Here is an 87,282-nt window from a genome sequence, read left to right on the forward strand (position 1 = left end):
ATTTATGACGTATGGCACCTATAAGAATGCATGTAAAAGGGCTTATAAGTTAAAGGGCGGTGCCCCGGAAGGTCATTCTTCCGGGGCACCGCCCTTTAGCTATGTGGGTTTATGCGATTGAGGGACGAAGCCTAGCCGGCGTGAACGTCTTCGTCATGTACGTTCTCGTGGCACAAATCCTCGTGCAGAATATCCCGCGCCGGATGCTGCCGCGCCCGCTCCTCCGCAGCACGGTCAGACAGCGAATAAAACCACGTAATGTGATCGCACACCCGCTCATAGGCCGCCTGCTCATCGTGAGAGGAAATCGCCTCAATAATGCCGTAATGCTGCTGCTGCAACGTGCGCTTGACCGCCTCCCAATCCTTCAGGAAAGGAACCGCCTCCTGCACATAACTCATCGTCGCCATGTGCAGAGAGTCAATCACCGTATCAAGCACAATATTGCCGCCGAGCTTCGACAGCTCATAGTGAAAACGCGTATCGCAGAAATGGAAACGCTCATCGCTGATCTGCTCATCCATCTCCGCCAGATGCACACGCGCACGCTCCAGCGCTGCCGCACGCTCCGGAGTATCCGGCGCGGCAGCTGCCGCACGTGCCGCAGGGCCCTCCAGTAGCAGGCGGGTTGAGACAACGTCCTTCACCGGCAGGCTACGGGTCGCAATGTGCATGCGCAGCGCCCAGCTGAGTGCATCCGACGGCTCCGAAATGATAATCGCGCCCGACTTCGGTCCCGAACCGGTGCTGGAACGAATCAGACCCAGCGCGTTCAGAACCCTCAACCCCTCACGGACCGAGGGGCGGGAAATACCGTGCCGTGCCGCCAGCTCACGCTCGGAGGGGAGCTTATCGCCCACACGCAACTCACCCAGACGCAGACGCCGCTCAAAGGTCTCCAGAATGATGCTGTAGCTGCGGTCCGCCAGAATCGGCTGACGCTCAACTACAGGGGGCGCCTCTGCAGGCTGGGTGTCGTCAAAAGAACGAGGCATACTCTCTCCTGATAACGAGGCGGATAACGAAAAGAAGTCTCGACTCAGCATGTTCCCGAGAACTATCGGGGCAACCTGTCGAGTCATAAGGGGGCATAAAAAGCGGGGCGGCAGAACCGAGAAGGTTCGCCGCCCCGCCGTGGCCACCGGAAAATACCGGGGCGAATGTCCTACGGCCCTTGAGGCTTTCACCTCAAGAACTCTCTAAGGGGTGAGCCTCAGATTAGGGAATCATGAAGGACAGAACGTTGGTCTGCAGGAAGACCAGGACGCAGACGAACAGGAGCATAGCGAAGGACCAGGGGAGGACAGCCTTGAGGATGTCGGATTCCTTGCCTTCCATGTCCACGGAGGTAGCAGCAATAGCCAGCGACTGCGGGGAGATCATCTTACCGACCACACCACCGGTGGTGTTAGCAGCCAGCATGAGCTCGGGGGTTGCGCCGTGGATACCTGCGTGCTGCAGGTTCTCAGCAGCAGACACCTGCAGCTTGGCGAACAGTGCGTTCGCACTGGTGTCCGAACCGGTCACAGCGGTACCGATCCAGCCCAGAGCCGGTGCGAGGAACGCGTAGACGGTGCCCAGGCCTGCCAGGAAGGTACCCATAGCAATGGTCTGACCGGAGAAGTTCATGACGTATGCCAGTGCCAGAACCGAAGCAATGGTCAGGATGGACCAACGCATGCGGTAGACAACGGAACCGAACTCGGTGAAGATTGCCGGGAACTTGAAGGCGTAGCGGCCCTTCTCGTTGAAGAAGAAGTAGACGACCGCAACAACCAGACCGGAGATGATCAGCAGGGTGCCGGGGTTGGACATCCACGCGAAGTTGTAGACAGCGTCCTTGACGGGCTTGCCGTCAGCGGTGACGAGGCGGGAGCTCAGAGCCTGGATATCAATCTTGATGACGAAGCTCTTCAGCCATGCCTTCAGGCCAGCGTGCAGGTTAGCAACACCGAAGATTGCAACGACGATGACGTAGGGCAGCAGTGCCATCCAGACGCGAACGGCGGGCAGAGCTTCCTTCTCTTCAGCCTGTGCGGGCAGGCCGTAGCGTTCACGAACGCCTGCGACGCCGCGCGGCTTCCAGAACTGCAGGAAGACAACAGCAACACCCATGGAGACGATGCAAGCAACAACGTCGGTCAGGTTGTATGCGGGGGTAGCAGCGGTGACCCACTGTGCAATTGCGAAGGAGACACCGATGATCAGTGCGGGCAGCCATGCGTCCTTCAGGCCCTGCATGCCGTCGAGGATGACGAGCAGGATGAGGGGAACGAGCATTGCCAGGAACGGAGCCTGGTGACCAACGATGGTTGCGATAACGTGTGGGTCCTTGCCGCCAACGTCAGCTGCGGTGGTGATCGGGACAGCAACTGCGCCGAATGCCACGGGTGCGGTGTTAGCGATCAGAACGGTAATAGCAGCCTTGAGGGGCTTAACGCCCAGGGCGAGAATCATGGTTGCGGTAATTGCAACGGGAGCGCCGAAGCCAGCCAGTGCCTCGAGCAGACCGCCGAAGCAGAATGCGATGAGGATAGCCTGGATGCGCAGGTCGCCGCCGCCGAGGCGGTCGAAGACGCGGCGCAGGTCTTCAAAGCGGCCGGAGAGAACGGTGAGCTGGTAGAACCAGATTGCACCGAGGATAACCCAGCAGATGACCAGGCCGTAGATGCCACCGCGGACGGCGCTCAGACCGGCGAGATCAGCGGGCATGTGGAAGCCCAGGACTGCTACGAGGATGGATGCTGCCAGTGCCACGAGTGCGGACCAGTGAGCGCGTGCCTTAACGCCCAGTAGCATCACAAAGAAGGTGAGGAGGGGAATGGTTGCCACGAGTGCGCTGAGGCCGAGGCTACCTCCCACTGCATTGGTTACAGCGGTATAAGTTTCCACTGGAACTCCTTTGGTTCAGGGTGTGTTTTGTGTGTGGTCAGACCATAGATAATCCCGCTGGGGAACGGGTCATTGTTCCCTGCATGGGGATGTGGTCAGACCATTGATCGCATGTTTAGAAGAGTACCGGATAGTGCAGCATTTCACCAAAAGTGACCTGACTCATTTTTGAGCCTTAGGGGCACTTGGCGTGCCTGTTGCCCGTGAATTTACCGAAATATTGCGGCCCTGACAGTTAATGCCAGCTTCTGAAACTCGAATATTTCTGAAGGCGTAATGAATTGGGTGTATGAGTGGTTGCTTTATCCGTTAGGGAACCTTCAATAGTGGGCACATTCTTGAAAAGAATGTTGCGTTAAAGAGGAGTCACCCCACAAAACAATCATAAAATCTTCAGAACGGCGGATTTCTAGGGGGTTTAGCCACCAAAGATGTGCGTTTGATAAACGTTCAATAAATAAAGAGGTATAGGGGGTGGAGCGGGGGTAAAAACTAGATGAGGTCATATGTACCGAAAGGTAGGGAAGTGTACCTTAAGGTCAGGGTGACCTAACCCGTTATTTAACAAGGAAAGTATGTGCTATTTCGACTAGAGAAAAGCCGCACAACGGTGTTAAATGGCAAGGAAGATAAAAGACATCACCACGGTTTCTGATCCCACCGCATCCCACCTCCACTTGGGGCGCGCACATTCAGCCGGAGCTCTCCGGCCCAGCTTCCCCGACTCAATACAGCTGAGTCGCCTCTTTGGAAGACCGAACTTATTCGGACTGTGCCCCGCCTGCCCCAGACGCAGGCGGTGAGACCGAGAAACTCTGAACACAGAGGAAAGGACGGACAAGTCATGCGCATTGCACTCTTCTCCACGTGCATCGTTGACGGCATGTACCCCCGCGTAGCACGCGCCACCGTCGAAATTCTTGAGCGCCTGGGCCACGAGGTTGTCTTCCCCCCGAACCAGACCTGCTGCTCCCAGATGCACGTCAACTCCGGTTACTTCGATGACGGCTACGAAGTCATCAAGAACCACGTCGAGGCATTCGACTCCTGGGACTGGGACGTTGCTGTTGCGCCCTCCGGCTCCTGCGTCGGCTCCCTGCGTCACCAGCAGGCAATGGTCGCACGTAGCCGCGGCGACGAGGCACTGGCTCTGAAGGCAGAGCAGATTGCTTCCCGCACCTTCGAGCTCTCCCAGCTGCTGATCGACATTCTCGGCATCACCAACGCTGCTGAGCAGCTCGGCTCCTACTTCCCCGAGCACGTCACCTACCACAGCTCCTGCCACGGTATGCGCATGCTCGGCCTGGGCACCCGCCAGCAGGACCTGGTCCGCACCGTTGAGGGTATCAAGTACACCCAGATCGAGGGTATGGACCAGTGTTGCGGCTTCGGCGGTACCTTCTCCTTCAAGAACGCTGACGTCTCCGGCGCAATGGTCAACGACAAGGCAGACAACGTTGAAGCAACCGGTGCTTCCGTCTGCACCGGCGGCGACTGCTCCTGCCTGATGAACATCGGTGGCGCACTCTCCCGCCGCGGCTCCGACGTGAAGACCATCCACTTCGCTGAGATCCTCGCGTCCACCAAGGAAAACCCGCTCAAGATTGATGCCGAGCACCTCGAGCTCTCGATCGGCTAAGGAAAGATAAGACCTCATGACCGCTATTCAGCTTGGTATGCCCAAGGTCGTTCACTACGGCGAGGGCAACATTTTCGAAGAAACCCCCTTCCCCAAGTACGCGAAGGAAGAGCTCAAGAACGAGCAGCTGCGCTCCAACCTGCGCTTCGTGACCCACGCGATCCGTAACAAGCGCGCCAAGGTCACCGCTGAGGTGCCCGACTGGCAGGACCTGCGTAACACCGGTGAGTCCGTCAAGAACTACGTTCTGGCGAACCTGCCCGAGCTACTCGAACAGTTCGAGCGTAACTTCACTGCCGCAGGCGGCCACGTGCACTGGGCACGCAACGCCACCGAGGCAAACCAGATTGCTTTGGACCTGATCCGCGAGCAGGGCGTGGACGAAATCATCAAGATTAAGTCCATGGCAACCGCAGAGACCGGCCTGAACGAATTCCTCGAGGAAAACGGCATCAACGCTATTGAGACCGACCTCGCGGAAGAAATCGTCCAGCTCGGCCACGACCGCCCCTCCCACATTCTGGTGCCCGCAATTCACCGCAACCGCCGCGAAATCCGCGACATCTTCCTGCGCGAAATTGAGGGTATTAACCCGGACATCACCGATGAGCCGGCAGAACTGGCAGAGGCATCGCGTAACCGTCTGCGTAACAAGTTCCTGAACACCACCGTGGCAGTCTCCGGCACCAACTTCGGTATTGCTGAGACCGGTACCCTGACCATCGTGGAGTCCGAAGGTAACGGCCGTATGTGCCTGACCCTGCCCGACACCCTCATTACCTTCATGGGTATTGAGAAGATTCTGCCCACCTTCCAGGACTACGAGGCATTCCTGCAGCTACTGCCCCGCTCCTCCACCGGTGAGCGCATGAACCCCTACACCTCCATGTGGACCGGTGTGACCCCCGGTGACGGCCCGCAGAACATGCACGTCATCCTCATCGACAACGGCCGTACCGCCGTTCTGTCCGACGAGCTGGGCCGCCAGGCACTGCGTTGCATCCGCTGCTCCGCTTGCATGAACGTGTGCCCCGTATACGAGCGCGCAGGCGGTCACGCCTACGGCTCCACCTACCCGGGCCCCATCGGCGCGATTCTGTCCCCGCAGCTCTCCGGTATCGAGGCTGCAGAGAACAACTCCCTGCCGTACGCATCCTCCCTCTGTGGCGCATGCTACGAGGTCTGCCCCGTGAAGATTAACTTCCCCGAGGTCCTCGTGCATCTGCGCGCTAAGGATGTTGAGTCCCAGCACGCTGTCCGCGAGTTCGAGGGCAACAAGAAGGCTCCCTTCTCGCAGATGGACGGCATGATGCTCGGTGCGAAGAAGCTCTTCACCTCCGGCAAGATGATGTCCATTGCAGAGCGTGGTCTGCCCATGTCCCGCCTCATTACCGGCCGCAAGCACAAGATCACCGCTGTTCCCGGTATCGTCGGCGGCTGGACCGCTTACCGCGACATCCCCGAGCCCCCCAAGGAATCCTTCCGCAACTGGTGGAAGAAGGAGAAGGGTCAGGCTCCGGCACGCGATAACGCACAGCGCGTTGACATTCAGGCCCTCATCGAGGCTAACAAGGGTAAGGCAGCTGAAGCGGCTGCAAACGCTAAGGCTGCTCAGGAAGCCCGCGAAGCTAAGGAGAACAACTAATGTCCTCTGCTAAGGAAGATATCCTCGCACGTATCCGCTCGTCCCTGGCTGACGCACCCGTCGCCCCCGAGCCCGTACGTAACTACCGCCGCGTCAGCGAGCTGAACGAAGAGCAGACCATTGAGATGCTCGTCGACCGCCTCATTGACTACAAGGCAAATGTGTTCCACGCGAACAAGGAGAACATCTCCGAGGTCATCGCAGAACGCCTGGGTGAAAAGTCCACCTACGTGGTTCCCGAGGGCCTGAACATGGAGTGGCTGCCGGCTGACACCGCTGACCGCAAGCGCGTCACCGACTCCGGTAGCACCCTCAAGCCCGGCTGCCTGACCCTGAAGGAACTGGACGCAGTTGACGCTGTGGTGACCGGTTCGACCGTCTCCTGCGCAGAGACCGGCACGATCTTCTTGAACACCAACCCCGATGAGGGTCGCCGCGCCATCAGCCTGGTGCCCGACCACCACATCTGCGTGGTGCCCCGTTCCACCGTCGTGGAGCTGGTTCCCGAGTCGATCGAGCGTATCACCTACACCCGCCCCGTGACCATGATTTCCGGTCCGTCGGCAACCAGTGATATCGAGCTGATCCGCGTGGAGGGCGTGCACGGCCCCCGTACCCTGGACGTCATCATCTACGACGCCTAAGGTAAAGCGCCAGAAGGCAAACCTCTAAAGAAACCGCCCGAGAGCTAAGGCTCCCGGGCGGTTTCTTTATGCCCTCTTGGCTTCTGCATCTTTCAGAGCAGTAGAAAGCGGCGGAGAAGATAAGCGAACGGTGGCGGGCCCATGTTTCCCGCCACCGTTCTGTGCTTTATAGGGTGGTGTATCGACGGTTAGCGTCGTAGCGCCCCGTAAAGGTGCTTAGGCGCGTGCGTCGAAGTGCTGCAGACCGGAGTCCTCGCGGCTACCGCCCTGGCCATCGCCAACATCGTGGTAGTCCTTGATCCACTCGATCTTCTGAACCCACTTGACCATCTTGTAGCCGTGCATGGAGTCCGCACGCAGACGGAGCGGGCCACCGTACACATCCGGCAGGGGCTTGTCGTTCATGCCCCACGCCAGGATGGTCTCATCTTCCATTGCCATGGAGATGTCCAGGCACTCGTAGTAGGGTTCGGTCGGGCGGCCGTCGTAGGTGTGGCCCACGTGGCCGAAGGAGGTCACCATAACGTAGCGTGCCTCGTCGGTCTTCTCGACCAGTGCGAGAACGTCGCGCAGGCGCACGCCCTCCCACTTGGCGATGCCGGTCCAACCCTGCATGCAGGTGTGCATGGTGATGTTGACTTCCTTGCCCAGCTGCTTGAGCTCGTCAATGCTCAGGGACTTGGATTCCTTCACCAGGCCGCCCAGCTCCAGGCGGTAGTCAACGAACTCGTGCTCCTTCAGGCGGTTCCACTCGGTGCTCTCACGCTCTGTCGGCGGGCGAGTGTTAACCCAGTGGAAGGGCGAGATGTCGGCATCGGTGAAGGTCTTCTTCTGCACCTGACGGGAGGTGATACGGTCCAGCAGGACGTTACGAATCGGCTGGGTCAGACCCCAAATGAAGGTCTGGGTGAATCGCAGGTCGCGCAGGGACCAGTACGAAGCGAAAATCCACAGAGCCACAGCGAAGACAATGCCGCCAATGAGCATGGTGACTGCCTGAGCGAACTGTGCTGCGTCCACCTCGTTGTAGGGCTTGTTCAGCATCATGTGGGCGATGTTGTACTGGGGGTGAACCACGAACACCAGCGCCACGTGAATGACGGTGAAGACGCAGTAGAACGCCATGCCCAGGAAGTGGATGGAACGTGCGGTCTGGCGGTTACGGAAGAGGCGCACGTAGCCGGGGAAGCGGCCGCAGAATGCCGGGCTCATAATCGGGCCGGTTGCAATCATCAGCGGTGCCACGATGAACACCACGGTGAAGTACATGATCTGCTGCAGAGCGTCGTACGGCTGGAAGTGCTCAATCGAGGGAATCTGGAAGCCAGCGTAAATCTGGATGGATTCCCACGCCTGCGGGATGATGTCCCAGCTGGTCGGGACGATGCGGCGCCACTGACCGGTCAGGAACAGCAGGGAGACATATACCAGACCGTTAACAATCCAGATGACGGTCACCAGCGCGTGCCATGCGCGGCCCAGACCAATCTGGGCTTTACCGGGCAGAGAAATCAGGGGAGACAGGGTGCGCTGGTCATCGCGCGCAGTAAATGCGCCGGGGGTGGTAGGGACCTTGTCCTTGGTGAACTTAATCCACTCAGAACCCGGGGTGCAGTGGTTGTTCCAGTACAGGCGGGGGTGAGAGGCGAGAACTTCCCAACCTGAACGAATCAGGAAGCCCATCATAATGAAGTTGATAAAGTGCGTAATTCGGAGCCAGGCCGGGAAGTCCAGCTCTACGCCACCAGTGCTCGCGGTGAGGAGTAGTTGGTGCATGATATTTCCTTCGGAAATGACTGTGTGTGCAGACAATCTTTAGGATTCAGTGCGAGGCCTTTGAGATGTGAGGTTAGAAATAATTACCTTTCTGACCCATATGATCCTCCTCCGTGGTTGGGAGCCGCCGGGGGTATCGTCACGGATACTCCCGAAAGGGGCGCCTCCCGTGTGTGAGAGGGGAGGTGCTCCAGCTCCCGCTGGGGCGGAAGCGACTCTGTGTATGTATGTTGGTTTATGTGTGTTTTAGGGAAATTCCCTGTCCGCTTTCAATTTTATAGGACAAAGTGTCAGTCGTGAAAGCTAAGACACGTCATGTTCTGTAATATTTGCATAAAAAATCCGAATTTAAGGAAGATTCTTATCTTTCCGCGGTTTATAGGGTCTTTCGGGCGCAAAAAACCCACAGCAGCCTCAGGAGGGGATGCGGTGGGTTTTGATCCTATATGTGGGATGCATGTTGGTTTGCAGGGCTTTAGCTGCCTGGTATTGTGTGGTTTTATAAATTCAATCCCACATAAGGTTGGGGTGACTGTAAGCGGGGTACCCGCTCAAACCGGTTCGTACCCGATCTTGAAATGTCGAACCGCAACCGTAGCCGCTGCTAGATCTCTGCAGAACCCGTATTCTCCGCAGAACCCTTACGCTTCTTTGCTACGCTTCTTTGCCTCAGCCCGAGAGGCTGCTCGAGACGCAACGCTAGAACCAGCGGAAGCGCCCGTAGCCTCGGCAGAACCGGGCTGAGCATCAGCCGGGGACTCAGATTCGGGCTGGGTCTCAGAATCAAGCTGGGGCTCGGAGCCAGGCTGGGACTTCAAACGAACCACCGGAATCATGCCTGTGGCAAGCTTCGCCTGCGCATTACGCTGAGCCTTCAACGCATTCATCTGCTCCTTACGGCTCGGCTCCTGCTGAATCGGCTGACCAGAACCAAACGCCTGACGAATACCCAACGCCCATAGCGGGAACAACAGAACCGTCAGCGCGCCGCCGGCAACCAGCAGCGACGCCGTGGACTCCTCCAAAAGATCCGAACTGGTCGCAACCTCTGTCACCGCCACAATAATCGGCAGACCCGCAGCCGAATACAACGCCAACTGCGCCTTCTGCGCGCGAGTAGTCAACCCCGAACGGGTATCGAAGAAATGCTCCGCCAAAAGAACCGGAACGCCGCGGCACAGCAGAATACCCACCACCACGGCAAGCAGACCCAAAGGCTTAGCCACCACAGCAGAGACATCAATGCCCATACCGCTGACCACGAAGAACAGCGGAATCATGAACGTAAAACCAACCACCTCAAGGCGGCGAGTCATCATATGCAAAGCCGCTGGAGGGGTCAGGGTACGCAAAATCAGGCCCGCCGCAAAGGCACCGAGCACCGCATCCAAATCAAAGAGGGCAGTGCACATGATCAAGGTCGCCAGCAGGAACATCGCAAGACGCAGAACCGTCTGACCGGTCGTATTCGCCTCCGCAGCCATAATCTGACGCAGACCCGGCACATGCGCAAACAGACGATGCGGAATCAACGCCACAATCACCGCCACCACCATAAACGCCAGCAACACCACGATCGCCATGCCCGGCGAACGCGAAGACAGCAGCAGCGAAATAGCGAAAATCGGCAGAAGCTCACCCACCGCACCGTGCACCAGCACCGCATTACCCACCGGCGTACCGGCAGCACCGTGAGACTTCAACATCGGCAATAGCGTGCCCAAGGCCGTGGAACTCAACGCCACGCCCACCGCAATATACGTATTCAGCTCATGCGAGAACGACGTAATAACCGCCGCACCCGTCATGCCCAGAGCAAAGCACACCACCCACGTGGCAATAGCGCTATAACCCTGACGGCTACGCAACGACGACACGTTAATCTCAAAGCCCGCAATCAAAAAGAGCATACCCAAGCCCAGCTCCTTCAGCAGCGGGATACCGCCCTCACTGCTGGCAAGGTTGAGCATATTCGGGCCAATCAGCAGACCAAAAATGAGCAGGAAAACCACATCAGGGATCTTCTTGCCCGTCAGCCGCGAAAGAATCGGCGACAGCAACGCAACCAACGTAATCCAGAAAATGGACACAAACTGGCCGCTATCGTGGCTCGACCCTTCCGACAGAGTCGTACCCGAAGCAAGAAGAGCACCAGACGCCCCCAAATCCGTCAAGAAAAGCGGGGAAAAAGTCGAAAACATAAAACCTCAACGTGGTGTGTGCAGGTGGGGCGCGTTTGGGACAGTAAAAGGAGCGAAATCATGCTCCCGCGGGATTGCCCCACCTTTAAGAACGTACCAATGGTACACACCTAACCTCGTGCAACAACACTTGAACATCACCAACAGGGCAAGAAGCTCCAGCCAGCAGCCGACAGAGACACGGTATGAGAGCAAAACCTCCGCGCCACCACCCGAGCAGACACAGCTTCCACCGTTACACTTAACACCTATGCCAGCGCATCCGGCACACACCACCGGGTAGGCAATACCCTGGCAACGCACATCCCCTAGCAGGGCACACACCCTGGCAGGGCGCACAGACTCTCAAACACGGCACTACAAGGAGTGAGGACATGGCAGCAGGGCGCACTCAACCTATCCCCACCGTCAGCAGCGGGGCACGCGCCGCCTCCCTCGGAGGCACCCGACGCGACCTCGGGCTCGACCTCGCCCGCGCCTTCGCCGTGCTCAGCCTGCTCATCCCCTTCGGATACTGGCTGCAACTGATCCCGGTGTCCTGGACGTTCTGGATCCCGCAGACCCTCGTACCGGCAGAGCCGCTCTTCGCCGCAATCCTGGGTGCAGCCGCTTGGCGTTACGCTCGCACCGCAAACTTCCCGCAGCTCTTCGCCGGAACCATCGTGCGATTCCTCGCGCTACTTCTGCTCGGCGTGGCGCTCATGCAGGGCATCACCTACCTGCCGCAACCGGGCGTCACCGTACCGGCACAGGGCTTCAGCTATTCTCTGCCCTTCGACATGCTCGTGCACCTGGCACTACTCACCCTGCTGACCCTATTCGTCGTGCACCTGCCCCTCTGGGCAGTCGCAGCGCTTGCGGTGCTCACCAGCCCCTTTATCACCTGGACCTACACCCTGCTCATGGACGTAGCCGCCCAGGCTGACCAGTGGACCGCCGTTCAGTTGCCCTTCCTGGCGAGCCACGGAGTCAACCACGCCCAAAGCGCCCAGCTCATCTGGGTCATGTGCCTGGGCATCGTGCTCGTACGCCTCTACGACAACCTGCAGGCAAAGCTCGCAATCCCCGTCGTACTCGCCGTACTGGCGCTCGCCGTGTACCGCACCTTCAACCCCTACACGGAGCTGGGCTTCCTCAACAGCCCGCAGGTGCTGCTGACCCTGAACCTGGCGGCAACCCTCTACTTCTGGGCTGAATGCGCGCGCCTGCTCTCCGCGCAGGCGGGAATGCTCACCCCCGTTGCGCGCCTGGGCCAGATGTCGCTGAGCGCCTCCATCGTGCTGAGCGGAATCATCATCTACGCCGGCCCCACCATCAAGGCATTCACCGTCGGCGAGCACTACGTGGCAACCGGAGGCTGGGGCACCGCCGTGTACTGGAGCGCATTCCTGCTGCTCGGCGCCGTCATCGCCCTGGGCTTCTGCACCCTCTGGTCGCGCATGGCACGCTCCGTAGCCGGACGCGGCCCCCTGGAGGCGATTCTCGCCCTCATCTCCGGGCGCGGCTAAACACGGCCGTACAACGTACAAGCGACCCCTTACCTGCGTTTCTGCACGGGTAGGGGGTCGCTTTTATACATTCAGATCTGCACCAAAAATACTGTGGCAGAAATACTGCGACAAAAATACTGCGGGTACGACAAAGCCCCGGTCCAGCGGACCGGGGCTAGTTGTCGGGATGACAGGATTTGAACCTGCGACCTCGTCGTCCCGAACGACGCGCGCTACCAAGCTGCGCCACATCCCGATGTTGACCTATCAGCGAATACCGTAGGCAACTCACCTAGGATAACCCAAAAAAATTCAGAACGCAACACAGCGGCACGCCGCCGGATATTGGGGCGACTCAAAGGCGCCTAAGCGTCAGTCTCCTGAACCTGATTCAGCTCATCCCAGGAAGCATACATCGCCGCAAAACGACCGCCGGAAGCAATCAGCTGCTGCGGGGAGCCGTCCTCCACCACGGAGCCCTCATGAATCACCAGCACGCGATCAGCACCCAAAACCGTCGAGAGGCGATGCGCAATCACCAGCGCCGTACGCCCCGCCAACACGGTGCGCAGCGCAGCCTGCACCGCGCGCTCACTCGGAATATCCAGCGAAGCCGTCGCCTCATCCAGAATCAGCACCCGCGGGTTCGCCAAGAATACGCGAGCAAAGGACACCAGCTGACGCTGACCCGCCGACAGGGTAATGCCGCCGCGACCTAGACGCGAATCGTAGCCCTCACGCAGACGCTCAATGAACGCATCAGCGCCCACCGCCTTTGCAGCAGCCTTGACCTGCTCATCGGTTGCCTGCGGGTTACCCATGCGGATATTCTCCAGAATCGACGCGGAGAACAGGAACACCTCCTGAGTCAGCATGAGCACCTCACGGCGTAGCTGCACGTCCGCCAGCTGGCGAACATCCACGCCATCAATACGCACCTGACCGGAGGAAACATCGTAAAAACGAGCCACCAGCTTAGCGATAGTCGACTTACCGGCACCCGTAGCACCCACCAGCGCCACGGTCGTACCCGGCTCAATGTGCAGGGTCGTCTCCTTCAGCGCGTGACGATCCGACGTGTAACCGAAGACCGCCGAATCCAGCTCAACCAGAGCACCCTGAACCTTGCCGCCCTCAGCGGTACCGTTAGCAGACTCCACCGCGCGTTCATGCGGATGCTCCGGCTCAGCAACCTCCGGCTCCTCAGCCAAGAACGACGACAGCTTCTCCAACGCGGACATCGCCGACTGGAACATGTTGTAGAACTCAGAGAGCTGCATGACCGGCTCAAACACACGGTTCGCGTAAATCACCAGCGCCAGCAGGGTACCGATCTGCATGGTGCCGCCCAGCACCGCGTAACCACCCAGCACCAGCGCACCGGCAATAAACACATTGCCCAAAAGCATCAGCACGGGCGAATAGATGCCGAAAATCTTAATCGAATCCATCACCGCAAGGCGGTAACGCTCCGACGCCTGCGCGTACTCGACGCGCATCTGCGCCTCCGCACCAAAAGCCTTCACCGCGCGGATACCCGTAAAAGTCTCCACAAAACGGCTCGTCAGATGCGCAGACTCGGTACGCATCGTGCGGAAAACCGGCACCGCCGTCTTCTGGAACCAGCGCGTCAAGAAGTAAATCGGCACGCCCATGACCAGCATGAACAAGCCAATACGCCAATCCAGCAGGAAAATAGCGACCGCAGAAATCACCATGGACAGCAAGGTAATCGCCAGCTGGTTAATGCCGCTGTCCAAGAAGCTACGGACCGTATCAATATCGCTGGTCAGACGCGAAATAACCTTGCCCGAGGTGTAACGCTCATGGAACGACACACTCAGCGACTGCGCGTGACGGAACACCCGCTTACGCAGGTACACCACCACACCCAGCGACACGCGCACCGTGTACGCCACGTTAACCCACGAGAAAATCGCGGTCACCGCCGTAGCCGCCACAAAAAACACCAGCAGGGTCAGCAGGACAGAAGCATCACCCTGCTTGAGCGGCTCAATCGAACTATCCAGGACGCGGGCAATCAGAATCGGCGCAATCGCCGAAGACCCCGACACCAAAAGCACCGAAATAATCGACAGCGCCAACGCCCCACGATGCGGGCGCAACATCTGACGCAGCAGAGCCATCGAACGTTCGCGGGTTTCCGCGCGCTCCTGCGGGCTCATCTGCTCCCGCGGCTCCGCCGGACGATGATGGGCCATTAGCCCTCCTCCATCGTCATCAGCTGGCGGTACTGTTCCGAAGAATCCATCAGCTCAGCGTGAGTACCCTCAGCCACCACGGCACCGTCAACCATCAGCAGCACGCGGTCAGCCAGAGCCACCGTGGAGGGGCGATGCGCCGTCAGCAGGGTAGTGGCACCGCCCAGACCCTCCAGACCTTCACGCAGGCCGGTGATAATACGCTCCTCGGTGTTCACGTCCAGCGCCGAGAACGGGTCATCCAGCAGTAGAACGGAGGGGCGCTTTGCTAGGGCGCGCGCCAACGACAGACGCTGACGCTGACCACCCGAAAGGCTCAGACCTTCCTCGCCGATGCGGGTATCCAGACCATCCGGAAGCTCCGCCACGAAATCGCACGCAGCCAGCTGTAGCGCGGTGTTCAGGGTCGCCTCCAGATCTTCCTGGCTCGGGTAGTCCTCGTCCTCGGTGCCGTTCTCGTACTGCTCGGCAACGCCCATCAGCACGTTCTCCCGGACCGTACCGGAGAAGAGCACCGCCTCCTCAAAGACGAACGCAGTCTGGGCGCGTACCTCCTCAACGGACATATCGGCGGTATCGCGGGTACCGAAACGCAGGGAACCGGAGGTCGGCTCGTAGAAACGAGGAACCAGCGACAGCACGGTCGACTTGCCGCTACCGGTTGCACCAACCAGCGCCAGAATCTCGCCGGGGAATACCTTGAAGTTCACGTCCTTCAGCACGGACACCTCGGGTGCCTTCACCTCAGAGTTTGCCTCAACATCAGAGCCTGCGCCGGCAACCTCAGCCGGAAGAGTTGCAGACGCGTCGGCAGCGTCGTAGCTGAACTGAATGTGATCGAAAGTGACAGATACTGCGCCACCGCTGGGGTACTGCATAGTTTCCTTCCCGGAGCCGCCCTCGGCAGACACTCCAGCTACTGTTGACGAATCAGAAGCACCCTGCGGATGCTCGGGCTCAGACATAGCCGCGGAGCCACGAACCAGCGGCACGGCCTCAAAACCGGGCTCGTCCATGACCTCATTGTGGCGTTCGAGCGCCACCTTATAGCTCAAATAGGCAGACATCAGCGCGGTCGAGCGCGTCACGTGGCTGAGCACGGTTGTCTGCACCGCAAAGTAGGCGGTCATCGCGCCCAAGCTCAGGGTGCCCGCCGCAACCTGCGAAGCGCCCACAGCCAGCGCCACCGCCGTGGAGACACCCACAATCAGACCCTGATACAGGGCAACGCGAGCCACCAGCATCGACCTGCCGTACTCGCGTACCTGCAGGGCATCCACGGACTCGGAATATTCCTGAATCTGCTCGGGGGAGCGGCCCAGCGCCTTAATCACGCGGATACCGCGCACCGACTCCTCAATACGGGTGGAAAGATCGCCCGTCATCTGCTGAATCTCATGCGAGGCACGGTAGTACTTGCGGGTAAAGTTCACCAGCGACAGCACCAGAATCGGCACCGTCACCACGAATACCAGCGCCAGGGTTGGCGAAGAACGCAGCATGAAGAAGCCACCGACCAGGAACATCACCGCAACAGTCAGCAACTGCACAATACCGAAGGACAACCAGCGGCGAATCGTGCCCAAATCGCTCATGGAGCGGGTTAGCAGCTGACCGGAGGGCCAGCGGTCCAGCAGAGAAAGCGGGGCGCTAAGCAACCGGTCAAAGAAGTTCATGCGCATGGACAGCTCAATCGTGGAGGTCGGGTCCACAATCAGCCAGCGCCTCCAATACATGAAGGAAGCGTGCGCAATGCCCAGCAGAAGCACCAAGCCACCGGCAATCCAGATGGCGCTCTCGGTGGTGCTCTGCGAGAGATGATCCACAATAATCTGCAGTACCTGCGGGATGGCAATCTCGAGGGCACCGGCGCCGAACGCCACGAGCAGACCCACACCCCAGCGCACACGAATTGGACGCGCATAGGCGGCGAGGGTGCGCGGGGCACGTTGACCGTGCGCGTAGTCGATAGGCTCGGGGGTCGGCTCGCTCGCGGTCTCCAAGAAGGGGTTGCGGCGGCGCTTAGCCGTGCGTGCTGTAGAAGCCTCAGACATTAGCGGCGACCACCCGCCGAAGCGGCGGCGGTAGGTTGCTCCTTATCGCGAACCGTGAGGGTCACCAGGATCGCCTCCGGCGGGCAGAACAGACGCACCGGAGCAAACCGAGAGGTACCCAAACCGGCAGAAACCTGAACCGGAATACCGGACTGCTCGCTGACACCCTTCGCACGCGAAGGCGGCAAATCGCAGTTACTGACCAGGGCGTGACCGCCGGGCAGACAGACCTGACCGCCGTGCGTATGACCGGCAAAAATAGCCTGCGCACCGTCCTGCACGAAGCGGTGCAGGGTACGCATGTAGGGGGCGTGCGCCACGCCAATACGGACGCTCGGCTCGTCCCCCTCATCGAAGGCGCCGGGAGCGAAACCGGGGTGCTCATCGTAGCGCAGGTGCGGGTCATCCACACCGGAGAACTCCAAGCGCAGACCCTTAAAGTTCAGAGTGTCGTAGCGGTTGATGAGACCCGTCCAGCCGCGCGACTCAAAGGCGTCGTGCATCCGCTCAATGGGCAGGGCTACACGCGAGCCTTCCTCAATCATCTGCGGGGTGCGCGGCTGCCACAGGTAGCGTGCCGGGTTCTTGAAGACGGGCGCGAAATAGCAGTTCGAACCGGGCACAAACACGCCGGGGAAATCCATGAGCGGGTCGAGCGCCTCCAACAGCGGACCCATACCGTCCACATGGGAGAGGTTATCGCCCGTGTTCATCACCAAATCCGGCTCCAGGGCAGCCAGCGAGTGCATGAAATCAATCTTCTTCTGCTGGCCCGGAATCATGTGCATATCCGAAATATGCAGAATCCTAAAGTCGGGGCTCCCGGCGGGCAGCACCGGCAGGGACTCGGTGCGGAGCTGAAAATTATTCAGCTCAATAAAGTGCCCATACGCCGCCGTGGCGGCCCCCAAGGCTGCAGTGGCGGCTACCGCCCCCGCAACCTTCTTCAGGAGCGGGGAGGAGCCGCGTGCGCCGGGGACCGCCACGGGGACGCGGGCGTTGACTGCGTTTTCACACATCATCAATCGCCTTTCAGGCTTCAGCTGGATTAGCTAGGATTCGAGCTGTACGACAGAACCTTATCGCTGGGGGTGGTGAAGTCCTTCGTGTCGTACTTCGGAGCGATCGTCTTCATGAACGACTGCCACTGTGCACCCGCGTAGGTTGCACCATCGACGTACTCGAGAACTCGACCGTTAATGCCCACACCGTTCAGGGAGCGGAAGCCAAGGTTGTTCGAACCAACCCAAGACGCGGTGGACAGGCCACGAGTGTAGCCCACCTGCCAGGTCTGGGAGGAGTTATCGTTCGTACCGGTCTTCGCAGCCGAACCGTTCGGCAGACCAATACCGCGCTGAGATGCGGAACCGCCAGGCTGGATAACGCCCTTCAGAACCCAGCTGACACCGTTCGCGATGTCCGGATCCAGAACCTGCTCACACTGGTTCTGGTATTCCTTGAGGGTCTCACCGTTGGTCTTGGTGATCTTATCGACCGGGCGGGGGGTGCAGTACTTACCCTCAGAAGCGAAGATAGCGTACATGGATGCGCTGGTCAGCGGGGAAATACCGTACTTGGTACCACCAATGTTGGTACCCAGGTCGGGGATGCTGTGCAGCGGCTCGCCGGTACCGTCCAGCGCGTGCATCTTGATGGACAGGTCGTGCACATCGCACAGGTCAATCTGGGAGAGCATGCCGTACAGGTACGAGTTCAATGACTGGCGAATACCGTACGCAGCGGTACCGTAGGTCAGACCGCCGTTGACTGCGTTCTTGTAGGACCAGCCGTTCGGCTGACCGGTGTAGTAGTACTTACCGCCGTCGTAGCACTTGGCGTTCCAGCCGAAGCTGGTGGGCCAGAACAGCTGGGTACCGTTCACGGTGCCGTTCGCACCGCGGCCGGTTCGGAGCCACTGAGCCAGAATAATCGGCTTGAAGGTCGAGCCGGGCTGGAAGCCCCTGGTACCGCCGTATGCGGAATCAACGTTGTAGTTGTACTCGGTCTTCGAGTGGTCGTTCGCGTCAGCAGGGGTGCCGAGCTCGGTGTTCTGAGCCATGGCGATGACGCGGCCGGTGCCGGGCTCAACACTGGTCAGCGCGGAGTTCACGTCGTTCCAGTTGGTGGCTGCCGGCTGGGTGGAGTCCACTGCCTGCTTTGCCGCGGTCTGAGCCTCGGGGTTCAGGGTGGTGACAACCTTCAGGCCGCCACGCTTAATCGCGGTGTTGCGCAGCTCAGCGGTTGCGCCGAGGGACTCGTCCTGCAGCAGGTAGTTGACCACGTAGCGGCAGAAGAACGCCTTGTCACCCGCCAGGGAGCAACCCTGGGACTTGGGGTGGACGTTGAGCTTAATGTCGCTGGCGATGGCGTCGCTGTATTCCTTGTCGGTAATCTTGCCGTCGCGGAGCATGGTGCCCAGAACGATGTCGCGGCGTTCACGGGCGAGCTCGGGGTTCACGGTCGGGTCGTACACGTTCGGTGCCTGCACCAGACCGGCAAGAAGCGCGGACTGAGCCACGTTCAGGTCCTTAGCGGAAATACCCCAGTAGTACTGTGCAGCAGCCTCAACACCGTAGTTCGAACCACCGAGGTTCACGATGTTCAGGTAGCCTTCAAGGATTTCGTCCTTGGACTTGTTCTGCTCCATAGAAATCGCAAGCTTCATCTCGCGAATCTTTGCGGCGTAAGTCTTGTTACCGTTCAGGGTTGCGGTAGCGTCCTCACCGCGAGCCACAGCGGCATCAACGATGAGGTTGTTAACGTACTGCTGGGTCAGGGTGGATGCACCCTGACGGCGGCCGCTACCGGAGTTAATGATGTTGTTCAGGAACGCACGACCAATACCGATAGCGGAGACAGCGCCGTGATTGTAGAAGTCACGGTCCTCAACCGAGACGATGGCGTCCTTCATCTTCTGAGAAATCTGATCCAGCTTGACCGGCTCACGGTTCTCTTCGAAGAAGGTCGCGATTTCGGTCTTGCCGTCAGCAGCGTAAATAGTAGAAGGACGGGAGGAGATGCCATCGGCAATGTCGTCAGGAAGGTCCTGGAACCATGACATCGACGCGTTCGCGACCATACCGGCACTCACAGCCGGGGGTACGACAATGATTGCCGCGAGGAAACCGGCAATCACGCTGAACGCGAGGAACTGCAAAAAATCTCCCGGACGGCGACGCGCACGGGTTTTCTTAGATGAAGCCATTCATTCAGTTTATCCCATGAAACTGTGAGAAGAAGCCCGTCTCGGCACCCCATAGGGACGCGGGCACCTCAGCCCTGAGAATAAAGCCACCAAAAGCGCCGGACATTGACCAAAACCATAGTGAATCCCTTTTACTTATTCGGTCCTGAAAGCTAGGCTAGAGGGTATGAAGAAATGGGAATACGCAACTGTACCGCTGATGATCCACACGACCAAGGCGATCCTCGATAACTGGGGTGAAGACGGCTGGGAGCTCGTAACCGTTCTCCCCGGCGCATCCGCACCTGCTGGCGCAACCCCCGCGTCGAACATGGTCGCTCCGACTCAGGGCAACCCCATCGCCTACTTTAAGCGCGAGAAGGCTGACTAAGAGCAGCGTACCCGGCGGTCACCTCGCTATCCCGACTCTCCCTTTAACTAGGGGAGCGCGGGAATAGATGAGGAAGGCCGCCGGTTAGCCGTTTAACAGCTGCCTGAATATCAGTAGCGTTTAGATTTGCGGCGTTCCCCCTATCACCGTTTGGGTGCCAGCACCCGCCATCCTTCTGGAGTAATCATGACTGAATCCCGTATTGAAGCACGTATCCGCGAACTCGGTTACGAACTGCCCGTAGCACCCGCCCCCGTTGCCGCCTACGTTCCCGCGGTGACCTCCGGCTCCTACGTGTACACCTCCGGCCAGCTGCCCTTCGTTGACGGCGCTCTGCCCGAAACCGGTAAGGTGTCCGACTCCGGCGCTGAAGGCTTCGTGACCCCCGAGGATGCGAAGAAGTACGCGGGTATCAGCCTGCTTAACGCCCTGGCGGCGGTCAAGTCCGTCATTGGCGACCTGGACCGCGTGCAGCGCGTCGTGAAGGTTGTTGGCTTCGTGGCATCCGAGGTGAACTTCACCGCTCAGCCCGCCGTCATTAACGGCGCCTCCGAACTGCTCGGCGAAATCTTCGGCGAGGCAGGCCAGCACGCCCGCTCCGCCGTGGGTGTTCCCGTTCTTCCCCTGGACTCGCCCGTAGAGGTCGAGATTATCGTTGAGTATGTCTAATCTGTACACCGGCGCGCTGCCGCTGTCTGCTATTCGTGCTGCCCAGGCTCAGCGGGCAGCACAAAGTGGTGCCCAAAAGACGGTGAACGGTATCGACGGCCACGGATTCGGCGAGTCGCAGGATATCAAGACCCTGCCCCTGCCGGTGCAGGAACGCCGCTTCGGCACCCCCACCCCGGCTGATGGCGTGGAACGCCCGCGCATGTTCACCGGTCGACAGTCCGCGGCTAACCCGCGCACCTCCTGCATTCAGCGTCTCTACACGATTCCCGAGTTCATGCGCACCGCCGCCGAAAGCTGGCGCGAAGGCGGCAACGAAGGTGCGACCGGCTGCACGATGCGCCAGGCGGCATCCGTCATTTTTGTGCGCGACGGCGACAACGGTCTCGAAACGATTCTGACCTACCGCCCTGGTGTTTCCCCGCTGGGTGTGGTCGCTTTCCCCGGAGGTACGGCTCTTCCCGGTGATGATGAGTCCGCCTCCTGGGTTGGCCCCGGCGCCGAATATTGGGAAGAGCAGTTCCACTTCTCCGACATCGCTCAGGCACGCCGCAGCGTCATGGCTGCCGTGCGTGAATCCTTCGAAGAGACCGGCATTCTGCTTGCCGGCGAGGATGAACAGGACGTGGTGGAGCGCTCCAGCACCCCCGAGCTCATGGCGTGGCGCGAGGCAGTTGCGGCTCAGGATAAGAGCTTCTCGGACTTCCTGACCTCCAGCGGCTTGAGCGTGCGCGCCGACCTGCTGCGCCCCGTGGCGCGCTGGCAGTCCCCGGACTTCTTCCTCAAGCGCTACGACATCGCCTACTTCAGCACGGCTCTGCCCGTGGGCCAGGACCCGAAGCTGTTGCTCGGTAAGGGCGTGTGGGGCGACTGGCTGAACGTGCGCGAACTGCTCGAAGCCAAGGACACCAGCGAACTGGGCGACCGCATCGGCCAGCCCAACACCGTGGGCCGCACCCTCGACCAGCTCATCACCCCCGGCGTGATGTGCCTGCTCGAATCGCTGGCGAAGGCACAGACCTCCGTGGCGTGGCTGTCCAAGCGCCGCAAGATTGAGGTGAAGAAGCCTGTGCTCGTCACCCACAACGGTGCGTGCATGCTCTCCTTCACCGAGGTGGTCCCGGCGACGACCGGTTCCATGTACACCGGCGCGATGGGCGTGCTCTAACGGGTTTGCCGCATTCGTACGCTCGTGAGATGAAGCGTTAAAGAAATCAGGAGCCGTTTCCCCATGCAGAGGGAAACGGCTCCTGATCTTTTTAAGTCGTGCGTCTTTAGCGGGAACGCTGGCGCAGGCGGGGCAGGTCCAGAATGACCACCGCGCGTGCCTCCAGGCGAATCCAGCCACGAGAAACGAACTCGGCAAGAGCCTTGTTCACGGTTTCGCGGGATGCGCCAACCAGCTGTGCCAGCTCTTCCTGGGTCAGCTCGTGAGCAACGAGCACGCCGTCGGTTGCGGGGCGGCCGAAGCGGTCAGCCAAATCCAGCAGCGCCTTAGCAAGGCGGCCGGGAACGTCGGAGAAGACCAGGTCAGCCAGTGCCTCGTTAGCGTGGCGCAGGCGGCGAGCCAGGGTCTTAATAACCTGATCGGAAATCGAGGGGTCCAGCTGCTGTGCACGCTTGAAGGACTCGTGCTTGATGGCAGCCAAGCGGGTCTCAGAAACAGCCACAGCGTTGGTCGAACGGGGCGAAGGATCGAAGAGAGCCATCTCGCCGAAAACGTCACCGGGACCCATAATCGCGACCATGTTCTCGCGGCCGTCAGCGGCGGTGCGGCCCAGCTTGACCTTACCGGAGAGCACAGCGAAGAGCTGGTCGTCCTGGTCACCCTCGTAGAAGAGGACAGCGTTGCGGGAGAGGTCAATCTCTTGAATGTCATCGGTCAGCAGAGCGAAAGCTGCATCGTCGAGGTTAGCAAAGAGAGGGGTACGACGGAGGATCTCGAGATCCATAAAGTTCTCCTAGATATGAGGTGATGAGCCGAAGCTCGTAAATGTTCAGTGAGTGAGCCCGAACCGGTGTCATGCGTCTCAACATCTGAAATGTGAGAAGGCTCAAGCTAGTGTGACATATTCAACTGATATGAGCGTACCCTAAAAAAGCGCTTTATGCATTCCGATATAGGGCGCTTTACAGCAAAAGTTATTTCTTTCGAGAAAATTCAAAGCTTACCCACAGGTTCAGCCCCTAATATCAAGCATTCAGGTGTGTACTTTTTTCGGTACCAAGCACGCTGACACCCTCATGACAAACCCTCATGACAAGGAGGCGCACCGCCTCCACACGCGGTACGATGCGACGAGGCAGAACCCGGTCTCAACAACCCCGGAACCGCCCGCCACACCCGCCGCAGGGTACAGCGTGCCACCCACTCACCGGGCGCCAGCCCGCACCAACCACATTGGGCACACCGCGACCATTTCTACCCACCAAGGAGGCAATTAGTCGTGACGACTGGCATCAACCTGCTTGATATTGCTATCCCCATCATCTTGCTGCTCTACTTCCTTGCCGGAGTCCGCAGCGGATTCTTCACCACCCTCGGAACCTTCCTCGGCCTGGGCCTGGGTGTCTGCGCAGCAGCCTGGCTCGTGCCCCTCGCCGTTGCCTCCGTGGGATCCCAGTGGAGCCTCATTACCGCTGTCGGTGTGCTCATCATCTGCCTGACCATCGGACAGTGGCTCGGCCTCATCGCCGGACGCACCATCCGGAAGGTCACCGACATCACCCCGCTCAAGGGTATTGAACGCTTCTTCGGCGGTGTGCTGAACCTCGCCGCCTGCGCCCTGGTCATGGTTGTGCTGACCATCTCCATGCGCACCGTGCCCATCCCGCAGCTCAACACCGCGCTCAGCGAATCCAAGACCCTCTCCTGGATGGTCGCCTCCACCCCCGAGGTCGTCAAGGACCGCATCAACACGGTACGCAACGACGTGCTCGCCTTCGGAACCATTCCGGAAGTCAGCCAGCTCATCGCGCCCGAAACCAGCGCACCCACCCAGACCGTAGAATCCGCGGCACTGGACCAGGCGGCAGCCTCGGTCGTTGAGATTCTGGGCGCCGCAGAGCAGTGCGGCTACACCTCCACCGGCTCCGGCTTCGTGGCGGATAACGGCCTGGTCGTCACCAACGCCCACGTGGTCGCCGGCGTGACCTCCCCGGTCGTGCAAGACTCCCGCGGACGCACCTGGCCCGGCACCGTCGTCTACATGGACACCGAACAGGACCTCGCCTTCATCAGCGTGCCCAAGCTGCCGCTTGCACCGCTGACCATCGGCACCAACGCCACCGCAGGTAGCCTCGTGACCTTCATGGGCTACCCCAAGGGCGGCCCGTTCAAGGCACTGCCCGCCACCGTGCAGGGCATCGGCAACACCCAGACCATCGACGCCGACACCGGTCGAGCCAACGCCATGCGCCAGGTCTACCAGCTGGCAGCCGACGTGCAGCACGGCAACTCCGGCGGCCCCGTCCTCGACGAAAACGGTAACGTGGTCGGTGTAATCTTCGGTAGGGCAACCAGCGGCCAGACCGGCTACGCCATCACCGCAAGCACCCTCAAGCAGGCACTGGCAGAAGGCGGCGACAACACCACCGCAGTCTCCACCGGATCCTGCCGCAAGTAGCTAGCAAAAACATTCAGGCTCCCGAACCTTTAGCGAGGAACGGGAGCCTGAACTATTTAACAAAGGGGGAGGATAGGCGGGGCTATTCCGCCAAATGCTGTGCTAGGAAATCAACCGCCATAACGTAGCCGTACGCACCCGCACCGGCAATCACCGCGGTAGCCTGCGGCGACACAAACGAATGATGACGGAACTCCTCGCGACGATGCACATTCGACAGGTGCACCTCAACCACCGGAAGCTCAGCCGCCTCCAGCGCATCATGTAGTGCCACCGAGGTGTGCGTGTACGCCGCTGGGTTGATAATAATCGCCGCGCCACGAGTACGAGCACGCTGAATCTCATCCACCAGCGCACCCTCATGATTCGACTGCATAAACTCAACATCAAAACCATGATCCGCCGCGCGCTCACGCACCATACGCTCAATATCGTGCAGAGTGGTGTAGCCGTACACCTCGGGGCGGCGCTGCCCAAGCAGGTTCAAATTCGGTCCATTAAGCACAAAAATCGTATCTGACATAAAACCAGTGTGGCACAGCGAACGCCCGCACAGCAGGAGCCGACGCGAACTGCCCAGAAAATGACGGGGAGGGGAAAGAAACAGGGGAGAGAAACGCCACGCGCCAAGTACGGTGAACCTCGCTACCGCCCACACCCAAAGCCCGGTAACCTCGCGCTATGACCGAGAACGCCACCCAGCCCGTAGCTGACGCACAGAACAACGCGGCACAGAACAGCGAATCGCTCCTGCAGATTCGCTTCGTCCCCGAATTCAAGGCCGCCGCCGCAGCCCGCCGTCTCAAGGCACGCGCACCCGAAAGCCACCTCGCCACCGTGCGCCGCGCCCGCAAAATCAACCGTATCCTCGGCGAAACCTACCCCTACGCCGTCGCAGAACTCGACTTCGACAACCCCTTCGAACTGCTCATCGCCACCGTGCTCTCGGCGCAAACCACCGACGTGCGCGTCAACTCCGTCACCGGTGCACTCTTCGCACGCTACCCGGACGCCGCCGCGCTCGCCTCCGCACGCACCGAAGAGGTCGAACCCTACATCCAGTCCCTCGGCTTCTACCGCGCCAAGGCACGCTCCATCGTCACCCTCTCCCAGCAGCTCGTAGAACGCCACAACGGGCAGGTTCCCTCAACCCTCGAAGAGCTCGTAGAACTCGCCGGAGTCGGCCGCAAAACCGCGAACGTAGTCCTCGGAAACGCTTTTGACGTGCCCGGACTGACCGTAGACACCCACTTCGGCCGCCTCGCCCGCCGCATGGGGTTCACCACCGCAGACGCCCCCGAAGCAGTCGAAAAAGACGTCGCCGAACTCATCGAACGCAAAGACTGGACCCTCTTCTCGCACCGCATGGTCTACCACGGCCGCCGCATCTGCCACGCCAAAAAGCCCGCCTGCGGCGTATGCCCCGTCGCCGACCTCTGCCCGTCCTACGGCGCCGGGGAGACGAACGAGCAGGCAGCACGTAAACTCATGAAATACGAAATGGCACCCGGCCGAGAAGACCTGCACCTGCGATTCCTGCAGGGAGCAACCCGCCGCGAACTCATGGCAGAAGGCTACCCGCTCAGCGCCTAACGGCGACTGAACCGGAACGCAGCCGCGCAGAAAAGAGGTACACAGATGAGCGAAAACTCGCCCCAGCAGGAGGCGCAACACCCCGCCCAGCAGGCGTTGACCGCCCTGGCAGAAGGCGGCGTGGAATTCGACGTCCAAGCCCTGCTACGCAGCGCACCCGCCAGCCCCCTCAGCAGAGAAGCCGCCGTGCTGATCCTCTTCGGCGTGCTCGACAACTCGCCCTCCACCGGCGAATTTGAAGGCTGCCCCGAAAACGTCAGCGCCGACCTGGACGTGCTACTCCTCGTGCGTGCCGCAACCCTGCGCTCACACGCCGGTCAGCCCGCCTTCCCCGGCGGCAAAATCGACCCCGAAGACTACGCGCTCGCCGAAACCACCGGCGAACCCGTCGCCCACATCGCCGCCCTGCGCGAGGCGGTCGAAGAAACCGGGCTCGACCCCGCCGGCGTGCAGATCCTCGGCCAGCTGCGCACCCTGCCGCTACCCATCAGCAACTTCATGGTCACCCCCGTCATCGGCTGGTGGAACAGCCCCGTACCCGTCGAAGTCGTCGACCACAACGAATCCGCGCTCATCGCCCGCGTGCCCGTGCGCGACCTGCTCAACCCCGCCAACCGGCACACCGCCTACGTCAAGCGCGGCCGCACCTCACACCGCACCCCCGCCTTCGAGGTGTGCATGCCCGGCGGCGAAGAATTTACTGTCTGGGGATTCACCGCAATCCTGCTTGACCGAATCTTTGACTCGCTCGGCTGGGCCGTGCCCTGGGACAAGAAAAAGATGCGCCCGGCACCCGGCTACGAGGAGTAAAGCTCTTCGCAGAATAAGCGCCTGACCAGCGGATACAGGGTGCAGAATAGTGCGCAGATAGGGGCGGCAGGTAGCTTGAACGAAGCTACCCGCCGCCCCTATTTTTTGTTGCACGGTGCCGCTTATGCGCGGCTGATCATTTACCGCAGATTATTTACCCTCAGCGTAGTTGCGCACCCGCGCCACCGACACCGGAAAATCAACCGGCACCCGACCGAACAGCAGACGCGCCGCCTCCGCAGCGCCCTCACGCACAATACGCTCCACGCGATCCGCCTCCAGCTCGGGACCGCACAGCAGAAGCTCATCGTGCAAAAAATACACAATGCGGGTGCGCATCGGCATACCAAAAATCCGCTCCGACAACAGACGAGAACGCACTGCGCCCATCCAACACAGAGCCCACTCAGCTGCCGTACCCTGCACAATAAAATTGCGGGTCATACGCCCGTGCGCACGCGCCGTCGACACCGCACGCGACTCAGCCGCCGGCGACGATCGATCAGCCACAATCTCACGGAAACGCTCATCCACCGGCGGGGACGTACGACCCAAAAAAGTCGTTACCTGACCGCCCGCCTCACCAATACGAGCCGCACGCTCCGTAAACTCCATCGCCTGCGGAAAAAGTGCCGCCACATGCGGCAACAGCGCACCAATCTCACCGCTGCGGCCGCCGTACATAATCGCCAGCATGCCCACCTTCGCGTGGGAACGCTCCGTCAAACCCACGCCCTTCAGGCGCGCCAGCTCGGCAATACCCGCATACAGGTCAGCGCCGCGACCCGCCGAAGCGAGCGCCTCATCACGGCTCAACGCCGCCAGGATACGTGGCTCAATCTGCGAGCCATCCGTCACCGTCAGCACCTGACCCTCCGGCGCCTGCACCGCCTGACGAATCTCCGCAGGAAGCTGTAGCGCGCCACCGCCGGATGCACCCCAGCGCCCGGTCGCGGCGCCGCCCACCTCAAGATGCGGGCGGAACGCACCCTCAGAAACCCAGGTATCAGCCCAGGTCCAGCCGTTAGCAGTCCAAATACGGTACAGCTTCTTATACCGCAGAATCGGGTCAATCAGCGCCCAGCGCTTATCCCGCTGAGCCGGAATCGCATCCGCCCAACTCTTCAACTCCCACGAGCGTGTCGACTTCACCGAAACCCCCGCAGACTGCAGAGCACGCAAAAGATCCTGCGGCGAATCAGGGTTCAACGACGGCATAAACAGCATGCGCTGAATCTGCTCCGCCAACTCCTGCATCTTCTGCGGACGCTCACCAGGCACCGGGCGCGGACCCAACAATTCGCACAGGTGCTCATGATGCGCCTGCACATTGAACGGGATGCCGTAATAGCCAATCTCAGCCGCCACCAACGCACCGGCAGACTCCGCCGCCGCCAAAAGACGTAGCCGCTCCGGGTGCCTCGACGCACCGATAGCGCGCGCCTGCGCCAGCCACTCACGCATCAACACGCGCACCACCGGATGCTCCGGAAGCAGAGTCACCGGGCCCGCCGCCAGCTGCGGGGTGAAAGGCTCATGAGGCGCCGCCTCCAGGAAATCCGGGGAGGAATCCGCGGGGGACGGCGAGGTGCTGGCAGCGGGTGCGGCGGAGGAGGTCGCGGGCGCGCTCAAAAAATCGGCACCGAACAGCTCCTCCTGACCCTGAATCTGCCGCGCCACCGGCAGATACCCCTGAGGCTCCACCGCCTCACGCACATCAGAAAGATCCAGCACCGGGCTGTACTCCACAAAACCACTCGGATGCGTAGCCGCAGTCACCAAAATCCGCTGCACCAGACGCAAATCATGGCACAGGTGCACCCGCACCCCGCGGCGCAGAAGCAGCGGGTCAACGTGGCGGGTATCAGCCCAAATCCAGCGCGGAAAACGCGCCTCTGGAAACTCTGCCGCCTGGCGCTCCACCTCACGCACATACGCCGGAAGATTCGCCGCACTCACCCGATCCGCACGCGTAATCCGCGGAATAAAGGCCGGGTCCTGCAACTGCTCAGCGGTCGGCGCCGAAAAATGAAAAGCACCCCACGACGTCACCGGCTGGGTACCGCGCGACGACGCACCCGCGGCAATAGCCGAGGTGACCGGGTGCGCGGGGGTACCGGTCTGGGCGGTAATACCCGCGCCGGTGGCAGGACTGAGCAGAACGTACATCCTTCCATTATCGGTGACCGGCTGCAAAGGCGCGCGGTTTGTGGTCGCGGGTGGGTGTTTGCGGGTGGGGACGGCCTCGGGACACGGGCGAAAAGTACGGCGGGAGCGAGAGAGCGGAAAACGCCGCGGTTTGTCATAAAAGCGTCGGATGCGTGCGTTTTGTTCGTTTGGGGTGCGTGCATCGTGGATATTTCGGGGCGCTTGAGGGGTTATCCACAGAACGATCATTCTCTTAAATAATTGGGGCGGGTGCAATGCTCTCCTAGAGCCATGAACCCCACCAGCAATCCCGCCAGCAACACTGGTAGTCCCAATGGCTACCCGACCAGCGCCGTGCAGAATCTAAGCACGCAGAGTCCAAGCACGCAGGCGCAGGGAGCGAACCAGTCGGGCGCACAGAATACCGGTGCGCACTCGCTGCCCGCCCTGCTTATCCCCGAGGACTATCGCGCCCGCGCCGTCGCCCTGCACGCCCGCGAGCTAATCCTGCGCTCGCCGCAGATGAGCGCTATCGCCCTGGGTGGTTTTAGCGGTGGATTCAATGGTGGGTTCGAGAAGGCTGGGGAACGACCGCCCGCAGAGGGTGCAACTGCTGCGCATAGTGCAAACACCGCGGGCGGTGGATCGCTCCAGGAATCCCAGCCCCTCCGCGAGGTCCTCGAAAACGCCGTGGACGAGGCAATCTGCGCCATCGACGGCGGATGTGCGGGGAATGCCTTAGGGAATGCTCTGGGAAACGCGAGCGCAGCTGGAACCAATGCAGCGAAGCCCCGAAAATTCCGTGCCAAAACGGCGCCGCCCGCACCCGCCTCCTGGAGCTACCCCAGCGTGGAATATGTGCCCGTCAACCGGCAGACCGCGCTGCGCTACCTCGCTGCGGAACTCTACGGCCTCGGTGCCCTCGATCTCCTCCTTGACGAGGGGCAACGCTTCGGAACGATTACCGATATTTACGTGAACTCACCCTGCGATATCTGGGTGGGCATCAACGGAACCACCCGCCCCGTGGCGCTGAGCCTCGGCAATGAGCGGCGCGTGCGTGACCTTGCCGAGCGGCTCATCCGCAGGTACGGCGGGCAGCTGGACGCCGCGCATCCGGCGGCAGACGTCAGCGACGAGCACGGTCGGCGAATCCATGCGATTATCCCGCCGCTGAGTGAACGCACCCGGCTATCCGTTCGCCTGCCCGCCCGCGAACGCCCCACCCTGGCGCAACTGCAGGCTGCTGGGCTGTGCGATGAGGCGACTGCCGCCTACCTGCGCCGCATGATTGCTGAACGCCGCGGGTTCCTGATTAGCGGCGGCACCGGCACTGGCAAAACCACGCTGCTCAACGCCCTGCTGGGTCTGTGTACGCCGCAGGAGCGCCTCATTTTGCTCGAAGATACCCCGGAACTTGCGCCGCAGCATGAGCAGGTGATTGCCCTCAAAACCCGTGCCGCCAACTCCGAAGGCGCAGGCGAAATTGGGTTGGGCGAGCTGATTGTGCAGGCGCTGCGCATGGGTCCGGATCGGCTCGTGGTGGGTGAGTGTCGCGGCGCGGAGGTGGTGCATCTGCTGACCGCCATGAACACCGGCCACCGCGGCGCCGGAACGACCCTGCACGCCAATAGTGCGCAGGCGGTGCCCCTGCGTTTGTGCGCTTTGGGTGCGCTCGCCGGACTGGATAGTAGAACGGTCGCTCTACATACGGCAACCGCTTTTGAACGCATTATCCACCTGGAGCACCGGGAGGGTCGCCGCCGCATCGAGGGTATTTACAGCCTGCACCCCGCAGTTGAGGGGAGCGAAGAGTACCTGCAGGTCAGGCGTATTTCTACCGAACCCAATGTTGGGTACTAGTCCCCGAAATGGGGGGAACGGAAAACGTGAAAGGAGGAAGCAATGAAGCAGAAAGAGAAGAGTAATGGAAACCTTCGCGAGCGCTGGGCTGAGCGTATCGCCGGGCCCGCCAGCGCCGAGGAAATGCGCATGTGGCCGCTCATGCTGCGCACCCTCGCCCTGAACCTGCGTGCAGGTATTCCCCTGCAGGAGGCGGTGCATACCAACCCGGGCTCCGGGCAGCTCGGGGAGAGTGAACCTTTGCCGGGTACGGAGAAAACGCCTGCGAAGAAAAGCACCCGACTCCGACGAGGGCGAAGCTCCTCGCCCCTCTCCGAAGACTACGGGCAGAAGCGGTGCGCCGAAGACATTCGCCGCTTTACGCAGGCACTCGCCACGGTCACCTCCTGGGGTGCGCCCGCGCACCTCGCCTGCACGCAACTGCTCGAAAGCGGCACCCGGATGCGCCCGCACAGCCGCGAGCGCCTGCACGACCTGCAGTTGAGTCTGCAGATGAGCGAGAGCGCCGGTGCACCGCTCGCCACGAGCCTGGAACGCGCCGCCGAACACGCCGAAGAACGCATCGACGCGCTCCTGGGCAGGCAGAGCGCCCTCGCCGCACCGCGCGCCACCGGCAGAATCCTCTCCTGGCTTCCGCTGCTCGGCCTGGGGTTGGGAGTGCTCATGGGAAGCGACCCCGTGGGTGTGCTGACCGGCTCCATTCTTGGAGCGCTCACCGGCTTGCTGGGGCTGGGGCTCGCCTTCGCCGGGCGCCGCTGGACCGCCGCGCTCGTGCATCGGGCTGAGGTGGAAAGCGCGGCAGGTAGCGGGGGCGACCAAACCTCGAACGTGCCGCCCGTTGATACCGCCCTCGTGCTGGAACTACTCGCCGCGCAACTACGCGCCGGGCTTGCGCCGCTCGCCGCCCTGGGCACCCTCTCCGAGGCGCTCAATAGCCGACCGCTACACACGGTCTGCCAGCGCCTACAGATGGGCAGCGGCTGGGGGAGTGCCTGGTCGGGATCCGCGGCGGGAACATTCGGTGAGCTGCGGGATGCGCTCGCCCCCGCCTATACGGGTGGCGCACCCAGCACTGCGCTACTGCTCTCCCTTGCCGATGCGCACCGCCTCAGTGAACGCCGCGCGGCAGAACGCGCCGCCGGAAAGCTCTCCGTCGCGCTCGTGGTGCCCCTCGGTCTGTGTTCGCTGCCCGCCTTTATTTGTTTGGGTATTGTGCCCATCCTCATTTCGCTACTACCCACGCTGACGGGCTAAAGAACCATGCCCATAAGCGCTGTTGACTAGCTGAAATGCCGAAAGTTTAGACCCTCGCCCATCTGCCAAGAACGCAGACGAGCACCCACCCTGCCCCGAATGACCGGGGCACAACGAAAGGAAAACCAATGACGAACACTCTCTGCGAAGCAATCCGCCACGATCTGCACCCGGGCGGTGCTCTGGTTACTGCCCCGGTCGGCGCTCCGCGTGAAATTCAGCCCGCCGCGCTCGGTGCCGCGCACGATGCTGAAACGCAGACGATTCTGGGGCCCGTGCCGCTGTCCGTTGCCATCGCAACCACCATGAAGCAGCTGCGCGAAGAATGCCCCGAGCTCTTCACCGATACCGAACTTTTCGCCGGTTCTGAGCAGAAGCATGCCGGCCCCAGGATTGACCCTCACGAAATGGAGATTGATATGAACACGGACCGCCTGAGCCCCGAGCAGGCACTGACCATTGCCCGCGCGCTCGCCGAGGGTTGCACCCTGGACGAATGCGGCGCCACCTGCCGCAGTCTGGGTGAGCACGCGCCCGGCTGTGCCGAATATGTGCCCGCTGAGGGTGATGAAAAGGTATTCGCTGAGTACGCTCCGGTGGGTGATCCGGAGGAGGGCGCCTCCACCGCGGAGTACGGCATTGTGATGCTTGCGGCGGTCGGCTTTGCGGGTCTGCTGGTGCTGATTCTCAAGTCCGATGAAGTGCGTTCCATGCTCCTAGATATTGTGCGTAACGCCCTGTCGATTGCGGGCAATACGGGGCTGCTCTAGTGCCTTTGTAAAGTCCACTATAGGGTTCGGTTCTGGGCGTTGTAAGCCCTGGAAAATCAGTTTAGAAAGGAGGAATAAAGAATGAACGCTCATGTAAATTTGGGTGCTTGTCGGTGTGCTCGACCCGCAGGGAAAACCGGGACGGAATCGGCACTCTCAACCCCGCACAAGAGCCCCGCTGAGGAGGGCGTGATTACCGCTGAATTTGCTGTCGCCCTACCCGCCGTGACGGTGGTGCTCGCCCTCTGCCTGGGCGCCGCCTCCACGGGGGTTGCGCAGCTCAAGGTGGAGGAGTCCGCCCGGACGGCTGCCCGTGCCGCCGCCCGCGGAGACTCCGAGGCGCAGATTCGCTCCGCCGTCAGCCGCATCGACCCGGCGCAGAGCGTGCAGATTTCCGTTTCTCCTGATGGCGCAGTTGATGCAGGGGAGGGGCGCGCCCGGCAGGTGTACGTGCGGGTGAGCCGCCCCGCCCCCGGGGTGATTGGTTCGGCGACCGGTTGGGTGCTGCGGGCGGATGCCCATGCCCGCGTTGAAGGCGGCGGTGGGCATCACGAAAGCGCTGACAGTGAAGAAAGTGCCGGCAATGATGGTGAATAAAAGCGCGGTTCTTGACTGCCCTGCGGAAGAACAACCCGAGGAGGGTAGCGGCACCGTCCTCGCCCTCACCATTATTGCCGCGCTGCTGGTGCTGACCGTGGTGATTGCCGGGCTGATTGGGGTGGTTTCTGCGAATCGCAGGGCGTCCGCCGCCGCAGATTTGAGCGCGCTCGCGGCGGCGGATGCCTACCGCGGGCTCACAGAGGGCGACCCGTGCGCGGTCGCGGCGGAGCTTGCCGAACGCCACGGTGCGCACCTGGAATCCTGCACTTTTCCGGATCGCCCCGAAACGGTGGAGGTGACGGTCGCTGTCCCCGTCGCAGGGCCCATGGGTGTGCTGGGCCCGGCGAGGGTGCGTGCCCGCGCGGGAGCTGAACACCCCGAGGAAGAGCACCCCGAAGAAGAGCAGACTGCGGCGGGGGACGCGGAGGAGCTGAGCCCCGATGAGGTCGCCGAGCTGGAGGAAGAGCTGGGAGCCGAGCGGGACTCGGCGCCCGAACCAGAAAGCCCCGCCGACCCAGAAAACCCAGCCGAGCCAGAAAGTCCAGTAGAACCGGAAAACCTCACCGACTAGGCTATTCGTACTCACCGGGATTTGTCATCCCAGCCCGCGCAGCCTATGCCCCTGCGCCACCAGCCCCGCCCTACGCCCCAGCACGTTCTGCGCCCCCAGCCCGTCCTACGCCTCCGCCATGCTCCTCAGCATCGCCGTCAGGAGCGCCCGTGCGCCGTGCTTGCTGAGCGGCTCGTTGCGGTTGCCGCACTTGGGTGAGTGCACGCAGGAGGGGCAGCCGTTTTCGCATCCGCAGCTTTCGATTGCTTCGAGGGTGGCGCTCAGCCACTGCGCAACCGCGTTGAAGCCGCGCTCGCTAATGCCCGCGCCGCCGGGTGCGGCGTCGTAGACAAAAATGGTGGGCCTGCCGGTGTCTACGTGAAGCAGCGTGGAGAGTCCGCCCAAATCCCAGCGGTCGCTGGTGGCGATGAGCGGCAGCAGTCCGATGGCGGCGTGCTCGGCGGCGTGCAGGGTGCCGGGGCCGTCCTCTTCGGTCACGCCCGCGCCGAACAGGTAGCTGGGCTCGAAGGTGAACCAGACCGCCTCGGTCATGAGCACTTCCGGCGGCATGGGTTGCGCCTCTTCGCCCAGGTATTCGCCGCCGTAGACGGAGAATCGCCGGTAGCCGGTGACCTGGTCGGTGACCTGAACCTGCCCGCGGTGCATGGTGAGCGGGGCGAGCTGCTCGCTGGTTTCGGGTACCGACTCTTCGGGAGCAGGCTCGCCGGGAACAGCGCCCTCGGCGCCCTGTCCAGTAATTCCCGCCGGTGCACCGTAGCTGACCCGCGCACGCTCCGCCAGAATACGCACCTCCGTGCTCTCAACGGCGCGCGTGTAGTAGTCCGGGTAGACGCGGCTGAGCAGAATCACGCGCTCGCCCTCGCTGAGAGATTCGACCACGTACTGCGCGCTCTGGTGAATGTAGATTGCGCCGGGGTGCCCCTGGCTCATGGCGTGCGCGGCGTCCATGGTGCCAACCAGGGTGCCGTCTTCGGCGTCGATGAGCTGGTAGGGTCCGCCGCCGGTGCCGCGAATATCGACCAGGTCGGCGGCTGATTCGGCGTGCGTCCAGTACCAGCCGTCCGGGCGGCGACGCAGGTATCCCTGCTGTACAAGGCGGTCCAGCAGCGCGGCGGTGTGCGGCCCGAACAGGCTCAGCTCTTCGGCGCGGATGGGCGCCTCCTGGGCGGCGGCGCACAGCTGTGGGGAGAGCACGTACGGGTTGGTCGGGTCGAATACGGTCGCCTCAACCTCCTGCCCGAAAATCGCCTCCGGGTGGTGCACCAGGTAGGTGTCGAGCGGGTTGTCATCGGCAATGAGCACGGCGAGCGCATCCTGACCGCTACGGCCTGCGCGGCCCACTCGCTGCATGAAGGAGGCACGGGTACCCGGCCAGCCCGCCACGATGACCGCGTCCAGTCCGGAGATGTCGATGCCCAGTTCCAGTGCGGAGGTGCTCGCCAGGCCGAGCAGTTCGCCGTTGCGGAGCTTGCGTTCGAGTCCGCGGCGCTCTTCGGGGGTGTACCCGGCGCGGTATGCGGCGACGCGGTGGGAGAGGCCCGCCTCCACCTCGTCGAGGTAGCGTTGGGTCTTCTGCGAGAGGATTTCTACGCTACGGCGCGAACCGGCGAAAACCAACGAGCGGGTGCGAGAAAGTACCAGGTCGGTGAGCATTTGCGCGCCCTGCTCCACGGGTGAGACACGGCGCGGTGCTTCCTGCTCAGCCTTCGACTGAACCGCCTGCTGCTGGGTGCTGCGGGCACCCTTGGCGAGCTGATCCTGCGCCTTGGGCGGCATGAATTCGGGCTCCCAGAGCGCGACGGTGGTTTCACCGCGCGCGGAGGTGGACTCGGTGACGGCGGTGACCGCCTGCTGCGGCACGCCAATGAGCTTGGAGAAGGACTCGACCGGGTTGGAACTGGTCGCCGAAGCGCCGTAGAACACGGGCACGGTGCGGTAGAGCGCGCAGATGCGGCGCAGGCGGCGCAGCAGGTTGGCGATGTGCGCACCGAAAACACCGCGGTAGCTGTGCGCCTCGTCGAGTACCACGTAGCGCAGCCCGCGTAGGAAGGACGCCCACTGCCGGTGGTTGCTCAGAATCGAGTAGTTGAGCATGTCCGGGGTGGTGAGGATGAAGTTGGCGTGTTCGCGGATCCAGCGGCGTTCGCCGGTTGGGGTGTCGCCGTCGTAGCTTGCCGCGTGGAGTCCGGGCAGGTTGTAGGAGGTGAGGGCGGTGAGCTGGTCCGCGGAGAGTGCCTTCGCCGGGGAAATGTAGAGAACGTTCGCTCTATTATTGAGGTTTTCTGCCCCGGAATACGCGGAAGTTGAGCTCACTGGCTCGCCGCAGGATGCGCGGTAGATAGCGTCCAGGGTGGGCATGAGGTAGCTTAGGGTCTTGCCCGAGGCGGTGCCCGTCGCCACAATCACGTGCCCGCCACTGCTTGCGCTCTTCGCTGATGCCTCAGCGTGCTCAGCCTCAATACGCTCAGCCTCGCTGCGCCCCGCTTGCCAGCCGTAGCGCGCCGCGCTCGCCGCCAGCGCCGCGTCAAGACCCGCGTGGGCGGCATTCGCCGCCTGCACCTGGTGGGCGTAGGGTTCGGCAATACCGAGTGATTCAAAAGCCTCCACCACGCGCGGATGCAGCCACTGCGGCCACGGCGCGTAGTTCGCCTCCCTAGCGGCAATGGTGTGAATATGGGTCACCTGCTCGGGTAGGGTTCCGGTGCGTTCCGCCTCCGGAAGCAGGGACGCCAGTACCTGCTGTGCGCTCGCGGGCAGCTCGCGGTAGCGCAGTGTTTTGGGGCGCGCCGCAGACTGCCCCTGCTCGGACTGAGGGGTGGAGCGTTGCTCGGGGTGCTGGTTGGGGTTCTGCGAGGAGGTGCTGTGCGGCATGGGTTCCATTGTAGAGTGGCGGGGTAAAACCCGACCTGCCGCCGGTCATATGCTGCGCTCAATCCGCGCCCTGAACCTTCGCGGGCGCGCACCCTGAACTTGCCCCAACCTCGCATCCGAACCCGCCCCAGCACCGCCCCAGCCCCGCCGACCCCGTAGTCAGCGCGCACATATCAAAAAATCTGCATGCTTTAGGCGTATATGACGATAAAATAGTTTCGTGGCTCAAAATAAGATTATTCTGTATTACCAGTTCGCCCCCATCGCCGACCCGCAGGCGGTCATGCTCTGGCAGCGTGCCCTCTGCGAGAAGCTCGGCCTGCGCGGGCGCATCCTCATTTCCAAGCACGGTATTAACGGCACCCTCGGCGGCGAGATTAACGCGGTCAAGGCGTACACCAAGGAAACCCGCAAGTACCCCGGCTTCAAGAACATGGAGTTCAAGTGGTCCGAGGGTGGCGCGGAGGACTTCCCCCGCCTGTCCGTGAAGGCTCGTGACGAGATTGTGGCTTTCGGTGCTCCCGACGAGCTGCAGGTGGACGAGAATGGCGTCGTTGGTGGCGGCGTGCACCTGAAGCCTGAAGAGGTCAACAAGCTTGTTGAAGAGCGCGGCGACGAAGTGGTCTTCTTCGACGGCCGTAACGCGTTCGAGGCGAAGATCGGCAAGTTCAAGAACGCTATCGTTCCCGACGTGCGCACCACCCACGACTTCATCCGCGAAATCGAGTCCGGCAAGTACGACCACATCAAGGACAAGCCGGTCGTCACCTACTGCACCGGCGGTATCCGCTGCGAGATTCTCTCCGCGCTGATGAAGAACCGCGGCTTCAAGGAGATCTACCAGATCGACGGCGGCATCGTGCGCTACGGCGAGAAGTACGGCGACAAGGCGCTGTGGGAAGGCTCGCTCTACGTCTTCGACAAGCGCATGCACATGGAGTTCACCCCGGACACCGTCACCATCGGCAAGTGCGAACAGTGCGGCGCCCCCTCGAACAAGTTCGAGAACTGCTCCAAAGACTCCTGCCGCGAGCTGGTTCTGCTCTGCCCCGAGTGCGCGGCTGATGACGCGAAGCGCCACTGCGTGCCCGAGTGCTCGGTGGACCGCGAAGTAGCTAAGGCGAACGCCTAATGGCAGCCGCTAAGGGTGGCGCGGTTCAGGTTTCTGAACCTCGCATTGAGGAGCACCCGGCGATGGTCGTTGCCGGCGTTTCGCAGGTGTTCCCCCTGGACGGCGACTTCTCCTCGCTGTGGGATGAGCTGAATCAGAAGGCGTCCCCGGCGATGCTGGATGTTCTGAACGTGACCCAGTACCTGGGCGTGTGCACTCAGCCGAACCCGAAGGGTCAGGTCCGCTACACGGCGGGCTTCCTAGTCTCGGAGCCGGCAAGCGCGGCGAAGCTTGGTCTGGGCGTGCTGGAACTACCTGCGAGCACCTACGCTGTGGTTGAGGTGACCGGCCCGATTTCGGAGTCCATTCCGGCTGGCTTTGCGAGCTTTGAGGAGGCGTTCTTCGCGAAGAATCCGCAGTACCGCCCGGTGGGTGGCCTTGAGGTGTACGGTCGCGGCGATATGCAGGCGGCTGATTACCGTATGGAGCTGTGGGTTCCGCTGGCGAAGCGTTCCTAATAGAGTTTGTCTCGGCAGTTTGTTTCTGCCGTTATAACTGCAGTTTTAGTAGCTGAATAGAAGAGCCCGGTGGCGCGATGTGTTCGTGTCGCCGGGCTCTTTTGCGCCCTTTTTAGCGTGGGTTGGGGGCTTTCGTGACACTCCAAAACAAAATACTTGACATGTAAAGTAATTGGGTTTAGATTTAAACCACCAGCCCGGCACTACAAGAGCCCGAGCGCAACCCAGCAAGGAAAAACAATGAGCACCAACCCCAACAGCACCCCGCAGCTCGATGAGTCCATCCGCATCAGCCACCTCGAACCCATGCGCGGCGACGAGAAGAAGCTCGGCTTCCTCTCCTTTGGCCACTGGGCTGAGGTTCCCGGCTCCCGCGTACCTAGCGCGGCAGAATCCCTGCACCAGGCAATCGACCTGGCGGTAGGTGCCGAGGATATCGGACTGGACGGCGCGTTCTTCCGTGTGCACCACTTCGACCAGCAGCAGGCAACTCCTTACCCGCTGCTCTCCGCCATTGCGGCGAAGACCGAGCGCATCGAGCTGGGCACCGGCGTGATCGACATGCGCTACGAAAACCCGCTCTACATGGCTGAACTTGCCGCCATGGCAGACCTCATCGCGGCGGGGCGACTGCAGCTCGGTGTCTCCCGCGGCTCGCCCGAATCTGTTATTCGCGGCTTTGAGAGCTTCGGCTACTACCCGGCAGAGGGTGAAAACGAGGGCGATATGGCGCGCCGCCACCTCGACATTTTCCTCAAGGCAATTGAGGGTGAGGGCATGGCGCCCAGCGCTCGCGTGGCGGGCAAGTACGCCCCGATTCAGCCGCAGTCGCCGGGCCTGCGCGACCGCATCTGGTGGGGCGCGGGCACCGATAGCACCGCCGTGTGGACCGCGCAGAAGGGCCTGAACCTCATGTCCTCAACCCTGATGCTGGAAGATAAGGGCATTCCCTTCGACCAGCAGCAGGCTCAGCAGATTCGCCTCTTCCGCTCCGAATGGGTGAAGGCGGGCAACTCGGGTATTCCGCGTGTTTCGGTCTCCCGCTCGGTGCTGCCCATTATCGACGAAACTTCGGCACGCTACTTCGGTCGTCGCGCCGCGGAGGACTCTCAGGACTACACCGGCATTATCGATAACGCCTTCTCCCGCTTTGGTCGTAGCTACATTGGTGACCCGGCGGATATTGCCGAAGAGCTCGCCCGTGATGAGGCGGTTCAGGCGGCAGACACCGTGCTGCTGACTATCCCGAACCAGCTGGGTGTGGACTTCAACCTGAAGATGCTTGACGCCATCGTCAAGGAGATCAAGCCCGCGCTGACCACCAAGTAAAGATGCTGGCCGCCAAGTAAAAACCTGAGCCAAGCTGTTCCCGGCGCTCTATGATGCGCTGAGATGCTTGTTCCCATACAGCTTGAGCCGTACATACAGCAATGCCCCGGCAGGCACCCGCAAGGGTTACCGCCGGGGCATTACTGTGCTCGGAATCTTTAGAAATTCCTCTGCCTAGAAGTCCTTCGTCTTTTCCCAAGGCTCAATAGCGCCCGGAACCACCTCAAACAGCGGATGCGCGCACGCCGCCAACTCGCCGCGCGCGGCGAGGCGCTCGCTCAATTGGTGCTCCCACTCGGGGTCACGCCCAGCCACCTTGTGCTGCAGGAAGGCGAGCTCGTACTCCAGCTGACCGAGAGGAACAGGAATCGGCGCAACCGAAGCGTACGGGTTCTCCGCCTTGTCAGCGCCGTGTTCACTTGTACTACCTTCGCCCGCACCAATCAGCGCGCGGTTGAAAGAATAGCCGCGGGCATCCGCCTCATCTGCCAGCCCGGACAGGTAGGCGGCAACCGCCTCCAGAGGCTGCGGATGCGCACGAAAACGAATCAGCTGCGGATGGTTCGTGTACCCGCGAGTCAAACCCCGCAGAACCTTCTGCGCCAGCAGAGTTTCACGCCAGCAGGCGACCAGGGCGCGACGATCGAGCAGGGAAGGGTGAAGGGACCAAATGCGCACGCTTAGCCCTGCTCTTCTGCCGTGTTTGCGGCAGTCGATTCTGCGCCCGCGTGCTCGTCGCTAAAGTGCAGGAAGCTCTTGAGCACCAGCTCACGCACCGCGTGCAGCAGGGTATCGCGCGGATGCTGCTCCTGCGTACCGCGCGCGGCGGCTGCCGCCTCGTCGTATTCGGGCCAGGACAGCAGCATGGCAAGAGCCGCCACAATCTGACCCACGGCAAGCTCACCATCGCTCGCCGACGCAAAGCCCGCGGTCTCCGTGGAAAGTAGCTGGGTGCGGCACAGACCCGAACCGGCACGCAGCAAAATGACGCTGGGGTGCTCGGCGCCGGGGCGGCCGTGGCGTTCCTCGGTGACGTCCTCAGCGATCTCTAGGTGCGCTGTGAGGAGCGCCTCATCGTCCATGGCGGCGAGGCGGTCGTAGCGGCGCACGGACTCGGTGAGGGCGCGGGCGATGGGCTGCTGAATCGGGTAGGTAATCTCCTCGAAACGCTGCAGGGGCTCGGTCACGCCTGCCACGGTGGATTCGCTCGGGCGGCGCAGCCAAATCATGCCGAAACCAATAGAATGAACGTTCCGGGAAGCGAAGTCGTTCAGGTACGCCACGTAGGTCTGCTCGTAGTGGCTGCGGTCGCGGTTCTCGCTCGCATCCTTCAGCCAGGTCTCCGCGTAGGAGGCGGGGGTCAGCGCCTCACGCTGAATGAACCACGCCTCCGCGCCGCCGTCGGCAACCCAGGCACGCGGACGCTCATCCCACGGGCGGGGTGCTTCCGGGTCCTCGGAATCGCGAATAATCTCCCAGTTACCCAGCATCTGCGCGCGGCCACCGGGCACCAGCACCGACGGCAGCTGACGCACCATCGTGCTCACAATTTCGTCACCGGGCAGGCCGCCGTCACGGTAGGTGAACTGCTCCTCGGCGCTCTCGCCGGCAACGCGCGGGGTAATCACGAACGGCGGGTTCGACACCACCAGATCGAAAAGCTCACCGGTGACCGGCTCCAGCAGGGAACCCTCACGCAGGCTCACGCGCGCCTGCGGGTTCTGCGGGTCAATATTGAGCGTCTGCGCGTTCAGCAGCAGGTTAAAACGGGTGAACGCCAGGGCACGCTCCGAAATGTCGGTGGCGGTCACATGCTCGGCGTGGGCGAGCAGGTGGAAGGTCTGAATACCGCAGCCGGTGCCCACATCCAGGGCACGCTTGACGGGGGTGCGCTCGGTGATCTGCGCCAGAGTCAGGGATGCGTGACCGATGCCGAGCACGTGATCCTTACGGAGCACGCCGGGGCGCTGATGCGCGCCCAGGTCGGCGGCAACAAAGATTTCGGTGCCGTCATCGGCAGCGTGCGGGCGCAGGTCAACGCTCGCGGTCCAGCGGGTAGAATCTGCCGCATCGCGCTCAATCAGTGCGGCGTCCGCAAAATCCTGCAGGGTATCTGCGAAAACCTTGGCTGCCTCCGCCTCGGTGAGCGGGCGAGCCAGCAGGAAAAACGCCAGCAGACGTGCCAGGTTCTTCTCACCCGCGCTGTACTCGCCGCGCAGAACGTGCTCAACACGCCACAGGCCCGGAACCACCTGGTCACGAGCCATCGCCTCAGCCGCCTCAACACCCAGCAGCTCCTGCACAGCGTCATAGCTGTAGCTCAACGCCAGCAGGCGTTCACGGATGCGGGTCAGGCGGGCGTAATCATCGCTGCGGGGAGCATCCGCAACGGCGGCGTACTCGGGAGCAAAAGAGGCGGCAGAAATAGTCATGCACACCATTCTACGCACCCGCTGCACCCTGCCGCCCTACCTAACGGCCCGCCCTGCCCAGCTGCCTTATACAACTGCCCGAGCGCGCCGCACCGCTACATGTGCTTTCCAGCTCTGACCCACCCACTGACCAAAACCGTCATCTGCGCAAGAGTGCCCACCCCATCGCATACACTGAAACCATGAGTAACCTGTACCCCGATGAAAGCATCAGCGTCGACAAGTGCTGGGAGCGCCTGCACGCGAACACTCTCGGCCGCCTCATCCTCACTGACGGACAGCACGTCGATGTGCTGCCCGTGCTCTACGCCGTCGCCCACCAGGGTGACACCCAGGAAATCTACATTCGCACCACCCGCGGTAATAAGTTCTCCTCCGTGGTGGTCAGCCGCCGCGTCGCCTTCGAGATTGATGAGACCCTCGAAGACGGTATCCGCTCCGTCATCGTGGTCGGTATTGCGCACTGGCTGCCGCCGGAAATGACCCCGCAGATTGTGCGCACCTTCGACCTGCCCGACTCCGAAACCCACGAAATGCAGTGGGTGCGCATCGTGCCGCAGACCGTGTACGGTCGCGAATACCCGTTGCTACCCGCCTACCTGGACGGCACCCACCCCGACTCGGATACCCTCACCAGCTAGAGGCGCCGGTTCGCGGGTACCGCACACACCTCGTGCACACACCATCTCCTCGGTACCGTATGATGTACCGAGTACCCTGCGCACTCGTGCAGACTCAACAAAAATACTCACCCCCACCGACCGTCGCACCCGCGTACACCACAACCAGTCGGCGCCCACAAGCGCCAGCGTAGGTTATGGTTGAATACGTAGCTTTTCAACACACAGATAGAGGAGTGCCGTGCCCGCTCAGGCAAAGAACGGAAAAGCCCTGCTGATTGTGGAGTCTCCCTCCAAGGTCAAAACCATCAGCAGCTACCTCGGCGAGGACTACCTTGTCGACTCGTCCATGGGCCATATCCGCGACCTTCCGCAGCCCTCCGAACTGCCCGAAAACCTCAAGAAGAGCCCCGTCGGCAAGTTCGCTGTCAACGTTGAAGAGAACTTCGAACCCTACTACGTGGTCAACCCCGACAAGAAGAAAAAGGTCGCCGAACTCAAGCGCAAGCTCAAAGAAGTAGATGCGCTTTACCTGGCAACCGATGGTGACCGCGAAGGTGAAGCCATTGCATGGCACCTGAAGGAAGTCCTCAAGCCCAAGGTACCCGTCTACCGCATGACCTTCCCCGAAATCACCCGGGAAGCCATTCAGCGTGCCTTCGGCGAACTGCGCGACATCGACCTGCACCTGGTCGACGCGCAGGAAACCCGCCGCATCCTCGACCGAATCTACGGTTACGAAATCTCCCCCGTGCTTTGGCGTAAGGTCGGCCGTGGCCTCTCCGCAGGTCGCGTGCAGTCCGTCGCAACCCGCCTCGTGGTCGAGCGCGAACGTGAACGCATGGCATTCGTCGCCGCCAACTACTGGGACCTGTCCGGACGCTTCCTGACCGCGGCCTCCGAAGGCTTCGACGCCAAGCTGGTCGCCGTAGACGGTCAGCGTATCGCCACCGGCAAGGACTTCGCCGACGACGGCACCCTCAACTCCTCCAAGGTCACCCACCTGAACGAGGAAGCCGCCCGTGCGCTCGCCGCAGCCCTGCAGTCCGCCGCGTTCTCGGTACGTTCCGTTGAGACCAAGCCGTACAAGCGCCGCCCGGCAGCGCCGTTCACCACCTCCACCCTGCAGCAGGAAGCCGCACGTAAGCTGCGTTTCTCCTCCCGCGTGACCATGCAGGTGGCGCAGCGCCTCTACGAAAACGGTTACATCACCTACATGCGTACCGACTCGGTGGCGCTGAGCGAGCAGGCTATCTCCGCCGCACGCCGTCAGGCATCCGAGCTGTACGGCGCCGAGTTCGTGCCCTCCGCACCGCGCGTGTATACCTCCAAAAGCAAGAACGCTCAGGAGGCACACGAAGCAATCCGTCCCGCGGGTGACACCTTCCGCACCCCGGACGCTGTGCGCGGCGCCCTGTCCAACGACGAGTTCCGACTCTACGAGCTGATCTGGAAGCGTACCGTCGCCTCCCAGATGGCTGACGCGACCGGTTCCACCGCCTCCGTGCGCCTGGGTGCCGTGGCGTCCAACGGCCAGGACGCTGAGTTCGCTGCATCCGGTACCGTCATCACCTTCCGCGGCTTCCTCGCCGCCTACGAGGAGGGCGTTGACGCATCCCGCGTGGCTGAGCGTGAGGCGAAGGACGCTGAGAAGCGCCTGCCGAACCTGACCACCGGCGAGGCACTGACCGCCGAGGCGATTGAGCCCGCCGGCCACGAGACCCTGCCGCCCCCGCGCTACACCGAGGCGTCCCTCGTGAAGACCCTGGACGAGCTGGGCATTGGCCGCCCGTCCACCTACGCGGCGGTTATTTCGACCATCATGGACCGCGGATACGTGAACGTTCGTTCTGGTTCGCTGATTCCGTCCTGGACCGCGTTCTCGGTGGTGCGCCTGCTCGAATCCAGCTTCGGCCCCTACGTGAACTACGAGTTCACTGCGCAGATGGAAGAGGACCTCGACCGCATCGCGCGCGGCGAGGAATCCCGCGTCGAGTGGCTGGGCGAGTTCTACTTCGGCGGCGGTTCCAAGCGCGGCCTGAAGCCCATCGTCGACAACCTCGGCGAGATTGACGCCCGCAGCATCAACTCCATCCCGATTGCGGACGGCATCGTGCTGCGCGTGGGCAAGTTCGGCCCCTACCTGGAAGCTGAAGGCGCCCTCGACACCGAGACCGGCGAGCTGACCGAACCGGTCCGCGCGAACGTACCCGCCGACCTGGCTCCGGACGAACTGACCGAAGCGAAGGCACGCGAACTGCTCGAACAGGGCAAATCCGACGGCCGTGTGCTCGGCGTTGACCCGGTTTCCGGCAACCAGATTGTGGCACGCGACGGCCGCTACGGCCCCTACGTCACTGAGGTTATCGAGGAGATGACCGAGGAGCAGATTCAGGCGTACCTGGACGCGCAGCCGACTGAGTACTACAAGAACGGCAAGCCCAAGCCGAAGAAGAAGCCGAAGCCCGCCAAGCCGCGCACCGCGTCCCTGTTCAAGTCCATGGACCTGGCGACCGTGACCCTCGAGCAGGCGCTGCAGCTGATGAGCCTGCCGCGCGTGCTCGGTACCGACGCTGAGGGCGTGGAGATTACCGTGCAGAACGGCCGCTTTGGCCCGTACCTGAAGAAGGGCACGGACTCCCGTTCGATTGGCAGCGAGGACGAGATCTTCACGATTACGCTGGAGCAGGCACTGGAGATTTACTCCCAGCCGAAGCAGCGCGGTCGTGCGGCGGCTAAGCCCCCGCTGGCTGAGCTGGGCGTGGACCCGGTCAGCGAGAAGAAGATCGTGGTGAAGGACGGCCGCTTTGGCCCGTACATCACCGACGGTATTACGAACATTACGGTTCCGCGTGCGGAGTCGGTCGAGTCGCTGACCCACGAGCGTGCGGTGCAGCTGCTTGCCGACAAGCGTGCGAAGGGCCCGGTCAAGCGTAAGACCGCCGCGAAGAAGACCACTACCGCCAAGAAGACTACGACTCGTAAGACCGCGGCGAAGTCTACTACCGCGAAGAAGACGACCACTCGTAAGACCGCGGCAAAGAAGACCGCCGAGTAGCGTTTCTACCTGAAGGCGCAGGACGCGTCCCGAACCCCCGCGTGGGGGAGGGGCGCCTCCTGCGCCTTTGGTGTGCCCGGAGAATGTGCGCCCGGTGCGCTTTTATACTTGCGCTGTGCTGATGCTGGGCATCTGCCCGGATTGTTTGCGGAGTGAGCCGCGCCTCTGACAGACTGGGAGAGGCGCCGCACCTGCGGTACCGCACACAGATAGTATCCCGCCGCGGGGCGGGGGAGGGGAGCGCATCGTGCGCCTGGGAGTTCTGGATGTCGGGTCGAATACGGTCCACCTGCTGCTGATTGACGGTAGCCCGGGAGCGCGCCCCGAACCGTACGCGTCCCACAAGATTCCGCTGCAACTCGTGCAGTACCTCGACGCTGAGGGTAATATCTCGCAGGAGGGTGCGGACGCGCTAACCCGCTTCGTAACCAGCGCCCGCGACTTCGCTATCGAGAATGAGGCGGAGGATCTGCTGGCGTTCTCCACGAGCGCTATCCGCGAGGCGGGTAACGGCTCGGCGGTGCTGCAGCAGGTGCGTGAGCAGACCGGCGTGAGCCTGAACGGTATTTCGGGTGACCAGGAGGCGGCGATTACGTACTTTGCGGTGCGCCGCTGGCAGGGTTGGGGTGCGGGCCGCATCCTTGATTTTGATATTGGTGGCGGCTCTTTTGAGTTTTCGACGGGTACGAACGCCTTGCCGGATGCGGCGATGAGCGTGCCGCTGGGCGCGGGCCGCCTGACCCGTGAGTTTTTTGATGTGCAGCCGCCGAAGCCGAAGCAGGTGAAGCGTCTGCGTAAGTATGTGCGTGAGCAGATCGCCCCGGTCGCGGAGAACTTGCTGAAGTATGGTGCGCCGGATATGACGGTGGGTACGTCGAAGACGTTCCGTTCGTTGGCGCGTATTTGTGGTGCGGCGCCGTATTCGGCGGGCCCGCACGTGAAGCGTGAGATGCACCTACAGGATTTGCGCCTGTGGACTCGTCGCATGGAGGCGATGACCGTCTCTGAACGTGCTGACCTGCCGGGTGTTTCGAAGGCGCGTGCGGAGCAGATGCTGGCGGGCGCTATCGCGGCGGAGGCGGCGATGGAGGCGTTCGGTATTGAGACGATGCGCGTGTGCCCGTGGGCGCTACGTGAGGGTCTGATCCTTAAGCGTATTGAGCATCTGGCGGAGGGTACGGGTACTCCGGTCAACCCGAAGACCCTCCTGGGCGCGTAACCGGTGCGTGACGTGGCGAATAGCCGCAGGTGAACCCCGCAGGCTGGTGCGTAATGGGCACCGGCCTGCGGGGTTTTTCGTGCGGTGGGTTAATGATGTTCTTTATCATTTCGTGATAATCTGAACACGGACAGCTGCACAACGATGTAAAACGCGGCTGTCTAGGAAGTTTATCCACCAACAAAGTTGTCGGAAAGGAATGAGTAATAAACCATGAACTTACTATATTTAGCTAATGTCGTAGTCGCCGAGGTGGGTGGGGACTACTACTGGCATTGGACTCATGACCAGGAAATTGGCAAAGCGCTGGTTGCTGCTGGTGCAACGGTTATCGCAGCACTTATAGCGATTACTGGTGTTGTCCTGACTGTTCGTAAAACAACACAGCAGATGGAGCTCTCCAAACAAGGAACGCCCCCTGAGTTAACTCGATACAAAGAATGGCTTGAAGTCTCTGAGCGGTATAAGGAATTTGCAAAGACCTCGGATGCATGTAAATTTGAGGATAACTCAGAAGAGTATCAGGATATTGAATCTTCGCGGCAGGAAGCTCTTAAGCGTGCAACCTGGGAGCGGAAGGTTCTTTCCGCTTGTCCAGACATTCGTGCTCAGAAGCGAATTTTAAATATTCCACACGCAATGTCAACAGCTAAAAAAATTGATTTCTTAGCTTTGTGGCCTTGGTTCAAATCTATGCCTGTCAAAATAGTTGAAAATATATTTGCTATTCTTATGACCGCGTTGATTTTTGTGACGCTTATTGAATATATTTTGCATCCATTAAGCAGGCAAAACTTTTTTGCTGATATGCTTTTGATTTTGATTGTCGGATATATATTTAGTATTATTTTACCTCTTTATGTAGCAGAATCTGGTGAAATTGATGCCGAATATTACTTTATTCGACTACGTAGTGCAGAAGCTAAAGTAAATGGGACAGAAACTATTGACTCATTTTCAATGTATATTCCAAATAAGCGTCGAGTACGCCTCGCCTATTTAAAGAGTGAGTATCGTGACTGGATATATTATCCAGGATTTTCGCTTCAGGGAAATCCAAGATTGCGCTTCGTTGTTCCAGTTATTCTGTTTATCTGTTATTTCTTCCCAGTTTATTGGATTTTGCGCCTCATTAGTCGGTTTAAGTATGGCAAATGGGGAGTGTATGGATCATATCGCCCTGAGGTATTTGAAAGTGGTGTAGAGAACCCTGTAAATGAAGAATTATCAGCTCAGGATGAATCCGCTTTAGGTATGGAAGGCGAGGAACCTGTAGAGCTTGAATCTGAAGGTAAGAACTGATTTATTCTAAGTAACCCAAGCATCCGCGAGGGTGAAGATGAGAAGCCACATGTGTTTCGAACAGCCACGTCATAAGTGGCTTCTGGAAACACATGTGGCTTCTCGTCATTGGGCAGCTGTAACCTCCTCTAGAATTTGTGCCATGGTTTGGCGTCTTCTGCCATGGTTTTTAACTACGACCAAAGACGCTAATCTATGGCACAATTTTTCGGCACAGCACGGTAAAACAAGAACGGCCTTGGACGCGCATGCATCCGGGGCAGACCCCTCGTTTCTTAGGGGGATTTTATCGCCATCTTGATACAATTTCAGAGGAGGTAATTGGCAAGCAGAAGGGTTGGAGCATATTAATGCAAGGCAGATTTTGTTCACAATAAAATTTAGTAGCGCAACAAGAGAAATAATCTCACGAGGGACTATTGGAGGTATCAATGGCTATTCTAGGCTATAACAAAGACGAAAAGTTAGAATTTAACTATAAGAAGGCCTGCGGGTTGTGGCTAATTGTAGTGGCGGCAGTTATAGCACTAGCCACGTTGGTCGGAGGAAAGCAAATAATAAACATGCAGGTATTCAGCATTGGATACGTTGTCAGCTTTTTCTCAATCAACATGAACAAGAAGGTGCTGAATAGACTATCCGATGGCCCTTCGAGCGAATTTCAAAAGAAAGTATCTTCGCGCGCCGTTATTCTATTATTCGTTTTAATGGTTTTGCTGGGCGGCCCATTCTTCGCAACTGAAAATTGGAGACTGATTTGGCTGGGAGCGCTGATGGCAACCGCGCTGCATTTCTTCCCATACTATTTTGTGCATGGAAAGTCAATGATATACCTGGGTCTTATCTGTGCCATCAACGTGTTTGCGGGATATATTTTTACCAACATTCCGTTGGGGGTAATCGCATATATCGACGCGGCGATTAAGCTCATCTTCGGAATCTATCTGCTATTCCTTTCAAAGCCGTCAAAGCAAATTTAAGGCAGCTCTTCGGCATCCCAAAACAAGAACGGCCCCGGACGCACACGCATCCGGGGCCGCCCCCTATTTCTGAAAGCTACTTCTTGGCGCTAAACACTCGCGTCCACGCCCAGCGCGTCAGAACCGCCGCGCCCACCGCAACCGCCATCGGCAGCCATGCACTCGCACCCTGACCCGTAAAACCAATCAGCAGGGTCAGCGCAGACAGTGGCGCATTCATCGAAATGCCCAGAAACGCCGCCGTACCCGTCAGCGCCGCCGCATACAGCACCATCGATGCGCCACCCGGCACCCCGCCCAAACCCGGGAACGCCCACAGCACCAGCGCCGCCACGCTAAACGCGGCCGCCGCACCCAACGCCAAACCAGGCGTCAGCGTACCGCCGTACGAACCCGAACGCAGGCTCAACAGCACCACGGCGGCCTTCGCCACGCACAGGGCCACCACGTACCAGGCCGCAGCCGCGGTCAGGCCGCCCGCCGCCGCATCCAGCGACGCATTAAACGTGTGCTGAGTTAGCAGACGACCGTTACCCAGGATCTCCGGAAGCCACAGCGAAACCACCGCGACCAGCACAAACGCCACCGGAATACGCCACAGAAGAGAACGATCCTTCGCCTTAATCTTCTCCGCACGCTGCGACAGAGCCCTAAAACCCAACGCCAGCGGAGCCAACACCACACCCGTCAACGCCGCGACCGTCAGCGTCGTCGCATCCAGCGGAAGCTGCGGCACCGGGTACGTCGGCGCACTCGAAATCACCAGATTCGCCGTGACCGTCGCCGTCCACACCGTCACCGCACCCACATACAGCGACCACAGGCTCAGACCCGCGGCCATCGCCTCGATGAGGTACACCAGGCCACCAATCGGCACCTGATACACCGCCGCCAGGCCGGACGCCGCACCCGCCGCCACCAGCAGGCGACGCTCACGATCACCCAGCAGCGGCGAACCATCCGGGCGAGTGCCGCTCACGCGCTCCAGTAGGCGCGCGCAACGGCCCGCGGCCAGGGCGCCCAGCTCACGCGGCGCGACCTCCTTGCCCACGGGGGAGCCCGCACCCACCGCAACAATCTGAATCACGGAATGCGAAATCTGTCGCCACAGCGACGGCTTAAGGTCCTCCTCGGTAGCGCCCGCAATCTGCGCCTTCACGCTCACCACGCGCCGCCCGCCCGACTGCAGGTAATACCAAACCATCGCCACAAACGGGCCCAGAGCCGCCAGCACCAGCGCACGACGCGCCGGATCGGCACCGTCGGTCACCATCGGGTGGTGGCCCTCCGAATGGCCAAACGTGAGCTCCTGCATAAAGTCCAGAACGTAGTGCAAGGCAATCGCGCCCAAGCCGCTGAGCACACCCGTGACCAGCGCGGCAAGGGTCAGCCCCAGCAGGAGGCGAAACGAAAAGGAACGGGAGCCCGCAGGCTTCTGCGGGCTATTCGTGGGTGAATGGGGATGAGAAGACATAGATTGAGGCCGTAATGTGTTGCGTGCTGCCTGATGTGTGGAGGCTCCATACTCGGTGAAAACCGGGCAAACAAAGCCAATTTAATTCTACGCCCGCACTTTTTACGGCTCAGCGGTGTGCCAAAGATTGAGAGGCGACGCGGCACAGAGGGGAAGGCGCCCCAGAGTACGTACCCCAGCAAAAGCACGCGCAGAAAAGCACATGAAACACGAGCCAGGTCACATGCCCACCGCCGTACCCGCTATGCTGGAAGGGTACGCCTCCACGCGCCCGCCGCACACCGTGCAAAGTAGCCGCCGGGCGCAGGCACCCCACACGGAAGGATCAACGATGACCGCAACTATTGCTTTTCTCGGCACCGGCTCCATGAACGGCTCCATCGCCGCAGGTCTGCTCGCCGCAGGCCACGACCCCGCCCACATCCGCGCCACCGTGCGTAGCGAAGAATCCCGCGCCGCCCTCGCCAAGCGCCTCGGTGACCAGGTAGAAATCATCACCACCGGCGGCGAAGCTGACGGCAACCACAAGGCAACCGCCCACGCGGACGTTGTGCTGCTCGGTGTGAAGCCCTACGGCATCGTCGAGCTCGCCCGCGATATCGCACCCGCCCTCGCCCCGAACGCCGTCGTGGTGTCCGTTGCTGCTGGCGTGACCCTCGAAACCCTCGAAGCTTGCCTTCCCGCAGGTCAGCCCATTGTCCGCTGCATGCCGAACACCCCCTCCTCCGTGGGCAAGGGTGTGCTCGCCATCTCCACCACCGACACCGTGAAGGAGGAGCAGAAGAAGCTCGTCGAAGAGGTTCTGGGCACCGTCGGTCTGGTCGTTGAGGTTCGCGAAGATCAGATGGATGCGGTCACCGCCGTCTCCGGCTCGGGCCCGGCATACGCGTTCCTGCTCGCGGAGGCGATGGCAGCCGCCGGCGAGAAGCTCGGCCTGGATGCAGACACCGCCCTCAAGCTTGCCAGCGCAACCGTTGCGGGTGCGGGCTTCCTGCTCGACACCAACCCGGATGCGCCCGCCCTGCGCCGCGCCGTGACTAGCCCGAACGGCACCACCGAGCGTGCGCTGAACACCTTCGTGGACGGCGGCCTCTTCCAGCTGACCGAGGACGCGATGCGTGCCTGCGCAGCACGCTCTGCGGAAATGAGCAAGCTGTACACCGCTGACGAGGACTAATACCGTTCGGTAGCGCCGCCTCGATTGGGTAAAACTGCTAGGTGAAACTACAGAAAAACAGCCTCCTCCCTGCAGAACGGGAAGAGGCTGTTTTTCTATTTAACGCTTATGTTCAAACGCGTGCCGCACAGCGCGGGCTCCTCAAAACCAGCAGAGCTGGGGAAGATAACCGCTGCAGCGAGGAAAAACGCGCTTAGGGTCGCGCCGCAAAACGCTCGATCAAATCCACCTGACCGGACACAATCAGAATGTCACGCGAGTGAATGCGGGTGGTGGCGTCCGCGTAGGTGAAGTCCTCACCGGGGGACTTAATACCGACCACGGACACACCGTACTTGGAGCGAATATCCGACTCCGCGAGGGTAAAGCCGTGGGTTTCCTTCGGCGGGCGCATCTTCGCAATCGCGAAGTCGTCATCAAACTCGATGTAGTCCAGCAGTCGACCCGAGACCAGGTGCGCGGCGCGGCGGCCGGCGTCCGCCTCCGGGTAGACCACGTGGTGCGCGCCAATACGCTCCAGAATCTTGCCGTGCGCGGGGGTAATAGCCTTCGCCCAGATACGCTCCACACCAATGTCCACGAGGTTCGCGGTAATTAGCACGGATGCCTCCACGGAGGTGCCCACACCCACCACGGCGGAGCCGAAATCGTCCGCACCCAACTGGTGCAGGGTGTCGATATCGGTCGCGTCGGCGGAGACCACGTGCGTCAGCACGCCGGACCACTTCTGCACCAGCTCGGGGTCCTTCTCAATGGCGAGAACCTCCTTATTCTGCAGGCGTAGCTGGGCGGCGACCGCGGAGCCGAAGCGGCCCAAACCAATCACGAGGACGGGGGCGTTATGTGCACTAGCCAATGGTGGGCCTTTCTTCGGGGAACTTGTAGAGGCGGCGGCGTGAACGCAGCGCCAGGCCGGTTGCGGCGGTTGTGGTGCCCACACGGCCGATGAGCATCAGGCCGCTGAGCACGTAGATACCCGCCGGTGGCAGGCTGGAGGAGAGACCATTCGAGAGGCCGCAGGTCGCGAAGGCGGAGATGACCTCGAAAATGACTTCCTTGAGGTCCGCGCCGCTAATAATCAGAATTGACGCGGCGCCAACACCTACCACGGTAGCACCCATAACAATCACGGAGATAGCGATGCGCAGGGAGGATTCGGGGATGGTGCGGTTGAACGCGACGACCTTCTGGTCACCGCGCGCCTCGGCAAGAATGGACAGGGCAATCACGGCGATGGTCGTGACCTTCACGCCACCCGCGGTCGAGCCGGAGCCGCCGCCAATGAACATGAGCATGTCCGTCAGTAGCGTGGAGACGGGGGTAATGCTGCTCATGTCGACCAGGTTAAAGCCGCCCGAACGCATCATCACGGAGGCAAAAATGGCGTTCAGAACCTTGTCACCTGCGGAGTAATCACCGATGGTGGCGGGGTTGTTCCACTCGAAAATACCCCAGAAAAACGCACCAAATCCGAAGAAGAAGAGGGTGGTCACTACAGTCAGCTTGGCGGTCAGCTGCCAGCGTGAGGGGCGGAAGGGGTTGCGCTGAATCGCAATGAACACGGGGAAACCGAGCGAACCCAAGAACACGGCAATGCAGATGGGCACGAGCAGGAAAAGGTCGTGACCGTAAGGCACGATGCCGTCCGAGTGCGGGGTGAATCCGGCATTGTTGAACGCCGAGATGGAGTAGAAAATGCCGTGCCATAGCGCCTCGTGCGGTGCTTCGCCGAGCGCGAGGAAGCGCGGGGTCAGAAGCATCGCGATGAGCGCTTCAATGGAGAAGGACGTATACGCCACAGCCTTGACAATGCCACCGACCTCGCCGAGCCTGCTGATGTTCAGGTCCTCCTGCGCGATGAGCTTGGTGCGCAGACCCATTTTGCGGCCGATAGCCAACGCCAGCAGCGAAGTAATCGTCAGAGTACCCAGACCACCCACCTGGCATGCCACCAGAATCATTGCTTGACCGAACGTGGACCACTGATTTGCGGTGGAGACGGTGGTTAGACCGGTCACGGTCACCGCACTACTGGAGGTGAAGACCGCGTGGTGAAGCGCGACCGCCTGTCCATCTGCGGAGGAGATGGGCAGCGACAGCATGATGGTAAAGAAAGTGATGACCAGGAAGAACGCCGTGATTGCGGTGCGTGACGGGGAGGCAAGTACGGTCACGTCAATGAAGTCGCGGAACCGTTCGAGGGTCTGCAGGTTGAAGCCTATGGGCGCACGCTTACGCTGAGCCTCAGAGTCCTCGTGGGCGTGGTCGCGCAGGGTGGGCAGGCGGTCGAGATCAATACCGGGCACGCTCGTGAGAATGCTCAGGTTCTCCGCTTCGAGGCGGTCGCGGCGACTACGGCGGACCTGCTGCTTTTGGGGTTCGGAGGTGGCACCGCTGAGGGTGTCCCAGCGGCGGTTGAGCTGGCCCTGGGGATGGTGGTGTCGGCGCCGGGTGCGGCGGAGTATGCGTCCCATGCGCCTCCTTCAGCGGGTGTCTGGGTGTTGGTGTGTTGGGCGGCGGATTTATGCCTGTTTTGACGCCTTCTAGTGTATCGCGCCGGGTGCCTTGAAAGGGGGTAGGGCGTTGATAGCTGGACGCTCAAAATGTGAGCTTGGTAAAGGTGGGTGGGTGGTTTTTCGTGTGGACCACAGCAAAGCCTATATGCTCTTTAAGGAATATACGCAGTGGCGGGCTGAAATGCTGGCATATGCTCATGACGCGATACAGCTATATGCCATCTAATGTGACGGACACTTCATGCTTTTATCCCCTTCAATGCTTCGTCTTGAGCTAGTGCTCAGGCTTCGTTCAGAATTTTTGAAGGTAATTTTCGTATCAGCCTCATTCTAAGCTTGAGGTGCCTCTTTATATGTCATAATCGCTATATGCATTCTGATGTTTTTTCTGTCATCGCGGATCCGACTCGCCGCCGAATTGTGCGTATTCTCGCTGAGCAAACCCACACGGTGGGTGCTGTGGTCGAAAAGCTGGGCATGAGCCAGCCGACCATTTCGAAGCACCTGAAAGTCCTTCGTGATGCAGATGTGGTCTCCGTGACCGTGGAGGGGCAGCGTCGCCTCTACTCCCTGAACCCGGATGTATTCGCCACCGTCACCGAGTGGATTAACGAGACCGTTCAGATTGCACGCCAGTCCAACGAGGCGCACGCACCTGTGGCACTGCCCGGTGGTGCTACCGCGCCCGCCGATAACAAGGCTGCGGATAAGACTTCCGAGAAGGTTGCGGTGAAGACCGCAGAGGTTGCAGAAAAGCCTGCGGTAGCGGCACCTGAGAAGCCCGCCGAAAAGGTAGCTGAGACTACCTCCGAGAAGGTTGTTGCTGAGAAGCCCACCGCTGAGACCGAGAAGAAGGTCGCGGAGCCCTCTTCTGCCGAGGCGACCGGCTCTGAGACTCTCACTGTCGAAGCTCCCTCCGCTGAGGAAATTGAGCAGGCTCGCATTCAGCGTGCCCGCGCCCAGTACCTGACCCCGAGCGCGCGCATCTACTCGCGCCCCGCGGAGCATGCTTCTGAAACCGCCACCTCCGAATCGGCTGTCGAGAAGGTTCAGCCTGCTACTGAGTCTGCAGCGGCTGAAGAGGCTGTGGACAGCACCCCGATGCGCCCCTTTACTCCCGCATCCTACGGCTACGATGTGGGTGCTACCCCCGCGGCGTCGGCAACCTCCGCTCAGCCCGCTACCCCCGCTGAGGTGAAGCCTGCCGAGGCTAAGCCCGCTGTGGCTGAGAAGCCTGTGGTGATTGCTCAGCCTGCCGCTGTGTCTTACGGTATTGACCCGGCTGCGGTTGTGGGCGGTTCGATTCAGCCTATCGCCGTGACCCCCGAAGCTCCTGCTGCCGAGGAGCCTGCTGTGGCTGAGAAGACGGTCGACGAAAAGCCTGCGGAAAAGGCTGAGGAGAAGACCTCGGTTGAAGAAACCGTAGCTACCGAGAAGCCTGCAGTTGAAGAATCTGCCCCCGAGAAGGTCGCTGTAGAAGAGTCTGACAAGGCTGAAAGCAAGTCTGATACTTCCTCTGAGGAGACCGAGTACCAGACTATGCCCGCCTACGATTCGGTGTACCGCCCCAGCACTGAGACGACCAGTGCCGAGGCGAAGGATAACCACCGCGGTGGTCTCTTCGGCTTCCTGCGTGGCCGCCGCCGCTAAGGCGCGCCCTGACGCCGTTCGACCTCCGGCATAACTCTGTATAAAGCACACACACTCTCACTCACCTTATTGACCGAAAGACGCATTCACGTGGCTATTCATCGTAAAATTCTGCGCTGGCTTGAGAACGAATTGTTCGAGGGCAATATTCAGCTGGGTCAGGACCTGCCCAACGATAGCGAAATTGCGCGCGCTATTGGTGTGGGTCGTTCCCGCACCCGCGAGGCTCTGCGCACCCTGGAAGATATGGACCTGGTGCAGCTGTACAACGGCCGCGGCAAGGAGATTCTGGTGCACCTGAGCGATGAGCCTGCCGCCGCTGCGAGTGCCGCTCTGCGCCTGCACATGTCCAGCTCGCGTTACCCGACTCGTGACCTGGTGCAGACCCGTATTCTGCTGGAAAGCTGGGCGATTGCGCGTATTGACCCGAAGACCGCGTCCTTTGCCGAGATGGATGAAGTCCTCGCCCAGATGGAAGACTTCGACCTGTCCATCCGCGATTTCCTGGAGCTGCTGCTGAGCTTCCACCACCAGGTGATGCGCTGCGCCGGCAACGAGCTACTGGTCGGCCTTCTGGCATCCGTGCGTCAGCCGAGCTTCGAGTCGATGCTCTCCCTGGTGGGCCGCATGCCGCTGTGGAGCAGCGCCGTGGAGCGTCTGCGTGCTGAGAGCCGCGCTATTGCGGAGGCGCTGAAGGCTGGTGACGCTGCGACTGCTCGCGCCATGGTGATTGGCCAGTTGCGCGGCATGTATTCTGATGCCGGTATTGACCTGGAGCAGGAGGCAACCTCGGCGAATGGTCTGCCGGGTGAGCCGATTGCGTCTGAGTTTGCGCCGGTGGATGTGGATGAGTTCGCCGCAGATGACTTTGACGATTTGCTGCAGGACGACCCGTCTTTCGCTGATGCGGAGGCTCTGCCCGCCGCGGATGCACCTGTTGCGGCACCCGCCTCTGTGGAGCCTGCGGCTGAGCCTGTTCAGGCTTCTGCGCAGTCTTCTGCCGTGGAGTACACGGTACCTGAGGGCGATATCGTCTACATTGAGGAGACCGTTTCTGAGGCGCCTGCTGAGCGCGTTTCGGCTGATGAGCCTGCCGAGGTTGCTTCTGCCTCTGAAGCTTCTGACAAGGCAGAACAGCCTGTTCCCGCACCCTCTCAACCCGTACCTGCTGTAGCTCCCGCTGCTCATTCGGTGAGCGCGGATGTGCCGCTGAGCTTCGGCACCCCGCGCGGCTTCAACCCGTCTACTCAGGCTACCCCGGCTGCTTCTGCGGCTCCGGTATCTGGCACCCAGACCCTCAATTCGCAGACTCCCAGCGGTCAGCTGCCGAGCGTTCCTGCCGCGTACGCGCAGGAAGAAGCTGAGGGCCCCGCGAAGGTTCTGCGCGCCTCCACGGCGGCTCCGCGTCGCCGTAGCGGTCAGATTGTTTCTCCGGTGCGTGCGACCATCATTAAGCCGGTGGACCGTAGCCAGGTGCTGACTGCGCCTGCCCGTACCGCGCGTCCTGCGGCTGTTGCGGCGCCTGCGGAACCTGAGTCGGCTGAGAAGGTTCTGCGTGCCCCGGCGCGCCAGGAGGAGCCTGCCGTTCAACCTGCTGAGCCTACCCGTCTTGAGGCGGCAGCGACCATCCACGACACTTACGAGAAGCTTCCTCATGAGGAGCCGGTGCAGGAGCGCCGCGGCATCTTCTCGAAGATGAAGCGTTTCTTTGGCGTGGATGTGTACGAGCCTGAGCACGATGAACCCCAGGAGAGCGCTAAAAAGGAACAGGCTGCGAAGGCTGAACCGAAGCCCGAATCCCAGCCTAAGCAGCCCGTCATTGACGAGGAGGCGCTGGCTCGTGCTGAGGCTGAGCGTGCTGAGCGTTTGAAGGCGCTGCACGCGGCGGCTGAGGAAGAGACTGCTGAGGAGAGCGCCGCTGACGAATTTGCCGAAGAGTCTGAGGCTTCTGTAGCTGAGGAACACGAGGCTTCTGAGCCCGCGCAGGAATCGGCGGAGGAACCGGCAGAGGCAACTTCTCAGGCTGATAAGAGTGGCCCCGAAGGTTCTGCAGCCTCCTCTGGTTCGGCACTGTCGAAGGGTCGTTCTAAGGGCTCGAAGAAGTCGAAGAAGAAGCGCCGCTAGGGTTACTGAATCCCCATTTTGGCCCCGAGATACCCCGGATATACCCGTGGGAAAAGCGGAAATTCAGGGAAAAACTCCTGAAAAGCCGCTCTCGAATGGTGAAAATGGGGGTAAACCTAGTACTCTAGGTAGGTAGCGCTCTAAAACGCAAGGGTATTTCTGTGCCTAAAATGCGTTTTGGATCGGTTATACCGGTATAAATATCCCCGGGTAGCTACCGAGTCGAATGGCTCGGCCGGGTACGAGTAAAGTGAGGAAATCCTATGGGTTCCGTTATCAAGAAGCGCCGCAAGCGTATGTCCAAGAAGAAGCACCGCAAGCTGCTTCGTAAGACCCGCCACCAGCGCCGCAACAAGAAGTAAATAGACTTCTTTCGCCCCGCCCTCCGTCTGGAGAGGCGGGGTTTTTGCGTCCCTGCTGCCCTACGTTTCTATAGAGCTTGTGCGGGCTGCCTGTTTGGGGTGGGGCGCGCTATCTGAGAGACTGGGATTATGACTGAAACTTCCACCATTAAAGTTCACCTCATGCGTCACGGCGAGGTGCACAACCCCGAGCGTATCGTGTACGGCCGTCTGCCCGGCTACCGCCTGTCTGATAAGGGCCAGCAGATGGTGCGTCTGAGCGCCGAGGAGTTCGCGGCCCGTGCTGAGCGAGGCGCCCGTTTCGTGCACCTGGTCTGCTCGCCGCTGCAGCGTACCCGCGAGTCTGCCGCCCCGGTTGAGGAGCTGCTGGGTCTGACCGCGCAGCCGGATGAGCGCGTCATTGAGGCGGATAACTACTTTGAGGGTCTGCACGTGAACGCGCAGGAGCTGTTGCAGAACCCGCGTCACTGGACGAAGCTGTACAACCCGGCGCGCCCCTCCTGGGGTGAGTCGTACCTGGATCAGGTTCGCCGTATGGCGGCGGCTGTTCAGGATGCGGCGCGTACCGCCTACGAGCGCGGTGGCGAGGGTGCGGAGGCGATTATTGTGTCGCACCAGCTGCCGATTTGGATTACTCGCCTGGGTGTTGAGGGCCGTATGTTGCAGCATGACCCGCGCGCCCGCGAGTGCAACCTGGCGTCGATTACGACTCTGGCGTTTAGTACCACTGATTTTGAGCATGAGATGCCGCGTTTTGTGGAGTATTCGGAGCCTGCCGCGCCGCTGTACGGTGGCGTGATTCAGCTACCCGGTAGCTAAAGGTCCGGTAGCTAGTTCCTGAAGCTGTTTTTGAGCATAGAGAATTTGTGCATAGAGAAGAGGCTGTGAGCCCATCCGTTTGGATGTGCCCACAGCCTCTTGCTGTAAATCTTAGGTGCGCGAGCCTAGCTACACTGACTAGTTCTGCCCGCCGCCCTGATTCGGGGTGCCGTCCTCGGGGTTCTTATGCTCGGGGTCCTGCTTGTTGTTTGATTCTGCCTCGCGGCTGCGGCGTTCGCGTTCTGCTTTTGCTTTGAGCCAGCGCAGGTACTCTTCATCGTCGTCGGGGGAAGAGACCGAGGGCGCGGGGGTGCTGCGTCGCTGACCGAAACCTGCGCGAGGAGTGCCTGCTGCGGGCTGTGCCTTCGGACGGCCCAGGATGAGCCACATGATGGGGCCCACCACGGGGAAGAGTAGGGTGACGAGAACCCACAGCCACTTGGGCAGGGTTCGCGCCTCGTGTGCGGGGGTGCGGACGGCGTCCAAGAGGGTGTAGAGGGTCAGCCCCACGATGAGGGCTGCGCCGCCAATAATCAGCATGGCTCGAATCATAAGCACTACTATGACACACCGCCGCGTTATTGCGGAACTATGAACTGGGGTGCCCGCCAGCGGCGTAATGGCGCGGCAATCCGGCGCAGATTCGTATATCGGCTTAGTAGCCGGTGAACACCTGAACCTCGTGGCTAATAATGTCCAACGAGCCCAGCCACACGGCGAGGGCAAGAATAACCGAGTACGCGAGCGCCACAATACCCGCCTGCTTGAGCACGGGAATCAGCTCGCGGCCGCCGCGCGTCCACACGGTCACGCAGGAGTGGATGGTCGGGCCGACCAGCAGGAAAATCAGCAGGAACCAGGGGTTTTCGTCGAGCAGGAGTACGCCCAGGCCCAGTGCCAGAGCCATCTCCACAATGTAGGTGATGCGCGACCAGCGTTCGCCCAGGCGTACCGCCATGGTCAGCTTGCCCGCCTCAATGTCGGTGGGGATGTCACGCACGTTATTCGCCATGAGTAGCGCACAGGAAATCAGGCCGATGCCGATAGCGCCGACCCAGCCGAGCAGGGTCAGGGTGTGCGCCTGCGTGTAGAGGGTGCCCAGGGTCGCGACCAGACCAAAGTAGACGAAGACGAACACGTCACCCAGGCCCATGTAACCGTAGGGGTGCTTGCCGCCGGTGTAGCCCCACGCCGCGAAGACGCTGGAGGCGCCAATCGCCAGGAACCACCACTGGTTCGCCAACGCCACCAGGGCAAGGCCGGCGAGCATCGCCAGGCCGAAGCATCCGAAGGCGGCGTACTTGACGGAGCGGGGGCTTGCCACACCGGAACCGACGAGGCGTAGCGGTCCCACGCGGTCTTCGTCGGTGCCCTTGATGCCGTCGGAGTAGTCGTTGGCGTAGTTCACGCCCACCTGCAGGAAGAACGCGACGAGGAACGCCAAGAACGCGTAGAGCGGCTTGAATTCGTTGATCTCGTAGGCGGCAGCTGAGCCGGCAATAATGGGGGCGACGGCGAGCGGCAGGGTGCGCAGGCGAGCGCCTTCAATCCATTGGGCGGCAGTTGCCACGGGGGTTCCTTCCGGGTCTAAGTGCGTATGATGCGTGGGTGCTGTGACTCTGCGAGCAGGGCGTGTGGGCGGCTGCGTGCGCGGGGTGAAAACCCGCGGATGAGCCTGCTTTAGCCCTGACGGTAGTCTCTGTCCAGGATACTGTATATTTCTGCGCGGTCCGGTTTGCCGGTGCTGGTGAGCGGGAAATCCGGCAGGATGCTCAGCTGCTTGGGTGCGGCGGGTGCGCCGAGCTTTTCGGTGCAGCGGGCGCGGAGCAGGGCGCAGAGTTCTTCGTTCAGGGCGGGGCTCATGCCGTTACCTGCTGCGGAGGGTGCCAGCGCGGAGGGCACCAGCGTGACTGCGGCGGCTATGGCGGTGCCCCAGCGGGCATCGGGTAGCCCGACCACGCAGGCTTCACGCACTGCGGGGTGCTCTTCGAGGACGGTTGCTACGGCGCGTGCGGAGATTTTTACGCCTCCGCTGATGAGCACGTCGTCGCTACGGCCGAGCACCTGCAAGTGCGGCTCGCTACAGTTCTTGTTGCTGTCGGGCGCTGCTACAGGGCTCAGCAGCCCGTAGTCGTCGGTGCGGTACCAGCGGGTGCCGTCGGCGGCGGTGAAGAAGTGCTCGGCGGTGCGGGCGGCATCGCCAATGTAGCCGTGGGCGAGGTGCGCGCCGCTAATCCAAATGCGACCCACCTGCGCAGACTCTTCATGCGCCGGCTCTTCAAGCGCAGGCTTCCCGCCGATATTCGGCACGGTCGGCATGCCTTCTTCGGACACGAGCTCCACCCGCACGCCGGGTAGCACGGAGCCGGAGTAGACGCATCCGCCGGCGGTTTCGGCACTACCGTAGGTGGTCACCGTGTTCAGCCCCAGCGCGGCGGAGGCGGCGAGCAGATCGGCGCTGGCGGGGGCGCCTCCGAGCAGGATTCCGGTGAAGGAGCCGAGCGCCTCGTGAATCTCAGCGCCCAGGGACGGGTTGGCGTCCGCGCTTTCAAGCAGCTTATGCAGCTGGGTGGGCACCAGGGAGATAAACCGGCGTGCCGAGCTCATGCGCTCAACCGCCTGCAGGAAAACTTCGGGGCTAAAGTGCACCGGTTCGGTCACGGAGCGGGCAATGACCGGGGAGGTCCCGGCGAGCACGGAGCGGGCGAGCACCTGCGCACCGGCAATATAGTGCGCGGGAAGAGCCAACAACCACTGCGAGACAGCATCGGCGTTCGCCTTGAAAAAGTTCTCGGTGGCTGCCGCACTGGCGGCAAGAGCCCGCGCGGTCAGTGCGGTGCGTTTAGGGGTTCCGGTTGAGCCGGAGGTGCCCACCACCAGGGCAATAGGCTCCGCAGCTCCTACACCCTCAGCACCCGTACTTTCCGCCTCAGCACTTTCCGCACCCGTTGCATAGTCACCCAGTAGCTGCTCGAAGGCACCCAGCATGGCGTGCGGGTCGGCGGGCTGATCGGCGCGCACCTGAACCGCCTGCGGGTGCAGGGCAGCCTCCTGCGGGGCGGGGGAGGGCGCGAGCCCGGGTACGGGGGTGTTCATCATGGCTAAATCCTTAGCGGCTGGCTATAGCGGCTGCGTTCGTCGGGAGTGTTATGCGTAAGAGGGCAAGAAATGCGCCGGAGCCGGATTCTTAGCTGAGGTTCTCAGGGTTGAATCCGGCTCCGGGCCTATGCATCTGAAACTACTTTGGCAGAGGGACTGTCTCTTAGAAGTAGTACGGGTAGTTGGACCAGTCCGGGTCACGCTTCTGCAGGAACGCGTCGCGACCCTCCACGGCCTCGTCGGTCATGTACGCCATGCGAGTGGCCTCGCCGGCGAAGACCTGCTGGCCGAGCATGCCGTCGTCGGGCAGGTTGAAGGCGTACTTGAGCATGCGGATTGCCTGCGGGGACTGGCGGGCGATGTGCGCCGCGTATTCGAGGCCCTTGTTTTCGAGTTCGGCGTGGGGGACTACGTCGTTGACGGCGCCCATTTCGTACATGCGCTGTGCGTCGTATTCCTTGGCGAGGAAGAAGATTTCGCGGGCGAACTTCTGACCCACCTGGCGTGCGAGCAGCGCCGAACCGTAGCCTGCGTCGAAGGAGCCGACGGTTGCGTCGGTCTGCTTGAACTTGCCGTACTCTTCGGAGGCGATGGTCAGGTCGGCTACCACGTGCAGGGAGTGGCCGCCGCCGGCTGCCCAGCCGGAGACGAGGGCGATAACGACCTTGGGCATGGTGCGGATGAGGCGCTGCACTTCCAGGATGTGCAGTCGGCCCGCGCGTGCCGGGTCGATGCTTTCTGCGGTCTCACCGCTGGCGTAGTGGTAGCCGTCGCGGCCGCGGATGCGCTGGTCGCCACCGGAGCAGAAGGCCCAGCCGCCGTCCTTGGCGGAGGGGCCGTTGCCGGTGAGCAGTACGGTGCCCACGTTGGAGGTCATGCGGGCGTGGTCGAGGGCGCGGTAGAGTTCGTCCACGGTGTGCGGGCGGAATGCATTGCGGACCTCGGGGCGGTCGAATGCGATGCGCACGGTGGGCAGATCGCGTAGGATTTCACCGTTTTCGTCGCGCTGAACCTGGCGGTGGTAGGTGATGTCGGTGAAGTCTTCGAAGCCTTCGACGACGCGCCAGTCGGCGGGGTTGAAGATGTCCGAGACCTTTTCGGGAAGTTGTGCAGTCATAGACCCTATTCTACGTTGCCCGGGCGCTGTCTGAGGCTGTGAACCTGGTTGCCAGGTATAGCGAATCAGGTTGCCGAGCATATAAGAAGGCCCGGACCGCGTGTGTGCGGCCCGGGCCTTAGAAGTTGGGTAAGGAAGCTTACCCGGTCTTGGTTACCTAGGGGTTACTTGACCTTTGCGAGCTCTACCGCGCGGTCGAACTCTTCGTCAATGGCGTCGTTCTTCTTGTAGGTCATGAGCGAAACCACGATTGCGATCAGCAACGCCGAAGCGAAGCCGGGAACCATTTCGTAGAGCACGGACTTCAGCGGGCTCTGACCCCATGCGAATGCCACAACGGCACCGGTAATCATGGAGGCGAGTGCACCCTGAGTGGTCAGCTTACGCCAGTAGAGGGAGAGCAGAACGGTCGGGCCGAATGCCGAACCGAAGCCCGCCCACGCGAATGCGACCAGCTGCAGAATGGAGCTGTTCGGGTTCCACGCCAGGGCGCCGGCGACCAGTGCCACGATTGCCACGCCCGCACGGCCGAGCCACAGGGACTTGGATGCGCTGAGCTTCTTCGAGGAGAAGATGCCGTAGAGGTCCTCCACCAGAGCGGAGGAGCACACGATCAGCTGCGAGGAGAGGGTGGACATAATTGCCGCCAAAACCGCCGCCAGAATCAGACCGGCGATGAAGGGGTGGAAGAGGATCTGTGCGAGGTCCAGGAACACGGATTCTGCGGTTTCCGGGTTGGTGAGGGACGCCTCGGGGTGGCGTGCAAAGTATGCGATACCCATGAACGCGCCGCTCAGTGCACCGAACACGGTCAGGACCATCCAGCTGATACCGATGCGGCGACCGGACTTAGCGTCCGCGGGGGTGCGCATTGCCATGAATCGCACGATAATGTGCGGCTGGCCGAAGTAGCCCAGACCCCATGCGAGGGACGAAACAATACCGGCGAAGGTGGTGCCCGCGAAGATGCTCAGCGCGTCGGGGCGTACCTGGCTGATGGACTCAACCACGGGGCCCACGCCGCCGAGGTCAATGATGGTGATGACCGGAACGGCGATCAGCGCTGCGAGCATGAGCAGACCCTGAACCATGTCAGTGTAGGATGCGCCCATGAAGCCGCCGAAGAGCGTGTAGAACACGGTGATGCCTGCCAGCAGGAGCATACCGGTGTGGTATTCCTGACCGAAGGAGGACTTGAAGAACAGACCGCCGGACACCATACCGGAGGAGACGTAGAAGGTGAAGAACACCAGAATCACGACACCGGAGACGATGCGCAGCACGCGCTTGGTGTCCTTGAGGCGGTTGCTCAGGAAGACGGGGACGGTCACGGCGTCGCCTGCTACTTCGGTGTAGCTACGCAGTCGCGGTGCCACGAACTTCCAGTTGCACCATGCGCCGATGGTCAGACCGACGGCGAGCCACGCCTGGGAGAGGCCGCTGAGGTAGACGGCGCCGGGCAGACCCATGAGGAGCCAACCGGACATGTCGGAGGCGCCCGCCGAGAGAGCGGCGACGGTGGGGGAGAGCTGTCGCCCGCCCAGCACATAGTCGTCAAGACTGTTGTTTTTGCTATTTGCCCATAGGCCGATCGCGATCATGGCAACAAAATAAATCGCCAGCGCGATGACCTGGTATGTACTCGCGGCCATAATGTTCCTTCTCTCCTGGTGATAGTGTGCGCCTGTGTGTATTTATGCACTACCCCATAACTTTATGAGTGGCATAGGATACAGTCTAGGCTCTGAAGGGCTGAAAATAAAGTCTATTTGACGTTAAAGAGCGCGAGTCTATGGAATAAATATGTATTTAATGTGTAAATCCTATGGTCGTACACGTGGGGTGCTGTGGGAGCATGTGCGAAAAAGTGCCCGAAAAACCCCTGAAATTCAGGGTTTCGGGCACTTCGGTGCAAGAGATGCAGTTTAAAAGCAACGCAAACGTACAGAGGCGTATGCACCTGAAACGAATTAAACGAAAAATTTAAAAGCCGTTCGGAGTGTTGAACTGTTACACAACAATGTCACAGAGGCTTAGAGATCCCTCACGACCCACGGCTCAGTAGCCATACGAGCAGGGTCGAAACGCTCCAAAATCACCGCCGCATTGGGCACCGGGACGTCCGCAGAATGAGCGGAACCATCAGCGTTATACACCGGAATAGACGCGGCAATCCACCCCAAAATCGTCGGAATCTCAACACCAGCCTCACGCAGCTGCGGCAGGGTTACCGCCCCGTCACGCTTCGCCAGACGCTTGCCCTCCTCATTCAGTGCCAGCGGCACGTGAGCGTAACGCGGCTGCGCCAAACCCAAAAGCTGCGCCAAATACGACTGGCGAGGCGCCGAAGGGAGCAAATCATCACCGCGCACAATCTGCTCAACCCCCACAAACGCATCATCCACCACGGAGGTCAGGTTGTAGGCGTAGGTGCCGTCATTACGCACCAGCACAAAATCATCCACCAGACCGGTGTAGGTACCGTAAAAATCATCCTGCACGGTGTAGCTCGTGCACTCGGCGCGCAGACGCAGAGCCGGCGGACGCTGGGCGCGGCGCTCCTCCCGCTGCTCCTTCGTCAGCTCGCGGCAAGTACCCGGGTATGCGCCCGGGGCACCGTGCGGGGCGCTTGACGCCTCCTGAATTTCGCGGCGGGTGCAGTAACACTCGTACACGAGGCCCGCCTCTCGTAGGTGCTGAACCGCCTGCTCGTAGGCGGCAAGGCGCGTGCTCTGATACAGCACGTCCGCTTCCTTGCTCTCGGTGCCTTCGCCGCCCTTGATGCGCTCTGCTGAAGCGCCGGGGCTGGCATCCCAATCCAGGCCCAGGGCCGCCAAATCAGCAATCTGGCGTTCCGCCGCGCCCGGGCGCACACGGTCCAGATCCTCCACGCGCAGGTAGAAGGGCTTGCCGCCGCGGCGCGCCATAGCCCACGCCAAAATAGCGGTACGCAAATTACCCAGGTGCAAATCACCCGAAGGGGAGGGGGCGTAGCGTCCGGTGCCGCTGGGGAACGGCTGTGCCGAAGTATGAGCGGCTGAGACGCTAGAAGAAGAGCTGGAGGAAGAAGTCATACTCCTATCCTATAGGGCGCGAATTTCTGGTTCCTGCTCAGATTCCCACGGGCTCCTCACTGACTGCTCACTGGCTCCTAACCGGCGCTGGATTAGTCGGGAGAATACGCTATCCGGCTAATCAATCTGTGGAGGTTGTCAAGCATCACGTATCAGCTGTCCGTAGAGGCGAAATTGTGCAGAATGATGCACTTTTATCCCCTTAGAGGCGTGCAATAGTGCAAAAATATATTCTCCAGAAGGCCGAATAGCCCCTCAGTCGCCAAAAATTACAGTAGGGTTGTATCTATGGCTCGTACTATTGAACTCGCAGACGGCGTGTACCGTATTGCGACCGACAACTACCGACTGAACACCGGACTGGTCCTCGGACTGGAACGGGCACTTGTCGTGGATACCGGCGCAGGTCCCCGTCAGGCAACCGAAATTTATGATGAGGTTCGCCGTCTCACGCGCCTTCCTATCACCGTCGTAAACACTCATGGACACTATGAGCGTTTCTTCGGTAACGATGTTTTCGCGGCAATGGGTGCCGAAGAATTCTGGGCGCATCCTCGCGCCGCGCGTGCTATTCGTAAATACGGTGAGGCGCAGCGTCCCTACGTCGAGACGCTCGAACCGGAAATGGCGCACCACCAGGGTGCAGCCACCGATATTATTGTCCCCAACCGCCTGGTCGCCAACAGCGGTGACGGTATTACCTTTACCCCCATTGACCTGGGTGAGCGTAGCGCAACCCTCATGTACATGGGTCCCGGCCACACCGACGGCGACATTCTGGTCGGTATTGAAGATGTGCTCTTCATGGGCGGTCTGATTGAAGAGGGTACCGACCCCTACTTTGAGGATTCTTTCCCCGACCGTTGGATCGATACTCTCGGTGCGGTGCTCGAATTTGATCGCTACCGTGTGTTTGTGCCCGGTAACGGTGAGCCGGTGGACCGCACCTTCGTGGAGCGTGAACGTAACACCATGGTGACCGCTATTGAGTCGATTCGTTCCTCCACTCTGGACCGTGAGGATGAAGCAACTACCGCAGCAATGTATAAGCTGCCGTATGCGCCGGGTGCTACTCGCTTCCTGCTGGATCGTTTGGCTCAGCTGGAGAACGCACCGGTGGCGGCGTACCTCGATTCGGAGCACCCGGATACCAGTGGTTTCACGGGTCCGATTACTCTGGGTCAGGCATCGTACTAAACCCCGTATGCAATATGCCTCATGGGGCATAAATACAGGTGAGGGCTGGTTTCTGTGATAGAAACCAGCCCTCACCTTTTATATGCCCTCAGCTGTTTACCTTCAGCGAGGTGACGTTTTTAGCCCTGAACGTACTGGGCGCGCATTGCCTCGCAATCAGCCTTCAGGGAGGCGGGAACCTCGCCCATTGCCTCGCACAGCTGAACGAAACGGTGGCGCCAATCCAGGTGCTGCAGAGCCTGACGAATCTGTTGCTCACCCTGCGCCGGGGTCCAGCGGGAGGCGGCCTCGGCAACCTGCGCGAGGCCCGCACGAGCATCCGCGTGATCAATGTCGATGGTCGCGCCGTCCCAGAGAATCTCGCGTACGGTGGTCGTGTTCGGAACCTTGCCGACCACGGTCACACCCGAAGCCAGCGCATCGGTCCAGCGACCGGTAATGTACTCCTTGGTCGGGTGGGTGTAGGGTGCCGGGCTCACCGAGGTGGAGAATGCCAGCAGGAACTTCGCGCGGTTCAGCGAATCCTGCAGGTGCTGAGCCGACTCGCGATCGTTCGCGCCGAAGAGCGGACGGCCCTCAAAGCTCAGACCCAGCTCACCGGCAAGGGCGGCGGTCGCCTCGTCATCCTCGTAGGCGGCGGGCTGACGACCCACACGCAGCAGGTCGGTGCTCTTCGACTCCAGCGCCGCCAGACGGTCGCTGAACTTGCTCCACACATCCGCACCCCAGGGCAGAACGCCGGGGGCCTTCACGCCCGCGGCAGTCCAGGGCTGAACGTCGTCAACGTCCGCAACGAAAATACGGTCGTAGGTGGAGGACTTCGCAACGGCGGGAATACGGTCATCCCAGAAACTATCAATCACCCAGCCGTAAATCGCGCCGTAGCGGCGGAACGCGAAGGAACGCTGCGAAATGGCGTACAGCTGACCGGGGTCAGAAGCAATCACCAGGCAACGCTTAGAGCCGCCCTTGAGGCGGGGCAGGCGCGCCAGAAGCTTGGTCTCCTTGCTGAGGGATGCGCCCACATCCACGGTGTGTACGGTGCCGCCGGTGTAGCGGGCGAGAAGCTCCGCCATGGCGTGCACGGGAACCCAACCGGCTCCGGAGGGGACGGCAACAATAATATCGAGTGAGCTCATGAGAATCCTTGGGAGCGACGTCCGCCGCATGCACCGGGCTAGCCGGGGTAAAACCTCGGGTCGCGGGCGGTGTGCATCAGCGGCAAGAGCGTGAAGGTCAATAAATGATAGATAGGGTGCCTTACGTCAGCAGGCGCGCAAAAAACACGAATGCAACGGCGAGTGAAACCGCTACGACCGGCTAGCTTTCAGCCACGGAAGGCTACGGCACAGGTAATTTTCAGTATATCGTTCAACCCTGCGCACGGGGCTTAGCCTGCTGCCTTTAGAAACAGTTTTAGGGTGTGTGAATGCGCACCTCAACGCCCGATTCGGTGCCAAACCCGGCAGCCATGCGCGCCAAATCAGTGTTCGGGGCGGCAGCCACCGTGAAGAAACGGTCCACAGCGGCGGTGAACTGCTCCTGACGAGCCATATCACCGTGTTCAAGGGTCGTGAAAATACCGCCACCGGCATCGTCAAAGACCTCAACACGCAGCTCGGGAAGAAGCTCCGTATTCGGCAGGTTCAGCGAGGACACATCGTGCTGGAAGGTCAGGTCACCGCACAGCAGGGTCACCGGCAGGGCGGTACCACCAATGACCGGGAGGGAGTTCTCATCCACACCGGCAGGGTAGTAGCCAGACAGAGACACGCCAATAGCGGTCGCAATTGTGCCGTCAATACCGGCAAGACCGCGATTAGCAAACACGCGCGCGGGGGCGGGCTCGCCCAGGGCGGGGGCTGCCGCATCCAAATCACGCACCAGGTTTGAGGATCCCAGTACGAGCAGGCGGCGCTGAGCCACCGCATCCTGCCAGACGCGGCGGGCGTAGGAGCGGCCAGCGGTGCGGTTGCGGTAATCGGTGTAGTCAACCGTGCTCTCAGCACCGGGATGTTCGTAGGCGGCAATGGCGCGCAGACACTCATCCTGCAGCTCGCGGGCGGGCTCAACCCACTGCTCCAGCCAGCTCAGCTCGTCCACCAGCTCATCAGCGGCAGCAGAGGATGCGCACGCAAACTCGGCGAGCTCGTGCGGGGTTGACAGCTCCACGAAGGAGCGAGCGCCCGGCTCGTACCAGCTGGCGCGGCGCGGGGCGTAGAACGCGCACTGAATATCTTCGCGTTCCAGCAGTGCGGTAATCGGGCGCGAAAGCGTCGGGTGGCCGAAGAGCACCACACGCTCAATCTGCGCGGCGGGGGCGAACGAACCATCAGCGAGCAGCTGCGGGTAGTGAGGAATGGAGGTTGCGCCGTGGCGCGCCTCGGAGGAAGGCTCCGCAAACAGCGGCAGGTTCAGCACGCGCGCGAACTCCGCCGCAAACTCGCCGGCACCGTCAGCGGCAACCACCACGGTACGGTGCGCCGGGGTGTGCTCCGCCAGGTCAGCCTGCGCCTCCAGAGAATCCAGGAGCCAACGCTGCTCAGCGCTGGAGAGCCCGGAACCCTCAGCGCGGGCGGCGCGGGCGCGGCCCTCAGCTTGCGGGTCGTAATCCTCCAGCAGGCTCTGCGCCCACTGCGGCAGCATCTGCGCAAAACGACCCGAGGGGGTCAGCGGCGTATCAAAACAAATGTTCAGGTGCACCGGGCCAATCGGCTCAGCCGACTGCTTGCGCCAATGCTCGGCGCTACGACCGGTCAGCGCATTCAAGCAAGCCGCAAAAGCCTGAGTCTGCTCACCCTCAACCTGCTCCGGGTAGGAGGTCAGATCAGCTTCAGCGCGCACAAAAGGATGGAAGAAACTCGCCTGGCGGGTCGTCTGATTCACGCCGCTACCGCGCAGACGCTCTGGGCGGTCGGCGCTCAGCACCGCCAGGGGCACGCCGGCGTGGTACGCCTCCATGACGGCGGGCATGTACTCGCCCAGAGCCGTACCGGAGGTGCACACCAGACCCACCGGCTGGCCGGACGCCTTCGCAATACCTAGGGCGGTGAAGGCTGCACTTCGCTCGTCCACACGCACGTGCGCAATCAGGGCGCCGGCTTCAGCAGCGGCGGCAATAGCGTACGCAAGAGGTGCACTACGGGATCCCGGAGACACGACAACATGCCGCATACCGGCACGAATCAGCGAATCGAGCACGGATACTGCGGTGAGCATGGCGGGGGTTGAGCGGTTTTCAGTCACCGTACCATTCTAATGCCGTAAGGTTTTTCATTCAGTTATGGTTACCCTTCACAGGTGCGACCTTGAAAACTACAGTCTTCACAGTCCGCAGGCGCGTTCCAGAACCCGGTAGCAGGCGGTGACGCGCTCCACCCACCACTGGCGGGTCTGCTTGTCGGTGGCGAGACGCTCCAGGCGCTGCGGACTGGGGACGATGGCGCGCAGGTCCATGAACCCATCGCGGGCGATGAGCGGCTCATCGGTGACGTCCTCAGCCATGAGGGAGACCGTGCCCAGACCGCACCCGTACCTCAAGGTCGGTAGGGAGGCCGCCAGAGAGGCACCGGTGGCAATGCCCACCGAAGACTCCAGTGCAGAAGAAACCACCGCCGGAAGCTGCGCCTGCTCCACCAGTGCGAGCGCACGACGTACACCGCCCAGCGGTGCCGCTTTGATAACCATCAGGTCCGCGGCGTTTGCGCGCGCCACTTTCAGCGGGTCTTCCGCCTTACGAATCGACTCGTCCGCGGCAATGCGGGCGGGTAGCCCCTCCTTAGCAATGGCAAAGCGGAGCGCCGCCATATCTTCAATGGATGCCACGGGCTGTTCGGCGTAGATAATGTCGTACTCGCAGAGCTTGCGCAGCGCATCAAGGGCACCGGCGAGGGTGTAGCCCATGTTCGCGTCCACCTTCAGGCGTGCATTCGGGAGCGCATCTCGTGCCGCTGCCACGCGGGCAATATCGTCGGCGAGGCTCTGGCCTTTCTCCGCCACCTTGATTTTGAGTTCCTGAATCTCCCCCTCGTACTTGGCGAGCACCTCCGGCACACGCTCCGCAGGTACCGCAGGCAGGGTCGCGTTCAGCGGGATGCGCGTACGCACCGGCTCCGGGGCGGGCAACCATGCCGCCTCTAGCGCGCAGGCAAGCCACGCGGCAGACTCCTGCGCACCGTACTCGAGGAAGGGCGCGAACTCGCCCCAGCCGTACGGGCCGCAAATCAGCGCGCTCTGGCGGCTATTGACCCCGCGGAAGGTGACCATCATCGGAATTTCGACCGTGAACAGGTTCTCCAGAACCTCCTGCAGCGGCGGCAGGGGAGTGTTCGTGAGGTGAAAACCGTAGCCGAGAGGCGGCACGCTCATACTGGTGTTCAAGGTATCTGCCCTTCTGTGATGCGCTATGAGCTCACCATAACATTCTGGGGGCGGGTGGGTGCGCTTGCACCCTGTCACGCATTCTCTGGAAACTCTCAGGTTGTGGTCGAAAAAACTTTAGTTTTTCATAGCTTAACCTGGGATAGTAGGTAGTTATTCGCCCGAGAACTCGAACGATGTTGCGCGCGACGCGGTAGCTTGGGGGCTGCCGCTTTGACGAGCGGACATCGGCGGGCTCGGGTATGGCTAACAGACATGAGGGCAAGAAGGTACGAAGGGTTATGAAGAAGAAAACACCGGCAAATACATCGGGTTCGGGAAACTCCGGTTGGGAGAGCTCCGAAAACCTCGATGCTACCAGTGTGCTTCACCCCGCTGACGTGCATGCGGCTGCTGCTGACAACGCGCCCACTACGGTGTTTTCCTCTGATGAGACTACGGTTCTCTCCGATTATCAGGACCCGACTCAGGCGCTTTCTGATTATCAGGACCCGACTGCGGTGCTCTCTGATTATCAGGACCCGACTGCGGTGCTCTCTGATTATCAGGACCCGACTCAGGCGCTTTCTGATTATCAGGACGCTACCCAGGTGCTCGCCTCCCACGAAACGGCTACCCCTGCTACTGCGCACAGTGATGACCGTACGAAAGTTTTGACGGATTACGGTTCATCGCCAGCTCACGAAGCTGCGCCTGTAGGTTCTGCAAACGTGGGTTCCGTAAACGCGGCTTCCGCGAACGCTGAATCTGCGAATACTGAAGTTATTTCTTCGCACCCCGACACCTCAGAGGTTATTGGCGCGACCCGCCCTCTGCCACGTGCCTACCGTGCCCCCATTAAGATTCCTGAGACGATTCCCTCGCCGCAGGAACGCGCCTCTCAGGGGAACTACAGCGCGGATGAACCGATGCAGGCTACGCGCCGCCTCGATCCGCCGAAGCCTCCGGTGAGTTTCCCGCTGAACAATCAGATGGGTGCTTCCCCAATGGGTGCGCCTCAGATGGGCGCTCAACAGCCTCTTCCCACGCGTGCGATGCCTCCGCAGGCACCTCCGCAGCCGGTGGCTTATCCTCCCGAGGCGTATCCTGCCGCCGCCTACCCGAATGGCACCTATGTTCAGACCGGTCAGGTTCCCGTGGATGCTTCGGGCCGCCCGGTGAATCGTCCCGGCGAAGAGCAGGGGCATCATCTTCCGAGTACCGGTATTTTGATGCGTCACGTGATGGCGTTGCTGTTCTTGGGTCTGTCTCTCTACGGGGCGTTCGTGTTCTTCATTTATACGGCGACCGGCCAGCAGGTTGATGAGCAGGCGTACACCGAGTACGCGAACCAGTTCAAGAGTTACCGCGGTCCGACCCTGACGGCGCTGGATTCTCTTCCTGCGGTTGTCGGCGTGATTGCCGTGCTGGGTCTGGTTGCGGTGCTGATTTGGAAGCACCGGTTCCTGCCTTCGCTGATTGGTGTGATTGCCGGTGCTGCGGCGGTGACGAGTACGTATCTGCTTAAGCACTATCTGATCGTGAAGCCCGACCTGGGCGTTCAGGAGGCGCTGAGCAACTCGGCGCCCAGTGGCCACACGACCTTCGCGGCGGCGGCTGGCGCGGCGCTCTTTTTGGCGGCGCCTCGTTTCTTGCGGCCCACGGTGGCTCTCTGCGCGGCGGTGGCGACCTGTCTGACGGGTGCCTCCACGATTATTAATGGTTGGCATCGCCCGGCGGATGTGGTGACCGCTATTCTGGTCACCGCCATCTGGACGGTTGTGGGTATGGGTGTGTTGCGTTATGTGCGTCCGGCAGATTTTGCGGTGCCGGCGCGTGGTGGTTTGGTGCTGGTGCCGTTGATGACGATTGCGACGCTGTTCCTGTCGTTCTGCGCGGTGATCCTGTATCTGATTGCGATTTTTGCCCCGATTCCCGGCGGTGCTTTTACCGCAGCGACCTGCATGATTATTGCGGTGAGCTTTGGTACGACGGCGTTGATGGTGAACCTGTTGCGTCCGCGTAATAGTAATCGCTCCGCCTATTCGAAGGTGTGGAGTTATCAGTAGATGTTGTTCCCCTCCCTGCGCGGGATGTTTCAGCTTGATGTGAGCTGAGGTATTGTCCAGTTGCGGTGAGGGGAATACAATATAAGAAATTTAGTATTTTTAATACCAATATTAGGGAGGGGGTTGCGCGCCCCCTTTCACTCACCCCTGAAGAGAAAGGTGCGTACCATGGCAGGTACCCATGAAGGCCGCGTCCTCGTATTCCCCCAGCTCACCGAAGCGCTGACCCCCTTTGAAGATAAGCCCCAGGCCCGCAAGATCGTTGACGCCGACGGCGGCAACCTGACCCTCATGGAGCTGGCTGCGGGCCAGTCCTGGCATGAGCACCACAGCGTGCACCCCATCTTCGTGCAGGTGCTCAAGGGCGAGGTGATTTTCCACGTGAAGGACCGCGATATTACCCTGGTGCCCGGCAAGCCGATTCACGTGACCGCCAAGCTGCTGCACTCCCTGCGCGCCGTGAAGGACTCCACCCTGCTGGTGACCATGCTGACCGGCGAATCGCACCCCGAACCCAAGGTCAATATTGACGTCGAAGAGGTCTAAAAACTGACCCAAAAAGCTCGCCGCCGCATCTGCACAGGATGCCGCGGCGAGCTTTTTGTCTGTCCTCCTACCCTCACATATGGCGGCAAGAATACCCTCACGCTACGCCCTGAGCTTTCTGCACGCTCGTACACCCCGCGCGGGCGTACCCTGAAAAGTACACTCCCGCTATTATCACAGGGAGCAACCCGAAAGGATGCGCAATGCCTAAGTCACTGCAACGCCCCGTTGTTCTTCTCACCGGCGCCAGCTCGGGTATCGGCTACGACGTGGCGCCGCTACTGGTGCGCTACGGCTACACCGTCTACGGTGCCGCCCGCCGCGTTGAGAAGATTGAAGAGCTCGCCTCCGAGGGTGTGAAAGCGCTCAGTCTGGATGTTACCGATGAAGCATCCATGGAAGCTGCCGTACAGCAGATCATTGACGCAGAAGGCCGCATTGACGTGCTCATCAACAATGCAGGCTACGGATCCTACGGCGCCATTGAAGACGTCCCCATCGACGAGGCACGCCGCCAGTTCGAGGTGAACCTCTTCGGCCTCGCGCGCCTCACCCAGCTGGTACTGCCGCATATGCGCGCACGGGGCAGCGGGCGCATCCTGAACATCTCCTCGATGGCGGGGCGTATTACCTCGCCCCTGGGTGCCTGGTACCACGCCACCAAGTACGCCCTCGAGGCGTTCAGCGATGCGCTGCGCATGGAGGTTGAAGAGTTCGGTATTGACGTGGTCATTATCGAGCCCGGCGGCATCAAAACCCCCTGGGGGCTCATCGCGGCAGACCACCTCGAGGAATCCTCCCGAAACGGTGTCTACGCGGCTCAGGCGCAGCGCGTTGCGGCAAATATGCGTAAGCTCTACTCGCCGTCCTCCAACCTTTCAGAGCCCAAGGTTATCTCTAACGTTATTCTGCGAGCCCTGGAGGCGCGCCGCCCCAAGACCCGCTACCTCGTGGGATTCGGTGCTAAGCCCTCCGTGTTCCTGCATACCGTGCTACCGGACCGTCTCTTTGACAAGGTGGCGCGCCGTATCTTCTAGCACCGAAATAGCGGCGAACTAGAGCATTAAAAAGCGGGCGGTGCTGCGCGAAACAGAATGTTTCGTACAGCACCGCCCGCTATGTTTTTCAAGAGCTAGTACTAGTCTACTACGGCGTGGGTCGGATCGAGCACGCGCGCCAAGAAAGCCTGAGTACGTTCGTGCTGGGGGTTGCCAATCACCTGATCGGAGGGGCCCTCCTCCACGACCACACCATCTGCCATGAAGACGACCTTATCGGCGACCTCGCGAGCGAACGCCATCTCGTGAGTCACCACGATCATGGTCATACCCTCATCGGCAAGGTTACGCATAATGCTCAGAACCTCGCCGACCATCTCCGGGTCGAGCGCACTGGTCGGCTCATCGAAGAGCATCAGGTCCGGGTTCATGGACAGCGCACGCGCAATAGCCACACGCTGCTGCTGACCACCGGACAGCTGAGCCGGGAAGCGGTCTTCCTTGCCCTCCAGACCAACCTTGGCGAGCTGCTCGAGGGCAACCGCCTCCGCCTCAGCCTTGGAACGGCCCAGAACCTTAATCTGAGCGATCGTGCAGTTATCCAGAATGTTCAGGTGACCGAACAGGTTGAACTGCTGGAACACCATACCCATGTGGGTACGCACGCGGTTAATGTCTACGTCCGGGTCGGTGACCTCGGTATCGCCCACCATGATGGTGCCGTCGTTCGGCTCCTCCAGCAGGTTCACGCAACGCAGCAGGGTGGACTTACCGGAACCCGAAGGGCCGATAAGGCACACGACCTCGCCTGGCTCGACCTGCATGTCAATGCCCTTGAGAACCTGAACCTTGCCGTAGGACTTGTGCAGGTTAGAAATGCGCACCGAGGAGGCGGCCATGGATGAAGTTGAAGCAGTCATAGTATCTTCCGTAATCCGTATCTGTCGTTGCGCTTACTTGCGGCCGGTCAGCTGGGTGCGGCGTTCAAAGTATGCGGAGAGCTGGCCCAGCGGAACAGTGATGATGAGGTAGCACAGGCCCGCAACCACCAGGGGAGTCAGGCCCGCATTGGCAGCGGTCAGGCCTTCACGACCGAACTTCGCCAGCTCGTACTGCGAGACGGTTACGCCCAGCAGGTACACAAGGGAGGAGTCCTTGGTCAGCAGGATAACCTCGTTGGTCAGCGGGGGCAGAACCACGCGGAACGCCTGAGGAATAATGATCGAAATCATGGCGCGGGTGTGGGACATACCCAGCGAACGTGCCGCCTCCATTTGACCCTTCGGGATCGCCTGCAGGCCCGCACGCAGAACCTCACTAATGTAGGCTGCCGAAACCATACCCAGGGACAGGGTCACCGGAATCAGGTTATCTACGAAGCGAATCTTGAACGCCAGCGGAATACCGTAACCGAATGCGAAGAAGACCAGCAGCGCCGGGATGCCGCGGAAAAGCTCCACGTACAGGGTCGCAATCCAACGGTAGGGAGCGATAGAGGAAATACGCATGAGCGCCAGCAGCAGACCGCCGGAGAGACCCACGATGAAGCCCAAGGTGGTGTACAGCAGGGTGTTCTTCAACGCCACGGTGATGACGTCGGGGAACTGCTGAGCCGCAACGTCCAGGTTGAATACCTGCTGGCTGAGGGTCTTCCAGTCAGCCAGAAGAATGGCTGCCAGGGCGATAACTGCCAGAAGGGCGTACTGTGCGTAGCGGAAGAGCTTCTGCTTCTGACGGGGTGAGAGTTTAGAGGACATGCGTTTTCTTATCCGTGTGCTGTTTATCCGTGTGCTGTTCGGTCAAGAGCGTTCTACACGCTCACAAGGGTGAAGGCCGGAGGTTCCCCCAACCCAAAAGTAATAAGGGTACTCCTGAATTGGGGGAGAGACTAACCGGCTAGATGCTTAGGAAGCGGAGGAAGAGGCGCTCGCGGAGGTGGAGGAAGTGGCACCAACCCACTTTGCCTTAATCTTGTCGAGTTCGCCGTTTTCCTTGAGCTTGGCGATGGTGGCGTTTGCCTTGGTCAGCAGTGCCTTGTTGTTGGAGGAAACTGCTGCGGCAATCTGCTCGGTGTTCTCGGAATCCTGGTAGGCAATCTTGAAGGAGTCCGGGTCGTTGGTCAGCGCCTCGGACACCACGGAGAGGTTCGCTGCGACTGCCTTGACCTGACCGGTCTTCAGGGCGGAGAACATGAGGGAGGTGTCTTCGTACTGGATGACCTCTGCACCGTTTTCCTTGGCGTAGGTTTCACCGCTGGTTGCCTGCTGCGCACCAACGCTCACGCCCTTCAGGTCTGCGGCGGAGGTGATGGAGGAACCCTTGGGGACCAGGATTGCCAGGTTGTCGTCGAAGTAGACGGTGGTGAATTCCATCTTGCTCTTACGTTCATCGGTCACGCCGATACCCGCCAGGGCGATATCGCACTGACCGGTGGCAAGACCGGTACCGGAGTCCAGACCCTCGAAGCTGATGGAGGTCAGCTGAGCCTTCACGCCCAGGTCGGAGGCGATAGCGTTGGCGATGTCTGCGTCCAGGCCGACGATGGTGCCGTTTTCTTCGTATTCGAAGGGCTTGTAGGGGGTGTTGGTGCAGACGCTGAGGGTGCCGGACTTGACGAGGCTGACCTCGCCGTTAGGGTCGGTGTTCTCGTTGGCGGTGGAGACGCAGCCGGTCAGTGCCAGGGGTAGTACTGCCAGCAGTGCGAGGGGCTTGAGGGATGCCTTCTTGAGGGATGCGGTGTTCATTGGGATGCTCCTGTGTGGGGTGTGCTCTATGAAATCTACGGTCTATTGTGCGCCCCTATGTTAAAAAATGCAAGAAGATACATAAATATTCATAAATTTTTGCTGAATATGAATAAAACCCACCCCAAAAATTGAATAAAACACCGGATTGGCGGCTCGAAAACAACTCCAGAACGCACCTTAGCGCACCGTGCGACACTACTACGGTTTACCCAACTATCGAATCTAGTAACCTCCATGCCACAATTGAGAGCGTGAACGCAGAGAAGAACACCCGCGCAACCCGCGCAACCCTAGACAAGAAAACCAGCGACATCGCCGCCATGTTCGATACCGTAGCCGAACGCTACGACCTCATGAACGGCATCCTCTCCCTCGGCCAGCACATCTACTGGCGCAAGCAGGCAGTCGCAGCCGTAGACGCGCACCCCGGTCAGAAAGTGCTGGACGTAGCCGCAGGTACCGGCGTCTCCTCCGAACCCTTCGCCGACGCCGGTGTAGACGTTATCGCAGCAGACCTCTCCGAAGGCATGCTGGACGTGGGCCGCCGCCGTCGCCCCGACATGACCTTCGTGCAGGCAGACGTCACCGCCCTACCCTTCGAGGACGAAACCTTCGACGCAGTGACCATGTCCTACGGTCTGCGCAACGTCGCCAACTACCCCAAGGCACTGAGCGAAATCTACCGCGTACTCAAGCCCGGCGGACGCATCGTCATCCTCGAGTTCTCCACCCCGACCTTCGCCCCCTTTGGCGCGGTCTACAAGAACTACATCATGAAGGCGATCCCGCCGATTGCCCGCGCAATCTCCTCCAACCCTGAATCCTACGAATACCTCGCCGAGTCCATCATCACCTGGCCCAACCAGCAGGAACTGGCGCAGAAGTTCAAGGAGGCGGGCTTCACCTCCGTGCAGTACCGCAACCTCACCGGCGGCATCGTCGCCATTCACCGCGGTTTCAAGCCCGAAGCACACAACGCATAGACACCGCGTTCACACACCACCGAAGACACCAATACCAAGAAGATAGAAGACACCGTGAGCAACGCAGAGCAGCCCATTGCCGCAACCGACCTGCTGGGAGACCTCGACCTGAAGCTTCCCGCAGGCTTCGAACTCATCGCCGCAGACCCCAAGCTGGGTCCGCAGATTCTTTCCTCCCTCGCACGTATTGAGGAGCGCCTGGCCGAGGCAATCGCCCAGACTGACCACCTGGCGGACGTAGCATCCCGTCACCTGCTCTCCGCGGGCGGCAAGCGCGTGCGCCCCCTGCTGGCGCTGCTCTGCGCAGCCGTAGACGGCGAAATCAACGATGACGTCATCGAAGCTGCCGTGGTCGTTGAGCTGACCCACCTGGCAACCCTCTACCACGACGACGTCATGGACGACGCCCCCAAGCGCCGCGGCGTGGACAGCGCCCAGATGATTTGGGGCAACTCCGTCGCAATTCTGACCGGCGACCTGATCTTCTCCCGCGCATCCCTGCTGGTCTCCGAGCTGGGTACCCGCCCCATGAAGATTCAGTCCCAGACCTTCGAACGTCTGGTGCTCGGTCAGCTCTTTGAGACCACCGGCCCCCGCGAGGGCCAGGACCTGCTCGACCACTACATCGCCGTCATTGAGGGTAAGACCGGCTCCCTGATTGCCGCAGCCGGCGAGTACGGCTCCCTGCTTTCGGGCGCTTCCGAAGACGTTATCTCCATGGTCAAGGCGTACGGCGAGCTGGTCGGCGTGGCATTCCAGCTCGCTGACGACGTGATTGACATTGTGAGCGACGGCAAGACCAGCGGTAAGACCCGCGGCACCGACCTGCGCGAGGGCGTGCCCACCCTGCCGACCATCCTGCTGGACCGCGCGGTAGCCGCCGGCGACGAATCTGCTATTGCTGTTCGCGCCCTGCTGGATGCCGACCTCAGCTCCGACGAGGCACTGGAGGCCGCTGTGGAGGCGCTCGCCGCCCACCCGGTCACCCAGGAAGCATGGCAGATCGCCTACGACTGGGCGGACCGCGCGATTGCCGCGATTGCTCCGTTGCCCGAATCCACCGCGAAGGCTGCGCTGGAGTCCTTCGCTCACGCTGTGGTTCACCGCGAAGGCTAAAACCCGTCGTGTAGCGTGTGCCCTGGCGTAAGTGCTGATGCGTCTCATACTTCAAAACCCCCGCTGAATCTGACTGGATTCAGCGGGGGTTTTCTGCATTATGGCTAGTCAGTGCCGGTTTTCAGGGTAGGTATGAGCGGGTGCCCTGTCCCGCATAGTTCCGTATGCTGGGGTCTCCTTGACCGCTATATGCCTTTAAGGTAATCCTTATAGGCATGCCTGAGGTACACATCCACCCCTCAGACCTCTGACGGCTCCCACGCCCAACCCGTGTTGGAGAGCCGTTTACTATTTCTGGACGCGAGCAGAGCCCCACCCACCCCGACGGGTTATTCTCGCACCAACCATCCGCGTCCCCACACATTCGAGGTTTACAACTATGGGAGCATCTACCCCTAAGGCGCCCACGAAGCGCGAAGGCTTCTCTAGCCGTCGCGTCTTTATCTTTGCCGCCATCGGTTCTGCTGTTGGTCTGGGCAATATTTGGCGTTTCCCCTACATCGCATTTGATAACGGCGGCGGCGCCTTCATGATTCCCTACATTGTCGCCCTGCTGACCGCCGGTCTGACCTTCCTGTTCTTTGACTACGCGATCGGTCACCGTGCGCGTGCGTCGTCCCCGCTGGCTTTCCGCCGTCTGAACCGTAAGACTGAGTTCATCGGCTGGTGGCACATGGGTATTAACTTCGTCATCGCTATCTACTACGCCGCTATTGTGGCGTGGGCTCTGCGTTACATGGTTTTCTCTTTCACGAATGAGTGGGGCGATAACCCGAAGGCGTTCTTCCAGGGCGAGTTCTTGAAGGTCGCAAAGGACCCCGGCGTCTCCTTGGACTTCAACATGAACATCCTGATTCCCATGGTTCTGGTGTGGGGCATTCTGCTTGCTGTGATGGCTCTGGGCGTTCAGAAGGGCGTGGGCGCAGCCAACATTATCTTCATCCCGCTGCTGCTGGTCATGTTCGTTGGTTTGGTGATTTACTCGCTGACCCTGCCCGGCGCTGTGGACGGCTTGAACGCTCTGTTCACCCCCAGCTGGGACTCCCTGGCTAACCCGGACGTGTGGGTTGCTGCGTACGGCCAGATTTTCTTCTCGCTGTCCATTGGCTTCGGCATTATGGTCACCTACTCTTCCTACCTGAAGCCTAAGACTGACCTGACCGGTTCCGGTGCTGTGGTTGGTTTCGCAAACTCCGGCTTCGAGCTGCTGGCGGGTATCGGTGTGTTCTCGGCTCTGGGCTTCATGGCTCAGGCTGCTGGCACTCAGGTGAGCGAGGTTGCGACCAGCGGTATTGGTCTGGCGTTCATCGCGTTCCCGACCATTATTTCGCAGGCTCCCGGTGGCGTGCTGATTGGTATCCTCTTCTTCGGTTCCCTGCTCTTTGCAGGTTTCACCTCCCTCATTTCGATTCTTGAGGTGATTATTGCGGGTGTTCAGGACAAGTTCGCGACTTCGCGTCTTGCCTCCACTGCTCTGGTGATTATTCCGGTTGCCGTGATTTCGCTGCTGCTGATGCCGACCACTACCGGCCTGTACGTGCTCGACATTCTCGATAACTTCGTGAACCTCTTCGGTATTCTGGCTGCCGGCCTGTGCGCCATTATTGTTGTGGCGTACGTGGTGCGTGCACTGCCCGCCCTGGCTGAGCACCTGAATCGCTACTCCTCCATCAAGGTCGGCAAGATTTGGATGGTTCTGCTGGCTGTTGTGACCCCGCTGGTTCTGGGCTACTCCCTGATTCAGAGCGTCATCAAGCTGATTGCAACCCCCTATGAGGGTTACCCGGCGGATATGCTGGCAATCTTCGGTTGGGGCATGAGCGCACTCCTGGTGGTTGGTGCGATTGTTATTTCTCTTCTGCCCTGGTCGAAGAAGTCTCGTGCGGCTGAAGAGCCGCCGGCACCTCCGGTGATTGCCGGTCAGGTGGAGCACGGCCACGTTGATTCGACCATTACCCGTTAGGAGCCCTCATGTCTATCTCCGCAATTGTGATGCTCATTGTGGCAATCCTGATCATTTGGGGTGGTCTGGGTTTGGCTCTGCTGAACCTGCACCGTCACCCGGATCTGGATGCTCTCGATGCTGCTGCTGAGGCTCAGGGTTCTGAGCTTTAGCGTGTGAACGCGACATAAAGTGATGCCCCGCAGTCTTGTAGGCTGCGGGGCATCGCTGTGTTTAGGGGTGCTGGGAAGTTTTGTCTGCCTTTTTACTTGCCCTCGGTCTGCTGGGTCTGTGCCTGCTCCTCGAGAATAATCTGCACGTCCTCGGCCTGTACGTTGTCGGTGCTGACCAGTGGAATCATGCCGGTTTCCGGGTCCGACAGTGCGGAGGGCCGGTAGGAGCGGGAGGCGCGTAGTGCATCCACGGTGAAGATGATGAGCGCGATCCAGATGAGGCTCAGACCCAGCACCTTATCGGGGCTCATCTGCTCGTGCAGAACGGTGATGGCAAGAATGAACTGGATGGTCGGACCCAGGTACTGCACCATACCGATAACCGAGAGCGGCAGTGCCTTGGTTGCCGCGGCGAAGAGCATGAGCGGCACAACGGTGACCACGCCGGTGGAAGCGAGAAGCCAGAAGTGGCCGGCGCCCTCGCTGAGGAGGGTCATCTGCCCCTGCGCGTTGAGCACGAAGAGGGCGGCAATGCCGAAGGGCGCCAGGATCAGCGTTTCGAGGGAGAGCGAGACGATGGGGCTCACCTCGTGAGCGATACGTGCCTTGAGCAGGCCATAAATGCCGAAGGTGAACGCCACACCCAGACCGGTCCAGGGCACCTGACCATAGATGAGGCTCATCATCAGCACGGCAAGGCACGAGATAGCCACAGACACCCACTGCGCGGCGCGCAGGCGCTCCTGCAGGAAAATCACGCCCAACACCACGGAGACCAGTGGGTTAATGAAGTAGCCCAGGGACACGTCAATCGTGTGGCCGGTCGTTGTTGCTACCACGTAGATGAGCCAGTTCGCGCAGATAAGGAACGAAGCAGCCGTCAGTACCAGCATGACGCGGCGGTTCCGCAGAACGCGGCGGAAGTCCGCGGTTGCCCGCACCAGCGGTAGCAGTATGGCGCAGAAAATCAGGGAGAAGACCACTCGCGCCACCACGATTTCGATGGGACCGGCGGGAGCCATGAGCACGAAGTACAGGGGGAGCATGCCCCAAATGAGGTAGGTGCCGATGATGGTGATAAACCCGTTGCTGGTGGCGTGTTTCTGAGTCTCTGACATCGTTTCTTCTTCTAATCTGATTCTTCGGTTACGTTCTTCTAATGCTAATCGTCGAGTCGGCATCTGCGTAGGTAGAGGCCTGAATACCTCCACGAACGCCGCAGGCGCGGTACCACGAGGATACCGCGCCTGAAACGTCGCTGCGTATTCGGTTTAGAGGCCGAAGAAGCGGGAGAAGAAGCCCTTCTTCTTGGGCTGCTCTGCCTCGCGGCGTGCAGTTTCTTCCTGCTCGCGGCGGGCTGCCTCTTCGTGCTCTGCCTGCAGGTCGGGAGCTGCGCCAGCGTTGCGGATGGGCTCCACGTGCTGCTCTTCGTACTCTGCGTGCTCTTCGTAGTGCTCAGCCTCGGCGGGCTGCTCAGCAACAGGCTCAGCTACGACCGGCTCTTCAGCGTACTCGGCGGAAGCCTCAACGGTCTCGTACTCGGGCTGCTCGGCACCGATGGACTCGTCGGTGTAGACGCGAGCCTGCTCGGTTTCCTCTGCCTCGTACTCGCCGGGCAGGGTCTCCACGGTGACCAGGCCGGGCTCTGCGTGCTCTGCCGGTTCCTGATCGAAGGGAGCCTCGTCTGCGGGGTAGAGGTTCTCGGTGCTCTCGACGCCGGGCACCTCGGTCTCTGCGACCGGTGCGTGCTCTGCGATCTCGACAGCGCGCTCAGCCTCAGCCTCGGCACGTGCGGCGGCGCGTTCTGCCGCCTCCTGCTCACGCTGTGCGTTCTGCGCGGCTGCCTCAGCGGCTGCCACGCGCTCAATCTCGGTGCGCAGGGCGGCGAGGGATTCGCGGCGCTGAGCGGCAGCGGCTGCGCACTGCCCCAGAACCTCGGGGCCGACCTGGGGCTCAGCCTGCTCGATGCCGCTGATGCGGCCCTCGTCAAACCACAGGCGCAGAGCGCCGTCGGTTGCGGTCAGCACGGCGGTTGCCTCGGTGTCCCAGGCAATGTGGAAGCCGCGCTGCTGAGCGTAGGAGTCCACCGCCAGAACCTGGTTGTGAATCTCTTCGCTCTGCAGGGTCTTCGCGATGACACGGCCGATACCCTTGTAAGTCGGAGCCTCGAGGGTCAGCTCAGCACCCTCCAGCAGGGTCCATGCACGCACGCCAGCGCCCGCGGGCAGCGGGTAGTGTGCGTACAGGCCGCTAATGGTCTTGGTTGCCAGGGTCAGGCGGCGTGCCAGGGACTCGGAGAGGGGCAGCTCGTCGGTGGTCAGCTCGGTCAGGCCGTCACGCTCACCGGCTTCGCGCGCCTGAATAGCGGCAGAAACCACGGAGTCGGGGAAGTAACCCAGCTGCTGCCAGGACCAGATCCAAGTACCGCGGTTCTCAGATTCGGTGCCCAGCAGGTGCGGCTTGAGCGAAAGCGGGGGAGTGGTCTCAAAATCCAGAGACTGGGAGGTGAAATCCACGTTCCACTCGGAAGTACCCACGAGCTCGGCGAGTCGAGCCTGGTACTCGGTGGAGATAAAGATCGATGCGTCGATAAGGTCCTGCAGAGAATTCGTCATGATTCAAGATTATCAACCTTTTAGCGTTCACTATGCCGTGTATCCCCGGTTTTGGGGTGCGCTTTAGGCGTATTGGACGTTAAGAGGGTCGAATGGGCCGTCTAGAGAGGTGCAGGGGAGAGGTAGAGCATATATCTTTCGGCGTAAACTATCTGCGTGGAGTGCCCGTGTTCGTTAGAATCGAAGAGACGGCTTCTTCCGGCACCCTGTAAGCCGACACTACGACCGAACACGGATGCCTCCAGCCGCGCCGTATTCACACTCAAGGATGTATGAACTATGACTGAACCCCGCCTCGCCGAGACGAGTAGCCGCGCCGCGCGCATCCAGGACGCGCTGAACAACATTGGAAGCTGGCTGCTGGATGTCGTTAGTGTTGACCCCGGCTGGAGCGAAATGGTGCTGGACGTCAAGCCTCTAGCCGGTCAGATTTTCGTGCGCGTGCGTGAATTTCGCGATGGTGAAGAGTTCATTGGTACCATCGGCCCGCTCAAGGACGGCTCGCCCATTATTGCTGAGGTCCGCAAGCTGCAGCGTGCCGCCTACGACGGTAACCGCGGCACCTGGTTCACCGCCTCCATCGTGGTGGCGGCTACAGGCTGGCCGAACCCGCAGTTCAGCGTGGGCGCCTCCTATAACCGTGATGATGAGCCCGACAGCTGGAAGAATGAGGGCACCCTGACCGCGACCGACGTGCGTGAGCACCTGGCTGAGTTCCCGCGTGATGCGTCGCGTATCCCGCAGTGGGCTCGTGAGCGTATGGAGGGTCGTGCCCGCCACTCTGCCGCCGCGGCGCTGTCTTCGAGCGAGCACGAGATTCCGAACCCCTACCTGGTTGCCGCCCTGGAAACCTTCCGTAACGATGTGCAGGAGCGAACCCTCATTAACGTGGTCCGCACGATGCTCGGCGGCGATGTTCTGCTGGATGCGACCGGCTCCCTGCTGATTCCATCCGAGACCGACCCGATGGGCCCCGAATCGGTGCTGACCCACCAGGTCATCCGCATGCCCGAGACCGGTATGCAGGCGCTGTGCGTGTTCTCCTCCTCCGAGCACATCGGCAAGAGCTATGTGCGTCAGGAATCCGAGGGTGACGAGCTGATTCTGCGTGAACCGGCGATGAAGGTTTTCATTGATTTCCTCAACAACGAGGCGCTGGACCTGATCGTGGTTGACCCCGGCACCGACCACGAGTGCTACATTGAGCGCGCTCAGGTGCAGTGGATTGTCACCTCGCCCCGTAATGACGGCGCGAAGATGGCGCTGACCCAGGACAACATGCAGATGCTGCTCGGCTCGCTGGTGTCCCCGGCGTCCGTGCTGCTGGTGGGTGTTGACCCGGCTGACCCGTCCGGTACCTCCTTCGTCTTTGACCCGGATGAGAACGGCAACCCGCAGAGCCTGCTGGTGTTCACCTCGCCCATTGAGATTGCGGCACTGGATCCGCATATTGAGGTGCGTTCGGCGAACGCCCTGGATATTCTGCGTTACGCCCTGGATATTGGCGCCCCGAGCGTGAAGGTGAACGCGATTAACCCCTCCACGGTGCTGACTGCGGCGCAGATCCGCGAGCTGCTGGAGATTGTGGACTCGCAGCCCCGCATGGGTGCCTAAGCTCCTGCATTAGCTCCTGACATTGAATA

General features: G+C 61.1%; 68 protein-coding genes and 1 tRNA gene. 37 read left to right on the forward strand and 32 right to left on the reverse strand.

Translation table 11 applies throughout. The features are described 5' to 3' along the window. Positions 1–131: 131 nt before the first annotated feature. Together AB8C10_RS04390 and AB8C10_RS04395 are read right to left on the reverse strand one after the other, a co-directional pair. A complete protein-coding gene (locus AB8C10_RS04390; protein ID WP_060824322.1) occupies positions 132–995 on the reverse strand; it encodes a FadR/GntR family transcriptional regulator in 864 nt (287 codons plus the stop codon). A gap of 223 nt (positions 996–1,218) precedes the next feature. Continuing rightward, positions 1,219–2,892, reverse strand: a complete 1,674-nt coding sequence (locus AB8C10_RS04395) for an L-lactate permease (RefSeq protein ID WP_314909694.1) — start codon at positions 2,890–2,892, stop codon at positions 1,219–1,221. A gap of 844 nt (positions 2,893–3,736) precedes the next feature. Here AB8C10_RS04395 and AB8C10_RS04400 point away from each other — a divergent pair. Genes AB8C10_RS04400 through AB8C10_RS04410 form a run of 3 tightly spaced genes read left to right on the forward strand, consistent with a single transcriptional unit; the run spans position 3,737 to position 6,820 of the window. Further along, positions 3,737–4,531: a (Fe-S)-binding protein gene (locus AB8C10_RS04400; RefSeq protein WP_368866968.1), complete on the forward strand. Its 795-nt coding sequence runs from the start codon at positions 3,737–3,739 to the stop codon at positions 4,529–4,531. Between the two features lie 16 nt (positions 4,532–4,547). Then, positions 4,548–6,176, forward strand: coding sequence for a LutB/LldF family L-lactate oxidation iron-sulfur protein (locus AB8C10_RS04405; protein ID WP_368866969.1), 1,629 nt, complete (start codon positions 4,548–4,550; stop codon positions 6,174–6,176). Continuing rightward, positions 6,176–6,820 carry a LutC/YkgG family protein gene (locus tag AB8C10_RS04410; protein ID WP_070691147.1) on the forward strand — a complete coding sequence of 215 codons (645 nt, stop codon included), beginning with the start codon at positions 6,176–6,178 and terminating at the stop codon, positions 6,818–6,820. Before AB8C10_RS04405 ends, AB8C10_RS04410 begins: the two co-directional genes overlap by 1 nt. Before the next feature lie 216 nt (positions 6,821–7,036). Here AB8C10_RS04410 and AB8C10_RS04415 read toward each other — a convergent pair whose 3' ends face one another. Together AB8C10_RS04415 and AB8C10_RS04420 are read right to left on the reverse strand one after the other, a co-directional pair. Beyond that, on the reverse strand, positions 7,037–8,596 hold the full coding sequence (locus AB8C10_RS04415; RefSeq protein ID WP_005504634.1) for a molybdopterin-dependent oxidoreductase: 1,560 nt from the start codon (positions 8,594–8,596) through the stop codon (positions 7,037–7,039). Between the two features lie 641 nt (positions 8,597–9,237). Continuing rightward, on the reverse strand, positions 9,238–10,797 hold the full coding sequence (locus tag AB8C10_RS04420) for a cation:proton antiporter (RefSeq protein ID WP_294626185.1): 1,560 nt from the start codon (positions 10,795–10,797) through the stop codon (positions 9,238–9,240). A gap of 374 nt (positions 10,798–11,171) precedes the next feature. Between AB8C10_RS04420 and AB8C10_RS04425 the strand changes: the two genes are divergently transcribed. Continuing rightward, the gene (locus tag AB8C10_RS04425) at positions 11,172–12,305 is read left to right on the forward strand and encodes a hypothetical protein (protein WP_368866970.1); all 1,134 of its coding nucleotides are present in this window, start codon (positions 11,172–11,174) and stop codon (positions 12,303–12,305) included. Between the two features lie 164 nt (positions 12,306–12,469). Here AB8C10_RS04425 and AB8C10_RS04430 read toward each other — a convergent pair. From AB8C10_RS04430 to AB8C10_RS04450, 5 genes are all read right to left on the reverse strand, one after another. After that, positions 12,470–12,543 (reverse strand) — tRNA-Pro (locus AB8C10_RS04430). Positions 12,544–12,652: 109 nt separating this feature from the next. Continuing rightward, positions 12,653–14,509: an ABC transporter ATP-binding protein gene (locus tag AB8C10_RS04435; protein WP_368866971.1), complete on the reverse strand. Its 1,857-nt coding sequence runs from the start codon at positions 14,507–14,509 to the stop codon at positions 12,653–12,655. Then, positions 14,509–16,563: an ABC transporter ATP-binding protein gene (locus AB8C10_RS04440; RefSeq protein ID WP_368866972.1), complete on the reverse strand. Its 2,055-nt coding sequence runs from the start codon at positions 16,561–16,563 to the stop codon at positions 14,509–14,511. Before AB8C10_RS04440 ends, AB8C10_RS04435 begins: the two co-directional genes overlap by 1 nt. Further along, the gene (locus tag AB8C10_RS04445; RefSeq protein WP_368867012.1) at positions 16,563–17,582 is read right to left on the reverse strand and encodes a metallophosphoesterase; all 1,020 of its coding nucleotides are present in this window, start codon (positions 17,580–17,582) and stop codon (positions 16,563–16,565) included. The genes AB8C10_RS04440 and AB8C10_RS04445 overlap by 1 nt, the downstream gene beginning before the upstream one ends. Before the next feature lie 29 nt (positions 17,583–17,611). Beyond that, complete coding sequence (locus tag AB8C10_RS04450) at positions 17,612–19,768, reverse strand: transglycosylase domain-containing protein (RefSeq protein ID WP_368866973.1); 2,157 nt, start codon at positions 19,766–19,768, stop codon at positions 17,612–17,614. A gap of 166 nt (positions 19,769–19,934) precedes the next feature. Here AB8C10_RS04450 and AB8C10_RS04455 point away from each other — a divergent pair, with 166 nt between their 5' ends. The 3 genes from AB8C10_RS04455 to AB8C10_RS04465 all read left to right on the forward strand — a co-directional run bounded on the left by AB8C10_RS04455 (position 19,935) and on the right by AB8C10_RS04465 (position 21,975). Beyond that, on the forward strand, positions 19,935–20,138 hold the full coding sequence (locus AB8C10_RS04455; protein WP_005504647.1) for a hypothetical protein: 204 nt from the start codon (positions 19,935–19,937) through the stop codon (positions 20,136–20,138). A 186-nt stretch (positions 20,139–20,324) separates the two neighbouring features. Then, positions 20,325–20,807 carry a RidA family protein gene (locus tag AB8C10_RS04460; RefSeq protein ID WP_070831969.1) on the forward strand — a complete coding sequence of 161 codons (483 nt, stop codon included), beginning with the start codon at positions 20,325–20,327 and terminating at the stop codon, positions 20,805–20,807. Beyond that, positions 20,800–21,975, forward strand: coding sequence for an NUDIX hydrolase (locus tag AB8C10_RS04465; protein ID WP_368866974.1), 1,176 nt, complete (start codon positions 20,800–20,802; stop codon positions 21,973–21,975). The genes AB8C10_RS04460 and AB8C10_RS04465 overlap by 8 nt, the downstream gene beginning before the upstream one ends. A 106-nt stretch (positions 21,976–22,081) precedes the next feature. Here AB8C10_RS04465 and AB8C10_RS04470 read toward each other — a convergent pair whose 3' ends face one another. Continuing rightward, the gene (locus tag AB8C10_RS04470) at positions 22,082–22,759 is read right to left on the reverse strand and encodes a Crp/Fnr family transcriptional regulator (protein ID WP_005504653.1); all 678 of its coding nucleotides are present in this window, start codon (positions 22,757–22,759) and stop codon (positions 22,082–22,084) included. 495 nt (positions 22,760–23,254) lie between these two features. Here AB8C10_RS04470 and AB8C10_RS04475 point away from each other — a divergent pair, with 495 nt between their 5' ends. After that, positions 23,255–24,433 (forward strand): MarP family serine protease, encoded by a 1,179-nt coding sequence (locus AB8C10_RS04475; RefSeq protein ID WP_368866975.1) that lies wholly within the window; start codon positions 23,255–23,257, stop codon positions 24,431–24,433. Positions 24,434–24,515: 82 nt separating this feature from the next. Here AB8C10_RS04475 and aroQ read toward each other — a convergent pair whose 3' ends face one another. Then, positions 24,516–24,956 (reverse strand): type II 3-dehydroquinate dehydratase, encoded by a 441-nt coding sequence (gene aroQ, locus AB8C10_RS04480; RefSeq protein WP_044150130.1) that lies wholly within the window; start codon positions 24,954–24,956, stop codon positions 24,516–24,518. Between the two features lie 158 nt (positions 24,957–25,114). Between aroQ and nth the strand changes: the two genes are divergently transcribed. Both nth and AB8C10_RS04490 read left to right on the forward strand, forming a co-directional pair. Continuing rightward, positions 25,115–26,026: an endonuclease III gene (gene nth / locus AB8C10_RS04485; protein WP_368866976.1), complete on the forward strand. Its 912-nt coding sequence runs from the start codon at positions 25,115–25,117 to the stop codon at positions 26,024–26,026. A gap of 45 nt (positions 26,027–26,071) precedes the next feature. Then, a complete protein-coding gene (locus tag AB8C10_RS04490; protein ID WP_368866977.1) occupies positions 26,072–26,836 on the forward strand; it encodes a CoA pyrophosphatase in 765 nt (254 codons plus the stop codon). A 150-nt stretch (positions 26,837–26,986) separates the two neighbouring features. Here the strand turns inward: AB8C10_RS04490 and AB8C10_RS04495 are convergent, their stop codons facing one another. Further along, on the reverse strand, positions 26,987–29,005 hold the full coding sequence (locus AB8C10_RS04495; RefSeq protein WP_368866978.1) for a bifunctional 3'-5' exonuclease/DNA polymerase: 2,019 nt from the start codon (positions 29,003–29,005) through the stop codon (positions 26,987–26,989). Between the two features lie 270 nt (positions 29,006–29,275). Here AB8C10_RS04495 and AB8C10_RS04500 point away from each other — a divergent pair, with 270 nt between their 5' ends. From AB8C10_RS04500 to AB8C10_RS04520, 5 genes are all read left to right on the forward strand, one after another. Further along, positions 29,276–30,847, forward strand: coding sequence for a CpaF family protein (locus AB8C10_RS04500; RefSeq protein ID WP_368866979.1), 1,572 nt, complete (start codon positions 29,276–29,278; stop codon positions 30,845–30,847). A gap of 42 nt (positions 30,848–30,889) precedes the next feature. Then, on the forward strand, positions 30,890–32,101 hold the full coding sequence (locus AB8C10_RS04505; protein ID WP_368866980.1) for a type II secretion system F family protein: 1,212 nt from the start codon (positions 30,890–30,892) through the stop codon (positions 32,099–32,101). Between the two features lie 128 nt (positions 32,102–32,229). Next, entirely contained in the window at positions 32,230–32,871 is a 642-nt protein-coding gene (locus AB8C10_RS04510) for a DUF4244 domain-containing protein (protein WP_368866981.1), read from the forward strand. Positions 32,872–33,060: 189 nt separating this feature from the next. After that, positions 33,061–33,468 carry a TadE family type IV pilus minor pilin gene (locus AB8C10_RS04515; RefSeq protein WP_368866982.1) on the forward strand — a complete coding sequence of 136 codons (408 nt, stop codon included), beginning with the start codon at positions 33,061–33,063 and terminating at the stop codon, positions 33,466–33,468. Beyond that, positions 33,455–34,042, forward strand: coding sequence for an Rv3654c family TadE-like protein (locus tag AB8C10_RS04520; protein ID WP_296546524.1), 588 nt, complete (start codon positions 33,455–33,457; stop codon positions 34,040–34,042). The genes AB8C10_RS04515 and AB8C10_RS04520 overlap by 14 nt, the downstream gene beginning before the upstream one ends. A 105-nt stretch (positions 34,043–34,147) precedes the next feature. On the opposite strand, the gene AB8C10_RS04525 is transcribed toward AB8C10_RS04520, so the two are convergent. Then, on the reverse strand, positions 34,148–36,922 hold the full coding sequence (locus AB8C10_RS04525) for a DEAD/DEAH box helicase (protein ID WP_368866983.1): 2,775 nt from the start codon (positions 36,920–36,922) through the stop codon (positions 34,148–34,150). 211 nt (positions 36,923–37,133) lie between these two features. Here AB8C10_RS04525 and trhO point away from each other — a divergent pair, with 211 nt between their 5' ends. The 3 genes from trhO (at position 37,134) to AB8C10_RS04540 (ending at position 39,871) form a co-directional block, all read left to right on the forward strand. Continuing rightward, positions 37,134–38,045 (forward strand): oxygen-dependent tRNA uridine(34) hydroxylase TrhO, encoded by a 912-nt coding sequence (gene trhO, locus AB8C10_RS04530; RefSeq protein ID WP_368866984.1) that lies wholly within the window; start codon positions 37,134–37,136, stop codon positions 38,043–38,045. Then, positions 38,045–38,542: a GyrI-like domain-containing protein gene (locus AB8C10_RS04535; protein ID WP_368866985.1), complete on the forward strand. Its 498-nt coding sequence runs from the start codon at positions 38,045–38,047 to the stop codon at positions 38,540–38,542. The genes trhO and AB8C10_RS04535 overlap by 1 nt, the downstream gene beginning before the upstream one ends. A 240-nt stretch (positions 38,543–38,782) precedes the next feature. Next, positions 38,783–39,871 carry an LLM class flavin-dependent oxidoreductase gene (locus AB8C10_RS04540; protein ID WP_368866986.1) on the forward strand — a complete coding sequence of 363 codons (1,089 nt, stop codon included), beginning with the start codon at positions 38,783–38,785 and terminating at the stop codon, positions 39,869–39,871. A 174-nt stretch (positions 39,872–40,045) separates the two neighbouring features. Here AB8C10_RS04540 and AB8C10_RS04545 read toward each other — a convergent pair whose 3' ends face one another. Beyond that, complete coding sequence (locus tag AB8C10_RS04545) at positions 40,046–40,549, reverse strand: pyrimidine dimer DNA glycosylase/endonuclease V (protein ID WP_368866987.1); 504 nt, start codon at positions 40,547–40,549, stop codon at positions 40,046–40,048. Positions 40,550–40,551: 2 nt separating this feature from the next. After that, complete coding sequence (locus AB8C10_RS04550) at positions 40,552–42,303, reverse strand: DUF7059 domain-containing protein (RefSeq protein WP_368866988.1); 1,752 nt, start codon at positions 42,301–42,303, stop codon at positions 40,552–40,554. 182 nt (positions 42,304–42,485) lie between these two features. On the opposite strand from AB8C10_RS04550, the gene AB8C10_RS04555 reads away from it, so the two are divergent. The 5 genes from AB8C10_RS04555 (at position 42,486) to AB8C10_RS04575 (ending at position 49,482) form a co-directional block, all read left to right on the forward strand. Continuing rightward, positions 42,486–42,944, forward strand: coding sequence for a pyridoxamine 5'-phosphate oxidase family protein (locus AB8C10_RS04555; protein WP_012902941.1), 459 nt, complete (start codon positions 42,486–42,488; stop codon positions 42,942–42,944). Between the two features lie 220 nt (positions 42,945–43,164). Further along, complete coding sequence (topA, locus tag AB8C10_RS04560) at positions 43,165–45,981, forward strand: type I DNA topoisomerase (protein WP_368866989.1); 2,817 nt, start codon at positions 43,165–43,167, stop codon at positions 45,979–45,981. Positions 45,982–46,228: 247 nt separating this feature from the next. Next, the gene (locus AB8C10_RS04565) at positions 46,229–47,200 is read left to right on the forward strand and encodes a Ppx/GppA phosphatase family protein (protein WP_368866990.1); all 972 of its coding nucleotides are present in this window, start codon (positions 46,229–46,231) and stop codon (positions 47,198–47,200) included. Positions 47,201–47,413: 213 nt separating this feature from the next. Next, positions 47,414–48,502, forward strand: coding sequence for a hypothetical protein (locus AB8C10_RS04570; protein WP_368866991.1), 1,089 nt, complete (start codon positions 47,414–47,416; stop codon positions 48,500–48,502). 431 nt (positions 48,503–48,933) lie between these two features. Next, positions 48,934–49,482, forward strand: coding sequence for a DUF6609 family protein (locus AB8C10_RS04575; protein WP_368866992.1), 549 nt, complete (start codon positions 48,934–48,936; stop codon positions 49,480–49,482). Positions 49,483–49,558: 76 nt separating this feature from the next. On the opposite strand, the gene AB8C10_RS04580 is transcribed toward AB8C10_RS04575, so the two are convergent. Continuing rightward, entirely contained in the window at positions 49,559–50,956 is a 1,398-nt protein-coding gene (locus AB8C10_RS04580) for a chloride channel protein (RefSeq protein WP_368866993.1), read from the reverse strand. A gap of 331 nt (positions 50,957–51,287) precedes the next feature. Between AB8C10_RS04580 and proC the strand changes: the two genes are divergently transcribed. Further along, the gene (gene proC / locus AB8C10_RS04585) at positions 51,288–52,133 is read left to right on the forward strand and encodes a pyrroline-5-carboxylate reductase (protein ID WP_368866994.1); all 846 of its coding nucleotides are present in this window, start codon (positions 51,288–51,290) and stop codon (positions 52,131–52,133) included. A gap of 193 nt (positions 52,134–52,326) precedes the next feature. Here proC and AB8C10_RS04590 read toward each other — a convergent pair whose 3' ends face one another. Both AB8C10_RS04590 and AB8C10_RS04595 read right to left on the reverse strand, forming a co-directional pair. Continuing rightward, a complete protein-coding gene (locus AB8C10_RS04590) occupies positions 52,327–52,989 on the reverse strand; it encodes a potassium channel family protein (RefSeq protein ID WP_005504725.1) in 663 nt (220 codons plus the stop codon). Then, entirely contained in the window at positions 52,982–54,607 is a 1,626-nt protein-coding gene (locus AB8C10_RS04595) for a TrkH family potassium uptake protein (protein WP_368866995.1), read from the reverse strand. The genes AB8C10_RS04590 and AB8C10_RS04595 overlap by 8 nt, the downstream gene beginning before the upstream one ends. Positions 54,608–55,018: 411 nt before the next feature. On the opposite strand from AB8C10_RS04595, the gene AB8C10_RS04600 reads away from it, so the two are divergent. From AB8C10_RS04600 to AB8C10_RS04615, 4 genes are all read left to right on the forward strand, one after another. Continuing rightward, positions 55,019–56,299 carry a metalloregulator ArsR/SmtB family transcription factor gene (locus AB8C10_RS04600; RefSeq protein WP_368866996.1) on the forward strand — a complete coding sequence of 427 codons (1,281 nt, stop codon included), beginning with the start codon at positions 55,019–55,021 and terminating at the stop codon, positions 56,297–56,299. A gap of 90 nt (positions 56,300–56,389) precedes the next feature. Further along, entirely contained in the window at positions 56,390–58,423 is a 2,034-nt protein-coding gene (locus AB8C10_RS04605; RefSeq protein WP_368866997.1) for an FCD domain-containing protein, read from the forward strand. A gap of 263 nt (positions 58,424–58,686) precedes the next feature. Further along, positions 58,687–58,785, forward strand: coding sequence for a 30S ribosomal protein bS22 (locus AB8C10_RS04610; protein ID WP_005504750.1), 99 nt, complete (start codon positions 58,687–58,689; stop codon positions 58,783–58,785). Positions 58,786–58,914: 129 nt separating this feature from the next. Beyond that, the gene (locus tag AB8C10_RS04615) at positions 58,915–59,604 is read left to right on the forward strand and encodes a histidine phosphatase family protein (RefSeq protein WP_313987197.1); all 690 of its coding nucleotides are present in this window, start codon (positions 58,915–58,917) and stop codon (positions 59,602–59,604) included. Between the two features lie 138 nt (positions 59,605–59,742). On the opposite strand, the gene AB8C10_RS04620 is transcribed toward AB8C10_RS04615, so the two are convergent. The 6 genes from AB8C10_RS04620 to gluQRS all read right to left on the reverse strand — a co-directional run bounded on the left by AB8C10_RS04620 (position 59,743) and on the right by gluQRS (position 66,894). After that, positions 59,743–60,156 (reverse strand): PLD nuclease N-terminal domain-containing protein, encoded by a 414-nt coding sequence (locus AB8C10_RS04620; RefSeq protein ID WP_368866998.1) that lies wholly within the window; start codon positions 60,154–60,156, stop codon positions 59,743–59,745. A 103-nt stretch (positions 60,157–60,259) separates the two neighbouring features. Beyond that, positions 60,260–61,174 (reverse strand): 1,4-dihydroxy-2-naphthoate polyprenyltransferase, encoded by a 915-nt coding sequence (locus AB8C10_RS04625; protein WP_313987192.1) that lies wholly within the window; start codon positions 61,172–61,174, stop codon positions 60,260–60,262. A gap of 110 nt (positions 61,175–61,284) precedes the next feature. Next, entirely contained in the window at positions 61,285–62,703 is a 1,419-nt protein-coding gene (locus AB8C10_RS04630) for an AMP-binding protein (protein ID WP_368866999.1), read from the reverse strand. 163 nt (positions 62,704–62,866) lie between these two features. Continuing rightward, entirely contained in the window at positions 62,867–63,820 is a 954-nt protein-coding gene (locus AB8C10_RS04635; RefSeq protein WP_368867000.1) for a 1,4-dihydroxy-2-naphthoyl-CoA synthase, read from the reverse strand. A 164-nt stretch (positions 63,821–63,984) separates the two neighbouring features. Next, the gene (gene putP / locus AB8C10_RS04640; RefSeq protein ID WP_314937754.1) at positions 63,985–65,472 is read right to left on the reverse strand and encodes a sodium/proline symporter PutP; all 1,488 of its coding nucleotides are present in this window, start codon (positions 65,470–65,472) and stop codon (positions 63,985–63,987) included. Between the two features lie 381 nt (positions 65,473–65,853). Further along, on the reverse strand, positions 65,854–66,894 hold the full coding sequence (gene gluQRS / locus AB8C10_RS04645) for a tRNA glutamyl-Q(34) synthetase GluQRS (protein ID WP_368867001.1): 1,041 nt from the start codon (positions 66,892–66,894) through the stop codon (positions 65,854–65,856). A gap of 288 nt (positions 66,895–67,182) precedes the next feature. Between gluQRS and AB8C10_RS04650 the strand changes: the two genes are divergently transcribed. Next, positions 67,183–68,091: an MBL fold metallo-hydrolase gene (locus AB8C10_RS04650; RefSeq protein ID WP_049341038.1), complete on the forward strand. Its 909-nt coding sequence runs from the start codon at positions 67,183–67,185 to the stop codon at positions 68,089–68,091. A 119-nt stretch (positions 68,092–68,210) separates the two neighbouring features. Here the strand turns inward: AB8C10_RS04650 and AB8C10_RS04655 are convergent, their stop codons facing one another. From AB8C10_RS04655 to AB8C10_RS04665, 3 genes are all read right to left on the reverse strand, one after another. Beyond that, a complete protein-coding gene (locus tag AB8C10_RS04655; protein ID WP_368867002.1) occupies positions 68,211–69,230 on the reverse strand; it encodes a glycosyltransferase in 1,020 nt (339 codons plus the stop codon). A 277-nt stretch (positions 69,231–69,507) separates the two neighbouring features. Further along, the gene (gene menD / locus AB8C10_RS04660; RefSeq protein ID WP_368867003.1) at positions 69,508–71,337 is read right to left on the reverse strand and encodes a 2-succinyl-5-enolpyruvyl-6-hydroxy-3-cyclohexene-1-carboxylic-acid synthase; all 1,830 of its coding nucleotides are present in this window, start codon (positions 71,335–71,337) and stop codon (positions 69,508–69,510) included. Positions 71,338–71,415: 78 nt separating this feature from the next. After that, the gene (locus AB8C10_RS04665) at positions 71,416–72,459 is read right to left on the reverse strand and encodes an o-succinylbenzoate synthase (protein ID WP_368867004.1); all 1,044 of its coding nucleotides are present in this window, start codon (positions 72,457–72,459) and stop codon (positions 71,416–71,418) included. 293 nt (positions 72,460–72,752) lie between these two features. Here AB8C10_RS04665 and AB8C10_RS04670 point away from each other — a divergent pair, with 293 nt between their 5' ends. The 3 genes from AB8C10_RS04670 to AB8C10_RS04680 all read left to right on the forward strand — a co-directional run bounded on the left by AB8C10_RS04670 (position 72,753) and on the right by AB8C10_RS04680 (position 76,102). Next, complete coding sequence (locus AB8C10_RS04670) at positions 72,753–74,519, forward strand: phosphatase PAP2 family protein (RefSeq protein WP_368867005.1); 1,767 nt, start codon at positions 72,753–72,755, stop codon at positions 74,517–74,519. A 168-nt stretch (positions 74,520–74,687) separates the two neighbouring features. After that, complete coding sequence (locus AB8C10_RS04675) at positions 74,688–75,065, forward strand: cupin domain-containing protein (protein ID WP_049327511.1); 378 nt, start codon at positions 74,688–74,690, stop codon at positions 75,063–75,065. Between the two features lie 203 nt (positions 75,066–75,268). Next, entirely contained in the window at positions 75,269–76,102 is an 834-nt protein-coding gene (locus AB8C10_RS04680) for an oxidoreductase (protein ID WP_368867006.1), read from the forward strand. Positions 76,103–76,203: 101 nt separating this feature from the next. Here AB8C10_RS04680 and AB8C10_RS04685 read toward each other — a convergent pair whose 3' ends face one another. The 3 genes from AB8C10_RS04685 to AB8C10_RS04695 form a co-directional block, all read right to left on the reverse strand. After that, positions 76,204–76,983: an amino acid ABC transporter ATP-binding protein gene (locus tag AB8C10_RS04685; RefSeq protein WP_368867007.1), complete on the reverse strand. Its 780-nt coding sequence runs from the start codon at positions 76,981–76,983 to the stop codon at positions 76,204–76,206. Positions 76,984–77,016: 33 nt separating this feature from the next. Beyond that, positions 77,017–77,820, reverse strand: coding sequence for an amino acid ABC transporter permease (locus AB8C10_RS04690; RefSeq protein WP_070629955.1), 804 nt, complete (start codon positions 77,818–77,820; stop codon positions 77,017–77,019). Between the two features lie 147 nt (positions 77,821–77,967). Continuing rightward, on the reverse strand, positions 77,968–78,807 hold the full coding sequence (locus AB8C10_RS04695) for an ABC transporter substrate-binding protein (RefSeq protein ID WP_314130276.1): 840 nt from the start codon (positions 78,805–78,807) through the stop codon (positions 77,968–77,970). 254 nt (positions 78,808–79,061) lie between these two features. Between AB8C10_RS04695 and AB8C10_RS04700 the strand changes: the two genes are divergently transcribed. From AB8C10_RS04700 to AB8C10_RS04715, 4 genes are all read left to right on the forward strand, one after another. Beyond that, positions 79,062–79,793 (forward strand): demethylmenaquinone methyltransferase, encoded by a 732-nt coding sequence (locus tag AB8C10_RS04700; RefSeq protein WP_314841867.1) that lies wholly within the window; start codon positions 79,062–79,064, stop codon positions 79,791–79,793. Positions 79,794–79,847: 54 nt separating this feature from the next. Beyond that, complete coding sequence (locus tag AB8C10_RS04705; protein WP_294646042.1) at positions 79,848–80,909, forward strand: polyprenyl synthetase family protein; 1,062 nt, start codon at positions 79,848–79,850, stop codon at positions 80,907–80,909. 379 nt (positions 80,910–81,288) lie between these two features. After that, a complete protein-coding gene (locus AB8C10_RS04710) occupies positions 81,289–82,872 on the forward strand; it encodes a sodium-dependent transporter (RefSeq protein ID WP_368867008.1) in 1,584 nt (527 codons plus the stop codon). 8 nt (positions 82,873–82,880) lie between these two features. Further along, entirely contained in the window at positions 82,881–83,024 is a 144-nt protein-coding gene (locus AB8C10_RS04715; RefSeq protein ID WP_005508316.1) for a methionine/alanine import family NSS transporter small subunit, read from the forward strand. Between the two features lie 92 nt (positions 83,025–83,116). On the opposite strand, the gene rarD is transcribed toward AB8C10_RS04715, so the two are convergent. Together rarD and AB8C10_RS04725 are read right to left on the reverse strand one after the other, a co-directional pair. After that, a complete protein-coding gene (rarD, locus tag AB8C10_RS04720) occupies positions 83,117–84,142 on the reverse strand; it encodes an EamA family transporter RarD (protein WP_368867009.1) in 1,026 nt (341 codons plus the stop codon). A 153-nt stretch (positions 84,143–84,295) separates the two neighbouring features. Continuing rightward, positions 84,296–85,639 carry a DUF6882 domain-containing protein gene (locus AB8C10_RS04725; RefSeq protein WP_368867010.1) on the reverse strand — a complete coding sequence of 448 codons (1,344 nt, stop codon included), beginning with the start codon at positions 85,637–85,639 and terminating at the stop codon, positions 84,296–84,298. 279 nt (positions 85,640–85,918) lie between these two features. Here AB8C10_RS04725 and AB8C10_RS04730 point away from each other — a divergent pair, with 279 nt between their 5' ends. Then, entirely contained in the window at positions 85,919–87,253 is a 1,335-nt protein-coding gene (locus tag AB8C10_RS04730; protein ID WP_368867011.1) for an SseB family protein, read from the forward strand. Positions 87,254–87,282: the final 29 nt, after the last annotated feature.

This window comes from Rothia mucilaginosa (genome assembly GCF_964210535.1).
GTDB lineage: Bacteria > Actinomycetota > Actinomycetes > Actinomycetales > Micrococcaceae > Rothia > Rothia mucilaginosa_F.

Coding starts and splice junctions, on each gene's coding strand:
- AB8C10_RS04390 (WP_060824322.1), bottom strand. CDS start 995: ATGCCTCGTTCTTTTGACGACACCCAGCCTGCAGAGGCGCCCCCTGTA.
- AB8C10_RS04400 (WP_368866968.1), top strand. CDS start 3,737: ATGCGCATTGCACTCTTCTCCACGTGCATCGTTGACGGCATGTACCCC.
- AB8C10_RS04405 (WP_368866969.1), top strand. CDS start 4,548: ATGACCGCTATTCAGCTTGGTATGCCCAAGGTCGTTCACTACGGCGAG.
- AB8C10_RS04410 (WP_070691147.1), top strand. CDS start 6,176: ATGTCCTCTGCTAAGGAAGATATCCTCGCACGTATCCGCTCGTCCCTG.
- AB8C10_RS04415 (WP_005504634.1), bottom strand. CDS start 8,596: ATGCACCAACTACTCCTCACCGCGAGCACTGGTGGCGTAGAGCTGGAC.
- AB8C10_RS04420 (WP_294626185.1), bottom strand. CDS start 10,797: ATGTTTTCGACTTTTTCCCCGCTTTTCTTGACGGATTTGGGGGCGTCT.
- AB8C10_RS04425 (WP_368866970.1), top strand. CDS start 11,172: ATGGCAGCAGGGCGCACTCAACCTATCCCCACCGTCAGCAGCGGGGCA.
- AB8C10_RS04435 (WP_368866971.1), bottom strand. CDS start 14,509: ATGGCCCATCATCGTCCGGCGGAGCCGCGGGAGCAGATGAGCCCGCAG.
- AB8C10_RS04440 (WP_368866972.1), bottom strand. CDS start 16,563: ATGTCTGAGGCTTCTACAGCACGCACGGCTAAGCGCCGCCGCAACCCC.
- AB8C10_RS04445 (WP_368867012.1), bottom strand. CDS start 17,582: ATGTGTGAAAACGCAGTCAACGCCCGCGTCCCCGTGGCGGTCCCCGGC.
- AB8C10_RS04450 (WP_368866973.1), bottom strand. CDS start 19,768: ATGGCTTCATCTAAGAAAACCCGTGCGCGTCGCCGTCCGGGAGATTTT.
- AB8C10_RS04455 (WP_005504647.1), top strand. CDS start 19,935: ATGAAGAAATGGGAATACGCAACTGTACCGCTGATGATCCACACGACC.
- AB8C10_RS04460 (WP_070831969.1), top strand. CDS start 20,325: ATGACTGAATCCCGTATTGAAGCACGTATCCGCGAACTCGGTTACGAA.
- AB8C10_RS04465 (WP_368866974.1), top strand. CDS start 20,800: ATGTCTAATCTGTACACCGGCGCGCTGCCGCTGTCTGCTATTCGTGCT.
- AB8C10_RS04470 (WP_005504653.1), bottom strand. CDS start 22,759: ATGGATCTCGAGATCCTCCGTCGTACCCCTCTCTTTGCTAACCTCGAC.
- aroQ (WP_044150130.1), bottom strand. CDS start 24,956: ATGTCAGATACGATTTTTGTGCTTAATGGACCGAATTTGAACCTGCTT.
- nth (WP_368866976.1), top strand. CDS start 25,115: ATGACCGAGAACGCCACCCAGCCCGTAGCTGACGCACAGAACAACGCG.
- AB8C10_RS04490 (WP_368866977.1), top strand. CDS start 26,072: ATGAGCGAAAACTCGCCCCAGCAGGAGGCGCAACACCCCGCCCAGCAG.
- AB8C10_RS04495 (WP_368866978.1), bottom strand. CDS start 29,005: ATGTACGTTCTGCTCAGTCCTGCCACCGGCGCGGGTATTACCGCCCAG.
- AB8C10_RS04500 (WP_368866979.1), top strand. CDS start 29,276: ATGAACCCCACCAGCAATCCCGCCAGCAACACTGGTAGTCCCAATGGC.
- AB8C10_RS04505 (WP_368866980.1), top strand. CDS start 30,890: ATGAAGCAGAAAGAGAAGAGTAATGGAAACCTTCGCGAGCGCTGGGCT.
- AB8C10_RS04510 (WP_368866981.1), top strand. CDS start 32,230: ATGACGAACACTCTCTGCGAAGCAATCCGCCACGATCTGCACCCGGGC.
- AB8C10_RS04520 (WP_296546524.1), top strand. CDS start 33,455: ATGATGGTGAATAAAAGCGCGGTTCTTGACTGCCCTGCGGAAGAACAA.
- AB8C10_RS04525 (WP_368866983.1), bottom strand. CDS start 36,922: ATGGAACCCATGCCGCACAGCACCTCCTCGCAGAACCCCAACCAGCAC.
- AB8C10_RS04535 (WP_368866985.1), top strand. CDS start 38,045: ATGGCAGCCGCTAAGGGTGGCGCGGTTCAGGTTTCTGAACCTCGCATT.
- AB8C10_RS04540 (WP_368866986.1), top strand. CDS start 38,783: ATGAGCACCAACCCCAACAGCACCCCGCAGCTCGATGAGTCCATCCGC.
- AB8C10_RS04550 (WP_368866988.1), bottom strand. CDS start 42,303: ATGACTATTTCTGCCGCCTCTTTTGCTCCCGAGTACGCCGCCGTTGCG.
- AB8C10_RS04555 (WP_012902941.1), top strand. CDS start 42,486: ATGAGTAACCTGTACCCCGATGAAAGCATCAGCGTCGACAAGTGCTGG.
- AB8C10_RS04570 (WP_368866991.1), top strand. CDS start 47,414: ATGAACTTACTATATTTAGCTAATGTCGTAGTCGCCGAGGTGGGTGGG.
- AB8C10_RS04575 (WP_368866992.1), top strand. CDS start 48,934: ATGGCTATTCTAGGCTATAACAAAGACGAAAAGTTAGAATTTAACTAT.
- AB8C10_RS04580 (WP_368866993.1), bottom strand. CDS start 50,956: ATGTCTTCTCATCCCCATTCACCCACGAATAGCCCGCAGAAGCCTGCG.
- proC (WP_368866994.1), top strand. CDS start 51,288: ATGACCGCAACTATTGCTTTTCTCGGCACCGGCTCCATGAACGGCTCC.
- AB8C10_RS04595 (WP_368866995.1), bottom strand. CDS start 54,607: ATGGGACGCATACTCCGCCGCACCCGGCGCCGACACCACCATCCCCAG.
- AB8C10_RS04600 (WP_368866996.1), top strand. CDS start 55,019: ATGCATTCTGATGTTTTTTCTGTCATCGCGGATCCGACTCGCCGCCGA.
- AB8C10_RS04610 (WP_005504750.1), top strand. CDS start 58,687: ATGGGTTCCGTTATCAAGAAGCGCCGCAAGCGTATGTCCAAGAAGAAG.
- AB8C10_RS04615 (WP_313987197.1), top strand. CDS start 58,915: ATGACTGAAACTTCCACCATTAAAGTTCACCTCATGCGTCACGGCGAG.
- AB8C10_RS04620 (WP_368866998.1), bottom strand. CDS start 60,156: ATGATTCGAGCCATGCTGATTATTGGCGGCGCAGCCCTCATCGTGGGG.
- AB8C10_RS04630 (WP_368866999.1), bottom strand. CDS start 62,703: ATGATGAACACCCCCGTACCCGGGCTCGCGCCCTCCCCCGCCCCGCAG.
- AB8C10_RS04635 (WP_368867000.1), bottom strand. CDS start 63,820: ATGACTGCACAACTTCCCGAAAAGGTCTCGGACATCTTCAACCCCGCC.
- putP (WP_314937754.1), bottom strand. CDS start 65,472: ATGGCCGCGAGTACATACCAGGTCATCGCGCTGGCGATTTATTTTGTT.
- gluQRS (WP_368867001.1), bottom strand. CDS start 66,894: ATGACTTCTTCCTCCAGCTCTTCTTCTAGCGTCTCAGCCGCTCATACT.
- AB8C10_RS04650 (WP_049341038.1), top strand. CDS start 67,183: ATGGCTCGTACTATTGAACTCGCAGACGGCGTGTACCGTATTGCGACC.
- AB8C10_RS04655 (WP_368867002.1), bottom strand. CDS start 69,230: ATGAGCTCACTCGATATTATTGTTGCCGTCCCCTCCGGAGCCGGTTGG.
- AB8C10_RS04665 (WP_368867004.1), bottom strand. CDS start 72,459: ATGAGCGTGCCGCCTCTCGGCTACGGTTTTCACCTCACGAACACTCCC.
- AB8C10_RS04670 (WP_368867005.1), top strand. CDS start 72,753: ATGAAGAAGAAAACACCGGCAAATACATCGGGTTCGGGAAACTCCGGT.
- AB8C10_RS04675 (WP_049327511.1), top strand. CDS start 74,688: ATGGCAGGTACCCATGAAGGCCGCGTCCTCGTATTCCCCCAGCTCACC.
- AB8C10_RS04680 (WP_368867006.1), top strand. CDS start 75,269: ATGCCTAAGTCACTGCAACGCCCCGTTGTTCTTCTCACCGGCGCCAGC.
- AB8C10_RS04685 (WP_368867007.1), bottom strand. CDS start 76,983: ATGACTGCTTCAACTTCATCCATGGCCGCCTCCTCGGTGCGCATTTCT.
- AB8C10_RS04690 (WP_070629955.1), bottom strand. CDS start 77,820: ATGTCCTCTAAACTCTCACCCCGTCAGAAGCAGAAGCTCTTCCGCTAC.
- AB8C10_RS04695 (WP_314130276.1), bottom strand. CDS start 78,807: ATGAACACCGCATCCCTCAAGAAGGCATCCCTCAAGCCCCTCGCACTG.
- AB8C10_RS04710 (WP_368867008.1), top strand. CDS start 81,289: ATGGGAGCATCTACCCCTAAGGCGCCCACGAAGCGCGAAGGCTTCTCT.
- AB8C10_RS04715 (WP_005508316.1), top strand. CDS start 82,881: ATGTCTATCTCCGCAATTGTGATGCTCATTGTGGCAATCCTGATCATT.
- rarD (WP_368867009.1), bottom strand. CDS start 84,142: ATGTCAGAGACTCAGAAACACGCCACCAGCAACGGGTTTATCACCATC.
- AB8C10_RS04725 (WP_368867010.1), bottom strand. CDS start 85,639: ATGACGAATTCTCTGCAGGACCTTATCGACGCATCGATCTTTATCTCC.
- AB8C10_RS04730 (WP_368867011.1), top strand. CDS start 85,919: ATGACTGAACCCCGCCTCGCCGAGACGAGTAGCCGCGCCGCGCGCATC.